Annotated in this window: 100 protein-coding genes and 10 pseudogenes; 49 read left to right on the top strand and 61 right to left on the bottom strand. The window is 60.8% G+C overall.

The features are described from left to right. Positions 1 to 156: pseudogene (locus AC07VG_RS29505) on the bottom strand (polyamine ABC transporter ATP-binding protein); the annotation flags it as partial. A gap of 219 nt (positions 157 to 375) precedes the next feature. Next, the gene (locus AC07VG_RS29500; protein WP_495002739.1) at positions 376 to 1137 is read right to left on the bottom strand and encodes a gamma-glutamyl-gamma-aminobutyrate hydrolase family protein; all 762 of its coding nucleotides are present in this window, start codon (positions 1135 to 1137) and stop codon (positions 376 to 378) included. Positions 1138 to 1415: 278 nt separating this feature from the next. Between AC07VG_RS29500 and AC07VG_RS29495 the strand changes: the two genes are divergently transcribed. The 4 genes and pseudogenes from AC07VG_RS29495 to AC07VG_RS29480 form a co-directional block, all read left to right on the top strand. Next, a complete protein-coding gene (locus AC07VG_RS29495) occupies positions 1416 to 2792 on the top strand; it encodes a glutamine synthetase family protein (RefSeq protein WP_495002740.1) in 1377 nt (458 codons plus the stop codon). A gap of 38 nt (positions 2793 to 2830) precedes the next feature. Then, positions 2831 to 3497, top strand: a pseudogene (locus tag AC07VG_RS29490) (aldehyde dehydrogenase family protein); the annotation flags it as partial. A gap of 53 nt (positions 3498 to 3550) precedes the next feature. Further along, positions 3551 to 4834: an NAD(P)/FAD-dependent oxidoreductase gene (locus AC07VG_RS29485; RefSeq protein ID WP_495022351.1), complete on the top strand. Its 1284-nt coding sequence runs from the start codon at positions 3551 to 3553 to the stop codon at positions 4832 to 4834. Between the two features lie 65 nt (positions 4835 to 4899). Beyond that, positions 4900 to 4992: pseudogene (locus AC07VG_RS29480) on the top strand (helix-turn-helix domain-containing protein); the annotation flags it as partial. 17 nt (positions 4993 to 5009) lie between these two features. Here the strand turns inward: AC07VG_RS29480 and AC07VG_RS29475 are convergent. The 10 genes from AC07VG_RS29475 to AC07VG_RS29430 all read right to left on the bottom strand — a co-directional run bounded on the left by AC07VG_RS29475 (position 5010) and on the right by AC07VG_RS29430 (position 13780). Beyond that, on the bottom strand, positions 5010 to 5681 hold the full coding sequence (locus tag AC07VG_RS29475) for a class I SAM-dependent methyltransferase (protein ID WP_495002742.1): 672 nt from the start codon (positions 5679 to 5681) through the stop codon (positions 5010 to 5012). Between the two features lie 203 nt (positions 5682 to 5884). Next, positions 5885 to 7348, bottom strand: coding sequence for a GDL motif peptide-associated radical SAM/SPASM maturase (locus AC07VG_RS29470; RefSeq protein WP_495002743.1), 1464 nt, complete (start codon positions 7346 to 7348; stop codon positions 5885 to 5887). Between the two features lie 137 nt (positions 7349 to 7485). Then, a complete protein-coding gene (locus AC07VG_RS29465) occupies positions 7486 to 8067 on the bottom strand; it encodes a DUF1842 domain-containing protein (protein ID WP_495002744.1) in 582 nt (193 codons plus the stop codon). A 52-nt stretch (positions 8068 to 8119) separates the two neighbouring features. Continuing rightward, entirely contained in the window at positions 8120 to 8752 is a 633-nt protein-coding gene (locus tag AC07VG_RS29460) for a DUF1842 domain-containing protein (protein ID WP_495002745.1), read from the bottom strand. Positions 8753 to 8785: 33 nt separating this feature from the next. Next, a complete protein-coding gene (locus AC07VG_RS29455; protein ID WP_495002746.1) occupies positions 8786 to 8974 on the bottom strand; it encodes a DUF1843 domain-containing protein in 189 nt (62 codons plus the stop codon). A gap of 544 nt (positions 8975 to 9518) precedes the next feature. Continuing rightward, positions 9519 to 10232: an arsenical resistance protein ArsH gene (arsH, locus tag AC07VG_RS29450; protein ID WP_495002747.1), complete on the bottom strand. Its 714-nt coding sequence runs from the start codon at positions 10230 to 10232 to the stop codon at positions 9519 to 9521. Further along, a complete protein-coding gene (locus tag AC07VG_RS29445) occupies positions 10232 to 10702 on the bottom strand; it encodes an arsenate reductase ArsC (protein ID WP_495022350.1) in 471 nt (156 codons plus the stop codon). Before AC07VG_RS29445 ends, arsH begins: the two co-directional genes overlap by 1 nt. Before the next feature lie 104 nt (positions 10703 to 10806). Continuing rightward, positions 10807 to 11157: a metalloregulator ArsR/SmtB family transcription factor gene (locus AC07VG_RS29440; RefSeq protein ID WP_495002749.1), complete on the bottom strand. Its 351-nt coding sequence runs from the start codon at positions 11155 to 11157 to the stop codon at positions 10807 to 10809. Between the two features lie 183 nt (positions 11158 to 11340). Further along, positions 11341 to 11718, bottom strand: coding sequence for a cupin domain-containing protein (locus AC07VG_RS29435; RefSeq protein WP_495022349.1), 378 nt, complete (start codon positions 11716 to 11718; stop codon positions 11341 to 11343). A 25-nt stretch (positions 11719 to 11743) separates the two neighbouring features. Then, a complete protein-coding gene (locus tag AC07VG_RS29430) occupies positions 11744 to 13780 on the bottom strand; it encodes an oxidoreductase (protein WP_495002751.1) in 2037 nt (678 codons plus the stop codon). 135 nt (positions 13781 to 13915) lie between these two features. On the opposite strand from AC07VG_RS29430, the gene AC07VG_RS29425 reads away from it, so the two are divergent. The 5 genes from AC07VG_RS29425 (at position 13916) to AC07VG_RS29405 (ending at position 18596) form a co-directional block, all read left to right on the top strand. Next, positions 13916 to 14590, top strand: a complete 675-nt coding sequence (locus AC07VG_RS29425; protein WP_495022348.1) for a TetR/AcrR family transcriptional regulator — start codon at positions 13916 to 13918, stop codon at positions 14588 to 14590. A gap of 15 nt (positions 14591 to 14605) precedes the next feature. Next, positions 14606 to 15445 carry a pyrroline-5-carboxylate reductase family protein gene (locus AC07VG_RS29420; protein WP_495022347.1) on the top strand — a complete coding sequence of 280 codons (840 nt, stop codon included), beginning with the start codon at positions 14606 to 14608 and terminating at the stop codon, positions 15443 to 15445. A 41-nt stretch (positions 15446 to 15486) separates the two neighbouring features. Then, positions 15487 to 16488 (top strand): ABC transporter substrate-binding protein, encoded by a 1002-nt coding sequence (locus AC07VG_RS29415; protein WP_495002754.1) that lies wholly within the window; start codon positions 15487 to 15489, stop codon positions 16486 to 16488. Positions 16489 to 16642: 154 nt separating this feature from the next. Continuing rightward, on the top strand, positions 16643 to 17506 hold the full coding sequence (locus AC07VG_RS29410; RefSeq protein WP_495002862.1) for an ABC transporter permease: 864 nt from the start codon (positions 16643 to 16645) through the stop codon (positions 17504 to 17506). Next, positions 17496 to 18596, top strand: coding sequence for a quaternary amine ABC transporter ATP-binding protein (locus AC07VG_RS29405; protein WP_495022346.1), 1101 nt, complete (start codon positions 17496 to 17498; stop codon positions 18594 to 18596). Before AC07VG_RS29410 ends, AC07VG_RS29405 begins: the two co-directional genes overlap by 11 nt. 43 nt (positions 18597 to 18639) lie before the next feature. On the opposite strand, the gene AC07VG_RS29400 is transcribed toward AC07VG_RS29405, so the two are convergent. Together AC07VG_RS29400 and AC07VG_RS29395 are read right to left on the bottom strand one after the other, a co-directional pair. After that, positions 18640 to 19770, bottom strand: coding sequence for an alkene reductase (locus AC07VG_RS29400; RefSeq protein WP_495022345.1), 1131 nt, complete (start codon positions 19768 to 19770; stop codon positions 18640 to 18642). A gap of 51 nt (positions 19771 to 19821) precedes the next feature. After that, positions 19822 to 20304, bottom strand: a complete 483-nt coding sequence (locus tag AC07VG_RS29395; protein ID WP_495022344.1) for a nuclear transport factor 2 family protein — start codon at positions 20302 to 20304, stop codon at positions 19822 to 19824. A gap of 135 nt (positions 20305 to 20439) precedes the next feature. On the opposite strand from AC07VG_RS29395, the gene AC07VG_RS29390 reads away from it, so the two are divergent. After that, positions 20440 to 21366 carry a LysR family transcriptional regulator gene (locus tag AC07VG_RS29390; RefSeq protein ID WP_495002758.1) on the top strand — a complete coding sequence of 309 codons (927 nt, stop codon included), beginning with the start codon at positions 20440 to 20442 and terminating at the stop codon, positions 21364 to 21366. Between the two features lie 153 nt (positions 21367 to 21519). Here the strand turns inward: AC07VG_RS29390 and AC07VG_RS29385 are convergent, their stop codons facing one another. After that, entirely contained in the window at positions 21520 to 22932 is a 1413-nt protein-coding gene (locus AC07VG_RS29385) for a sodium:solute symporter family protein (RefSeq protein ID WP_495002759.1), read from the bottom strand. A 263-nt stretch (positions 22933 to 23195) separates the two neighbouring features. Between AC07VG_RS29385 and AC07VG_RS29380 the strand changes: the two are divergent. The 3 genes and pseudogenes from AC07VG_RS29380 (at position 23196) to AC07VG_RS29370 (ending at position 24764) form a co-directional block, all read left to right on the top strand. Further along, positions 23196 to 23677 (top strand): annotated as a pseudogene (locus tag AC07VG_RS29380) (LysE family translocator). 117 nt (positions 23678 to 23794) lie between these two features. Beyond that, positions 23795 to 24171 (top strand): annotated as a pseudogene (locus AC07VG_RS29375) (transposase); the annotation flags it as partial. A gap of 101 nt (positions 24172 to 24272) precedes the next feature. Further along, positions 24273 to 24764 carry a GNAT family N-acetyltransferase gene (locus AC07VG_RS29370; RefSeq protein WP_495022343.1) on the top strand — a complete coding sequence of 164 codons (492 nt, stop codon included), beginning with the start codon at positions 24273 to 24275 and terminating at the stop codon, positions 24762 to 24764. A 204-nt stretch (positions 24765 to 24968) separates the two neighbouring features. On the opposite strand, the gene AC07VG_RS29365 is transcribed toward AC07VG_RS29370, so the two are convergent. The 7 genes and pseudogenes from AC07VG_RS29365 to AC07VG_RS29335 form a co-directional block, all read right to left on the bottom strand. Then, positions 24969 to 25274: a panthothenate synthetase gene (locus AC07VG_RS29365; protein ID WP_495022354.1), complete on the bottom strand. Its 306-nt coding sequence runs from the start codon at positions 25272 to 25274 to the stop codon at positions 24969 to 24971. A gap of 222 nt (positions 25275 to 25496) precedes the next feature. Next, positions 25497 to 25739 (bottom strand): annotated as a pseudogene (locus AC07VG_RS29360) (tyrosine-type recombinase/integrase); the annotation flags it as partial. Positions 25740 to 25768: 29 nt separating this feature from the next. After that, the gene (locus AC07VG_RS29355; protein WP_495022342.1) at positions 25769 to 26299 is read right to left on the bottom strand and encodes a hypothetical protein; all 531 of its coding nucleotides are present in this window, start codon (positions 26297 to 26299) and stop codon (positions 25769 to 25771) included. 189 nt (positions 26300 to 26488) lie between these two features. Further along, positions 26489 to 27487, bottom strand: coding sequence for an NADP-dependent oxidoreductase (locus tag AC07VG_RS29350; RefSeq protein WP_150638969.1), 999 nt, complete (start codon positions 27485 to 27487; stop codon positions 26489 to 26491). Between the two features lie 66 nt (positions 27488 to 27553). Then, on the bottom strand, positions 27554 to 28423 hold the full coding sequence (locus tag AC07VG_RS29345; protein WP_495022341.1) for an alpha/beta fold hydrolase: 870 nt from the start codon (positions 28421 to 28423) through the stop codon (positions 27554 to 27556). An 84-nt stretch (positions 28424 to 28507) separates the two neighbouring features. Then, positions 28508 to 29296: an SDR family NAD(P)-dependent oxidoreductase gene (locus AC07VG_RS29340; RefSeq protein WP_495002763.1), complete on the bottom strand. Its 789-nt coding sequence runs from the start codon at positions 29294 to 29296 to the stop codon at positions 28508 to 28510. A 54-nt stretch (positions 29297 to 29350) separates the two neighbouring features. Next, the gene (locus AC07VG_RS29335; protein WP_495022340.1) at positions 29351 to 30451 is read right to left on the bottom strand and encodes an alkene reductase; all 1101 of its coding nucleotides are present in this window, start codon (positions 30449 to 30451) and stop codon (positions 29351 to 29353) included. Positions 30452 to 30599: 148 nt separating this feature from the next. Between AC07VG_RS29335 and AC07VG_RS29330 the strand changes: the two genes are divergently transcribed. Continuing rightward, a complete protein-coding gene (locus AC07VG_RS29330; RefSeq protein WP_495022339.1) occupies positions 30600 to 31187 on the top strand; it encodes a TetR/AcrR family transcriptional regulator in 588 nt (195 codons plus the stop codon). A 312-nt stretch (positions 31188 to 31499) separates the two neighbouring features. Here the strand turns inward: AC07VG_RS29330 and AC07VG_RS29325 are convergent, their stop codons facing one another. Further along, positions 31500 to 32186 (bottom strand): glutathione S-transferase family protein, encoded by a 687-nt coding sequence (locus AC07VG_RS29325; RefSeq protein WP_495002766.1) that lies wholly within the window; start codon positions 32184 to 32186, stop codon positions 31500 to 31502. A 69-nt stretch (positions 32187 to 32255) separates the two neighbouring features. Then, positions 32256 to 33002 carry an SDR family oxidoreductase gene (locus AC07VG_RS29320; protein WP_495002767.1) on the bottom strand — a complete coding sequence of 249 codons (747 nt, stop codon included), beginning with the start codon at positions 33000 to 33002 and terminating at the stop codon, positions 32256 to 32258. Positions 33003 to 33136: 134 nt separating this feature from the next. On the opposite strand from AC07VG_RS29320, the gene AC07VG_RS29315 reads away from it, so the two are divergent. The 6 genes from AC07VG_RS29315 to AC07VG_RS29290 all read left to right on the top strand — a co-directional run bounded on the left by AC07VG_RS29315 (position 33137) and on the right by AC07VG_RS29290 (position 37840). Then, positions 33137 to 34024 (top strand): LysR family transcriptional regulator, encoded by an 888-nt coding sequence (locus tag AC07VG_RS29315; RefSeq protein ID WP_495022338.1) that lies wholly within the window; start codon positions 33137 to 33139, stop codon positions 34022 to 34024. Between the two features lie 750 nt (positions 34025 to 34774). Then, positions 34775 to 35218, top strand: a complete 444-nt coding sequence (locus tag AC07VG_RS29310) for a hypothetical protein (protein WP_495022337.1) — start codon at positions 34775 to 34777, stop codon at positions 35216 to 35218. Positions 35219 to 35350: 132 nt separating this feature from the next. After that, a complete protein-coding gene (locus AC07VG_RS29305) occupies positions 35351 to 35896 on the top strand; it encodes a DUF2867 domain-containing protein (RefSeq protein ID WP_495022336.1) in 546 nt (181 codons plus the stop codon). 194 nt (positions 35897 to 36090) lie between these two features. After that, entirely contained in the window at positions 36091 to 36786 is a 696-nt protein-coding gene (locus AC07VG_RS29300) for a tRNA (adenine(22)-N(1))-methyltransferase (RefSeq protein ID WP_495022335.1), read from the top strand. Beyond that, positions 36783 to 37490 (top strand): phytanoyl-CoA dioxygenase family protein, encoded by a 708-nt coding sequence (locus tag AC07VG_RS29295; protein WP_495002772.1) that lies wholly within the window; start codon positions 36783 to 36785, stop codon positions 37488 to 37490. Before AC07VG_RS29300 ends, AC07VG_RS29295 begins: the two co-directional genes overlap by 4 nt. A 155-nt stretch (positions 37491 to 37645) precedes the next feature. Further along, on the top strand, positions 37646 to 37840 hold the full coding sequence (locus tag AC07VG_RS29290) for a hypothetical protein (protein ID WP_495002773.1): 195 nt from the start codon (positions 37646 to 37648) through the stop codon (positions 37838 to 37840). A 73-nt stretch (positions 37841 to 37913) separates the two neighbouring features. On the opposite strand, the gene AC07VG_RS29285 is transcribed toward AC07VG_RS29290, so the two are convergent. Beyond that, positions 37914 to 38045 (bottom strand): hypothetical protein, encoded by a 132-nt coding sequence (locus AC07VG_RS29285; RefSeq protein WP_495002774.1) that lies wholly within the window; start codon positions 38043 to 38045, stop codon positions 37914 to 37916. Positions 38046 to 38141: 96 nt separating this feature from the next. Next, entirely contained in the window at positions 38142 to 39629 is a 1488-nt protein-coding gene (pdxR, locus tag AC07VG_RS29280; protein ID WP_495022334.1) for a MocR-like pyridoxine biosynthesis transcription factor PdxR, read from the bottom strand. Between the two features lie 77 nt (positions 39630 to 39706). Between pdxR and AC07VG_RS29275 the strand changes: the two genes are divergently transcribed. After that, positions 39707 to 41386 (top strand): M24 family metallopeptidase, encoded by a 1680-nt coding sequence (locus AC07VG_RS29275; RefSeq protein WP_495002776.1) that lies wholly within the window; start codon positions 39707 to 39709, stop codon positions 41384 to 41386. A gap of 110 nt (positions 41387 to 41496) precedes the next feature. Here AC07VG_RS29275 and AC07VG_RS29270 read toward each other — a convergent pair whose 3' ends face one another. Then, entirely contained in the window at positions 41497 to 42132 is a 636-nt protein-coding gene (locus AC07VG_RS29270; protein ID WP_495002777.1) for a LysE family translocator, read from the bottom strand. Between the two features lie 375 nt (positions 42133 to 42507). On the opposite strand from AC07VG_RS29270, the pseudogene AC07VG_RS29265 reads away from it, so the two are divergent. The 4 genes and pseudogenes from AC07VG_RS29265 to AC07VG_RS29250 all read left to right on the top strand — a co-directional run. Then, positions 42508 to 43611: pseudogene (locus AC07VG_RS29265) on the top strand (ArsA-related P-loop ATPase); the annotation flags it as partial. A gap of 55 nt (positions 43612 to 43666) precedes the next feature. After that, positions 43667 to 44206 (top strand): annotated as a pseudogene (locus tag AC07VG_RS29260) (anion permease); the annotation flags it as partial. Between the two features lie 361 nt (positions 44207 to 44567). Beyond that, positions 44568 to 44945 carry a DUF1330 domain-containing protein gene (locus tag AC07VG_RS29255; RefSeq protein ID WP_495022333.1) on the top strand — a complete coding sequence of 126 codons (378 nt, stop codon included), beginning with the start codon at positions 44568 to 44570 and terminating at the stop codon, positions 44943 to 44945. A gap of 13 nt (positions 44946 to 44958) precedes the next feature. Then, complete coding sequence (locus tag AC07VG_RS29250; protein WP_495022332.1) at positions 44959 to 46023, top strand: alpha/beta hydrolase family protein; 1065 nt, start codon at positions 44959 to 44961, stop codon at positions 46021 to 46023. A gap of 163 nt (positions 46024 to 46186) precedes the next feature. Here AC07VG_RS29250 and AC07VG_RS29245 read toward each other — a convergent pair whose 3' ends face one another. Next, positions 46187 to 46603: an ester cyclase gene (locus AC07VG_RS29245; protein WP_495002780.1), complete on the bottom strand. Its 417-nt coding sequence runs from the start codon at positions 46601 to 46603 to the stop codon at positions 46187 to 46189. Positions 46604 to 46727: 124 nt separating this feature from the next. Further along, positions 46728 to 47570, bottom strand: coding sequence for an SDR family oxidoreductase (locus AC07VG_RS29240; RefSeq protein WP_495002781.1), 843 nt, complete (start codon positions 47568 to 47570; stop codon positions 46728 to 46730). Positions 47571 to 48119: 549 nt separating this feature from the next. Here AC07VG_RS29240 and AC07VG_RS29235 point away from each other — a divergent pair. Next, entirely contained in the window at positions 48120 to 48983 is an 864-nt protein-coding gene (locus AC07VG_RS29235; RefSeq protein ID WP_495022353.1) for an AraC family transcriptional regulator, read from the top strand. 70 nt (positions 48984 to 49053) lie between these two features. Here AC07VG_RS29235 and AC07VG_RS29230 read toward each other — a convergent pair. From AC07VG_RS29230 to AC07VG_RS29175, 12 genes and pseudogenes are all read right to left on the bottom strand, one after another. Beyond that, positions 49054 to 49404, bottom strand: a pseudogene (locus AC07VG_RS29230) (ABC transporter permease); the annotation flags it as partial. 53 nt (positions 49405 to 49457) lie between these two features. After that, positions 49458 to 50213 (bottom strand): ABC transporter ATP-binding protein, encoded by a 756-nt coding sequence (locus tag AC07VG_RS29225; RefSeq protein ID WP_495002782.1) that lies wholly within the window; start codon positions 50211 to 50213, stop codon positions 49458 to 49460. After that, positions 50207 to 51268: a FecCD family ABC transporter permease gene (locus AC07VG_RS29220; RefSeq protein WP_495002783.1), complete on the bottom strand. Its 1062-nt coding sequence runs from the start codon at positions 51266 to 51268 to the stop codon at positions 50207 to 50209. The genes AC07VG_RS29225 and AC07VG_RS29220 overlap by 7 nt, the downstream gene beginning before the upstream one ends. Further along, entirely contained in the window at positions 51265 to 52455 is a 1191-nt protein-coding gene (locus AC07VG_RS29215) for an ABC transporter substrate-binding protein (protein WP_495002784.1), read from the bottom strand. Before AC07VG_RS29215 ends, AC07VG_RS29220 begins: the two co-directional genes overlap by 4 nt. A gap of 64 nt (positions 52456 to 52519) precedes the next feature. After that, the gene (locus AC07VG_RS29210) at positions 52520 to 54952 is read right to left on the bottom strand and encodes a TonB-dependent siderophore receptor (RefSeq protein ID WP_495002785.1); all 2433 of its coding nucleotides are present in this window, start codon (positions 54950 to 54952) and stop codon (positions 52520 to 52522) included. Positions 54953 to 55066: 114 nt separating this feature from the next. Then, entirely contained in the window at positions 55067 to 56044 is a 978-nt protein-coding gene (locus AC07VG_RS29205) for a FecR domain-containing protein (protein WP_495022331.1), read from the bottom strand. Continuing rightward, complete coding sequence (locus AC07VG_RS29200) at positions 56045 to 56560, bottom strand: sigma-70 family RNA polymerase sigma factor (RefSeq protein WP_495002787.1); 516 nt, start codon at positions 56558 to 56560, stop codon at positions 56045 to 56047. A gap of 134 nt (positions 56561 to 56694) precedes the next feature. Then, positions 56695 to 57939, bottom strand: coding sequence for an MFS transporter (locus AC07VG_RS29195; protein ID WP_495022330.1), 1245 nt, complete (start codon positions 57937 to 57939; stop codon positions 56695 to 56697). A 16-nt stretch (positions 57940 to 57955) separates the two neighbouring features. Next, entirely contained in the window at positions 57956 to 59806 is a 1851-nt protein-coding gene (locus AC07VG_RS29190; protein WP_495022329.1) for an IucA/IucC family protein, read from the bottom strand. 48 nt (positions 59807 to 59854) lie between these two features. Further along, the gene (locus AC07VG_RS29185) at positions 59855 to 61003 is read right to left on the bottom strand and encodes an NAD/NADP octopine/nopaline dehydrogenase family protein (protein ID WP_495002790.1); all 1149 of its coding nucleotides are present in this window, start codon (positions 61001 to 61003) and stop codon (positions 59855 to 59857) included. 28 nt (positions 61004 to 61031) lie between these two features. Next, positions 61032 to 62075 (bottom strand): PLP-dependent cysteine synthase family protein, encoded by a 1044-nt coding sequence (locus tag AC07VG_RS29180; protein WP_495022328.1) that lies wholly within the window; start codon positions 62073 to 62075, stop codon positions 61032 to 61034. Positions 62076 to 62089: 14 nt separating this feature from the next. Next, a complete protein-coding gene (locus AC07VG_RS29175; protein ID WP_495022327.1) occupies positions 62090 to 63484 on the bottom strand; it encodes a Y4yA family PLP-dependent enzyme in 1395 nt (464 codons plus the stop codon). Between the two features lie 485 nt (positions 63485 to 63969). Between AC07VG_RS29175 and AC07VG_RS29170 the strand changes: the two genes are divergently transcribed. Next, a complete protein-coding gene (locus tag AC07VG_RS29170; RefSeq protein WP_495022326.1) occupies positions 63970 to 64860 on the top strand; it encodes an HpcH/HpaI aldolase/citrate lyase family protein in 891 nt (296 codons plus the stop codon). 27 nt (positions 64861 to 64887) lie between these two features. Continuing rightward, positions 64888 to 65325, top strand: a complete 438-nt coding sequence (locus tag AC07VG_RS29165; RefSeq protein ID WP_495002794.1) for a ParB N-terminal domain-containing protein — start codon at positions 64888 to 64890, stop codon at positions 65323 to 65325. Positions 65326 to 65402: 77 nt separating this feature from the next. Here AC07VG_RS29165 and AC07VG_RS29160 read toward each other — a convergent pair whose 3' ends face one another. From AC07VG_RS29160 to AC07VG_RS29150, 3 genes are read right to left on the bottom strand one after another with little or no spacing between them, the layout of a single operon-like run. Continuing rightward, positions 65403 to 66476, bottom strand: coding sequence for an FUSC family protein (locus AC07VG_RS29160; protein WP_495002795.1), 1074 nt, complete (start codon positions 66474 to 66476; stop codon positions 65403 to 65405). After that, positions 66473 to 67540, bottom strand: coding sequence for a multidrug transporter subunit MdtN (mdtN, locus tag AC07VG_RS29155; protein WP_495022325.1), 1068 nt, complete (start codon positions 67538 to 67540; stop codon positions 66473 to 66475). Before mdtN ends, AC07VG_RS29160 begins: the two co-directional genes overlap by 4 nt. A 15-nt stretch (positions 67541 to 67555) precedes the next feature. Next, positions 67556 to 67858 carry a YtcA family lipoprotein gene (locus tag AC07VG_RS29150; RefSeq protein ID WP_495002797.1) on the bottom strand — a complete coding sequence of 101 codons (303 nt, stop codon included), beginning with the start codon at positions 67856 to 67858 and terminating at the stop codon, positions 67556 to 67558. 208 nt (positions 67859 to 68066) lie between these two features. Between AC07VG_RS29150 and AC07VG_RS29145 the strand changes: the two genes are divergently transcribed. The 4 genes from AC07VG_RS29145 to AC07VG_RS29130 all read left to right on the top strand — a co-directional run bounded on the left by AC07VG_RS29145 (position 68067) and on the right by AC07VG_RS29130 (position 71169). Next, positions 68067 to 69083 carry an AraC family transcriptional regulator gene (locus AC07VG_RS29145; RefSeq protein ID WP_495002798.1) on the top strand — a complete coding sequence of 339 codons (1017 nt, stop codon included), beginning with the start codon at positions 68067 to 68069 and terminating at the stop codon, positions 69081 to 69083. 142 nt (positions 69084 to 69225) lie between these two features. Further along, positions 69226 to 69576 (top strand): BON domain-containing protein, encoded by a 351-nt coding sequence (locus AC07VG_RS29140; RefSeq protein ID WP_495002799.1) that lies wholly within the window; start codon positions 69226 to 69228, stop codon positions 69574 to 69576. 148 nt (positions 69577 to 69724) lie between these two features. Next, positions 69725 to 70018: a metal-sensing transcriptional repressor gene (locus AC07VG_RS29135; protein WP_495002800.1), complete on the top strand. Its 294-nt coding sequence runs from the start codon at positions 69725 to 69727 to the stop codon at positions 70016 to 70018. Between the two features lie 8 nt (positions 70019 to 70026). Then, positions 70027 to 71169 (top strand): nickel/cobalt efflux protein RcnA, encoded by a 1143-nt coding sequence (locus tag AC07VG_RS29130; protein WP_495002801.1) that lies wholly within the window; start codon positions 70027 to 70029, stop codon positions 71167 to 71169. 97 nt (positions 71170 to 71266) lie between these two features. Here AC07VG_RS29130 and AC07VG_RS29125 read toward each other — a convergent pair whose 3' ends face one another. The 14 genes from AC07VG_RS29125 to AC07VG_RS29060 all read right to left on the bottom strand — a co-directional run bounded on the left by AC07VG_RS29125 (position 71267) and on the right by AC07VG_RS29060 (position 84698). Beyond that, the gene (locus AC07VG_RS29125; RefSeq protein WP_495002802.1) at positions 71267 to 71707 is read right to left on the bottom strand and encodes a DUF411 domain-containing protein; all 441 of its coding nucleotides are present in this window, start codon (positions 71705 to 71707) and stop codon (positions 71267 to 71269) included. A 121-nt stretch (positions 71708 to 71828) separates the two neighbouring features. Beyond that, positions 71829 to 73910: a copper-transporting P-type ATPase gene (locus AC07VG_RS29120; RefSeq protein ID WP_495022352.1), complete on the bottom strand. Its 2082-nt coding sequence runs from the start codon at positions 73908 to 73910 to the stop codon at positions 71829 to 71831. Between the two features lie 108 nt (positions 73911 to 74018). Then, entirely contained in the window at positions 74019 to 74282 is a 264-nt protein-coding gene (locus tag AC07VG_RS29115; RefSeq protein WP_495022324.1) for a DUF2933 domain-containing protein, read from the bottom strand. A gap of 112 nt (positions 74283 to 74394) precedes the next feature. Continuing rightward, a complete protein-coding gene (locus AC07VG_RS29110) occupies positions 74395 to 74787 on the bottom strand; it encodes a hypothetical protein (RefSeq protein WP_495002804.1) in 393 nt (130 codons plus the stop codon). A gap of 100 nt (positions 74788 to 74887) precedes the next feature. Further along, complete coding sequence (locus tag AC07VG_RS29105; RefSeq protein ID WP_495002805.1) at positions 74888 to 75283, bottom strand: hypothetical protein; 396 nt, start codon at positions 75281 to 75283, stop codon at positions 74888 to 74890. Positions 75284 to 75387: 104 nt separating this feature from the next. Next, a complete protein-coding gene (locus tag AC07VG_RS29100) occupies positions 75388 to 76416 on the bottom strand; it encodes a hypothetical protein (protein WP_495022323.1) in 1029 nt (342 codons plus the stop codon). Continuing rightward, the gene (locus AC07VG_RS29095) at positions 76413 to 77402 is read right to left on the bottom strand and encodes a hypothetical protein (protein ID WP_495022322.1); all 990 of its coding nucleotides are present in this window, start codon (positions 77400 to 77402) and stop codon (positions 76413 to 76415) included. Before AC07VG_RS29095 ends, AC07VG_RS29100 begins: the two co-directional genes overlap by 4 nt. Positions 77403 to 77538: 136 nt before the next feature. Continuing rightward, complete coding sequence (locus tag AC07VG_RS29090) at positions 77539 to 78510, bottom strand: oligopeptide/dipeptide ABC transporter ATP-binding protein (RefSeq protein WP_495022321.1); 972 nt, start codon at positions 78508 to 78510, stop codon at positions 77539 to 77541. Beyond that, on the bottom strand, positions 78510 to 79499 hold the full coding sequence (locus AC07VG_RS29085) for an ABC transporter ATP-binding protein (protein ID WP_495002809.1): 990 nt from the start codon (positions 79497 to 79499) through the stop codon (positions 78510 to 78512). The genes AC07VG_RS29090 and AC07VG_RS29085 overlap by 1 nt, the downstream gene beginning before the upstream one ends. 2 nt (positions 79500 to 79501) lie before the next feature. Continuing rightward, positions 79502 to 80383 (bottom strand): D,D-dipeptide ABC transporter permease, encoded by an 882-nt coding sequence (gene ddpC, locus AC07VG_RS29080; protein ID WP_495022320.1) that lies wholly within the window; start codon positions 80381 to 80383, stop codon positions 79502 to 79504. Position 80384: 1 nt separating this feature from the next. Continuing rightward, positions 80385 to 81401 carry an ABC transporter permease gene (locus tag AC07VG_RS29075; RefSeq protein WP_495022319.1) on the bottom strand — a complete coding sequence of 339 codons (1017 nt, stop codon included), beginning with the start codon at positions 81399 to 81401 and terminating at the stop codon, positions 80385 to 80387. Positions 81402 to 81476: 75 nt separating this feature from the next. Then, on the bottom strand, positions 81477 to 83057 hold the full coding sequence (locus AC07VG_RS29070) for an ABC transporter substrate-binding protein (RefSeq protein WP_495002812.1): 1581 nt from the start codon (positions 83055 to 83057) through the stop codon (positions 81477 to 81479). 195 nt (positions 83058 to 83252) lie between these two features. After that, a complete protein-coding gene (ddpX, locus tag AC07VG_RS29065) occupies positions 83253 to 83801 on the bottom strand; it encodes a D-alanyl-D-alanine dipeptidase (protein WP_495002813.1) in 549 nt (182 codons plus the stop codon). Positions 83802 to 83837: 36 nt separating this feature from the next. Next, on the bottom strand, positions 83838 to 84698 hold the full coding sequence (locus tag AC07VG_RS29060) for a MurR/RpiR family transcriptional regulator (RefSeq protein ID WP_495002814.1): 861 nt from the start codon (positions 84696 to 84698) through the stop codon (positions 83838 to 83840). 270 nt (positions 84699 to 84968) lie between these two features. On the opposite strand from AC07VG_RS29060, the gene AC07VG_RS29055 reads away from it, so the two are divergent. The 8 genes and pseudogenes from AC07VG_RS29055 (at position 84969) to AC07VG_RS29020 (ending at position 93382) form a co-directional block, all read left to right on the top strand. Next, the gene (locus tag AC07VG_RS29055) at positions 84969 to 85412 is read left to right on the top strand and encodes a CopD family copper resistance protein (RefSeq protein ID WP_248804425.1); all 444 of its coding nucleotides are present in this window, start codon (positions 84969 to 84971) and stop codon (positions 85410 to 85412) included. A 108-nt stretch (positions 85413 to 85520) separates the two neighbouring features. Then, complete coding sequence (locus AC07VG_RS29050) at positions 85521 to 86870, top strand: oxygen-independent coproporphyrinogen III oxidase (RefSeq protein ID WP_495022318.1); 1350 nt, start codon at positions 85521 to 85523, stop codon at positions 86868 to 86870. Then, positions 86854 to 88242, top strand: a complete 1389-nt coding sequence (gene hemN / locus AC07VG_RS29045) for an oxygen-independent coproporphyrinogen III oxidase (protein ID WP_495022317.1) — start codon at positions 86854 to 86856, stop codon at positions 88240 to 88242. Before AC07VG_RS29050 ends, hemN begins: the two co-directional genes overlap by 17 nt. Positions 88243 to 88366: 124 nt before the next feature. Then, on the top strand, positions 88367 to 89158 hold the full coding sequence (locus AC07VG_RS29040; protein ID WP_495022316.1) for a CbbQ/NirQ/NorQ/GpvN family protein: 792 nt from the start codon (positions 88367 to 88369) through the stop codon (positions 89156 to 89158). Then, positions 89142 to 89444, top strand: a pseudogene (locus AC07VG_RS29035) (cytochrome c oxidase subunit 3 family protein); the annotation flags it as partial. The gene AC07VG_RS29040 and the pseudogene AC07VG_RS29035, both read left to right, overlap by 17 nt. A gap of 154 nt (positions 89445 to 89598) precedes the next feature. Further along, positions 89599 to 90039, top strand: coding sequence for a c-type cytochrome (locus tag AC07VG_RS29030; protein WP_191486956.1), 441 nt, complete (start codon positions 89599 to 89601; stop codon positions 90037 to 90039). A gap of 3 nt (positions 90040 to 90042) precedes the next feature. Then, a complete protein-coding gene (locus tag AC07VG_RS29025; protein ID WP_495022315.1) occupies positions 90043 to 91470 on the top strand; it encodes a cbb3-type cytochrome c oxidase subunit I in 1428 nt (475 codons plus the stop codon). 76 nt (positions 91471 to 91546) lie between these two features. Next, a complete protein-coding gene (locus tag AC07VG_RS29020; protein WP_495022314.1) occupies positions 91547 to 93382 on the top strand; it encodes a nitric oxide reductase activation protein NorD in 1836 nt (611 codons plus the stop codon). 14 nt (positions 93383 to 93396) lie between these two features. Here AC07VG_RS29020 and AC07VG_RS29015 read toward each other — a convergent pair whose 3' ends face one another. Together AC07VG_RS29015 and AC07VG_RS29010 are read right to left on the bottom strand one after the other, a co-directional pair. Continuing rightward, positions 93397 to 93597, bottom strand: coding sequence for a protein DnrP (locus AC07VG_RS29015; protein ID WP_495022313.1), 201 nt, complete (start codon positions 93595 to 93597; stop codon positions 93397 to 93399). Further along, positions 93594 to 94277 (bottom strand): Crp/Fnr family transcriptional regulator, encoded by a 684-nt coding sequence (locus AC07VG_RS29010; protein WP_495022312.1) that lies wholly within the window; start codon positions 94275 to 94277, stop codon positions 93594 to 93596. The genes AC07VG_RS29015 and AC07VG_RS29010 overlap by 4 nt, the downstream gene beginning before the upstream one ends. 723 nt (positions 94278 to 95000) lie before the next feature. Between AC07VG_RS29010 and AC07VG_RS29005 the strand changes: the two genes are divergently transcribed. Next, on the top strand, positions 95001 to 96191 hold the full coding sequence (locus tag AC07VG_RS29005) for an NnrS family protein (protein WP_495002823.1): 1191 nt from the start codon (positions 95001 to 95003) through the stop codon (positions 96189 to 96191). Between the two features lie 25 nt (positions 96192 to 96216). Then, positions 96217 to 96657 carry a CopD family copper resistance protein gene (locus AC07VG_RS29000; RefSeq protein ID WP_495002824.1) on the top strand — a complete coding sequence of 147 codons (441 nt, stop codon included), beginning with the start codon at positions 96217 to 96219 and terminating at the stop codon, positions 96655 to 96657. 73 nt (positions 96658 to 96730) lie between these two features. Here AC07VG_RS29000 and ytfE read toward each other — a convergent pair whose 3' ends face one another. Continuing rightward, positions 96731 to 97405 carry an iron-sulfur cluster repair protein YtfE gene (ytfE, locus tag AC07VG_RS28995; RefSeq protein ID WP_495002825.1) on the bottom strand — a complete coding sequence of 225 codons (675 nt, stop codon included), beginning with the start codon at positions 97403 to 97405 and terminating at the stop codon, positions 96731 to 96733. A gap of 153 nt (positions 97406 to 97558) precedes the next feature. Here ytfE and norR point away from each other — a divergent pair, with 153 nt between their 5' ends. From norR to ubiT, 7 genes are all read left to right on the top strand, one after another. Further along, complete coding sequence (gene norR / locus AC07VG_RS28990; protein WP_495022311.1) at positions 97559 to 99088, top strand: nitric oxide reductase transcriptional regulator NorR; 1530 nt, start codon at positions 97559 to 97561, stop codon at positions 99086 to 99088. Between the two features lie 91 nt (positions 99089 to 99179). Continuing rightward, positions 99180 to 99827, top strand: a complete 648-nt coding sequence (gene pdxH, locus AC07VG_RS28985) for a pyridoxamine 5'-phosphate oxidase (protein ID WP_495022310.1) — start codon at positions 99180 to 99182, stop codon at positions 99825 to 99827. 96 nt (positions 99828 to 99923) lie between these two features. Further along, the gene (moaB, locus tag AC07VG_RS28980; protein ID WP_495002828.1) at positions 99924 to 100478 is read left to right on the top strand and encodes a molybdenum cofactor biosynthesis protein B; all 555 of its coding nucleotides are present in this window, start codon (positions 99924 to 99926) and stop codon (positions 100476 to 100478) included. After that, the gene (locus tag AC07VG_RS28975) at positions 100475 to 101710 is read left to right on the top strand and encodes a molybdopterin molybdotransferase MoeA (protein WP_495022309.1); all 1236 of its coding nucleotides are present in this window, start codon (positions 100475 to 100477) and stop codon (positions 101708 to 101710) included. The genes moaB and AC07VG_RS28975 overlap by 4 nt, the downstream gene beginning before the upstream one ends. Before the next feature lie 131 nt (positions 101711 to 101841). Continuing rightward, positions 101842 to 102837: a ubiquinone anaerobic biosynthesis protein UbiU gene (gene ubiU, locus AC07VG_RS28970; RefSeq protein ID WP_495002830.1), complete on the top strand. Its 996-nt coding sequence runs from the start codon at positions 101842 to 101844 to the stop codon at positions 102835 to 102837. Between the two features lie 10 nt (positions 102838 to 102847). Then, positions 102848 to 103738: a U32 family peptidase gene (locus tag AC07VG_RS28965; protein WP_495022308.1), complete on the top strand. Its 891-nt coding sequence runs from the start codon at positions 102848 to 102850 to the stop codon at positions 103736 to 103738. Continuing rightward, positions 103732 to 104202 carry a ubiquinone anaerobic biosynthesis accessory factor UbiT gene (gene ubiT / locus AC07VG_RS28960; protein ID WP_495002832.1) on the top strand — a complete coding sequence of 157 codons (471 nt, stop codon included), beginning with the start codon at positions 103732 to 103734 and terminating at the stop codon, positions 104200 to 104202. The genes AC07VG_RS28965 and ubiT overlap by 7 nt, the downstream gene beginning before the upstream one ends. Positions 104203 to 104352: the final 150 nt, after the last annotated feature.

Raw genomic sequence — 104352 nt, 5'->3', positions numbered from 1 at the left:
GGCGAAGATCTCGCCCTTCTTGATTTCCAGGGACACATCGTCCACGGCAATCGTCTCATCGAACTTCTTCGTGACCCTGTCGATTTTGACCAGTACCTGTTTCGGTGCCTGGTGACCTTCAAGAGCCTTCCTATAGATGCTGGAGGCGTTTGCCATGTGAAACTCCCAACAGGTTTCAGTCGCCAGACCAACACGGCCTGACTTAATAGTTGATTGCAAGCCCGCGGCGAGCGGGCTGATTCGGCGCCGCCATCCTGGCTGCCTGGTCGTGCTTGTTGTTATCGCGGCGTGTTGTTGTCGTGAGGGACTGGCGCGCCAAGGCACGCCCGTCCGTTTCACGGGGGCAGTTGAATCGTTGAGTGGTTGTTTCGTCAGTCAGCGCGTATCGCGAAGCGCCGCCCGTTGCCGGCATGCCTGGCCGAACGCCTGGAAAATACTCAGGTAGGGCGGGTTGTTCAGGACCTGCCATTCCGGGTGCCATTGCACGCCGACGGCAAACGCCTGGCTGTGCTCGACGGAGATCGCTTCGATCAAGCCATCCGGAGCGACGGCTTCGGCACGCAGACCGGGAGCCAGCCTGTCGATGCCTTGGCTGTGAATCGAATTGACCTGGAACACCCGAGGCAGATTCAGCGCGTCGAATACGCCGCCTGCTTGCACGTTGACCGCATGAGCCGGTGCGTACTGCATGGCCAGGTCCGGATGATCCGCTTCGCGGTGATCGAGGAAACCCGGGAGTTCGTGGACCTTCTGATGCAGGCTGCCACCGAACGCCACGTTCATTTCCTGAAAGCCGCGGCAGATGCCGAGCACCGGAACGCCCGCGGCAATGGCCGCACGCAATAAAGGAAGGGTCGTGGCATCGCGTGCCGGATCGTGATCCGTACCGGCTGCGCTGGCAGGGCCTTGGTAGTGGAAGGGTTCCACATTCGACGGCGAGCCAGTCAGTAACAAACCGTCCAGATGCGCGAGTAGCTCATCTATTTCGGTCAGTTCAGCCAGAGACGGAATGATCACCGGCAGCCCTTGCGCCGCGCCGCTGACCGCACGCAAGTACTTGTCGCCGCTGACATGGTAGGGGTGCAGGCCAATCTGTTTGACGCACGCAGTAACGCCGATCAATGGCTTGAGTGCCATTTTTATCACCTCGAAGTTTCACACTTGAACGAGCTTTTCCGGAGCTTAGCCTTGTTAATTTTAATTAACAACTCTCGTGTAAAAAATTCTAAACGCTGAGCGTCGGATACTGATGATTTATCTGTGCGTCAGGCCTGATTTGACGCTGAAGTGCCCTGTAATGGCCAAAAAAATAACGATTTAAGGTCGTATGTTCGCTATTGACTTCACTTTGTCTTTCGGATTGACTGGCTTCGTGAAAGGGCGGTGAACATAATAATTAACACAATAGGTGCCTCATGTCGGTCCCCCTGCGTGCCGTTCAGCTCAATGAAGCGAACGCATTCCTTAAGAAATACCCTGAGGTTTTGTACGTCGACCTTCTGATTGCGGATATGAACGGCGTGGTGCGCGGCAAGCGTATCGAGCGCACCAGTCTCCACAAGGTCTACGAAAAAGGCATCAACCTCCCGGCGTCACTGTTTGCCCTGGATATCAATGGTTCGACGGTGGAAAGCACCGGCCTGGGCCTGGATATCGGCGACTCGGACCGAATCTGCTACCCCATCCCCAATACCCTCTGCATCGAGCCTTGGCAGAAGCGCCCGACCGCGCAGCTGTTGATGACCATGCACGAACTTGAAGGCCAGCCGTTCTTCGCTGACCCACGGGAAGTGTTGCGCCAGGTCGTCAGCAAATTCGATGACATGGGCCTGACCATTTGCGCGGCCTTTGAACTCGAGTTCTACCTGATCGACCAGGACAACGTGAACGGCCGTCCGCAATCGCCTCGCTCGCCGGTGTCCGGCAAGCGTCCGATGTCGACCCAGGTCTACCTGATCGATGATCTCGACGAATACGTCGACTGCCTGCAAGACATCCTTGAAGGTGCGAAAGAGCAGGGCATCCCGGCTGATGCGATCGTCAAGGAAAGCGCCCCGGCGCAGTTCGAAGTCAACCTGCATCACGTCTCCGATCCGATCAAGGCCTGCGATTACGCGGTGCTGCTCAAGCGCCTGGTGAAGAACATTGCCTACGACCATGAGATGGACACCACCTTCATGGCCAAGCCCTATCCGGGCCAGGCGGGCAATGGTCTGCACGTGCACATTTCGATTCTCGACAAGCAGGGCAACAACATCTTTGCCAGCGAGGATCCCGAGCAGAACGCCGCACTGCGTCACGCGATCGGCGGTGTGCTCGAGACCCTGCCGGCGCAGATGGCCTTCCTTTGCCCGAACGTCAACTCGTACCGGCGTTTCGGTGCGCAGTTCTATGTACCGAACTCGCCGAGCTGGGGCATCGACAACCGTACCGTGGCGGTGCGTGTGCCAACCGGTTCCGCCGATTCCGTGCGCATCGAACACCGGGTGGCCGGTGCCGATGCCAACCCGTACCTGTTGATGGCTTCCGTTCTGGCCGGTATTCACCACGGTTTGACCAACGAAATCGAACCGGGCCCACCGGTGGAAGGCAACAGCTACGAGCAAAACGAACAGAGCCTGCCGAACAACCTGCGTGATGCCTTGCGCGAGCTGGACGACAGCGCAGTCATGGCCAAATACATCGACCCGCTGTACATCGACGTATTCGTGGCGTGCAAGGAAAGCGAGCTCGCCGAGTTCGAGAACTCTATCTCGGACCTTGAGTACAACTGGTACCTGCACACGGTCTGATGGGCTGACTAGCCGTCATTAACTTGTTTCTCTGCGTCGAGTCACTTCAATGGCAAACACTCGCTCCGGCCGAGCGCAAGCGTATCCTGATTCGTTTCGCCGACCTGATTCTGGCAAACCAGGAAGAACTGGCGCTGCTGGAAACCCTGGACATGGGCAAACCGATCAGCAACGCCATGGCCATCGACATTCCGGCGACCGCCAACGCGATCCGCTGGAGCGCCGAAGCGATCGACAAGATCTACGACGAGGTCGCGGCCACACCGCACGACCAACTGGGCCCTATCACCCGGGAACTCGTTCATCCTCAAACCTTCGGAAAAATCGCCACTGACGGCTATTCGCATCGCTCAGTTGGCGCTGGATGCCGGCATCCCGAAAGGCGTGTTCAACGTCCTGCCGGGCTTCGGTCACCGCGTCGGCAAAGCGCTGGCGTTGCACATGGACGTCGACGTTCTGGCCTTTCATTGGGTCGCTGGTGGAAGCACTGCAAGCCTGGCCGCCGGCGTGTGGACCAGTGACCTGAGCAAGGCCCACACCTTTGCTCGTGGCTTGCGCGCCGGCAGCGTCTGGGTCAACCAGTACGACGGCGGCGACATGACCGCGCCGTTTGGCGGGTTCAAACAGTCGGGTAATGGTCGAGACAAATCGTTGCATGCGTTCAACAAGTACACCGAACTCAAAGCAACCTGGATCAAGCTCTGACACCTTTGCAACGGCGGTCGCACAGCCTGTGCCGGCGGCCATCGGAGAATTTTATGAAACAAACTCATGTAAACAGCTATTACGCCGCGACCCGCAATCACACAGGCGACTTCCCGGTTCTTGAGGAGTTGCTGGAATGTGATGTCTGCGTGATCGGTGCCGGCTACACTGGCCTGTCCTCGGCCCTGTTCCTGGCCGAAGCGGGCTACAGCGTGACCGTGCTCGAAGCCGCCAAAGTCGGTTTTGGTGCCAGCGGTCGCAACGGCGGTCAACTGGTCAACTCCTACAGCCGTGACGTGGATGTCATCGAGGCGCGCTACGGCGACAAGACCGCCGAAGTGCTTGGCAGCATGATTTTCGAAGGTGCTGACATCATCCGTCAGCGCATTCAACACTACGACATCCAGTGTGATTACCGTCCGGGTGGGATTTTTGCCGCGCTGAACAAGAAGCAGCTCAAAGGCCTGGCCGAGCAGAAAAGCAGCTGGGAGCGCTACGGCAACAAGAGCCTGACCATGCTCGACGCGGCCGACATCAAGCGTGAAGTGGGCTGCGACAACTACGTCGGCGGCCTGTTGGACCTGCAGGGTGGGCACATCCACCCGCTGAACCTGGCACTCGGTGAAGCCTCGGCTCTCATCGGCCTGGGCGGCAAGATCTTCGAGCAATCGGCGGCCCTGGACATCACTTACGGCGAGCCGATCAGCGTGCGCACCGGCAAAGGCGTGGTTCGGGCCAAGTACCTGCTGATCGCCGGTAACGCCTACCTGCCTCAAGACCTCGACAGCCGCGTGACCCGCAAAAGCATGCCCTGCGGTTCGCAAATTGTCGTGACCGAGCCACTCTCGGAAAAAGTCGCCCGTAGTCTGATTACCCACAACTATTGTGTCGAAGACTGCAACTATCTGCTCGACTACTACCGCCTGACCGCCGACCACCGCCTGCTGTACGGCGGCGGTGTGGTCTACGGTGCCCGCGAACCGGACGATATCGAGCAGCTGATCAAGCCGAAGATCCTCAAGACCTTCCCGCAATTGAAGGGCGTGAAAATCGACTACCGCTGGACCGGCAATTTCCTGCTGACCATGTCACGCATGCCGCAATTCGGCCGCATCGAGAAAAACGCCTACTACATGCAAGGCTACAGCGGCCACGGTGTCACCTGCTCGCACCTGGCCGGCAAACTGATCTCGGAAGTGATTCGCGGCGACGCTGAACGCTTCGATGCGTTCGCCTCCTTGCCGCACATGCCAATGCTCGGTGGCCGGACCTTCCAGGCACCGCTCACCGCCATGGGCGCCGCGTATTACGCCCTGCGCGACCGTTTTGGAATCTAGCGTCAACCCGGCCGGCGGCCATCCACCCCCCGATCACCCTTAAGTAGTGCTTACATAAGGCTGTCATGGACACCGGCTCACGACTCAAGTTGGTACGCGAAAGCTACAAAATGTCTCAGCGCGAGCTGGCCCGGCGTAGCGGCGTTGCCAATGCCACCCAGACCCGCTGCGTGGCTCACTGGCATTTCTCGGCCACCAACAACAACGACTGCGGCACAGGACTTTGCGGGTGCTGCGGCTCCTGCAGGCGCGCCAGCCGAAAACCGGCCATGTCCAGTGCATTGAGCCAACTGGACAAGGTGCGCAAATACCATGGCATGGGTTGCCATTGCCCTTTGAACCCCTCGAAGGTTTCGTTCCGCCAACCATCCTGATAGTCGCCTGCTGCCGCGGTCCACGGATGCAGCGTCTGAATCACCAGCGCGCCGCCAGGGGCGAGCAGGGTGTTCATGGCGGCGAGCAGCGGGATGATGTCCTGGTGCAGCAGGGCGAAGTTGGCGCAGATCAGCTCGTAGTTGCTGCCGATGTCCACCTTCGCCTCCACCAACGCGGCATAACTGGCCACATGCACCGGCGATGAGCCCGCCGCCCGTGCCGCCTCGACCAGCGTCGCATCGCCGTCCACCCCGACCGCGTCGATGCCTCGTTTTTCCAGCGCGCGCAACAGCCAGCCTTCGCCGCAGCCCAGGTCGAGCACGCGCTCGGGCTGGCGGCCGAGCACCGCCAGCAGGATGGCCTGGTCGGTGACCTGGCGGCGGCTTTCGATGGCGCCGCTGCGGACGGCTTCGATCCAGGATTGCGCGTTGTGGTGCCAGCTTTGCAGGAGGGTGGATTCGGGGGCGGGCATTTTGGTGTCCGGAGTAGGGGGGTGGATGGAAGGATAGGACAAGTGCAGGTGGCGCGGGCTTTGCCGGTGATGCTTTACCCGCGTCCACGCTCAAACAGGCATGGGGACCCTGCCTGTTCGTGCGTGCCGACTGGATCAAGCCGATGATCGCCGCGGCTCGATTGCCGCTGCGCGGCACCCCGGTAAAATGGCTTGCGCAATAGCTACATCAAGGTGCTGGGCGCAATCCCCAAGATGCCCTCCAGGGTATTCATGATGGTTTGTTGCCTGGCGCGGTCTGCCTGGTGTTGCGCTTGCGCAGCAGCAACATCCGCTTGGCAGTGTGGACAGCTCGACTCGTGAGGAAAGATGTATTGCAGGCAGCTACGGCACAGGCTCAGTTGCACGGGAAGACGCCCTTCATCCGGCGATTTCTGCCCTTGATTGGCCCATGCCAGTTTGATCACCTGGCCGCTGTCACTGACGCTGCTGACTTTTTCACCGGTGTCGATGCGCTCGGTAATCAGGTCGAAACGCCCGACCGCGAAGGAGGCCTGCGGGGCGTCCTCGATTTTCACGATTCGCTCGCGCAGCCCTTGTTTTTCCAAGTCCAGCGCACGGTAATGGCAGTAAGGATTGTTGCCTGGCTTGCCCAGCAAGGAGTGTGATGTCCAGGTGCAGCCACCACGACACACATCGTTGTAGTAACAGCTTCGGCAATAGCCCCACAGGTCCTCGACGCCACGCAGGCGCCCGAAGTGCATGCCTTCACTGTAATGCCAGATGTCGTGCAAATTCATGTTGCGCACGTTGCCGCCGGAAAAGCCGACGGTGGCCAGGGAGGGGCAGCCTTTCACCGTGCCATCGGCCTCAAGGGCCAGAACCGTTTGGCCGGCGGCGCAGCCACTCCAATGCACGCGCTCGTCACCAAAGCCGCGCCAGATATGTTCGTAGGGGCCGTAGTAGCCAATGTTGTTGCCCACGTTCATCAGCAGGCCGCGATCGACCCCCTCGCGGTAAAGCCGCGCCAGCAAGGGCATTACCTCAAGCAACTGGCTGGGCTGTAGCAAGAGTTCCGGGTGATCGACGGCATTGCCCATGGCGACCGTGAGCTGGATCTGCCAGTGAGTGGCGCCCAGCTCGATAATGGTGTCCATGAGCGCCGGCAAATCAGGCAATGTGGCCGCGCCGATCTGCGTGTTGACGCTCACGGCGAGCCCGGATTGTTTGGCGCGTCGCAAGGTATCCACGGCCTTGTCGAAGGAGCCCGGCACATTGCGTACCGCGTCATGCAGCGGGGCAAGGCCATCGAGTGAAACGCCGACACCGTTGAGACCGGCCTCGACCGCGGCCTGCATCTTGGCGGGCGTCAGGTTGCGTCCACCTGTTTGTATCGCGCAGTACATGCCGTGATCGTGGATCGCCCGGATCAGTTGCGTCCAATCCTTGCGCAAATAGGCTTCGCCACCGATCAGGGTGATTTCTCGGGTGCCGAGAGCCGCCAGCGAGTCGATCACATCCAGGCATTCCCGGGTGTTCAGTTCATCGGGACGTCGATGGCCCGCGCGTGAGCCGCAGTGCAGGCATTTAAGGTCGCAGGCCAGGGTGATTTCCCAGACCACATGAACCGGTACGTAGCGTTTGAGGTCGGTCTCACTGAGGTAACGAGCAGGGCGGCTGTCTGACATGGAAAATCCTTGTGCGCGGGCACGGGTGCGAGTCCATCGAAGTGTTCGCGCCGTCCCTAGCGTCGATGGCGCGACTGGATTGACCTCTGGTAAATACCCGGGCGAGACCTGAATCAGCCGCGCCCGGGCAAAGCGGCTTAGCGCGCTTCCAAGCGTGCGATTTCGGCGTTCAATTGCTCAAGGGCACTTTGCAGTACGCTGTGCTGAGCCAGTTGCTGATCGCCCTGGTGTACAACGGATTTCAGCTGCGCCAGATTGCCACTGGCTTGTGCTTGCTGCACCGCTACGGCGTAGAGCGGCAATACGTGATGCTGCGCAGGTTCGGGCTGCACGTGTGGGGCCTGGCTGACAGCGGCGTGCCTGACGTAATGCTCTTGGCCCTGGTCGACGTATTGATAGTCGACAAACCCGCTGGCCCAATCCGCGCCGAGGATACCCTTGAGATGAAAGGTTTGCGCGATAGTGCTGAGCGGGCCGCTTGGGCTACCCGCCAAAGTGAGGACAATGTGGTTCTCGACCGAGGCGGTCAGCTTGGCCTCGGAGTAATTGCCCCAGACCCGGGCGCGGAAATTCACCGTTGGGTAGGTACTTGCAAAAACACTGGCAACCCCGGTGACGGTCTTGCGAACCGTATCAACCAGCAGATCGAGGGTGAGTACCGGTGCCCCCAGCAGTGAGTTGTGTGCAATGAGGCGGGTATGAAAAAGTCCAATCGACATGATGCAACTCCCTTGATTGTATGCGGACAGTTCAGTCTGATTGAGCCGCCGGTCAGCGACGTTCCAGCCTGCTGATTTCGCTCTTCGCGGCTTCCAGTGCACGCTGCAACTGGGGTTGCTGCTCCAACTGCTGTTTGGCGAGGCCGGCCAGGTGTTTCATCTGGGCCAGGTCGCCGCTGGCAATGGCGCTCTGAATAGGCGCCGCGTACAGGGGCATGATGGGTGGGTAGGGCAGAATGACCGGGCCAGGGCCCATTGGCGGGAGAACGCTGGATTGCACCGGCTCATTGAGGTGTGCGGGGACGTTGTTGACGTTGACCCAGCGCTGGCCATCAAAGTACTGGTAGCTGGCCACGCCTTCTTTCCAGTCACTGCCCACCACCAGGTGCAACTTGAAGTTCACGGCGGAGTTCGAGCTTGGGCCGCCGTGGTTGCCTTGCGCGGTAATCAGGATTTTGCTGACAGCCGGTGACATGACCGTCATGTAGGTGTATTCACCCCAGACATCCGACTGCAGGTCGAGCGGCGGGTTGATCGCCTGGGTGACGACGGCAGTACCACTGACACTCTGCTCGGGGGTAAAGACCAGCAGATTGAGCGCCAGGCTTTGCGCGCCCGGGGCCGAGGTGCCAATGCGATAGCTGAGTGGGAACAAGCCGACAAATTGCTCAGTAGAACCAGACATAGTTATTGCCTCCATTGCATTGAGAGAAAGGCCCTAAAGCTTCTCTAAACGGGAAACTTCCTTGGCCAGCTTTTCGTACGCGGTTTGCAGGTCTTTCGGTTGCGGCTTCGTGGCGTCACGTTGCTTCAGCAACGCTTTCATCTGCTGCAGATTGCCCTCCTCGATTGCGTCGTGGATGGCGCTCCCGTAAGGCGGGGAGAAGTGAGACGTTGAACGGTTCATAACGATGGATCCTTCCGTGGTGTTGCCAATACCCCCCTTTCGGGAAGGAGGGCACCCTTATGCAAGCTGACCTATCTTCGTGGAGATGCCCTGCCGGTCGACAAGGGGGGGCTTGCAACTGCGTGTGAGCGAAGGCCCCGGCAGTGGGCGACGATTCAATCGCGCCCCTGGGTTGCCTACGCTGACTTTTAGAGGTTGGGGGGGCGGCCGGTCAGCGGGTTGTGACTATCGGTGGCAAGCGGGGGATTGGAAAAAAACGAGCGCATCGGCTGTACGTTGGTCATCTTTCTATCCTTGAGAGAAAACAACGAAACGCAGGGATCACTCGTCACTCAGGGCGAGCGAGTACATAATCGCAGGCACAAACCATCCCTGATTTTCTTGGGTATTGCTGTCGGTAGCGGCGGTCTTTCTGGCGCTCGCGGACTGGCATTTCGCCGGTGACGTAACCCTAGATAGGGTTTGCCAGTCTCGCCAGAAAAAGCGCCGAACGGTCATGTCCGTTTCCCAGTCCTTCGAAATGACCCTGCTTGAGAGCCTTGACTCACTCGCAGAGCGCTTCGGCGCTTTCCTTGCGTTCGGAGTAGCGGTCCACCAGGTACTCTTCCCGGCCTCGCAGCAGCAGCGTGAACTTCATCAACTCCTCCATCACGTCGACAACGCGGTCGTAGTAGGACGACGGCTTCATGCGCCCGGCCTCATCGAATTCCAGGAACGCCTTGGGCACGGAGGATTGGTTGGGAATGGTGACCATGCGCATCCAGCGGCCCAGCACGCGAAGCTGGTTGACCGTGTTGAACGACTGCGAGCCGCCGCACACCTGCATCACCGCCAAGGTCTTGCCTTGTGAGGGCCGCAGCGCTCCCAGCGCCAGGGGAATCCAGTCGATCTGCGCCTTGAACACGGCGGACATCGAGCCATGACGTTCAGGCGAGCACCAGACCTGGCCCTCGGACCACATCACCCGCTCGCGCAGTTCCCGCACCTTGGGATGGTCCGCGAGCGCGTCATCGGGCAGGGGCAGGCCGGACGGATCGAAGATGACCGTTTCGGCGCCCATGAGCGTCAGGATGCGTGCCGCTTCCTCCGTCAGCAAGCGGCTGAAGGAGCGTTCGCGAGTTGATCCATAGAGCAAAAGAATGCGCGGCTTGTGCGCGGGCGGGTGGTACTGGGCGAGTCTCTCATCGGTCGGTACGTCGAACAGTGACAGGTCCAGGTTCGGCGCGTCGCTGGGGTTTTCCTGGGTAAAGTCGTTCATCAGAGCTCACCAATCCGGTCCAGCGCCTGCTTCAACTCCGTAGGGCCGAGCGCTTTGGGATTGAGAGAGAAAAAGGCGCTGAATCGCTGGCGGATGTGCGCAACCGTTGCGTCAAATGCGGCCTGGACCTCTTCATCGGTGCCGCAGACCTCGGACGGATCGGACAGGCCCCAGTGGCTCTTGATGGCGGGGCCGAAGTACACCGGGCAGGGCTCGCCGCCGGCCTTGTCGCACACCGTGATCACCAGGTCCGGCGGATTGTCGGCAAAGCTTTCCGAACCCTTGCTATAGAGTCCCGAGGTGTCCACGCCAAGCCCTTGCAAGGTGCTCACCGCGCGAGGGTTCAAGCGTCCGCTCGGGAAGCTTCCGGAACTGACTGCCGTCATCCCTTCAGGCGCCATCAGGTTGAACAGGCCTTCGCTGAGCACGCTGCGGCAGCTATTGGCGGTACACATGAACAGAACTTTCATTATTTGCTCCTGGGCTTGGATGCTCAGCCGCGGGGCCTGGGTGGCCAGGGTCATGAGCGGGGTGAGGCGTGTGGGAGGGCGGCCAACCTTTGATTGTCTCGGGATCAGCAGCAAGCGGCCTGGCGAACAGGGCGGTCTTCCATGGAAGCAAGGCGGTCAGTGCCCCGGTCGACCCAGGCTTGGTTGGCCTTGAGGGTCACCTGGAGAATGTCCCCGACCCACTCCGCCAGCTGCGGGTGCAGGCGGTAATAGATCCATTGCCCTTGGCGGCGATCTTCCAGCAGTCCGCAGGTGCGTAGCTGTGCAAGATGGCGAGAAATTTTCGACTGGCTATCGTCCAGCGCCCAGATGAGTTCACAGACGCAAAGCTCTCCCTGTTCGCAGAGCATCAGCATGATTCGAGCGCGGGTCTCGTCACCAAGGCACTTGAAGACAGTGGCGGGGGAAAGGCTCATGGCGCTGCCTCACAAAACATATGAATATTCGTATATTCGAATATACATATTTATCTGGCCTGGCGATAGTGCGGTGCGGATGGCTTTGATCCAGGATTGGGCGTTGTGGTGTCAGCTCTGTAGGCGCGCGCGCAGCCCCCGGGGCAACGGACTTGGGCGGGATGCCTCGTCTGCGGCCTCTATTCACCGGCGGGTATAAATCAACAGCAAAATAGCCCCCTGTACCGAGCCCGCACTGTGTGCCGCATCCGGCGCACGGCAACAGTAGTCGCCGACATTCAGGGTTCGATCCTGATCAAAGAATGAGCCTTGTAGTACGAATAACTGCTCCAGCTCCCCGGCATGGGTGTGGCTGGCGACCTGGGCGCCGGGATCGACCTTCATCAACAGGGTCTTTTCACCGCGCTCGGGGTCCTCGAACAGCGGCTTGATCCAAAACCCTGCAGCCGCCGTTGGCAGCCATTCATCAGTGGAAGACGAATGATAAAGCGAGCCCCTGACCGGGCCTTGAATGCCGTTCTTGGCGCTGATTTCCCAGGATGGGGCTTCATTGTCTGGCATGTTCTTCACCTGGGAGCGGGTTGGCTTACAAGTCCTTGACCAGTCGCAAGGCATCGTAGATCGCGGCGTGGGTGTTGCGCGCCGCCACCGCATCGCCGATGCGGAACAGCTGGAAGCGACCGTCCGGGTTGGTCACGAGCTGTTGCGGGTGTCCGACGATCAGGTCCTGCTGCTCAACCACGCCACCGTTGCTGGACGCCGTTTTCAGCTCGAAATACAGTTCGTCCAGCGGTCGGGTGCCGTGGTTGACCACCACCTGATCGACGCGCCGGACCTTGCGCGCACTGCCATAGTCGCTGTCGATGGTCGCCAGCAGCTCGGTGCCCTCGCGCTCGACCGCGAGCAGGCGGAAGGTGACGGTGAAGGTGGTATCCAGCGCTTGCAGCGAGCGCATGTAGGGCACCAGGTTCATCGCCATGACTTCCGGGGCGAAGGTTCGGTCCGGCGTCATGATTTCGATTTTCGCGCCACTTTTGGCAATGAACTCGGCGGCTTGCAGGCCGGCATGATCACCGGCATCGTCGAACAGCAGGACATTGCGCCCTGGCTTCACATCCCCGGAAATAATGTCCCAGGCCGAGACCACCAGCTCATTGCCGGCCGAGAGAATCTCGGTGTGGGGCAGGCCGCCGGTGGCGATGATCACCACGTCCGGGTTTTCGTCGTGCACGGTGCTGGCTTCGGCCCAGGTATTGAAGCGAAAGCTTACGCCGCGCGCCAGGCACTGGGCCATGCGCCACTCGACGATGCTGATCATTTCCCGTCGCCGTTCCGATTGCGCGGTGAGTCGAACCTGCCCACCGGCCTGGTTGGCGGCTTCGAACACCACAACCTCATGACCTCGTTCCGCGGCCACGCGCGCCGCTTCCAGTCCGGCGACCCCGGCGCCGACAATCACGATCTTGCGCTGGCGCGACGCCTTGGGGATGTCATGGGGCATGCTGGTTTCGCGGCCGGTGGCCGGGTTGTGGATGCAGTAGGCGGCTCCGCCCTGGTAGATCCGGTCCAGGCAATAGTTGGCACCGACGCAGGGGCGGATATCCTCTTCGCGACCCTCGATGATCTTGCGCACGATATGCGGATCGGTCATGTGCGCGCGGGTCATGCCGACCATGTCGATCTTACCCGAGGCGATGGCGTAGCGGGCGGTGGCCACGTCCGGGATCTTCGCCGCATGAAACGTGGGGAAGTCGGTGGCGGCGCGAATCTCTCCGGCGAAATCCAGGTGCGGTGAGTTGCGCATGCCCTGGATCGGAATCAGGTCGGTCAAGCCGGCGTCGGTGTCGATATGCCCGCGCACGACGTTGAGAAAGTCCACCATGCCGCTGTCTTTCAGGCGCCTGGAGATGTCCAGGCCATCGGCTCGGGTCAGGCCCCCGGGCAGTTGCTCGTCGCCGGTATAGCGCACGCCGACGATAAACGCCTGGCCGACGCGCTGGCGGATGGCACGCAGAATATCGAAGGTAAAGCGCAGCCGATTGTCGATGGAACCACCATAGGGCGCATCGAGGTCGTTGGTCAGCGGTGACCAGAACTGATCCATCAGATGCCCGTAGGCTTGCAGCTCGATGCCATCCAGACCGGCGGCCTGCATCCGCTCGGCGGCGTCGGCATAGTCCTTGATGATGCGTTCCACATCCCAGTCTTCCATTTTCTTCGGGAAGGAGCGATGCGAGGCTTCGCGTTCGAACGACGGTGACACCACGGGCAGCCAGTCGCCCTTGTCCCAGCGCGTGCGTCGGCCCAGGTGCGTCAACTGGATCATGACCGCGGCGCCATGCTCGTGGCAGGCATCGGCCAGCTCGCGCATCCAGCCGACCACCTCATCCTTGTAGGCGAGGATGTTGTTGAACACCGGCGGGCTGTCACGGGAAACCGCGGCCGACCCCGCGGTCATGGTCAGGGCCACGCCGGCCTTCGCCCGCTCCACGTGATAGGCGCGATACAGCTCCTTGGGCATGCCGTCCACCGGATAGGCCGGTTCGTGCGCGGTGGTCATGATGCGGTTACGCAGAGTCAGGTGCTTCAACTGATAGGGCTGGAGGAGCGGATCATTCAGCATCGTCAAGACTCTCCGGAACAGGGCAGGGACCTAGGTTGAAATTACGGTAGGGCGAAATGTACACCTGTGTCAACAAGCTGGACATAGGTGTACATTTTGCTTGCGCAGTGTCGGGTGAGCGATTAGGATCGAGCCATGAACGAACAATCCAAAGCAGTAGAAAGCGGTTGGAGAGGGTCCCTGGAAGGGTGGCTCGATGCCGCGTATGAAAGCCTGACCGAGTGTGGTGTCGACACGGTACGGGTGATGCCGCTGGCGAAGAAGCTGGGGCTGTCGCGCACCAGTTTCTACTGGTTTTTCAAGGATCGCGAAGAGCTGCTCGGCGCCTTGATCGAGCGTTGGCGGGTGAAGAACACCGGCAACCTGGTTGCCCAGACCGAGTGTTATGCCGAGAGCATTGCCGAGGCGATGCTCAACGTTTTTGACTGTTGGCTGAACCCCGAGCTGTTCGATTCACAGTTTGAATTCGCCATGCGCAGCTGGGCCTTGCAGTCCGCTGAAGTGGCCGAACATATCCGGGTCGCCGACATCGCCCGACGTGAAGCCTTGATCCGGATGTTCATGGGTTTCGGCTATGACTTCGACGCCGCCGATGTGCGGGCGCGAACGATCTACCTGACACAGATCGGCTACATCAGCACCAACACCCGGGAGGACATCGGCGAGCGGATGCGGCGGATTCCCGAGTACGTGAAGATATTCACTGGCCAGGAACCGTTGGAGCGTGAATTGAAACGTTTCTACGCCCGCCATGGCTATGTCACGGATGACGCGTCACCCCAACCCGCAATGACCGCGACTTCTGACTGACGACGGCAGGTTCATATGTTCGAAGCACCCACGATAGGCATTATCGGTGGATCGGGATGGCTTGGCCGCTCGATCGCCCTGGCGATGCTCGACCAGGCATTTATCCAGCCCGATGCGTTGGTGCTTTCGAGCCGTAGCGGCCGCAACCCGTTACCGAGTGGCAAGTGGTCGCAGGTGACGCTGACACGCGACAACCAGGCCCTGGTGGAGCGTTGTGAGGTGGTCATCCTCGCCGTACGCCCCGAGCAGTTTACCGAGGTGGAGATTTTCGCTGAAAACCGCCTGGTGATTTCCTTGATGGCCGGTGTGCCCATGGCTGAGGTGATGGCGCTGACCGGCAGCCGCCAGGTGATCCGCGCCATGGCCAATGCCGCCGCGGAAATCGGCAAGTCCTATACGCCCTGGTTGGCCGCGCAAGCGGTCAGCGACCCGCAGAAAGCCTTTGCCCAGCGGCTGTTCGAAACTGTCGGCGGTGCCGACCAGGTCTTCAGTGAAGGTCATCTGAACTACCTGACGGCGCTGGTGGGGACCGGGCCGGCGTACCCGGCGTTGCTGGCGCGCAGCCTGCTCGAACATGCCTTGGGCATTGGTTTGCCTGCCGCCATTGCCCAGCGTGCGGTGAACGCGGTGGTGGTGGATGCCAGTCAATTGATCGGCAACGGCCACCGCGTCGATGAACTCTTGCAGACACTCATCAGTTACCGCGGCGTCACCGCCGCGGGCCTTGAGGCCATGATTGCCGGCGGCTTCGATAAAACAATAAAAGCAGGTCTGGATTCGGCGGCCTCGGTCGCCAACGCCATGGGTCCATTTGTCCATTCTGCTGACACCCAAGAAGGTCCGATGACGCGGTAGTTGGCCCTTCCTAACTCTGGCCGCAATCGAGGTTAGCGTTTATGAATATAAAGTCTTTCTCGAAGACGGGACTTGCCCTGGGGATCGTCGCCTTCAGTGGCTGGGCGGCAGCGGCGGAATGTGGCGATGTGACCATCGCCAACATGAACTGGCAATCGGCCGAGGTGATGGCCAACGTCGACAAGTTGATCCTTAACGCCGGCTACGGTTGCAATGCCAGCCTGGTCACCGGGGATACGGTGCCGACCATCACCTCGATGGCGGAAAAAAGCCGGCCCGACATCGCCCCGGAAGGCTGGATCGACCTGGTGCCCGAGGTCGTCAGGACGGGCATTCAGAGCGGTAACCTGATTCAGGCGGCGAACTCCTTGTCCGATGGCGGCTCGCAGGGCTGGTGGATTCCGAAATACATCGCCGACGCCCATCCGGACCTCAAGAGTTTCGATGATGTGAAAAAACATCCTGAACTGTTTCCGGCCCCCGGCGACGCAAAAAAAGGCGCGATTTACAACGGTCCGCAAGGCTGGGGTGGTACGGTGGTCACTAGCCAGTTCTATAAGGCCTACGGCTTCGAGAAGGCCGGTTTTGTGCTGGTGGATACCGGCTCGGCGGCGGCGCTGGACGGCTCCATCGCCAAAGCCTACGAACGCAAGGCGCCCTGGCTGGGCTTCTACTGGGCACCCACCGCCTTGCTGGGCAAGTACCCTATGGTGAAACTGGACAATGGCCATGCGGTCGATCCGGTGGAATGGAAGCGCTGCAACACGGTTGCCGACTGCCCGGATCCGAAACCCAACGGCTGGCCAATCGATCGGGTCTATACCTTGACCACCAAGTCCTTCGCCGCGCGTTCGCCCACCGTCATGGCCTACCTGAACAAGCGCGCCTGGTCCAATACCACGGTGAACAAGCTGATCGCCTGGATGACCGATAACCAGGCCACCGGCGAGGAGGGCGCCAAGTACTTCCTGAAAAACAACGAAGCGCTGTGGAGTCAGTGGGTCAGCCCTGAAGCGTCGAGCAAGATCAAGGCCGCGCTGTAATCTCATGGGTCAATGCAGTCCGTTGTGACGGGCTGCATTGACCCTTTGGCGGCGACAACAATAAAAACACCCATGTATTGAAATGACCTGCCAGCGTTCTTACGGTCTTCTACGAAAGGGGAATGTCATGGAGTGGTTGCTCAGCTTTCCACATATGGATGATGAAAGACTCCGGGCCTTGAAAAAGGTCATTGACGGGGCCTTTCGCCATTTCACCAGTACCTACGGCGATGGCTTTGAGGCTTTTTTCCAGCCGTTGCAACTGTTCCTCAATCAGTCCGAACGGTTTATGACCACGACACCGTGGCCGCTGATCATTGTCCTGGTGGCGCTGATTGCCTGGTTCGCCAGTCGCAGTTGGCGAATCGTCCTGGGTTGCGTGTTCACGCTGTTGGCAATCGGCTATCTGGACATGTGGACCGACACGATGAAAACCCTGTCGATGATCTTCGTCTGCACCGTGATATCCATCGTTATCGGCTTGCCCATGGGCATTGCCATGGCTCGCTCCAATCGTCTGCGCGACCTGGTCAGCCCGGTGCTGGACGTGATGCAGACCTTGCCCAGTTTCGTCTATCTGATTCCGGTGGTGATGTTGCTGGGCATCGGCAAGGTCGCCGGGCTGATTGCGGTAGTGGTCTATGCCTTGCCGCCGATGATCCGCCTGACCAATCTCGGCATCCGCCACGTCGATGCCGAGATGCTGGAGTGCGCCGACGCCTTTGGTTCGTCCAGCTGGCAGAAGCTGAAAAATGTCCAGCTGCCGCTGGCATTGCCATCGATCATGGCCGGGATCAACCAGACCATCATGATGGCCCTGGCCATGGTGGTCATTGCCTCGATGATCGGGGTCGAGGGGCTCGGACAACCGGTGCTCAAGGCCATTTCCAACCAGTACTTCACCCTGGGCATGTTCAACGGCCTGGCGATTGTCGGCATTGCGGTGATCTTCGACCGGGTCAGCCAGGCCTACGGCAGAAGACTGCAAAAGCACCTGGAGCGGGTCCATGGCCACTAATCCGAGCGATGATTTCGGCATCGAAATCAAACATCTCTACAAGATCTTCGGTTACCAGGCGCAGGCCAGCATCGAACGGGTCAAGCAGGGCATGAGCAAGGCTGAGCTGTTGAGCCGGCACAGCCATGTGCTGGGCCTGAAGGACATCAATATCAGCATGCCGTCTGGCGGCATCCAGGTGATCATGGGGCTGTCCGGGTCGGGCAAATCGACCTTGATCCGCCATATCAACCGCTTGATCGAACCGACGGCCGGCGAAGTCATGGTCGGTGGCGTGGATGTGCTGAAGATGAGCCCCCACGAATTGCGGGAATTTCGCCGGCACAGCATCTCGATGGTGTTCCAGAAGTTCGCGCTGCTGCCGAACCGCACCGTGCTCGAGAATGCCGTCTATGGCTTGGAGATCCAGGGCATGGCCCGTGGCCGGCAAGTGGAGATCGCCATGGGCTGGCTGGAGCGGGTCGGCCTCAAGGGCTACGAACGGCACTACCCGAATCAGCTGTCCGGTGGCATGCAACAGCGTGTCGGCCTGGCCCGGGCATTGGCTAGCGACGCACCGATCCTGTTGATGGATGAGGCGTTCTCGGCCCTGGATCCGCTGATCCGTATGGACATGCAATCGGTGCTGCTGGACCTGCAGAAAGAGATCAGGAAGACCATCGTCTTCATTACCCATGACCTGGATGAGGCGCTGCGCATTGGTGATCGCATCGCGATCCTGCGGGACGGTGAGGTGGTGCAACAAGGCACCCGCCAGGAGATCGTCATGAGCCCCGCCGACGATTACATCGCCAACTTCGTCAAGGAAGTGAATCGCGGCCGGGTGATCAGCGTCGAGGCCATCATGCGCCCGTTTGTGTCGGTGAAGGCCGGCGCAACGCTGACGGTGCCGCTGGGGACCTCACTCGAATCGGCGGTAAAACGACTGGTTGAAGCGGGACTCGATGAGCTGGTGGTGACGGACAGTCAGGGCCAGCCCGTGGGGCAACTGGCGCTCAAGTCGATTATTGCGATGATGGTCACCTCGACCGTGAGCGAAGCGTCGCCAGCGGTTCAGTCAAGAAGCGTGGCGCAGGCGCTGCTGCGCTGAACGGTGGCAGCACCTGCTCGGCTATCGTGCCATTCGCTCGTGGTCACTGAGGGGCGGAAAAATTCGCCGAGGTTGTTTTGTAAACGGGATAGTCGGTGTAACCCCGGGTGACGGAGTCATTGACGCCGTAGTAGGTCGTGCGATCGCCTTCGGCGATTGGCCAGTCGTGTTGCATGCGTTCGACCAGGTCCGGGTTTGCAATGAACGGACGACCGAACGCGATCAGATCCAGATCGCCTTTATCCAGTGTGGCTTCGGCGCTGTTACGGGTGAAGCCGCCAGCCGCGATCAAGGTACCGCGATAGGCTTCCCGGAACTTGACGGCGAAGCCGTCGGGAATCGCCTCGGCACCGATGGTGAGTTGGTCACTCAGGTGCACGTAGGCCAGGTTTCGCTCGTTCAGCGCGGCCGCCAAGGTCAGCCAGGTTTCGGTTTCTTCGGCATAGGGTTGCATGTCGAAAAGGCGACCGAAGGGCGAGAGGCGTACACCGACTCGCGCACGGCCAATCTCAGCGGCTAGAGCGTCGAGCGTCTCAAGCATAAAGCGTTGGCGGTTGGCGACGGAGCCGCCGTATGCATCGGTGCGAGCGTTCAGTGCGCCGTTGAGGAACTGTTCGAACAGGTAGCCGTTGGCGCCATGCAATTCGATTCCGTCAAACCCTGCATCAATTGCTCGACGCGCAGCCTCGACAAAGTCCGCGGTGATGCGATGAATCTCATCGAGGGTTAATGCTCTGGGCGTGCTCGCCTGGACGGGGCCGGGTTTGCCGGGTTCGGCCCAGGCGTAGGCATTCGACTTGGCCGCCGCTTTGGCAACGGAAGATACCGGCGCCGCATTGTCGGGTTGGATCGACACATGAGACATGCGCCCGACGTGCCAAAGCTGGGCGAAAATTTTCCCGCCTTTTGCGTGCACCGCATCAGTGACTCGACGCCAGGCTGCGGTTTGTTCATCGGTATACAGCCCCGGATTGAACAAGTACCCACAGCCTTCCCGGGAGATTGGCACGCCTTCGGTGATGATGAGGCCTGCGGATGCCCGTTGGGCGTAGTACAGGATCGTGTGCTTGTCTGGAATATCCGCCAGTGCCCTGGCGCGAGTCATGGGGGCCATGACCACGCGATTGGCCAACTGAGTGCCGGCCAGGTCAAAGGGTTTGAACAATGGATTCATCAGGAACCTCGTAATCAGCAAGGGGTAGGTTGAGGTGTGTGGCGAAGTCAATCAGCCAGGCAGTACCAGACCGTCGCCGGGGTCACCGCCTCCAACGTCGGGTTCAGGCCACACCACATCAAGGCGAGTCCGGCTGATCAGCCATTGGCCATCGACACGGCGGTACTCATCGGCGTAAAGCCCCAGTAGCAGCAGTGGGTTTTCGTGAGCGGGGCGTGCAGTGGTGAAGTCGATCAAGTAACAGCGGCCTTCCGCCCGGTCCTCCTCAAGTACTTCAATCCAATGATTGGAAACGGCATGAATGAAGGGGTAGCGGCCGCGCTGATGAGTGTCGAAGGCAACGAAGGCCTGGGCCAGACCTTCCTGGATGGCCTTGCGGCCGCGCCAGGTGCCACGATCCACTTGGCAAATGGCGTCTTCGGTAAACAGTTGGGCGAGAGCGTCGATTCGATTGGTGTCGAGGTGGTGGCAATAGCGCAGTCGAAGGTTTCTGATGGCTTCAAGCGTGAGTAAGTGATTGAGTTCGGTTTGCATGGGCACCTCGGTTGAAGGGGTATTCAAGAGGGCGCCAGCGTAATCCAATCTCTCAGTTCTATTAATTGCGTAAAATTCTAATCACTTGATCCTCTGAAGCTATAATCGAGCAGCACCCACTCTATGGAATAGCTTATGGATTCGCCGCGATTCGACGGCATCCCCGAATTCACGCTAGCCGCTCAACTTCAGAGTTTTACGGCCGCAGCGCTGCAACTGGGCGTGACCAGCTCGGCGGTGGGCAAGAGCGTGTCGCGCTTGGAGAAACGTCTTGGCATCAAGCTACTGCACCGAACCACGCGCAAGCTGAGCTTGACCAGTGAAGGGGAAGCCTACTTGGCCAGTTGCCTGCGAGTGATGGACGAGCTACGGGACACTGAAGATAGTTTGTCTACAGGGCATGCCGAGCCCCGGGGGCGCTTGCGCATTGATCTTCCTGCCGCGTTCGGGCGGCGACACATTGCCCCGTTGTTGATTGGCCTGTCGCGGCAATACGCGCACCTTGATCTGACCATGACCTTCGGCGAGCGCACCGTCGATATGATCGGTGAAGGCATTGACCTGGCGGTACGGATAGGCGACTTGAAGGATGATCCGGAACTGGTCGCGCGCAAGCTGGGTGAGCAGCATCTGGTCATCTGCGCTTCGCCCGATTACCTGCGCAGAAACTCACCGGTCCTGGAGAAGGCGGATTTGCTGCTGCACGATTGCATCATCGCCTGGCGCAAGGGGTTGCGCGCCGCGTGGCTGCTCAGAGGGCCCAAAGGTCTTGTTGAGCAGCAAGAGATTCGGGTTCGGCATGAGTTCGGCGACGGCGAAATGATGCTCCAGGCGACTCTGGATGGCTGTGGCTTGTCGCAGTTGCCCACCTGGCTGGTTGATGAGCATTTACGCAGTGGTGCGTTGGTGACGGTCCTGGATCGCTACGCCGGAGCGCGGATGCCGATTCATGTCATCTGGCCGCGCACGCGTTATATCCAACCCAAGGTACGAATGATCATTGATGCCTTGCTGACGATGACGGCGGCGCAGGCGGAGTTGTTTCTGTCCAACCACGCCTGATTCAGCCACGACGTGAAAAGAGCGAAATAGACATCGTCGATGCCCACGGATTGCTGGCCAGGCACCACCCGACTCAAGTTGATCCTGTCACCGCGATCTTGATATCACGCCGGCGGTAGAGCACAACCCTACAAGGCAACTTATTCGTGCGACTCACGGCAGGGCGGTTTCCGGCGACTCCGCGGGCTTGGGTGGGGTGCCACGTCGCATGGCGTGGCCGATGCTCATGATCACCAGCGGCGTGAACAGCGCGACATAGGCATTGTCGATACCCCACGGATTGCCGGCCAGGAACCATCCGACGGTCGCCACCAGGGAGGCGATAATGCTGATGAACGCGGCTTTCGGCGTGCCGAATTTGGGCGCATAGAACACCATCAGCACCAGCACCGCCAGGGACGCGCGCAGGGCTTTGCCGAGGAAGGCGATCATCAACACCTTGTCGGAGGTCAGGGCCAGCGCGATCGGCAACAGACCGACGACGACGGTCGCCAGCCGGACAAAGCGCAGGGATTTGGCGTCGCTTTTTTCCGGGTTGAACCAGGGCTCGTAGAAGTCGCGCAGCAACAACGTGGCCGAGCCCATGCTCACCGCCGAGATGGTGCCGAACAGCGAGCCGGCCAGGCCCGCGACCACCAGGCCCGCGGTCAATTGATCCATGCTCGCGATCAGGCGGGGAAAGGCTTGCAGCGAATCAACCTGCGGAAACAGCGCGGCGCTGCACATACCGATCAAGGCCGCGCCGATACCGAAGGGGATCATCAGGCCCGCGCAATAGAAGCAGGCGCGTTGCGCCTTGCCCGCGTCGCTGACCGTGTTCACCGCCTGAATCACATACTGGGTGGAGAAGATCGAGCCGATGCCGGCGATCATCCAGGCGATGATCTGACCCCAGCCGATGGTGGTCCAGTCGAACATGCTGGGCGGTAGTTGAGTGCGCAGGGCGCTGATGCCGCCGACCTGTTTCAAGCCGAACCACAGCGCCAGCCCGACGCCGAGGTACTTGAGGCTGGCGTGGACGAAGTTGGTATAGATCACAGAGCGCATGCCGCCGATGCTGACGTACAGCACCGACACCACACCGACAATGATGATCGCCAGGGTGCGATCGACTTGCAGCACACTGGCCAGCACCGCGCCGCCGCTGGCATAGATGGACACCGCGACGATTTCCAGGGCGAAAATGGTGATGATCGAGGTGGCAAAACGGGTTTTCTGCCCGTAGTTGCGCGACAGCACGCCGGAGATGGTGTTGTCGCCCAGATCCTTGTATTTGCGCGCCAGCAGCCAGGCGAACAACACAAAGCCCAGGGCCAGGGCGAAGAGGTTCCAGGCGGCGGAGATCCCGGTTTTGAAGCCGGTTTGCGCGGTACCGATACTGACGGCGGTGCCGATAAATTCCGACAGCATCAGAAAACCGATCAGAAACGCTGGGAAGTGCCCGCCGCCCGTGGTGTAGTTATTGGCGCTACGAGAATGTCGACGAACACCGAAACTGATCAGCGCGAGGCTGAGCATGTAGAACGCGGTGATGGAAAGGACGATCCAGGAGGAGTGGGACTGCATGGTCATTGCCCGATCAACGTGATGAAGGTTGAGGGGAATACGGCAGGAGCGCTGGCGCGGGCTGGGTTCATGGTGATGCTCTTTAAGTATTATTGTGATGCGTTTTAGCTTCCTGCCTTTTGTTTGTGCTGTCTAATATTGAGTAAGTATTGGTGAATACCTTAAAGGTATCGGTGTGTGGCAAAAAGGTGTTGAGCTGTGGGGATGAAACATTCCGATGACCCTTGTAGGATTGGTCCTTCAATCCCCGACGAGTCAGAAAAATGGATGTTCGCTCGATTCTTGCCTTCATCCTGGTCGCAGAGATTGCCATCGCCAGCCCGGGGCCCGCGACGTTGATGGCATTGAACAACACTATCTGGGTGCCAAGCAGTTGTTGAAAAAGAGCCCGGTGCTGGCAGGTGAAGCTCAAGGCCAGCCCACCTGCCACAGGCCATCGCGCAGCAAACTGTACAAGTCGGCGTTCCTGACCGCCGCCACCAACCCCAAGGCGACGATGTTTTTCACCGCACTGTTCCCGCAGTTCATCGATCAAAGCGGCGCACTGCTACCGCAATTTCTGATCCTCACAGCGATCTTCATGGCCTTGTCGCTAACGTCCTTGAGCCTGTATGCCGCACTGGCTTCTCGCGCCAAAGGCCTGCTGATTCGTCCCGTATTTTCCAAATGGTTGAATCAGGTGGTGGGGTCGACCTTTATTGGCTTTGGTGCAGCGGTACTGAGCATGCGTCGGCAGGGTGTTTAGGGGAGGGGGAGGCTGTCGAGTGTGAGCGGCGGCATTGGGCAGATTCTGTTGAAAAAGTAGCTCCCCGGTCTGACCTGCGGCAAAATTGCTTCATTAGCCGGCGGGGGATCGCACAGCATGATGGGACAGTTATCGAGTGGGCAGGAGCGACTGTTTTACTCGTTCAACCTGAAGATCACATCCCAGCCAATCACCTTCTGCGCAGCATTGATCGGTGTCTTGATCTGAGCGACCTGCGCCATTACCTCGCCGATTTCTACAGCCCGATTGGGCGTCCTTCGATTGATCCTGAGCTGATGATCCGCATGTTGATCGTCGGCTACTGCTATGGCATCCGCTCCGAACGGCGGTTGTGCGAAGAGGCTCATTTGAACCTGGCGTATCGCTGGTTCTGCCGGTTGAGCCTTGAAGATGAAGTCCCCAACCACTCGACCGTTTCCAAAAATCGACACGGCCGTTTTCGGGACAGTGATCTGTTTCGTTGGTTGTTCAATGCGTGCGCCGCGGTCGCTGTATGGCGCGCTTTTATTCAATCTGTGTCTAACATTCTGCTCTTGATCGCCCTAGCATCGGCTGCTCCGTCCAGGTGCATACGATGAAAGAGATTCCCGGCAACATCGATTTTTCAGGCTTGACGGCCCGTCGGCTAGGGCCAAATGACCGTGAGATCATTTGTGTGCACCGTGAAACGATGTTCCTTGAGGCGGGAGGAGACCCCTCTAAGTTGCGGGTGATGACTGAACACTTCCGGCCCTGGTTGCACCAGCGTCTATTCGATGGCCGCTACTACGGTTTTGCGCTGACGGACACAGGGAAGCCTGTGGCGGCGATAGGTATGATGAATATCGACTGGCCACCTCATCCGTCCCATCCGACCTTAGACCAGCGCGGCTATGTGCTAAACGTTTTCGTCGAACCCGCATACCGGCGCCGGGGCTTGGCTACAACCCTGATGAAGTTGGCTGAAGCCGAGTTTGCCCAACGCGGAATGAGTTTTGCTGTATTACACGCGACCAAGGCCGGCAAACCGGTGTATGAAGGACTGGGCTGGGCGGCTACCTCTGAGATGGCGAAAACCGTTTCGTGATTTGACTGCCTATCTCAGGAGCCTGGTCGCCGCTTCCAGCCGTTGATGAAAGGCTGCTTCGGGTCGACTCCCGCCCGTCGTGACAGGCAGACGGGCGGCCAGCAGCATCAATATCGTGGTCTGTCCCCGATTGCTCGTCGCGACTTGATTGCGCCAAGACAGAGTAGGATTTGGGGCGTGTAAACCGCCCCGTGCTGATCGCCCTCAGCCCCATGTTTTTCCGAGCGCGTCCAGACCGGCTCTTTGCAGGTCCTGCGGATTCATGGCAAGGCGGAACTTGCAGGTCGCCTCGAAGTTGAGAAAGAAAGGTTCTGCAAAACTGGGGATTTCAGATGAGTCTTGTACGTTGATCAGGAAAATCCCACCGCGCATTCCCTCCTGCTCGGTGAAGTAGGCAGTCTCCGGCTTGATGCTCTCCAGGATACGCCCCATGATTTCGCCGATCTTCCCGGATCTGACGAGAGTGTTGAAGGGTTCATTCGGGAACTCGACCATCAGTAGCATTTTCATCATTCGATACTCTATTCAAATGGCAGCCTCATCTCCCTACCTTTGCTCCTGGCGCTCATGCCGTCAGGACTGCATTCAACCGTTCCTGTGGTGTGTTAAGCATAGCGAAGCATGAGTTGACGTTCGTCCGGGGCTACGGACGGTCATCAAGCTGCCGTTCGCCATCTGCCCAAGCTTTCAGCATCCTCGAAATTGCCTAGCATCGACCGTCGCTATAAATCGTCAGACTTCCGTCTGTTCTGCCATTTCAAGGGCATCGTCGACCTCGATTCCCAGGTATCTGACGGTGCTTTCGAGCTTCGTATGACCAAGCAGGAGCTGGACAGCTCTCAGGTTCTTTGTCCTGCGATAGATCAGCGATGCCTTGGTTCTTCGTCGCGTGTGAGTACCGTACATGGCTGGGGCAAGGCCAATGGCTGTTACCCACGCTTTGACTATTCGAGCGTATTGTCTGGTGGATAGATGTCAACACCGGTTGAAAACTGACCCTTGTTTCATAGTGGGTCGACTTCGCCTGTCGTGATCGGCAGAAGTCTATGGGCCTTACCTTGGTCAGTGCGCGTTTTCTGCCGTTCCCAGGCCAGCTTTATCGCCTCAACGTTAGGCACAAACCTGGACATATGCCGAATCCCTACAACCGGCACCTTCCGCTCGCCAATGGTGGCGGTGAACCCATATGTCGCGCGGTAGGAAGACGCGTCAACATGATCCAATGTTTCTCCATTGCCAAACGCCTCCCACAGGATCTTCGCAGCCGATGGGCTTCCCAGCCCGTTGCTGTACGCAATGATCAACTCCGGCTCAGCGAGCGGCAGCGTCACCCGCTCGAAGAAGTTCATCGATTTGCGCGTCAGTGATGCCAGGCTTGCCGCAGAAGATTGCCGTGCGACTTTTTGTATCGATGCAGCATCCTGCGAGCACAGTAGCAAGGCGTTGGTATAAAGGGTGTCGCGCCAGTCAAAGCCAAGTGCCGTGGGTAGCTCAGTCAGTCGCCTGGCGAGGGTCTTCGGCCCCCCCCCATCCATGCAACCCGTTTCGTCCTACTGCTCCTAGCATCAAACTGCGCCAAACGATCACTGGCGGTTCAGCAGATACAACTTCCGGTTGCAACTCTTCCTGTTTCTGCAACTCTGGCGGAGTCACCACGGATGATGGCTGTTGATGCGGAAAAAGTTGCGCGGCCTCTGCGGTCGACTCATCGATAGGCAGCGTAGTCATTTGATCGTCACAACGACCTTGCCCTTGGCTCGTCCCTGCTCGACGTACTTCAATGCCTCTCCCGTTGATTCAAAGGTGAAGGAGCGGTCAACCACAGGTTTGATGATTCCGGCCTCAATGAGCGCGGTGATTTGTTGCAGTTGGGCGCCATTGGCCCGCATGAACACGAACGTGTAGCTGACGTCCTGCTTGCGTGCCTTGCGCCGAATACCGAGGCTCAGCAGGCGCATGACTTGCTTCAATGGCCAGGACAACCCCTGCTCCTGCGCGAACTGCGCAGTGGGTGGCCCTGAGATGGAAATGAGTTGGCCACCGGGCTTGAGGACCTTGAGTGACTTCTCCAGTACGTCCGCGCCGAGGCTGTTCAACACCACGTCGTAGTCGTGCAAGACACTTTCGAAGTTCTGCTGTGTGTAGTCGATCACCAGATCGGCCCCCAGCGCCTTCACCCATTCGACATTCGCGGTGCTGGTGGTGGTCGCGACAAAGGCGCCGAGGTGTTTGGCAAGTTGGATGGCGAGGGTGCCGACACCGCCGGAACCGGCATGGATCAGCACTTTCTGGCCCTTTTTCAGTTGGGCGGTTTCGACCAGCACTTGCCAGGCGGTCAGTGCGACCAAGGGGATGGACGCAGCTTGTGCCATGTTGGTATTGGCAGGTTTCAGGGCGATCGCGTTTTCGTTCACGGCGATCAATTGGGCGAACGTCCCGATCCGCGCTTCGGGCGGGCGAGCGTAAACCTCGTCTCCCTGTTTGAACCGTTTCACTTGCGAGCCAACCTCAACCACCACGCCCGCCAGGTCATTGCCCAGTACTAGCGGAAATGAATAGGGCAGGATCAGTTTGAATTCGCCTTTGCGGATCTTCGAGTCCAGCAGGTTGACACTGCTGGCGTGCACCTCAATCAAGACGTCGTGGGCACCCACCGCGGGGGCGGGCGCTTCGCCAATGCGCCCGGTGTTCTTGCCATAGCGATCAATTAAAAATGCCTTCATCGTTGTGCGGCTCTTGTCGGTTGGAATGAGGGGGGGGAGCGTTTGCGGCGTTAATGTGCCGTGTTGTCAGGCATCAAGGAACGCCAGTGCCTTGGTCACAAAGTCAACGTAGTGCTGGAAAATGCCGCCGTGCCCGGCATCTTCATAAATGACCAGTTGTGCGTTGGGGATGCGGTTGGCCAGCGCAATCGAGTTAACGCTGGGCACCATGATGTCGTTGTCGCCGTTGACGATCAGCGTCGGCGTCCGCAAGCGCCCGAGGTTTTGGGGTGCCTGTTTGCCCCACGCGGTGATGGCTTTCAACTGCCGTAGGAAAGCACTGGGCGTCGGGCCTTTGTCCCGATTTTTTTTGCGCTTTTTCAAGCGTTGCAAAAACAGCGATGCGGTTCGACGGCCGTTGGGCGTCGAAGTAAAGAATAGGTAGAACTTGGGATCACGCAAGGTCAGCAAGCCTTTGAGCATCAATGGCCACGTCACCGAGCCGACCTTGTCGATACCGGTCCCGCCGGCCGGCCCGGTGCCGGCGAGAATCAAGCGGCGCACCAATTCAGGCGCCTTCAGGGCGACATCTTGAGCGACGAAACCACCGAGTGAAAAACCGAGCACATCGACTGTCTTGAAACCCAGCGCGCGTATCAGTTGAATGGCATCGTCTGCCATTTCGCCGACCGTCATTGGCGCGGTTCCACCAGAGCCGCCGATGCCGCGATAGTCGGTGGCAATGATGCGCCTTGTTTGTGCCAGGCCATCGATGATCCCGGGGTCGAAGTTGTCCAGCACCGCGCCCCAATGGTTGAACAGTACGAGGGGCACGCCGGTCTTGGGGCCGATGTCGCGATAGGCGAAGAGAATGCCGTTGACCCGGATCGACTGATTCGCTGCGTTGACGAACGACGTCTGCGAGCCCGCGGGGTTATTTGTTTTCGTGGGGGTCATGTCTACTCCGAACAGAGGCCCGTAGTCGATGCAGTGCCTTGGGCGCCTGCATCGATACCTGCACGGGTGCTCGCTACAAAATGATCACTGTTGAGTCTGGTAGCGCTGGGCAACCGCAGACTGGCGGATTTGCTGCAGCAGGCCCTGACGTGCGCTCTGCAGGTCATCCCAGCGTTCAGCTTCGTGCAGCGGCGGGATAGTCACCGGCTCACGCCGATCAAAACCGACCAGTGCGGCATCCACCAGATCGCTTACTTCCATGACTTCGTTCAAGGTGTTGATGTCGATGCCTGAGCGATCCCAGATCTCCGTACGGGTGGCGGCCGGCAGCACGGCCTGCACGTAGACACCCTGAGGCGAAAGTTCCAGGCTCAGGCCTTGGGAAAGGAACAGCACAAACGCCTTGGTCGCACCGTAGACCGACATGCCGAACTCCGGCGCCAGACCCACCACCGAACCGATGTTGATGATCGCACCGTCGCCTGCTTTGGCCAGGCGTGGGGCGATGGCGCTGGCGAGCCGCACCAGCGCCGTGGTGTTGAGAGCGATCAGTTGCGCAACGCTGTCGGTGCTTTGGTCGATGAAGTTGCCGGACAGAGCCGCGCCGGCGTTATTGACGAGGATGCCGATACGGGCGTCGTCGCGCAGGCGGGACTCAACGGTTGTCAGATCGCTGAGTTGGGTCAAGTCCGCCGGAATGACATCGATGGCGACGTTGTATTCGCTGCGCAACCGGGCTGCAAGTGCGTCCAGGCGTGCTTGGTCTCGGGCAACCAATACGAGATCGTGGCCGCGTTGCGCGAAGCGTTCGGCGTAGACGGCGCCGATGCCAGTGGAGGCGCCAGTGATGAGAACGGTAGGGCGAGTGCTCATGGGGTCATCTCTCTTTCAGGATGTGTGAAAACAGAAAGCGCGGTCATTGATTGCTCAGCTTGCGGTGGCGCTCAATTCAGCCAACGTCGGGTAGTCGATGTAGCCTGCCGAGCCGCCGCCATAGAGGGTGGCGGGATTGAATGCGGACAACGGCGCGCCGCTCTTGAGGCGCTCCACCAGATCCGGGTTGCCAATGAACGGGCGACCGAACGCAATCAGATCGGCCTGGTCTTCGGCGAGCCGCGAAATCGCCAGGTCCAGGTCATAGCCGTTGTTGGCGATGTAGGTATGTTTGAAGCGCTGGCGCAGGGCGCCGAAATCGAATGGCGCCACGTCACGCAGGCCGCCGGTCGCGCCTTCGACCACGTGCAGATAAACCACGCCGAGGGCGTCGAGTTGATCGACGACGTAATCGAATTGCGCCTGCGGATCACTGCTGGAAACGCCATTGGCCGGCGACACCGGCGACAAGCGCACACCGGTGCGATCCGCGCCGATCTCATTGACGACGGCCGCCGTCACTTCGAGCAACAGACGTGCACGATTTTCAATCGAGCCGCCGTAAGCATCGGTACGCAAGTTGGCGCTGTCCTTGAGGAATTGATCCAGCAAATAGCCGTTCGCGCCGTGAATCTCCACGCCATCGAACCCGGCGGCGACGGCGTTTGCCGCGGCCTGGCGGAAATCGGAGACGATCCCCGGCAGTTCGCTGATATCCAGTGCGCGCGGCTCGGAGACATCTTCAAAGCGGTTGTTGACGAACACTTTGGTGGCGGCGCGCAACGCAGAGGGGGCCACGGGAGCGGCGCCGTTTTCTTGCAGATCAACGTGCGACACACGGCCGACATGCCAAAGTTGCAGGAAGATTTTTCCGCCCTTGGTGTGGACTGCATCGGTCACTTTGCGCCAGCCATCTATCTGCGCCTGCCTATAGATCCCGGGGGTGTCCTGATAGCCCTGGCCCTGTTGGGAAATCTGCGTGGCTTCGCTGATCAGCAAGCCTGCGCTTGCGCGTTGGCTGTAATAGGTGGCCGCGAACTCGCTTGGCACAAAGCCTTCGCCTGCCCGGTTGCGTGTCAGTGGCGCGAGGACGACACGGTTCGACAGCGTGAGGGCGCCAAGCGTGTAAGGGGTGAACAGATTCTGGTCGGTCATTTGGTAATTCTTCCGTGCCCGTTGATGGAGATCGGTTGTGCGTGCAATTAGGATGATGATCGAAATCTAAACTGTCAACAATTTTGATTATGACCAACATCTATGTATCATTGGCGCATGATTTCCCAGTGGACATGAGGTATTGCACGTGAGAGTGACCAAAGCCCAGGCGCAGGCCAATCGGGAGCACATCGTTGAGACGGCCTCTGAGCTGTTCCGTGAGCGCGGCTTCGACGGTGTCGGTGTGTCGGATCTCATGGCGGCTGCCGGTTTCACTCACGGAGGTTTCTACAAGCATTTTGGTTCGAAGGCCGACCTGATGGCCGAAGCCTCGGCCAGCGGCCTTTCCAAATCGTTGGAAGGTGCTGAATCGCTCGATATTCCGGGCTTCATCGACGTCTATGTGACGAGGGAACATCGGGACGGACGTGGCAGCGGTTGCACCATGGCTGCGTTGTGTGGCGACGCGGCGCGTCAATCGGATGATTTGAAAGCGACGTTTGCCGAAGGGATCGAGCACACCCTGCAAACACTAGGGGACAAATATCCGACCAGGCCGGATGCCGCTTCAGGTGAGGGGAGAAAGAAAATGATCGACCTGTTGTCTCGTGCTGTCGGTGCGATTATTTTGTCGCGTGCCTGCCCGGATGATTCCGCACTGGCGGATGAGATCCTTGAGGTGTGCCGCGCTGAAATGTTTGCTTCGTTGTCGGTCAATGAAGTGGAAGCGGTGTAGAGGGGCGGTTCATTCAAAGCGTGTTTTTCGGTAGACCTTCGATTTTGATGCTCGGATCCGAAAGTCAACTTTGGCAAAAGCTGCGGTTCATGAACGGCTACTTTTGGCCGATTGCAGCCCTTTGTGACAGGCAGCAATCGGCCAAAAGCGGACATGGAGCGCCTACGAAAGCTCAGTATCGCTATCCGTTGTATAGGCACTTTCCTGAAGAGTAGGAAAGCGGGCCTCCTGCAAATTCGCAAAGGAGACCCCGCTCCACGGTCGCACCAGGCTAAGTCCCGCCATACGAGACACTGGACTGATATTTATGACTCATCTGACTAAAATGGCCTTCACCTCCAGCAGATGTTTGCGTAACCGGTCTGCATAATCCTCGGCGACAGCAGCCTGAACGCTAGCGCGATTGGCCAGTGCATGACGCCACTCGGCAATGCGACCAAGTCCATCAAACAATGAATGACTTGGTTCGAATCCCAGTATGTCGAAGTAGCGAAAAACTGGGGCTACAGCAATATCCACCATACTGAGCATCTCGCCAGCGAAGTACGGCCCCTCCATCTTTTCACCGTCAAGTCTCTCCAGCTTTCCCCTCAGCGATGAAGACTTACCAAGCGCTGTCTGCTGATCCGTTGCGTTCAAATATCCCCATGCATCAGCAAGCATACCAGTGGCGAATTCGATCCAAGCACGGTGTTGAGCACGGGAAATTGCATCTTTCGGGTGCAAAGCGGGCTCCGGATACACCTGTTCGATGTATTCACAGATAGCCACGCTCTCGAAAAGTACGGTCGCTTCCTCATCGCCTTTTTGCACCATTAGAAGCGGGACTTTGCCCGTTGGCGACATGACCAGAAACCAGTTGGGCCTGTCCTTCAAATCCACATCAACCCGTTGAAATGGAGCCTCTTTTTCGAGGAGTAAAATTGCTACTCGCTGAACAAACGGACAAAGCCCATGGCTAACAAGCGTGAGCCGTGATTGCGACATTTGAATACCCACTGTTATTTCGACAACACCCGCTTCCGAGCGGGAAGCGGGCTGTATAGAAGCGAAGTTGTGACTCGCCCATTAAAGCGAGCGCCCACCATCAACAATAATTTCCGTTCCGACCGTCCAACGAGACTCGTCCGACGCCAGATACAGAACCGCCTTAGCTACTTCTTCAGGCGTACCGAAACGGCCAAAGGGTATAGTCGCGGCGATATCTTTGTTGAGCTGCTCGCGATAGGCATCGGGGATACCCAGCTTGTCGTACAGCGGAGTATCGATCGGGCCAGGGCTGATCGCGTTTACACGAATACCACGCGGGAGAAGCTCGCTAGAGAGCGTTTTCGACATGTTCAGAAACGCCGCCTTCGTTGCCGCATAAACGGATGAACGCGCGACGCCCAGGTGCGCACTTACCGAGGTGTTAAGAACCACCGATGCAGGATTAGAGAAGGCCGGCAGCAGTGCTTGCAGGAGGAAGTAAGGGCCTTTGACATTGATGTCGAAGGAGCGATCAAACATCTCCTCGTTCCAGTCTTCGATTGGCATCCAGACGGATACGCCAGCATTGAGGAAGGCAACGTCGAGCTGCCCGTAATGAGACTGAACAGCCTGCGCCAGCTCCTTCTGGGCTGCGACACTAGCTGAGTCGGCTCGCAGCACAAGGACTTCGCTACCTAAAATAGCTTGAGCATTTGCCATGGACTCAGGATTAACACCTGTGACGATCACGCGTGCGCCTTCGGCGAGAAATTGCTTGGCGGTCTCAAGACCGATGCCGCTTGTACCGCCAGTGATGAGGGTACGCTTGCCTTGTAAACGGGACATGTAAATTTCCTCTCTTTTGGGGCGGCCAGCCGGACGACTGACCTTCTGAGAGCAACTATGTATTCATGCCAGCGCGCTGATAAGATGGGCAAATAGAATAGATCTCATGCAAAATCTGCATGAAAAGGGGCGTGATGGACCGGTTGTTACTGATGAGCTGTTTTGTACGCGCTGTCGAGACAGGTAGTTTTTCTGCTGCGGGACGTGATCTAGGACTAGGGCAACCGAGCGTTAGTCGTTACGTCGCTGCTCTTGAAGACCATTTGAAAACCAGGCTGCTTCACCGATCCACACGAAAGCTGATGCTCACGCCCGAGGGTGAACGGTACTACGCAGATGCGCGGCGTATTCTGGACTCAGTGGAACAGTCAGAGTCCTCACTGAGAGGGAACGTAGCGCCGTCTGGGTTACTGCGCGTCGCTTGCCCGACCGCATTGGCTCACACCTTCATCGTACCGCACGTCGCGAGCTTTCTAGGGCGCTATCCCGAACTGTCGCTCGATCTTCAAATCAATGATCGCTACGTCAATTTAGTCGACGAGGGGGCAGAACTCGCGATTCGTATTGGGCACCTGGAGGACAGTGCAATGCGAGCCCGGCCACTAGCGAGGTTCGAGCGTGTGTGCGTTGCCAGCCGTGCGTACCTAGAGAAACGTGGCTCTCCCTCTTCGCCTGATGACCTGAAGAAACACGACTGCCTCATTTATACCCTCCTATCCACTGGAACCAACTGGCGGTTTAAGGATACTGATGTCCCGATCTCCGGACGACTGCGTGTCAACTCGCCTGAGGCGATACGTGAGTACGTCAATGCAGGATTGGGAATCGCGCAGGGGCCTCAATGGCTTTATGAGGAAGGGCTGAGAAGTGGCAATCTTCAATTGCTGCTTAACGAATACGTGGTACCACCCGTCCCGATCCAAGTCGTATATTTAGCGAATCGGCTGCTGCCCCAGCGAGCCATCGTTTTCATGGATTTTATGGCGGATGTTTTTGCTGCATTCCATGAGCGCCCTAAATAACCTCCTAGCCCACGCCCAGGGTGCGAACGGAGAACCATCAGCATGTCGGCCCCTTGGGCGAAAATCGCTGTACACTCACTATTCTTGCTCGTCAACGGGGCTTTAAGTAGTCACACTGGACTGCAGGGCTTGCCTCTCAAAAGTGTCCTGATTTATTGCCAGCGCCGATTCGATACATCTCTAAATCAAAGGTGCAACTCTCATCTCATGCGGTTAAGAAAACGGGGGCAGATTTATTTGGATCATCGATCGCTTCTGGCCGATAGCAGCCGATCCTGCAAGGCTGCTATCGACAGACCGGGTCGTTGCGTCTGGTGAATGGGCGGGGGAGAGCTCTGCCGTTTCCGGTGGGCAATTCGCTAATTATCCCAGCCCGGGCCCCTGTAGGGCTTTTTGTCTTGTTCGGGGGAGGCCCGTCTGGTACTCCGCACAATCCATACGTGAAATGGCCTTCCAAAAAAACTCATATTTCCCACACGTTTCAGGCATGGGAGAATATTGCGTGCGCCAAACGTCGGGGCTACTGTTCAAGTGTCGCTGCAAATTCAGCGACGCGGGTTTTGCAGCCCGGATAGAAAAGGCGCACAGCGCCGCGTAAGCGGCATTTTTACGCTCGTGTTATGGCGAGTTGTGCGCAGGAGGCTTCGGCCTGCCGGTTCCTTTTCCCGGTCTGCAAACCTGTGTACGGCTCGCCACCTTCCGTTTTGCAGCGTGGGTGACGAAGTTCCATTCATGAAAAGGAGCGTCACCATGACTAAGAAGATCACCCCCGATCCGCCGGTTGTTCGCAAAGCTCTCAGTACCGCCGACAGAAGCCTGTATCTACGCAAACTTTCTGATACCCCATCCAACGAACCCGAGTCGGTCCCGGCCAACACCCCTCGTTTGCTCGATACCCTCGCGTTCACCAGCTCCAAACCTGTCATCCCCGAAGCGCCCTACAAACCCACGCTATTCGCCATCCAACCCGGCATCACCGCCCAGGATGCCCTGACCTACGTTTCCAATCTGCTCGAAACCGCGGAACTCAATGGCGACGAAATCAGCCTGCACACCAACCCCGTCGAACGGGCGTTGTTCTGGGGCATGCTGCATTCGGTGGAGGTGGCGCGTGCGGTGGTGGATGCCTTGTTGGAGGGCAAATCCCCGTCTAATCAGCTATCGTCAGCGTCGGGCAACCCTCCGAATGGTTGAGGTTGCCAGCCAATAAAGCGCCCCCCGTTTCCAAGGCGTTGAGTATGGGGTGAAAAGGGCGGACGTAGCCGTCACGCAAGCGTGCCGGTCAGCTCGGCGTTAGACCTCAGAAACGAACCATAGGCCGCCTACATGTCAACCGAACACCATCACGCAACCTCTGTGTCGCTTCCTCCAGAGTCATCGATTGCTAAAGCCTACGCATCGATGAATCTCGCCGACGCTTACTCGATCGAGCTTCCCAGCGGAGCGTCAACCAATCCCGAATTGTTGGCGAGGTTCATCTTCGCTCACCAGGCGCCTTGGGTCAGCAGACTCATGGCGGTTCGAGACGCGCTCGTCGCCGGTTTCGGCCTCAAGACAGCCAAGCATCTCGCCTCACTGGATGTGCAGAGCGGAGCGGGCCGACTCGGCATCTTCAAGCTCTACAGCACAAGTCCAACTGAAGTTGTTCTTGGCGAAGACGACAAGCACCTGGACTTCAGGCTCTCTGTTCTGTGTTCCGGCCAGTCGTCGCCGGGCGCTAAACGTCACTTGACCCTGTCGACCGTTGTTCATTGCCACAACCGCTTGGGTCGCCTCTATATTTTTCTCATTGCCCCGTTTCATCGCTTGGTCGTTCAGTCCAATCTTCGCAGTGCGGCACGGGTCGGCTGGCCGTCGGCGACGGAGGCGTAAGCCAAAGCCCAAATCATCATGTGCGGCCAACTGAGGTGGGGAGACCGGCTAATGGGTGTCCCACTTTTCCTCGTCCCACTTTTCCTGATTGATGCTTGCAGAGGGCTTGGGCGACCGGGTGTCGGTCGGTGGCGGGTTGACCTTGGCCGGGAATACCCTCACGGTATTAATCTGTGCCCAAAAAGGAGTGGCAGTTGAACGAACAGACATTGTCCATGCGCCTGGAACGCGTGGCGGCGCATGTGCCGGCTGGTGCGCGCCTGGCCGATATCGGCTCGGACCACGGCTATCTGCCGGTGGCGCTGATGCGCCGTGGCGTTATCACGGCGGCGGTGGCCGGGGAGGTGGCATCGACGCCGTTCCACTCGGCCGAACGCACCGTGCGCGAGAACGACCTGGACTTGCGGATCAGCGTGCGCCTGGCCAATGGCCTGGCGGCGATCGAGCCGGGAGACGGGATCACCGCGATCAGCATTTGCGGCATGGGTGGCGAGACGATCCGCGACATCCTCGACAACGGCAAGGTGTACCTGAGCGGCCAGGAGCGGCTGATCCTGCAGCCCAACGGCGGTGAGCAGCCACTGCGTCAATGGCTGATGGAAAATGGCTATCGCATCCTCTGTGAGGAACTGTTGCGGGAAAACCGCTTCGACTACGAAATCATCGTCGCCGAGCGCGCCGGGCCGGTGCTCTACACCGCCGAGGAGTTGTACTTCGGCCCGCTGCAGATGCAGGCCCGTAGCCCGGCCTTCCTGCTCAAGTGGCGGCGTATGCTGCGCGAAAAGCAGAAGACCCTGACCAGTTTCACCCGGGCGCGGCAGGCCGTGCCCGAGGAGAAGGTGCAAGACATCGCCCGGCAGGCCCGTTGGATCACCGAGCTGCTGGCATGAGCTCGGTCCGGGTGAATCGCCCTCATATTCGTCGGGACCACGAGCAACTCCACCGAGAGGGCTATGTGCTGCTCCGTCAAGCGATCCCGGCCGAGTGGCTGGATGAGCTTCGCGCCGTGTTCGAGGCGGGCGTGAAGCCTTCGGACCAATGGCCAGTGCCGCGTGGCATGGACTGTCGGCATTCGCTGCTGGACGTTGATTCGACGATTCAGGCGGTGTGCCGTCTGCCGGAGGTGCTGGCGGTGGTGGGGGAGTTGATGGGAGAGCGGTTCTTCCTCTCGCAGGTGGAGGGTCGCGAGCCCCTGGCCGGTGGCGGTCATCAGCAACTGCACCGCGACTTGTCGGCCCAACGGCCCGGCGACAGGGTGGGCGCCCTGGCTTATTTCGACGATTATGGCCCCGGGAACGGCGCGACCCGTATCGTCCCCGGCAGCCATCGCCCCGAACAGGGAGAGCGGCCATTCGACTTCAATGACGAGTCCCGGTCGGTGCAGCTTTCCGGCTCTGCGGGTGACATCCTGGTATTTGATGTCGACCTGGTGCATGCGGGCAGTCTGAACTCAACCGGCGCCCGCCGTCGCTCCATCCTGATGAGCTATTTTGCGGAACCTCTATACGCATCACACCTGGAAACGGTGAGCCTGCGAAGTGTTCGGATGGACACGAGCGAGCGATTCGATCCCGCGGATTTTGCCTTGGGATGAGACATTCCGACTAGGCTTGTAGCTTTCGTCCTTCAATCCCCAGCGAGTCAAAAAGATACGGACCTTCCTGCCTGTATCCAAGGCGTTGAGTGTGGAATCTTGGGAGCAACAGGAGTAAAAAATACCTTACCGGCCTCAACCCAGAGGATGTGCCAATGGTCATTACTATCAAAGAACGCGACGAGGACCACATGTCTCATGACTCCAGTAGCGCGGGTGTCAGGATGTGGGATGTCTATCAAGGCGATGTGCTGGTCGGCGTTTATCACAGTGAAGCGGATGCGTTGAAGTACAAGGCTTTGCTGGAGAGCGGTCGATTGGATAGCCTCAAGGCGCCTCCGAAAGGTTAAGACCAACGCAATGAAAAAAGCCCAGCTGGGTGCTGGGCTTTGTGTTTTCGGGAGAACGGGGCGGCGAGCCCGATTAAAACCCGGTATTGCCCTGAGCCTGCCGCGCTGCTTTTTCCTTTTTATGGTTCTTGATGTCCCGCCAGGCGCCCCAGGTGATGAGAGCAACCCCAAAAATGGCCATCAGAATGATTTGACTGGTAGGCATAGCCCGCTCCTTGCAGAAAACGCCCATTGAACGCGCTGCCGCCGCTCCTGCCAAATCGAGGGGGTTACAGAATATTTCAATGGGCGGTACCGGTACCTACTGGGTGATGGCCTGCGCCGCCTGCGCCAACCGCTGTGTGGCCTGGCGGATTTCATCTCGATCCAGTGAGGCAAAGCCCAGACGCAGTGCATTCTCCGATTGATCCATGGGAGAGAACTGGCGGCTGTCTCGCACCACCAGGTCGAACTCCAGGGCTTTTTCCACCAGTCGGCCGACGTTTATGTCGTCGGCAAAACGGACCCACAGCGCCAGCCCGCCTTCGGGTTCCTGCACCGAAATCCGCTCGCCAAAGCCTTCCACCAGACAACGCTGCAGGGTTTCTCGACGCCGTCGATATTCCTTCGAAACCCGGCGCAGGTGCTTCTTCAGTTCACCGTCATTGATCAGGTCCGCCAGCATCTGCTGCGCGACCGCATCCCCATGACCCAGGGTCAGCGCGGCGTTTCGGTTCAGCACCTCGATCACATCAGGGGGCGCAACCACATAGCTGCAGCGGAACGTCGAGCCCAGCGACTTGGACAGCGAACCGATATAGATCACATGCCGTTGGCTGCTGTCGCTGGCGAGAGGCAGATAGGGGCGACCGTCAAAGTGATACTCGTAGTCGTAGTCTTCCTCGATCACGCAGAAATCATGCTGCTTGGCCAGTGCCAGCAGTTGTTGTCGACGCCCGGCATGCAGGCTGACGGTGGTGGGGAACTGGTGATGAGGGGTGAGATAGATCATTCGCACCTTGTGCCGTCGGCACAGCTCATCGATCTGATCGACCCGGCAGCCTTCGCGGTCCAGGTCCACGGTCACCAATCGCGCGCCCAATTTGCGGAATATCTCCCACGCCGGCGGATAACTCAGGCGTTCCACCAGCACCACGTCACCGGGCTCCAGCAGTGCGCTGGCGGTCAGGTACAGCGACATCTGCACGCCCTGGGTCAGGCAGATATGCTCGGCCTCAACGGCCAGGCCGCGATTGTTGCGCAGCATCTCGGCCAGTGCCCGGCGCAGCGCATGACTGGTGCCGTCACAGCCGTGGCGCACGGTATTGGAGACGAAACTCTTGCGCAGCGCATTGCGATAGTAGCGATGCAGGACGGCTTGCGGCAGCAAACGGTGGTCGCAGGCGCCGTTATCGAAGAACAGCGCCCCAGGCTGATGTTGCAGTGCCGTCGCCTGGTGACTCGGGTTGAAATACGGGACGGCGGGTTGCGCCCGCAGTTCCAGTGCGAAGGACGGTGGGGCGCTGCGGGCCTTGGCCATGGGCGCCAGTTGCGCGTTGACGAAGGTCCCCCGGCGCGGTTCGCTGACCAGCCAGCCCTTGGTCACGGCTTCCTCGTAGGCCAGGATCACGGTCTTGCGGTTGACGTCAAGCAACTGCGCCATTTCCCGTGTTCCGGGCAGCAGCGTCCCAGGCGTGAGGCGCCCGTCGACAATCGCGGTCACCAGGCCTTCGACAATCTTGCGGTAGGACGCTTGAGCCTCGGTCCCCTCCAGCTTGAGCAAGGGCCGCCATTTACGCATCTGGACCATCTGAATTATCCAAAACTGGAGGTTCTAATGGTCCTAGTCTAACGCAACAATTGGGCCTCATTCACCCCGAGGTCCTTATGAACACACGCCATGTCATTGAGTTGTCGCCCGCGGGCAAAACCTTCGAGGCCGGTGACGAGTTGCTGCTCGACGCCATGCTCGCCAGTGGCCTGTCGGTGCCGTTCTCATGCCGTCGGGGGGCGTGTGGTTCGTGCAAGGTCAAGGTCATCGCCGGGCAGTACCGTGACAAGCTCCTGGCCGCGGACGCAGCGGCACCTTCCTACCCGCTTGCCGCCGATGAAATGCTGCTGTGCCAGAGCCATGCCTGCGCCGATATGCGCCTGGAAATCCCCGGATGGTCGCTGGACGTACCCACGCTGGAAATCCCCGCACGAGTCTTGGGCAAACGCGCACTGAGCGTGGATATCACCGAGCTGGTGCTGATGCCGGAAACCCCGAAGCCTGTTGAGGTTCGTGCCGGCCAGTACGTCAGGTTTCGCCTCGACGATGGCGACAGTCGGTGTTTCTCTGTTGCCAATCTCCCGGCAGAGGAGGGAGGCCAACTGGTCTTTCATATTCGCCAGGTCCCCGGCGGACTGTTTTCCGGGCAGGTCCTGGCAACGCTGGCCGTCGGCGATACGCTGACGCTGGAAGGCCCATTGGGTGCCTGTACCTGGCAGCACGAAGAGACACGTCCTGTCGTTCTGTTCGCCACGGGAACCGGCTACGCCGGGGTCAAGCCGCTCCTGCTGAGCGCGCTGGCCCGGGGCGCCGAGGTGACGTTGTACTGGGGCGGCTCGCGGCCAGAGGATTTTTACGAACGCGACTTGCTGGACCGGGCCAGCACCAGGCACCCCGGTTTTTCCTGGCACCCGGTACTGTCGTCAGAGGCCCGGATGCAGCAGGTGGCCTTTGAGCAGGCGCATCCTTGGGCGCGGGCGCAGGTCTATGCCTGCGGTAACAGCTCGATGATCCGCGATGTCCGCGCGCACTGCCTCGCGGCGGGCCTGCCGGCTCACCGGTTTGTCGCGGAAGCTTTTGTGCCCAGCGGTATGTCACTGCCCGAGTCGGCGCTCAAGCCGCTGGATGCGGTCTGGGAAAAAGTCGGCCCGCGCTATTCCCTGGACGGCATGTTGGCCGCCCGCGAGCAATCGGTCCGTGCCTTGGCCTCGATCGCCAGCCAGCTGCGGGTCGGCATGACCACCGCCGAGGCCCTTGAGATGGCCAATCAGCAGTTGCAAGCGATGGGCGCGTCCCACACTTGGCATCCGACCTATATCCGTTTTGGCGACGACACCGTGCGCACGCCACGCCAGGGCATCGACCCACACCGCAAGCTGCGCGCAACCGATATCGCCGTGGTCGATCTCGGCCCGGTGTGGGACGGCTATGAGGGCGATTATGGCGATACCTTCGTCTTCGGTGAGCATCCGTTGCACCGGGCGTGCGTAAAGGCATTGCATGAGGTATTCGACGAAACCCGCGAGGCCTGGCACCAGGGGCTGACCGGCCGCGAGCTCTATGACTTCGCCGAACGCAGCGCCGCCTCGAAGGGCTGGAGATTGGAGCGCAACCTGGCCGGGCATCGCATCGCCGATTTCCCCCACGCCTTGTTCGGTCAGGCGAAGTTGGCCGAGTTGGCGATTGTCCCGAGCGAAATGGTCTGGGTCCTGGAAATCCAGCTATGCCATCCCACCGAAGCGGTCGGGGCATTCTTCGAGGATATCCTGATCGGCGAGGGGGCCACGGTCGAATGAAAACGCCCGGTCCAGGCCGCTGCTGGGCTTTGTTGTTTTTGTGAGTGAAAAGGGGACGTATTTATTCTGGAGCAATGTCCCCTTTTGCTTTCAAGCGCAAACAGCCTGCTTTAGCGCTGCCCCTCGACGGCCATGCGTACGGCCAAACCGGTGAGGACTGTGCTCATCAGCCAGCGTTGCACAATCTGCCATACCGGTCTGTTGGCGAGAAATGCCGCGATGGAGCCCGCCATGACGGCAATCAGCGCGTTGATGCTCACGCTGATGACGATCTGCGTGAAGCCGAGCACGAGGGATTGTGTCAGCACGCTGTCGTGGCCGACGGGGTCGATGAATTGGGGCAACAGTGACAAATACATGACCGCGACTTTGGGGTTCAACAGGTTGGTGACAAAGCCCATCGTGAACAGCTTGCGCGGGCTGTCCTTGGGCAGGTCGCGCACCTGAAATGGCGAGCGGCCGCCGGGTTTGACCGCCTGCCAGGCCAGGTAGATCAGGTAGAGCGCGCCGCCGAGTCGCAGGGCGTCATAGGCGTAGGGAACCGTCAGGAGCAGGGCGGTGATGCCCAATGCGGCGCAAAACATATAGACGACGAAACCCAATGCCACGCCGCCCAGGGAAATCAGTCCGGCCATTCGTCCCTGGCAGATCGATCGGGAGATGAGATAGATCATGTTCGGCCCGGGCGTCAGCACCATGCCGAGTGAGATCAGGCCGTAGGCAAGCAGGTTGGACAGTTCGGGCATGGCGTAGCTCCTTGAAGGCAGATGGCAGGCATCTGATGGAGCGCACGATAATAGAGGGGGCGATGCGAGCCGGTTAGATACAGATCGATTGACAAAACGCCATACAGCGGTCGCCGTATTGAGCATTTGGGGGCCATGAGATGAGCCTGTCATGGCTGACCCTCCCGGCGGGGATTATTGACCCATATCAGGCACCTTTCGATTAGGCGCCTGGGGCGCGCTCGCCGGCCCTAACAGAGCGTTGCAGCCATGCTATGTTCCAGCGATTGCAAGCCGTATGCAGCTTGATGGGTGTGCCGCGAATCTGGGTGAGAGGCTCAAGGGCAGTCGTGTGCGTGTACGACTTCGGTCTATCGAATCGCTGAGGAATGACTCATGCAGTTTCTTGAGAACGCACCGCGCTTTCTGTTTTTTACTGGCAAAGGCGGTGTCGGCAAAACGTCGATTGCCTGTGCCACGGCGTTACAGCTGACCGCCCAAGGCAAGCGCGTACTGTTGGTGAGTACCGACCCCGCCTCCAACGTGGGTCAGGTATTTGGTATCAGCATCGGTAACCAGATCACCCCTGTACCGGCCGTGGCCCATTTGTCCGCGCTCGAAATCGACCCACAAGCCGCCGCCCAGGCCTACCGTGATCGGATTGTCGGGCCGGCGCGAGGCGTGCTGGACGCCAATGTGGTCAAAGGCATGGAAGAGCAGCTGTCCGGGGCCTGGAGTGGTTTCCTCGAGGCGGGGCAAGGTGATGCTTCCTGCCTGGGGCCACTGGCGGGGCTCGATAAACAGCGGGATCAATATCGTCAAGCGGTTGAGGCATTAGCCGATCCCGCACGCACTCGACTGGTCTTGGTGGCCAGGGCCCAGGCGACCACTCTGCGCGAAGCTGAACGCACGCGTGAGGAGTTAGCACGCATCGGTCTGGGTGAGCAATTCCTGGTGGTCAACGGTGTGTTGCCCGCTACCGAGGCCGAGACGGACCCGCTGGCCGCCGCCGTACATGCCCGGGAGCAGGCTGCACTGGCCCAGATGCCGGATGAGCTCAAGGCCCTGCCCATGGACCAACTGCCCCTGAAAGCCTTCGATCTGGTCGGCGTTGAGGCCCTGAAGCAGTTGCTCGGCGAAGAGACCCAGGCGATTGGGGGACTGGAGCCTGCAACAGTCGAGCTGCACGCCCCCAGCTTGAGTGATCTGGTCGATGAGATTGCGGCTGACGAGCATGGGCTGGTGATGGTCATGGGCAAAGGCGGGGTAGGTAAAACAACCCTGGCCGCGGCAGTGGCGGTCGAGCTGGCGCACCGAGGATTGTCGGTTCACCTCACCACGTGCGACCCGGCCGCCCACCTGGCGCAGACCCTGGTTGGGTCAATGCCCAACCTCACCCTCAGCCGTATTGATCCCTCCGTTGAAACCCAGCGTTATCGCGATCAGGTGATGGCCTCCAAGGGCGAGGGCCTGGATGAGCAGGGAAAAGCGCTATTGGCCGAGGATTTACGTTCGCCCTGTACCGAGGAGATCGCGGTCTTCCAGGCGTTCTCCCGGATCAGCCCCGACGCTGCAGAACCCCGCATTGACCTACGGCTCTTCGGCCGGCATCACCATGGCGCTCAGCGGGTTTTCCAATCCGGCCCTGGCGCTGGTGGTCGGTGCGCTGTTTATCGCTGCCGCGATGACGCACACCGGGCTGGACCGGCGTATCGCGCTGGTGACGCTGGCGAAAGTCGGCGGCAGTACCCGGCGGGTATTGCTCGGCGCCATGGTGGTCATCGTCCTGCTCAGCCTGGTGGTGCCCAGCGCAACGGCGCGTAGCGCTTGCGTGGTGCCGATCATGATGGGCGTGATTGCGGCCTTCGGCGTTGCCAAACGCTCCAATATCGCGGCAGGAATCATGATCATCGTCGCGCAGGGAACGAGTATCTGGAACGTCGGTATTCTGGCCAGCCTGGCTGAGCTTGGGCCAATGACGGGCGCCCAGAAGCGCTTGGCGGTTGTTTCTGGCCTGCTGCTCCTGGCCTGGGCGACCGAAGGCAAACTGCATGCTTTCGATACGACCTCGACGACTTATGCCTTGCTGTTGGTGTTTGCCAGTACCTACTGGGTATGGCTGGGGTGGATGTGATGGTCGAGTAGCTGAGACGAATGGCCGAAAAGAAACAGGCTACACCTGTGCAAATCGCCCTGGCCTGGTGGTTGGCTCGGAAAACCTGGATCGTGCCCATCCCCGGGACTCGTATTTTATCGTGCACTCCAATGCCACCGTCGAGGGCATTGATCTTCACCGATCAGTTAATCAACTGAATCAGGCAATAGAAGAAACAGATCCGGCAACTCGCTCCGGCACCTCCATCCCATACTTTGAACACGCGATTCACCGCTACTGCCACTTGTGTGGCGGACGGAGTTTCGCACCGCCTGCTATTCAAACCATGGGAATCCATACGATGAACAAGCTCGTCAAAGGTGCTGTCGCGGCCGTCGTTCTGGCGCTTGCCACCACCAGCCAGGCCCAGGAGGCACAACCGCACGGCTACATGATTGCCAATTACGAAATCAAGGATCAGGCGACTTTCCAGAAGTACATGGATGCGGCCGGGCCGCTGGCACCGAAGTACGGCGGCAAGGTGATTGTCTTCAACCTCAAGGCGCCTGCTGTCGAAGGCAAGCCCAAGTCGGTGATGGCCATCGCCGAGTTCCCGAGCCTTGCCGATGCTCAGCGTTTCTACAACTCGCCGGAATACACCGCGGCCAAAAAATTTCGCCTAGCGGCTACCGAAGGCAGTGTCGTCATTACCGAAGCGTACGTGCCTGCGTCGCAGTAATCAGGAGCCTGATATGGTCAAGCCACTCGATGATGTCGTTCACCCGTCCACCACTCCCTCGCCAAGCCGGCGCAACCTGCTGAAAGTTGGTGCAGCGCTCGCCACACTCCCTGTTATAGCCTCGACACTGTCATTTGTTCAGGCTGCGGAGAAAGAAAAGATGACAGATACCAACATCCCCCAAGACAAATCAGACGCCTTCATCAACGGTCTTGCCGACTTGATGGCGCACTCGACCCGCACTCCGATTCTGCGTTGGCCGAACGAATACGGCATGGACTATGAGGAGATTTTCTTCCCGGCAATGGACGGGGTTACTATCGAAGGCTGGTTTATTCCGGGTAAATCCAACCGGTTGGTCATCTGTAACCACCCGATGCCGTGCAACCGCTACGGTTATCCTGGGCATCTGCAGCCCTGGACGGACTTCGGTGGCTTCGAAGTGAACTTCCTACCGGAATACAAGGCCCTGCACGATGCTGACTACAACATCATTGCCTATGACCTTCGTAACCATGGTCGTAGCGGCACGGGCAGCGGCGGCGTAAACGGTCACGGTGTGCTGGAATATCGTGATGTGGTGGGCTCGTTGCGCTATGCCAAATCCCGGCCTGACACTAAAAACATGAAGACGGTGCTGTATAGCCGTTGCTTGGGCGCCAACGCCACCATCGTCGGGATCAAGAAGCATCCTGAAGAGTTCAAGCACGTCAAAGCCCTGGTTGCCTTGCAGCCGGTGACACCCAGGGTGTTCGTGGAGACCGCGGTGGAGCGGGAGAAGATCGCCAATGGCGTTGAACGGTTCGATGCGGCTCTGCATCGACGCACCGGCTATCACCTGGCGGATGTCTGGCCTATGGAGTATGCCAAAGCTGTAACCCTGCCGACCTTTGTTGCCCAGGTCCGTAACGATTTTCTGACCAAGCCTTCCAATGTCCAGCAGATCTTCGACACCTTATCGTCCAAGGATAAGGAGCTGTTCTGGATTGAAGGAACAGACCTTAGATTTCAGGGCTACAACTACTTCGGGCAGCACCCGGAATTGATTTTGAAATGGTTTGACAAGCACATTGTCTGACGCGGGTAGGGGAGGCCAGTCTTGGGACTGGCCGCCCCGTTCGATCCTTTTACTACCTGGCAGTCGGATTAAAACAGGGAGGGTGAACGATTCGGGGGGTATTGCTCTGTTATGAAACCGTTCACAAGACCGGTAGGAAACAACCCTCTGAGGACTTTCTGGATCAGGTTGGAACTGCGCCGATTTGCTGTAAAAGAGTTAGTAAATCGGGTTGCCCACGTTCCTCGACGAACTTCCCATCCGCCAGGCGGTAGAAATTCATCGCTTGGACCGTGATTGGCTTGTGGGTCGGTGGAACACCGAAGAATGCTCCATCGTGAGTCCCTCGCATGATGAAACGTGCTGCGATCTTATCGCCTTCGACGATCATCTCTTCGAGTGTCCATTGAATATCAGGAAAGCCGGAACGCATCATGGCGATGATTTCCAGGTAGCCTTGCGGTCCTTTCACGGGATCGGGGCGTCCCGGCACGTGGAAGACGGCATTGGGGGAAACGAGTTCTTGGGCGAGCGCTTCGCTGGCGGTGTTGATGAACTCAAGGAAGCGAGTCATCACTTTCCTGTTGGTTTCAGTTGTCATGTTTATTACTCGCATTGCGGTGGGGGCGTTTCATCTTAGTACTGGAATCTATATGTGATAAATGCCTGTTATTTTCATAAACTCCCAATCATATGTTTGTAATTCTTGGCCGCCCTGGCGGCAATCAAGCGTCGTCGTGGGCCAGCGAGCAGGACAAAGCCCGGTGCGCGTCAGCCTGGTCTAGCAGTGCTTTGGCCTTGGCCTCGAAAGTCTGAACCGCGTCTGCACCTCCTGCGAAGCGCGTCGGTGGCGTGTCACTCGCCGCGAGCTGGACGATGGCTGCGGCGAGTTTGGCCGGGTCACCACCCTGCTTACCATTCATGCCGCTCCAGGCGGTGACAGTCTCTCGAGTGCGCTCGGCGTAGTCGTCCAAGTTCGGTTCAGCGAAGGTTGTCGAATCCGTACTGAGTAACTCCGTGCGGAAAAAACCGGGTTCCACCAGCATTGTCTGAACACCGAAGGGGGCAACTTCCGGCGCCAGCGATTCCATCCAGCCTTCGATCCCGAACTTCGCGGCGGCGTAGGCGCTGCAGAACATTCCGCCGCTGATACCTGCGGTGGAGGAGATCGTGAGCAACAGGCCTGAGCGTTGTTTGCGCATCACCGGCAGTACGGCGCGGGTGACGTTCATGGGGCCGAACAGCAGCGTCTCGATCTGCTGGCGAACCTGTTCAGGACTCAGTTCTTCGAAAAAGCCAGCGTAGAAATTGCCGGCATTATTGACCAGAACGTCGAGTCGCCCGAATTGGCTGATGGCGGCTTCTACCGCCGTGACAGCATCCTCAGGACGGGTAATGTCGAGCTTGATCGCGAGGAGGTTATCGTTGCTACCGATTGCGGCAACGATCTTCTGTGGATTGCGACCGGTGGCCACCACAGCGTGTCCCGCGGCCAACGCGGCTTTGGCCAAATGTACGCCTAAGCCCCGACTGGCCCCAGTGATAAGCCAAACCTGTTTGTTTGTCATGCGATGTTCCTCGAAGGTCAAGTGGTAGCGCTGTTCAATGGTGAGCGTCAGGTACCATTTGCCAGGCTCGTCTCTCGCAGCGTTAGGGCATTGTCTCGGTTCTGTTACCGAACGGTTTGCCGGGATCAGCGGGATGATTGCCTAAAACGCTGGATTTTCGATTTCAGCAGATTTGCCCTATCGTCGGTTTGGGTACTCTGATCCATCGGTCTGTACCTCGCACTATGAAACCTTGGCCAAAGGTGGTGTCGGTTCGCTGAAGGCCACTGCATCTCTCGTTGATTTGAGCAGTGACAGTTAGCGTAACAACGCGTAACCCAGCAATTGATAAAGAGCGCCTCATCAAATTGGGCAATAAATCCGGTTGATCAGGCAATCACCTTGCCCTGCGGCGACACATACTGAGGTTATGCTGGCATCGTATGAAAATGGTGTTGCCAAATGCCCTCTGAGCGACATCGCTGTCGGAGCGAAAGATCTGATATCTCCAAGGAGCCGAATGTGAAACCTACCCCAAGAAGCAATCGGGGCAGTGGCGACCCCCGTGCGTTGGTTGAGGCGGTGGCTCGAATTCTGCGAACTGATGGTGATCATGTCACGGCGATTCCAGGACTCAGCCTGCACCGACGCAAGGCTGCCACGTCCCCCATGCATTGTATTTACGGTCTGGGCTTGGGAGTCACTCTGCAAGGCTGTAAGCAGGTCATGGTTGGTGAGGAGGTCCTGACTTATGCCCCGGGCCAGTCCATGGTCACGAGCGTGGACCTGCCGGTCATTTCTAACGTGACTCAGGCCAGCGTCGCGCGGCCATTCCTGGGGATCATGCTGACATTCGACAACTCCCTGGTGATGCAGGTGGCCGAGCGTATGCAGTTGTCGCAACGCATGAAGGATGATGGCTTTCGGCCGATTACCGTACAGACTTTGGACACCGGAGTGCTTGATGCTCTGGGGCGGCTGGTCGAACTGCTCGATGAGCCGGAATTGCTTGCACCCATTGCGCCACTCATTCGCAAGGAGATCATCGTTCGACTGCTCAGTGGGGCTCATGGACCCCAACTGCTTCACATCGTGACCGCGGGCTCACCCAGTCAACATATCGCCAGGACGGTAGCCTGGCTCAAGCAGAACTTCCATCGGGTCCTGCGCATGGATGACCTGGCGGTAAATGCTCATATGAGTCCTTCAACTTTTCGTCAGCACTTTCGTGCCGTGACGGGTATGAGTCCGTTGCAGTATCAGAAACAGCTGCGGCTGCAAGCCGCTCGGCAGTTGATGCTGAGTCAGAATGTAGATGCGAGCAGTGCAGGTGGGCTGGTGGGGTATGAGAGCTCATCGCAGTTCAGTCGCGAGTACAGCCGCCTCTTCGGTGAACCGCCGCAGCGAGATATCAAACGAATGCGCATGCAATAGACTTCGGACGCTGTCCACGTGCAGGCGCGGGGCGATGCTCATCGGTGTGACGAGCCTGGGGTTGTTGCCGTTACTGAGCCCATGTGGCCACCTTCAAGCGAAGAAGTCTGAACAGTTGATCGGTGACCAGCCCCAACAGGCGGATCACAGCGATCGTCAGGAAAATCACGTCGACCTGGAAGCCGCGCATGGCCTTGGGGCTCAGGTAGCCCAGGCCGCTGGGGGCGGCCACCAGTTCGACCACCACCAGGTAGGTCCAGGCCCAGCCCATGGTCACCTGCAAGGTGTCCAGCACTCCCGGCAGCGAGGCCGGGGCGATCACATGCACCACCGCATCCACGCGGCTGGAGCCCAGGGTGTAGGAGGCGTTGACCAGGTCCTTGGAGATGCCCCTGGACACGTCGGCGACCATCACCACTTCCACGCTGGCCCGACATGCGGCCGCCGTTTGCTCGTGGCCCCCAGGCCACCTGTTCAAACGATATCGTCGATCAGGATATGGCGCCTGGCCTGGCTGCACTTTTCGATCCGTGCCTTGACCTTGTAGACCTCACGCAGCATCTGCACATTGATCACCTCATCGCTGGGGCCGCTGCCCCGGGCGCGGCCATTGGCGATGACCAGGACCTGGTCGGCAAAACGCAGGGCCTGATTCAGGTCGTGGAGGGCAATGAACACAATGATTTCTCGTTGTCTGGCCAATGAGCGCATGAAGTTCAACACCTGCACCTGGCGGTGCATGTCCAGCGCGCTGGTGGGTTCGTCCATCAACAGGATTTCCGGTTCGCGCACCAGGGTTTGCGCAATCGACACCAGCTGTTGCTGGCCACCGCTGAGTTCGCCGAGGTTGCGAAAGGACAACTCGCTGATTCCCAGCGCAGCGAGGATCTGATCAACCCGCTTCAGTTCATCGTCATGCACGCTCCAGCCGGGCGTGAGCTGTTTACGGGCCAGCAGCACCGATTCATAGACCGTCAGGCGGGCGCTGGCATTCAGGCCCTGGGGCATGTAGCAGATGCCTTGCAGGCCTTTTTTCGAGTCCTGCAAATTCACCCGTCCCGCTCCGTCGATCAGCCCGGCCATGCGTTTGAACAGCGTGGATTTGCCGGCCGCGTTGGGGCCGACCACGGCGACCACCTGTCCGCCCAGAAATGTCGAGGTGGTGACGTCGCAAAGAATCTCCCGCTGGCCGTAACGGGCCCCCAGGTTCTCCAGTTGAATCTTCACCATGAATGTTTCTTCCCATTGAGGATCAGCGAGATGAAGAACGGCACGCCGATCAACGAGGTGACCACGCCGATGGGAAATATCGCGCCCGGAATCAGGGTTTTGCTGACCACCGAACTGGCGGACAGAATCAGTGCGCCGGTGATGAGCGAGGCCGGTAAAAAGAACCGTTGATCCTCGCCGATCAGCATTCGGGCAACGTGCGGTCCGACCAGCCCGATAAAGCCGATGGTGCCGACAAAGGCCACCGGGAACGAGGCCAACAGGCTGACCATGATCAGGGTCTGAAAGCGCAGGCGCTTGACGTCGATGCCGAAGCTGGCGGCCTTGTCATCCCCCAGGCGCAAGGCGGTCATGGCCCAGGCGCGCTTGGCGAAGATCGGCAAGGTGATCAGGATCACCAGACAGACCACGCCGAGTTTTGGCCAGGTCGCCTTGGTCAGGCTGCCCATGGTCCAGAACACCACGGCGGCGACCGCTTGCTCAGTGGCGAAGAACTGCACCAGCGCCAGCAGTGCGTTGAAGGTAAAGACCAGCGCGATACCCAGTAACACGATGGTTTCGGCGGTCACACCGCGTCGCAGGCTCAACAGGTGGATCAGCAGCGCACAGAGCATGGCCATGATGAACGCGTTGAGCGGCACCATGTATTGCGCCGCAACCGGGAACAGCGCGACACCGAACGCCAGGCCCATGGCCGCGCCAAAACCGGCGGCCGCGGAAATGCCCAGGGTAAAGGGGCTGGCCAGTGGGTTGTTGAGGATTGTCTGCATCTGCGCCCCGGCCAACGACAACGCCGCCCCGACCGCCACGGCCATCAAGGCTACCGGCAAGCGGATTTCCCACATCACCACCCGCACTTGTGCCGGTGCGGTATCGGGTGAAAACAGGGCGCCGAGCACTTCGCCCAGGCTGTAGCGCGCCGGTCCCAGCGCCAGATCGAGCACTACGCTGAACACCAGCAGCGTGGCGAGCCCGGCGAGAATCAGCCGCTTGCGCAGCACCAACTGGCGGTAGGTATCACTTTGTACGATTTGTGCTTCACCCAGGGAGCTCATGGCTTGGCCTCTGTCGCTTGCAGGCTGACGAAGTAGCCGGGTTCGTAAGGGACCGGCAGGAACCGTTCATGGAGTTCGCGAAACGAAGCATCGGGATCGAGATCGGCAAACAGTGTCGGGTGGAACCACTTGGCCAACTGCTGGATGGCGACGAACTGATAGGGGCTGTTGTAGAACTGATGCCAGATGGCATGGAAGGCTTGGTGCTCCTGTGCCTTGATTCCGACATAGGCCGGACGTTGGGTGTACCAGGCCAGTTTCCGCCGGGCCTCTGACAGGTCGGCTCCAGGGCCCACGCCGACCCAGCGTCCGCCGGGGGCAAAGGCTTCCCAGTTGGCGCTGGTGACAACCACCTGGTCCGGGTTGGCGACAATCACCTGCTCGGGGTTCAGTTGTCCGAACGCACCCGGGATGATGCTCTTGGCGATGTTGTTGCCACCGGCCATTTCGACGAAACGGCCGAAGTTCTGGTTGCCGAAACTCAGGCAACAATCCTCGGTGTAGCCGCCGATGCGTTCGATAAATACATTCGGTCGCACGGGTTGACGCGCCGCGATCACATCGGTGACACGACGGATCTGCTGCTGGCGAAAGTCGATAAAGGCTTCGGCCCGCTCTTCCTTGCCAAACAACTTTCCGAACAGACGCAGGGTCGGTTCGGTGTTTTCCATCGGGTTGTTGCGAAAGTCGACATACACCACCGGAATGCCCACGGCGTTGAGCTTCTCGATATAACGGGCGTCCTCGGTGGCGTGCTGGGCTTCGATATTGAGGATGATCACATCCGGCTGCAGGGTGATTGCCTGTTCAATATCGAAGGTGCCGCTCTCGAAACCGCCGAAGGTCGGGATCTGGGCGATGGCGGGGAATTGGCGCAGGTAGGCGCCGTAGGTGTCCGGATCGGACTGGATCAGGTCCTTGCGCCAACTGACAATGCGCTCGAGGGGGTTGTGGGTGTCCAGCGCCGCTACCAGGTACAACTGACGGCCTTCGCCGAGAATCACTCGCCGGACCGGAATATGCACCTTGACCTGGCGTCCCAGCAGGTCGGTCACCGTGACGGCCGCGGGGTCCTGCTCGACTGCAACGGCATGGCGTGGCGTCAGTGAGGAAAGCAGCGCCGTGCCCAGCAGGCCAGCCAGCAGCAGGGCGGTCAGGGTGTGGCTGCGTCGTTGAACAGATGCCATGGTGGAAGCCTTTGCAGAGGTCAGCTCAGGCAACGGTCCAGGCCGTTGCCCAAGACCGAACGTTTCAGAAGTCGACGGTGGCCGACAGTTGCAGGGTGCGTGGCGAGCCTTGGGAGAAGGCCCCATAGGACGCGACGCCGGACCAGTACTCACGGTCGAAAACGTTCTGCACCGTGGCCCGGAAGGTGGTCGGGCGCTCGGCGATCCGGGTGCTGTAGCGTGCGCCGACATCGAAGCGGGTCCATGGATCGAGTTTCTGCGTGTTGGCCTGGTCCACGTACTGGCTGCCGGTGTAGATCGCGCCGCTGGTCAGAGTCAGGCCTTCAATCCAGGGCGTATCCCATTCGGCCCAGAGATTGGCCTGCACCTCGGGGACTCCCACCGCTGTGTTGCCGCGATTGGCGACGGTGCTGGTCTTGGTCAGTTCGGCGTCGAGGAAGGTGACGCCACCGAGCAGGCGCGTGCCCTCGGCGACTTCGCCGAACACATTCAGCTCGACGCCACGGTTGCGTTGTTCGCCCTGTACCGAGAACACACCGGAGGCCAGTTCGCCGCTGGGTTTTTTGATCTGGAACAGGCTCAGAGTCGAGGTGAAAGTGCCGTAGTCGACCTTGACCCCGACTTCCTGTTGGCGAGAGATATAGGGGGCAAAGATCTCGCCGGAGTTCGAGGCCGTGGCCGGTGCGATATCGCCTTTGCTCAAGCCTTCGATGTAGTTGTAGTAGAGCGACACGTGCTCCCAGGGTTTGACCACCACACCGAACAACGGCGTGGTTTTGCTTTTATCGTAAGACGTGGTGACGACACCGGTCGTGCTGTAGTTATCAGACTTGATGTTCTGTTTGCGCAGGCCGAAGGTGACCTGCAAGCGCTTGTCCATCATCGACAGGGTGTCGGCCAGGGCCGCGCCGGATAGCTCCGTGGCGGACACTTTCAGGGCATCCGGGGTCGCGATGTCGGGTTTCGGGCGATCGATCGGATGGTAGATGTTCGACAGCACCGGTGCGCCGGAGATGATCCCCCGCGACAGCTCGTCCTGGTAGTGGGTCACTTGAAACGTGGTGCTGTGGCTGATGGGGCCGGTGTCGAAGCGCAGGCGGGCGCCGGCATCCACGGTGTAGCGTTCGACTTCGAATTTGTAATAACCGGGGGTCGAAGTGGTGTCCCCGGCGGCATTGAGAATGGTCGGGGTCTGATCGGACATGCGCGCCACGTCCGACTTGCCGCCGCCGGCATGGGCGAACACCGTGAGGGCGTCGTTCACATCGTATTCGGCACCGAGCAACGCGGCCTTGTCGCGGGTTTCTGCCCAACCCCAGTCCTGGGTGACGTTGATCCGACCGTCGGCGGCGGAGGGCACCTTCACGCCGGATTTGATCAGGAAGGGCCGCGAGGGGGCATCGAACTTTTCTTGCTGGCTGATCAGGTCCAGGGTCGTGCGCAGGCGTTCACCCCGGTAATCCAGGGAAATGGCGCCGATGCCGACGTTCCTGGACTGATTGTCGATGGCGGTGTCGCCTTGCTGGGTACTGCCATTGATGCGTATGCCGAACTGGCGTTCCTCGCCAAAGCGCCGGCTGATATCGACATGCCCGCCGACCTGGGTGTTCATGGCGTAACTGGTGGTGAAGCGGGTCAAGTCTTCGTCGAGAGAGCGCTTGGGCACCACGTTGATCACTCCGCCGACCCCGCTGTTGGGCGACATGCCGTAGAGCAGGGCGCCCGGCCCCTTGATCACTTCGACGCGCTCGGCGTACTCGGTGAAGACCCGGTAGTTGGGGGCCACGCCGTACACGCCGTCGAAGGCCAGTTCGCCCAGGTTGCCTTCGCCCACCGGAAAGCCGCGAATGAAGAACGAGTCGACCACACCGCCGGTCTGGCCGGTGGAGCGGACCGAGGAGTCACGCTCCAGCACGTCAGCTACGGTAGTGGCCTGTTGATCCTTGATCAGGGTCGAAGTGTAGTTGCTGACGCTGAACGGCACGTCCATCACATCCTTGTTGCCCATCAGTCCGAGTCGCCCGCCACGGGCCACCTGGCCGCCGGCGTACACCGGCGGCAATTCGCCCGGGCGCGCCTGGGTGGCGCTGATGGTGGTTTCGGCAAGGGTCAGGCCGCCGGCGCTGTCGGTCGGACGAGGCGTCAGGGAGTAGCTGCCGTCACTACGGGAAACGATTTCCAGGCTGCTGCCGGCCAGTAGCCGGGTCATGGCCTCCTGGGTCGAATAGGATCCCGAAAGCCCGGGGCTGGTCAGCCCCTCGGTCAGGGACGGCTGGAACGACAGCGCAATACCGGCCTCCACGGCAAACCGCGACAGGGTTGCCCCCAACGGTCCGGGGGCAATGTTGAAGGCGCGGACCGCGACCGCATCCAGCTGTGCCGGTGTGGCCGCCATGACCAGGGGGGTGGCGAGGCTGCTCAGGGTAAGGCTGAGCAGTGCGCTGCGCACAGCCAGTTTCAATGAGCGATCCGAACGCGGAGATCGTGCGACGAGCATGGAATGGTGACCCTTTCGGCAAGATTGAGAAGTGCTTCCTTCCCTAGCCAGCCGAGATCAAAAAAAGTATCACCCGCGTCGCACTATTTTTTAATCCGGGTTTTCCAGGGGGATTCAAGCGGGCGAGAGCGTCATCCAATAACCGCTCAAATGCCCGGTGACGACGATCGGGTAGGTTTGCACCAGCATGCTGAGGGTGCGTTGGCTGTCGCTGATGGGAAAGGCACCGGAGATACGCAGGTCGGCAATCGTCGGATCGCAGCGCACGAAGCCTTTTCGATAGCGCGCCAACTCGGCCACGAAGTCGGCCAGGCGCATCTTGTCGGCCATCAGCATGCCTTGGGTCCAGGCGCTGACGGCGCTGTCCACCGGGAGCAGTTGGCCAAAGGCTTGCGCTGAAAAATCGGTCCGTTGCCCGGCATTGACGATCAGCGGGGCGACGCCGCTGTCAGGGGGCAGTTCGACCCTGACGGCACCTTCCAATACGGCGAGGTGCGTTTGGGGTTGCACTTCCCGAACGGTAAAGCGCGTGCCCAGTGCCTGCATCCGCCCCTGGCGAGTGCTGACCAGAAACGGTCGAGGCTGCGCTAATACATCCGGCGCGGTCTGCACCAGTATCTCGCCTTCGCGCAAGCTGATCAGGCGCTGGTTGGCGTCAAACAGCACATCAATGGCCGTGTCGGTGTTCAGGGTGACCCGCGAGCCATCGTCGAGAGTCAATTCGCGGCGCTGGCCAACGGTGCTCTGGTAGTCGGCCGTCCATTGTTGCGTTTCCAGCAGTTTCCAACCGCCCCAGCCGGCCGGCAAGACCGCCAGGATCGTCGCCAGTTTGGCCAACGCGCCGCGCCGGGAGGGATTGCTTGGGCGATCCAGTGCCGACATTGCCAGGGCGCGTGGCAGTGTGCCGAGCTTGCCTTGCAGGCTCTGCGCGCGAGCCCAGGCGCGATGGCGCTCTGGGCTGCTGCTGCGCCAGCGCTCCAGGTCGGCGCGTTGGCTGGCGCTGAAATCGCTTTCGCTCAGGCGCATCAGCCACTCGGCAGCCTCTTCCAGGGCCCGGGGATCAATCGGCGCGTCACCGTGGCGGATCGACATTCAGTCCGCCAGCATCAGGCACTGCACGAAGGCTTGCTTCATGTAGCGTTTGACGGTGATCAGCGAGACACCGAGTTGCCCGGCGATGTCCTCGTATTTCACGCCGCCGATCTGCGACAGCAGGAAGCAGCGTCTGATCAGGGGGGGCAGGGCATCGAGCATGGCGTCGATTTCATGCAGGGTTTCCAGCACGATCAAGCGCAACTCGGGTGCGGGCACTTCAGGCGCCGGTAGCAGCGCCAGTGCGTTCAGATAGGCGCGCTCAAGCGCCTTGCGCTGATACCAGTTGACGAGAATGCCCTTGGCCACACAGCTGAGGTAGGCCCTGGGCTGCTCGATCACCGGCACTTTGGAGGCGAGTATGCGGGCGAATGTGTCCTGCGCCAGATCGGCCGCATCCATGGCGTTACCCAGCTTCTTGCGCAGCGTGGCGTACAACCAGCCGTGATGCCCGCTGTACAAGGCCTCAATCGTGCGCAGATGATAATTGTGGGGGGCGGGAAGGGTATCGCTCATGGCAGAATTGTTTTTTGCGATTGAGAAGTATTCATAATACTAGTTTGCCCCGTACCCGCGACGCAAGGGGCAGTTGTTCGACACCCGGGGTATCGGCACGCCGTTGTGCAATGTTCAAAAAGACTTCTCCTTGCTCAGTCGCCACGGCTGGGCTGGCCTGATGGCATGACCATCGACCGGTAACGCAGGGCGACAATGGGCACCAGGGCCACGACGTAGGCCAGGCAGACGAACAGGTAGGTATACCGCAAGCCATAGACTTGACTGAGCAAACCACCGATGCAGATCCCGGCGATGGAGGCAAACTGCGCGGTACTTTGCGCAATCCCCAGCACATAGCCCTGCTGCGAGCTGTCGGCGGTTTTCGAGACCAGCGCCATGAGCACCGGTGTCGTCGCGCCCAGCAGCACCCCCCAGATAAAGTAGGCGACGACAAACACCGTCGGGTTTCGCGTGACGCCGGCGATGGCAGTCAGGCCGATACAGCCGATTACCACGAAGGTGATGCGGTGCAGGGTCTCTTGCCGGGTACGCTGTTCGAAATACCGCGCCCAGCGTGTTGCCGAGAGGATGAAGCCCAAGGCGAGCAAACCGTAGCACAGGCCGATCAGCGAATTACTGACCCCGAACACCGAGCTGACATACAGCGAAAATGAGGTCTGCGGGAGCATCCGCGCCAGTAGCAAAATCCCCATGACCCCCAGTAGCGAAAGCAGCGGTGTACCTTGCCAGAGGCTGGTGGGAGGGGGTTGGGTCGTGGTGGTTTCTACCACCGCGGCTTTTTTCACCGGCGGCACATTCGGCAGGGTCACGGCCGCCACTACGGTGCAGACGGCGCAGAGTGCCGAGGCAATCAGATTGATCCAGAAGAAGGTGGCGTAATCGAGGATCAAGCCGCCGACCACCGCGCCGAGCAACGAGCCGACGTTGGTCGATATCTGCAGGATGGCAAACAGCCGCGCCCGCCGCGAAGGGGCTTCGATGCTGACACCGTAGGCCTGGGCCGGGGCAATGTAGCCGGCGAAGGCCCCTTGCAGGAACCGCAGCACCAGGATCACCCAGATATCACTGAACAAGGCCAGCCCAAGCTGGGTCAATGACAAACCGGCCAAGGCCCGGATCATCATCCACTTGTGGCCGTAGCGGTCGCCGATCCGGCCCCAGAATGCGCTGGTGAGAATAATGCCCAGCATCGGCCCGACATAGACGGCGATGCTGGCAAAGCTGAACACCGATTCCGATGACGTCAGCCCACGCAGATGGACAGGCCAGAACGGCCCGCTCATTTCCATCGCCCCCATGGAGATCAGTTGGATAGCGAACAGAAGATAGATCAGGATTCTGACGGGCGAACCCTGGATGACACCTGCATGGGACATGAGTCAGCCTCGCTGGTTAAACGGCGTTGAGCGGGTTGCTCAAGGTGTGTTGCAAGCGATAGTTGGAGTACTGCATCAAGTGCATGCGCAGCAACGATCGGGTGGGCCAGGGCTCCTCGATGAACGCTTTGCGCTCGACTTCCCACAGTTGCGGCGAAACCCGCTCGCGCACGGCGGCGAAGGCCAGTTCGGTTTCTTCACGCAGCACCTGCCACATCCGTGTGTTGTTCAAGGCGTACTCCCGGGTCAGCCACAGAGCCATTTCGTGCAGGTGGGTCAGGAACGCCGCATCCAGCACAAACATGCGTACCGGCTCGATATCGTCGACGAACACCGTCGGCAGGATGCCGGGCTGGACATGGGCTTGTAAGTGGTAACCGCGTTCTTCCAGCAGGGGGGCGTAGGTCCTGCCATCGCCGAAATCGCGGATCAGCAGACTACTGGCTTTGCCGTCCGGGGTGAACAGCACCATGCTGTTCTGTTGATGGGCTTCGAGTCCGATACCGTAGAGCAGGTAGATCGCCACTACCGGTTGGGTGACCACCTTGGCGTATTGACGGAACCAGGTTTCGACGCTGCTGGCCGTGGCCCGCACACCGTCACGCTCGATCAGGTCGGTGAACAACGGCCGGTGGCTGCCGGGCAGTCGAGTGAACAGCGACGCCACGGTGATCGGCAGGCAGTTGTCGCTGCGCTCGAACGCCTGCTGGCTGGCGCGATAGACCACTGACAGGTGTCGCCCGGGCGCATCGTCCTGGGTGATCGCGTTTTTGTAACGGACACCGATTTCCTCTGGGAAGATTTCCAGGCGCTGATCGAAGCCGTTTTCGGCGGCGAGGATCCGGGTGATCAGCGTGCTGATGCGCGGCCCCATGTGAATCGACTTGGCTTGCAGGCTGCGAAGCTCGCTGGTCATCCAGAGCGCGATGGGCAATTTGATCAGCGGTGCCGTTTCGTTCAGCATCGGCATCATGGTCCGATAGGACATGGTCGGCAGCGTTGGGATATCGGGGCCGTCGGTGATCAGGATGCCGGCTTCGATTTCTTCGGCAAAGGTCTTGAGCACGTAGGCTTGCAGATGCCAGGCATGGATGGGCAGCGGCAACCACTGGGTGTCATCCAGGCCCTTGGCCCGCAGCGAGGTCTTCCATTGTTCCCATTGCGCCGGAAAGTTGCTGGCGAACCAGGCGTGATAGCTGGTGACGTGGGGCATGCTTTCGCTTTTGGCCATGTCGGCGCGCAGCGAGGCAATGCGCAGTGGTACCTGGGCGTTGAACTCGGGGGACAATTGCGCGACTTCGGCATCGCTCAGGCCGGGCCGGGATTTCCAGGTCGGATAATACGGGTGGCCTTCCAGCGACCCCCACTGGTCCAGCAGGATGGCCGCGTCCTTGGTGCTGGCGTGTTGGCGCAGGTAATCGGTGAAGCTGGCGAGCCCGTGGCTGCCGATGGCTTCGGCCAGTCGCGCGTTCCACCGCTGACGATACTGACGCGCATGGGCGTCGTTGGTCAGGCTGTTCTCCATGTCCGACTTGAGCCCGGCGACCCCCTCGTCCGAGGGGGCGAAATCGAAGCTGCCACGCAGCACATCCAGCAGGTCCTGATGACTGTGGATGGGCTGGCGAACGCCTTCCTCGGTCAGCAACACCACGTCGCCGTCGTTGACCAGGGTATCGGCCGGTCCCAGTGCGATATTGGAGAAAAACAGATGCGCGCGCGCGTCGTTCAGGGGCAGCGTGGCTTGCTGGCCTTCGGCGGAAAAGCTCAGGGTCGAGCGGTCGAGAATATTCTCCGCAAACAGGCAACGAATCAGGCGTCGCATGGCATTTTTGCGGGAGTAGGCGATGAGTGTCTTGAGATCATCCATATCAGCTATCTGCTCGTCGAGAAGTAAAAAGAAGAGGGCGTTGTCGACTCATGCCGTGCGCGGCCAGTGGCGGGGGAAGTAGTCCAGTGCCGAATCCCGTAGTCCTTGCATGTAGGAAACGCTCCAGTTAAGGACTTCCTCGATGTAAGGCACTTTCAGGTCAAAGCGCTTGGCCATTTCCACCAGCAGCACCAGGCCGTAGGCAACGTCCTCGTTGAAAGCGCGGCTTTCCCGTTCGATCACGTAGCCGGCACGGTTGTCTGCCGCTGGCACCATGGGCGCGAGAATGTTGTTGTAAGCCTGGTTGGTGCGCAGGATCGACAACATGCTGCTCTGGTCGCGGATCTGCTCGCCGTAGGCCTCGACGATTTCCTCTTTCAAGGATTTCACCGAAGACAGGTCGACCCCCAGCCGTTGACTGATCACGGCACACAGGTCCTGGCTTTCCTGGTCCATGCGTTCGAGGAAGTACGCCCCCAACTCGGGGCATTCGCTCCACCAGCACAGGGGCTGGGGAAAAATTTTCCGGTGCCATTGGCCGTAGGGGCCGATCAACCCGTAGATCACCGAGCTGTGCATGATCGGATTGCCCGGGGTCAGGGTGATTTCCAGGTAGTTGTCCAGCAGCGTCACGCACGGGCCGTACAGCCGGGTCAGCAGTTGATGCAGGTGCTGGCGCGAAGCGTCGGACTCCCGGGCGTGGGTGGCGACGTAGAGCTGGCTCTTGCCGCCGCCCATTTTGATCGAGCGTCCGGGCTTCAGCTCGAACGCCGTGTGGGGGACATCCTTCATCCCCCAGATCACCAGGTTTGGCCGATCGACCAGCACGGACTCCGCCAGCCAGTCGAAACCGCAAAAGCCTGGAATGGCGCCGATGTACACCGGCTTGTCGGGGCTCAGGTGCGGCGCGATGGCCTGCAGGGTTTGCGCTCGGGCATGGGCCGGCACCGTGATGATGACGATATCGGCATCCTCGACGGCGAGCCGGGCATCGCTGGTCAGTCGATCCAGCCGGGCACTCAGCGTCGAACCGTCCGGCAGCAGCGCTTGCAGCGGCGTACCACGGGCGTGTTGATCGACAACTTCCGGGTTGTTGGTGAGCATCGAGACCTGAACATCGGGCAGTTGCTTGAACACAATGGCGTTCAGATGCCCGGTCCTGCCACCGCCACAGAGGGCGACTTTCAGCGGTTTCATTAAGAGACGTTCCTGTGTCGAAGGTGGGTCATGCAACGCTCAGTTGCCGTGGCGTGCAGCTGGATTCCAGCCATTGGGTCTTGCCCAGCCAGGTATCCAGCTGGGTGGCGATGCCAGGGTCGAGCAAGTCGCGTTCCGCCAGCCATTTTTCGTTGAATACGGTGTGCAGGTACTTTTCACCGCCATCGGCAATCGGTATCACGACATTGCCGCTGAGCACACCTTTGTGGATCAGCTCCAGTGCCTTGAAAATCGCGCCGCCGGTCGATCCGCCGACCAGCAGCGCCAGGTTTCTGGCGACGTAACGGGCGGTTTCGAAGGCTTGGGAATCGGTGACCTGGACGCCCAGGTCGATGCAGCTGTAGTCGAGCACCAGGCCCACGGTATCGCCGGCCGGGGTGCCGGTGCCGGATTGGTAATAGGGATAACCGGGGTGGCCGAAGACGATCGAGCCGGCAGGCTCGACACCCACTGTCACGGTGTTGGCGTTGTGCGATTTCAGCCCACGAGCGATGCCGGTCATCGATCCGCCGGTACCGACGCAGCCGACGTAAGCGCCGACCTTACCGTCGGCCTGGGCAATGGTTTCCCGCACAAAATCGCTGTAACCACCGGCGTTGGCGGCGTTGTCCGATTGATTCATGAACACGGCACCGGGGATCTGCGCGGCCAGTTCGGCCGCCAGTCGCTGGCGCTCGACGACCGCGACTTCATCTTCCCGATAGGTCCCCTCGACATAGCGGACTTCGGCACCCAATGCCTTCATCACGGCGATCTTGTCCTGGGCCGCGTGATGATCGACCACGGCAATGAAATGCAGGCCAAATTCGACGGCCGTCATGGCCAGGCCGATGCCGGTATTGCCGGAAGAGGATTCGACGACCACGCCACCGGGTTTCAGTCGCCCGGACTTGAGGGCGGCGAGCACCATATTGCGGGCCATTCGATCTTTGATACTACCGCCGGGGTTGTTCTTCTCAATCTTGAGCAGCAGTCTGGCGGTCGTATCTGGAACGGCAATCGCCAGCATGGGCGTATTACCAATAAGGTCGGAAACTTTACTCAGTATCATGTGAAGTATTCCCTTTAGTAGTCAGGTGAGAGTGCGTAGTGAGCTTCCGTGCAACAAGTCACCGTCAGCCGCCGTGGCAGGGGATGACGATGAAATTCGTTTTCCAGCAGATCCATCTGGTAACCGGCGGTATTGGCATAAATCAATAAATCTCCCGGTTGGGGCGTGCTGCTGAAATGGATCAAACGATGAGTGATAACGTCGTCATCCAGGCAGCTGTGACCCGCAATATAGGCTTGCATGGGGGTGTGCCCTGATTCCTGGGCGCTGATTAGAATTGGATCGACCAGATATTCCGATGAGAACCATGTTTCGCAGGCACTGAAACTACTGCCTTCGACAAATATGACGGTTTTGTGCTGGGCCAGTTGTTTGGTGCGTGTCACTCGAAACACTGAAATTGCCGCTTGGTCGACCAGACTTCGACCGGGTTCCAGTGCCAGGGTAATATTCTGTTTTTTCAGATAACTGGCGATGGACTGGGCGGGTGAATGTTGTGCTTCGAGAAACATTTCCAGCCACTGGCAGGCTGTCAGATGACTGCCGTAAGGATAATAAGAATTGGGTGTTTTTTGATTGTGGTACTGGCTGGGTTGGTTGGCGTTTTCCAGGAAGCGGGTGTAGGCCTGGGGTTCGATATAGCGCATCGGCAAGCCGCCACCGATATCAATCATTTCCGGAGTCAGCGACATTTCCCGAGCCGTTTCGACGAAGCTGCTGAGCTCGCGAAAGGCTTGGACCCGGGTTTCGAAGTCATACCCGCCAAGATGAAAATGGAAACCTTCGAAGTGGAATAGTTCCGTGAGTTCGGCCAGGCGTTGCAGGCTGAGCAACAGCTCGCTCGCACCCATGCCAAAGCGGCTCGACGAGCAGCTCTGTGGCCTGTAACGCAGCAAAACCCTGGCTTTGACGGGGGCCGGCAGGGATTCGACGACGCCCTTCAGATGCTCGAATTCCTCTGCGGAGTCGACGCAAATCAGCGATCCCTCACGCACCAGCGCCCGATGGAAGGCGGTCGTTTTGGCCGGTCCTGTGGCACAGAGGCGCTCCGGCGGAGTACCGGCACGCAGCGCCGCGTCCAGTTCGTGGATGCTTGAAACATCAATGCCGATACCGGCCGAGGCGGCCGCGCCGAGCAGGCTTTGCGACTTGTTGGCCTTGGCTCCGTAAAAGATCGCATGGCGTACGTCGAACTGCTTCAACACCGCTTGCAAGGCCGTTGCATTGACTTGGAATGCGTGGGGCCATACCAGATTCAAGGGCGAACCGTGTTGTCTCACCCAATCCAAAAGTGTGTCTGGAAAGTGATGAATAAAATGCGAAATAACCGGATCAAGCAGTGGCTTTAGAAGTTCGGGGTCATGTACTTCAGCGGGATTTTTAAGTGCTGGCGCAATTGCATTAGGCATCGTTAACCTCTGGCATCAAAAACGTCGCCATTCCTATTTCGACAGCTAAACGCTGTCGACAGATGTGATGCGGTCTCTCGTCAGTAGCGAGAACTCAAACCCGTGGAGGTGGGTGCCAAACAGCGCTGGCGGGTAGAGGAATAGTGCGGGTGGCGGTTATTGATTGACAAAACAATTGCATGACAACCTCATTCCGTGTGGTTTATGCGGACATAACGTTTAGCCATTAATTAATGGCACGCCTCGGTATTTCTAAAGCTCTAGCGGCTGACATCTAAATGGCATCACTGCGTCACACTTCCCATAAACAGGATCGCCTTCTCGAGTTGTAGGAAGAAACCTACGAATTGCCACGAACGATATTGCTAATGCGAACGATTATCAAGTAAGATTTTCAAATATTTTGAATGACCCCACGGCGCGAAGGTGCAAAGCGCCTGAAAAACTCGAACATTTACGACTGATGCATGCCAAGGAGAGATTCAATGACCACTGATCGTCTCAGCGCCACCGCCACGCTTCCCATCAGCTACCTGTTCGTCCCGGGCAATCGTCCCGAGCGTTTTGCCAAGGCGGTGGACGCCGGGCCCGACGCGATCATCCTGGACCTCGAGGACGCTGTTCATCCCGACTACAAGCCCGCTGCCCGAGCGGCGATCTGGGTCTGGCAGGAGCAGACCCCGGCCACACGGTGCCAGCGTTACATTCGTTTGAACGGTGTTGACAGCCCCTTTTTCAAGCACGACATGACCTGGCTTGGCGATATGCGTTATCCGCAGCGCTGCACGGGTATTTTTCTGCCCAAGGCGGAGTGCCCCGAGACCTTGTCCCGGGTGGTCGAGCGCTTGTTGGCGTGGAATCCGGAGGTGCAGATTGTCGCGATTATCGAGACCGCCAAAGGCCTGCAACAGGTCGAGGCGATTGCCGGGATCCGTGGCGTTGCGCGCCTGGCGTTCGGCTCGCTGGATTTTTCCCTGGACATCGATTGCCGCCAGGTACCGGAAGCCTTTCTATTTGCCCGCAATCGAATCGTGCTGGCTTCGCGTACAGCTGATCTGCCGGCGCCGATCGATGGTGTGACCCCCGCGCTCCGCGACATGCGCACGGTGGAGCAGGAGTCGCATTACGCCCGGACCCTGGGATTTGGCGCGAAGCTGTGCATTCACCCGGCGCAGTTGTACACCGTGCAGCGTGCTTTCTTGCCCGATGCCCGGCAATTGGCCTGGGCGGATCGGGTGCTGAGTGCCGTGGCCGGAGGCAGTCACGCGGTGCAAGTGGATGGTGAGATGGTCGACCTGCCCCTGATCGAACAGGCGCAACGTCTGCTTGACGTGGCCAGCCGGCATGCCCTCGTCGGCAAAGTCGATGCTTGCTGAATCGGTCGTCAAATCAGGAGATTTACCATGGAAAACCAGCCGCTTTGTTCCGTCGCAGCGGATGCACACCAGGGGTACAGCATCGTGTTGCGGTCTTTGCGTGATGTGCAACAGTCAGAACAGGTCGATCCGGGCAATGTGCAGAGGCTTCGAGAGTCGATCTTGCACACGGGCCACTGGCTGGAGCCGATCATTGTCGAGCGTTCCAGGGGGATCGTGATGGATGGCAACCACCGACTCAATGCGGCGTGGCAACTGGGGTTGAAACGGGTGCCCTGCATTGAGCTCGATTACGCCGATCCGCGGGTGTGCGTGAGGCACTGGCAGACAGGACAGGCCTTTGAGGTGGCGCGGATTTTCACGACCCTGGCGCGTGGGGAGATATTTCCCTACAAGACCACTCGGCATGCCTTCGATCCGGCGTTGCCGGTGGTCGCTATTCCCTTGGATAACCTATATGGCTGAAAGCCATCCTGCGCTTGAATCGACGGGCTGCGCAAACGCGCTTGGCGCCCAGGCACCCGTGGGCAAGTAACCCTGCGTCAGGTATTGCTGGACTCAGGCCATAATCCGATATGAATCAAGGCTGTCACGCCGACGCCCAGCAGTATGCCGACCAGCCGATCGCGGATTTCGCTCAGGTCGGTCATCGGCGCGAAGTCCGCCAGCAGCGCCAGGGCGAAGCCGAACACGATCTGGATCCCGGCATAGCTGCTGCGCGGCGAGCCGGCGCTGACCCAGGCGGCCAGGCCCAGCACCGGCAGGCTCATCAGCAGCAGGCCGACAATGCTGTCGATCCGCGGCACCACCCAGACCATGCACAACAGCGCCAGGGCGCTGCCGACCAGGCAACCGAGGACGCGCAACAGGCCTTTGTGCAGGGTTTTTTCCAGGCTCGGCATGGCGGTGATCAGGCAGGTGAGCATGGCGGTGTGGATACCGGGCCAGTCGACCGCCGTATACAGCAGGTAGCACAGCAGCGCGGCGAGCAGGGTCTTGAAGGCGAACTGGGAATAGACCGGGTTTTCGAAGGCATCAGCCACCAGCAGCGGTGGCTTGGGGGCAGGTGCCGCTTCACCGGGTGGCGGTGGTGCCGGCAGCAGCAGGGTATTGACCGCCACGGTCACCACCGTCGGATAGACAATCGCCATCCAGGCCCAGAGGCAGGCGCGGGTCAGGGCTTCGGGATTGTTATTGAGGTCCACCTGGCTCTGGATATAGATGGTCAGCAGGGCTACCACGAAAAACAGCGGACCCAGCCGGCAGGTGCGCATGAAAAACACGCTGACGAAAAACACCAGGCTGGCACCGGCGATGCGCAGCAGCGGATAGTCGAAACTGACCTTCAGCAGCAGGATCGCCAGGCCCACGGCCAGGGTGGTACTGACAACAAACAGTGTGCCGAGCATCTTGGTCATGGCCACGCTCGACTGGGTGACGAAGAACACCAGTACCAGGGAGATCGACAGCAATGGCACCTGCAAGCTCATGGCCAGTAGGATGACGAGGGTGCAAGAGAGCAGATGACGAAGCACCGCGTTCACCCGGCCGGGGCGGTCGCGCAATTCCTCCTTGAGGATATCCCATGGCGATTGCCCCTGGGTTTCTCCGCTCATGGCGCGGTGGCCGTCGTGGCGTGCGTCGGGCCGCTGGCGGTATTGATAACGGCCACCGCCGACGCCCCGAGGCGAAACGGCTGCAGGTCCGTGCCATTGACCCGGATGCGCACCGGAAAACGTTGCGAAACTCGGACCCAGTTGATCGACCGGGCGACCTTGGGCAAGCCGTTGACATCGGTTCCGCCATCGTCCGGAAACACGCCGAAGCCGATCGAGTCGACATTGCCGCTGAATGTCTGGCGGGTATCGCTCATCAGGTAAACGGTAGCGGAATCACCCGGGCGAATGTTTTTCAGCTCGGTTTCGCGGAAATTCGCGACCACGAACCAATGCCCGGTGTCGATCAGGCTGAACACCGACTGGCCAGCCGAGGCGAACTGGCCGGCGGCGGTCTTGAGGCCTACCACGCGGCCTTCGAACGGTGCGCGAACGCTGCTGTACTCGACGTTCAGCGCGGCGCGGGCGATCTGTGCCTCGATCACCGCCCGGTGGGCCACCAGGGCATCGACGCCACTGACCGCGGCAGTGGCCTGGCGGGCTTGCAGTTGGCTGACATTGAGTTGCGACTGGGCACTGCGCCTGGAGGTGCGTGACTGGTCGATGGCCTCCGCGGAGATATAGCCGTGGGACAGCAGGGCTTCCTGGCGCCTGAGGGTGTCGCCGCTTTGCTTGGCCAGCGCCTGGACCCGCTCGATTTCGGCATGTGCCGCCTCGGCGTTCAGGCGTTGGGCGGCGACCTGGCGTTCATTCAGGCCAATCTGCCGATCCAGTTCCACCAGCGAGGCCTTGGCCTCATCCAGCGCGGCCTGATAGGGGCGCGGATCGATGCGCATCAGCACATCGCCCTGATGGACCTGCTGGTTTTCCCGCACCGGCAGCTCGACGATACGTCCGCTGACCTGCGGAGTGACATTGACGGTGTCGGCATAGGCGTAGGCGTCGTCGGTGCGCGGTTGCGCATCCAGGCGGGCGATCACCCAGAGCAACAGGCCCAGGGCGGCGACGCAGAGGGCGCCGAGGAGCAGTCGACGAGGGTATGGTGGAGACGAGTGTGTTTGCATGGGGAAACGCCCGGGTTAGAAGAAGACCAGCCAGCTCAGCAGTGAAAAAAGCAGGGCCAGCAGCGGGTAGCTCAGCACCCATGGCCGCAGCCATGCGGTACGCTGCGTCTTGAGCAGCATGGCCCTGACCAGCAAGGTCAGCAGCACGCCGGCAATCGCGCAAAACAGCCAGTCCGGGAAATAGGCGCCGATCACGCTGATCGACGGCGCTTGCTTGCAGCCGGCCAGTGCCAGGCAGGCCAGTGCGCCGGCTGGCGTTCTGGCGCTGCGTGGCAGGCGTTTGTCCGGACGGGGGACGCAGGGGGGGCGGGTATTCATCACGGTCGAGGCTTCTGGTCAGATGGGCGAAATGGAGAGCGCCGCCGACGGCTTGTACCCGGATCGAAACGGGCGAGTGTTGCGCGGTCTTGCGTTAGCGATAGTCTAGAGATGGCGTCAGGGGTGAACATGATCTGTTCGGCCATATAATTGATCGGGAGTGCACTGTGATCGACCTTGGGTTCCTTTCGGCGGAGTCGACGCGCCAGTGAGTAATCAACAGCGTAGCATCAGCAGTGCGGTGATCATGGCCAAGGTCGGCGTTGAGCGCGGCCTGTCGAGCGTGGATTTTCTCGCAGGCTCCGGACTTGAGCCCGCGGACCTGGAAAACCCGACCCGTCTTGTTACCTTCGAGCAGGAGTTCCGGTTGATCCGCAACCTGCTCAAGCACTGCGGTGGCGCCAGTGGCCTGGGCCTGGAAGTGGGATTGCGCTACCGCTTTACTTCATTGGCCGCGCTGGGCTTTGCCCTGGTCAGCAGTTCCACGCTGCGCGATGCCTTTTCACTGATTCCGCATTACTCCGAGTTGAATGCCAGCCTGGTGCGGGTGATGGTTGACGCCTTGGCGACGGACCTGCGGATCGAATGCGAAGAGAGCGATATCCCCGCGGATCTGCTGCCGTTCATCGTCGAGCGCTCCTTTGCCGCCGGGTTGAGGATCGCCGGTGATCTGCTCGGACACACGGCGATACCCCGGGCCATCGAATTCAGCTTCGCCGAGCCGGCCGACGTGGCGCTCTATCAGCAGCTCACCGGTGTGCGCCCGCGCTTCAATGCGCCGAAAAGCGCCCTGGTCTTCAGTCAGGCCGACGCGGATATTCTCCTGGCCTTGGCCGATCCCCTGGCGCTGCATATCGCCCATGACCAGTGTCGCCGTGGTCTGCAGGTCGGGCCGCAGACCGGCGGGTTGGTCGGGCGGGTGCGCGAGCTGCTGGCCGCGCAGCCGGCCGCCCTGCCGGCCATGGGACAACTGGCCGCCACCCTGTGCATGTCGGTGCGGACCTTGCGGCGCCGCTTGCAGGAGGAGGGCGCGACTTATCTCGGCTTGTGCGATGAAGTCCGTGGGGCCATGGCCGAACGCTTGCTGACGGGCTCGCGCTTGCAGATCGAGCAGATCGCCGAGACATTGGGGTATTCCGAGTCCGCCAGCTTTATCCATGCGTTCAAGCGCAGGACGGGTGAATCGCCCCATGCCTTCCGACGGGCCCGCGCTCAGTTGCGATAATTCGGCGCCCGCTGGGCGCCTGCTGTCGTCTTTGCGGAGCAGCGCACTATAATTAATCCGTGTCGGTGTGGCTGTGGCGCGTACTCCATAGTCGCGCCCAAGGCTGAACAGTACGTCTGAAAACTCGACAGAGGGTTCTGCCATGAAAAACCATTCCTTGCAGCATTATTCCCACGACCTGGGCATGGCCGTGCACGACACATGGACCACCGCCCGGGTCAAATCCGCCCTGGCCATGGCGGACTCCACGCAAAGCCTGCATATCCATGTGAAAACCCATGCCGGTACGGTGACGTTGAGCGGTCGAGTATTGACCCATCGTCAGTGCGAACAGGTCATTGAGCGGGTCCGCGCGGTGCCTGGCGTGCTCGACATCGATGCCCGCGAGCTGTTGACCCATGTGTTTATGCCCGCCAGCTCGATGCAGGCGCCCGATGCCGAGGAGGCCAACGAATATCGGCCGCCATTGCCACGGCGCGAGGATGATCAATAACAGTCTGATACATCAGCGACAGGGTCGACGTTTGCCAGTCGGCCCTGCCTGGCTGTTTCCCGGTCGGTCGTGCTCACCATACGCTTGCTCTATCCTATAGGGGGGGATAGTATCCGGGCGAAATTTATTGAGACCCGGGACTCAAATCATGAGTGAGCACGAACATGACCATCCCCACGTCCACCAGAGCCATGCAGCGATCATCAAGCGTCTGAAACGTGCCGACGGCCATTTGCGCGGCATCATCAGCATGATTGAAGAGGGGCGTGAGTGCGTCGACATTGCCCAGCAACTGCATGCCGTGGAAAAAGCGGTGTGCCAGGCCAAGCGCACGCTTATCCAGGATCACATCGATCACTGCCTGGAAGACACCGTCTCGGCGTTGAACACGGGCGAGCGCGCACCGCTGGAAGCCTTTAAACAAATCACCAAATACCTCTAGGTTCTGACATGCCCAATTTCGCTGAACTCCTGCAACAGGGCGGTTCACACGCCTGGCTGTACTTCCCGAGCGCGATCCTGCTCGGCGCCCTGCATGGCCTGGAACCCGGTCATTCGAAAACCATGATGGCGGCGTTTATCGTGGCGATCCGTGGTTCGGTAAAACAGGCGGTATTGTTGGGCCTGGCCGCGACGCTGTCGCACACCGCGGTGGTGTGGTTGGTGGCCATCGGTGGCATGTACCTGGGCAAAGGCCTGGACGCCCAGACCACCGAGCCTTACTTTCAGCTCGCGTCCTCGGCGCTGATTATTCTGATTGCACTCTGGATGCTCTGGCGCACCTGGCGTGGCGAGCAGATGTTCAAGTTCGAGCAAGGCGATGATCACCCTCATGGCGAGCATGATCATGCTCATGACCATCATGATGAAACGCATCGGATCGATACCGGGCACGGCCGTGTCGAACTGTCGATTTTTGAACAGGGCATGCCGCCGCACTGGCGCTTGAAGACGCTGAGCGGGCATGCGTGGTCGGCTTCAGACGTGCGCCTGACGACTACCCGTCCAGATGGCAGCACGCAAACCTTTGCATTCATCGAGCGCGAAGGCTTCCTGGAGTCGACGGTCGATATCCCGGAACCTCATGAATTCAGCACTCGCCTGAGTCTCGGGCATGCCGGGCACTCCCATGATTACGACCTGGAATACCAGGAGCATGATCACGGGCATGCGCATTCCGAGCTGGAAGGCCTGGAGTTGTCGATTGACGGTTATCAGGACGCCCATGAACGGGCGCACGCCAATGATATCCGCAAGCGCTTCACCAACCGTGAGGTCACCACCGGGCAGGTCATCGTGTTCGGTCTGACCGGCGGCTTGATTCCCTGTCCGGCGGCGATCACGGTGTTGTTGCTGTGTCTTCAGGTCAAGGAGGTTGCGCTGGGCGGGATGCTGGTCCTGTGCTTCAGCATCGGCCTGGCGCTGACCCTGGTCACTGTGGGGGTAGCCGCGGCGATTGGCGCCCGGCAAGCCTCCAACCGCTGGCCTTGGCTGGGCAGCGTTGCGCGGCGGGCACCTTATCTGTCCAGCGTATTGATCATCGGTGTTGGCCTGTACGTGGGCATCCATGGTTGGATCGGCCTGAACGCCTGAGTGACGTTTGAGTATTTGAACTCAGCCGTTATTTTGCTCTGTTCCTGGCGGCACCCGGTGCCGCCACGTCATGGCCCATGCCGTCTGAAACCATGCGTCAATTGCCAGGATACTCAGCGATTACCTGCTCGGCGCCTGATTGGCTCTGGCCTATCACCTGATAGGCCTGTTTGCTTGGGCCACTGTCCATTCCTGGCGAACCCATGGGCATGCCGGGAACCGCGATTCCGACGAGGTTGGGGTGATTCTTCAGGTCGCGGATCTGCGCGGCTGGCACATGTCCTTCGACGAATTTACCGTCGATCACCGCGGTATGGCAGGAGGTCAGGCGCGGAGCGACGCCAAGGCGCTGTTTGACTTCACTCATATTCGGTTCGACATGGTCGCGAACGCTGAAACCATTGCTCTCAAGATGCTTGATCCAGGCCTTGCAGCAGCCGCAGTTTGGGTCGCGGTAGACGTCGATGAGTTCAGCCGCTTGTGCCGCTCCGGTCAGCAGCAAGGTGGTGAGCATGGCGATACGTAATCGGGTGTTCATGGGGTTCTCCCGTTCAAAAAACAGCACTTGCCGACAGTTGCAAACACGCTGCGGCTTTTTTCTGGTTCTGGCTTTATCCTCAACCTTTCCATAGTGGCAAGGTCAAGCCGACTTCCCAGACTCAAACTATCGAAACACGGCGTAGGCGCAAAGCGTTGCAGACCACCGATGCCGAACTTACGCTCATGGCCAGCGCGGCAATCAGTGGGGACAGCAGGTGACCGCTCAGCGGGTAGAGCAGGCCGGCAGCGAGGGGGATGCCCATGGCATTGTAGAGGAAGGCGAAAGTCAGGTTCTGGTGCATGTTTCGCACTGTGGCCAGCGACAGGCTGCGAGCCCGCAGGATGCCGAGCAGATCGCCCTTGACCAGGGTGACCTGGGCACTGTTCATCGCCACATCGGTGCCGGTGCCCATGGCGATACCCACGTCGGCGCGGGCCAGTGCGGGAGCATCGTTGATACCGTCTCCAGCCATCGCCACGCGGTGTCCGGCTTGTTGCAGCGCCGCGACCAGGCGCTCCTTGTCTTGCGGTTTGACCTCGCCATGCACCTCCTCGATACCCAGCTGGCGGGCTACAGAGCGTGCGGTGGTAAGGCCGTCGCCAGTCGCCATGATCACCCTGACGCCATCCGCCCGCAGACGCTCGACCGCCCGTTTCGAGGTCGGCTTGATGGGGTCGGCAACTGCCAGCAAACCCGCCAGGGCGCCATTGACCGTCAGGTACATGATGCTCGTGCCGTCGCCGCGTAGCTTCTCGGCCTGCGCGTGCAAGCGCTCGGTGGCGAAGCCAGCCTCCCGCATCAACAGCGTATTGCCCAGCTGCAGGTGGTGGCCTTCGACCACGCCGCTGACGCCAATACCGGAGGCGGACTCGAAGTGTTCAGTTGGGCTCAGTGTCAGGCCGATGGCGCGGGCTTGTTTGACGATCGCCTGGGCTAGTGGGTGCTCGCTGCCCTGATCGAGGCTCGCGGCCAGACGCAGCACTTCCTGCTGAGTAAACCCGGGTACGGCCTCAACGCTATGGAACGCGGGGCGACCTTCGGTGAGGGTGCCGGTTTTGTCGACGATCAGGATATCTATCTTGCGCAGGTTCTCGATGGCGGCGGCATCGCGAAACAACACACCGCTGCCCGCCGCCTTACCGGTGGCGACCATGACCGACATGGGTGTCGCCAGGCCAAGGGCACAGGGACAGGCGATGATCATGACCGCGACGGCATTGATCAGGCCGAACACCCAGCTTGGCTCGGGGCCCCACAGCCCCCAGCCGAGTAGCGTCAGCACGGCGATACTGATCACCACCATCACGAAGTAACCGGCAATCACATCGGCCAGACGTTGCATCGGCGCTTTTGAGCGTTGGGCCTGCACCACCAGTTGCACAATCTGTGCGAGCAGGGTGGCCGAGCCGATTTTCTGCGCCTGCATCACCAAGCTGCCGTGGCTGTTGAGGGTCGCGCCGATCAACGTGTCGCCCGGCCGCTTCATCATTGGTATCGGCTCGCCGGTGAGCATCGACTCGTCCACGGCGCTTTCGCCTTCGAGCACCTGGCCGTCGACCGGTACTTTTTCCCCCGGCCGCACCCGCAGCCGGTCGCCGCTGTGTACGTGGGTCAGGGGGATGTCTTGTTCCGTGCCGTCGGCATTGATCCGTCGGGCTGTTTTGGGGGCCAGTCCAAGCAGCGACTTGATGGCCGCCGAGGTTTGTGAGCGCGCCTTGAGTTCGAGCAGTTGGCCGAGCAGGGTCAGCGAGATGATCACGGCCGCCGCCTCGAAGTACACGCCGATGCGGCCCTCCATCATGAAGTGGCTGGGGAAGGCGCCGGGGGCCAGGGTGGCGACGACGCTGTAAAGGTAGGCCGCCGCGGTACCGAGGCTGATCAGTGTCCACATGTTCGGGCTGCGCTGAACCAGCGAACGCACACCGCGCCGATAAAACGGCCAGCCGGCCCACAGCACGACAGGGCTGGCCAGTCCGAACTCGAGCCAGTTTTGCGTGGCGCCGTGGAACAGCACCAGGGCATGGCCACCCATGGCCAGTAGGGTGACGATCACGGTCAATGGCAAGGTCCACCAGAAGCGCCGGGTGAAGTCCTTGAGTTCGGGGCTCTCTTCTTCCTCCGGTTCGGCAATCACCGGCTCCAGGGTCATACCGCACTTCGGGCAGCTGCCGGGGCCGATCTGGCGGATTTCCGGGTGCATGGGGCAGGTGTATTGCGTGGCCGCTGCTGGCGCCGCTGTTACGACCTGTGGGATTTCAGGCTGGGCCATTGGCTGGTGCCCATGATGGGATTCGGCGTTGTGCATGAGTTAATCCCTCTTCTCATCCTGAGTGGCGCCCGGGTTTTCTCCGTGATGACCGTGACCGCCGTGGTGGTGGTGGTGGTGGTGGCCGAAAAAATGCATCAGCGGGCACAACAGCAAAATCGTATAAGGCAGCAGGCCCAGCATATGGCCGTAGTGTTCCCTGGCCAGATAGAACAGCGCGATCACCAGCAGCATGCCTAGCGCTATGCCGGGTTTGCTTCTCCAGAAGGCAGGCGAGGTGTCGCTGGAGTGGCGAGCGTTCATCATGGTTCTGTACTCCTGACAGAGTGCTATCCAGTGGTCCTATGTTTGGCGGTTTCACCCAGGTCATGCCGACCAGGGCGAAATCGCCGTTGCAGCTACATCGCTATGCCCGGGATTACTTGCCCATGGGCATTTTCATCATGCTCGACTGTTGATCCATCATCTTCATCATCATGTTCATCATTCCCATGCCGCCGTTGTTACCGGACATGCCCATGCCGTTACAGTTTTGTTGCAGCATGCCCATGCCGTCTTTCATCGTCTTCATGCCTTCCTGCATGGCCGCTCTTCGCTCGGCGGGGGTCTTGGCGGCGACCATTTTGTCGCGTGCCGCCTGCATCTTTTGCATTTGTTCGGTCATGGCCTGGTTCTGCATGGGCATGCTTGTGTCGCTGGTTTGAGCCGGCGCGGTCGGCGTCTGTTCCGGCTGCGGCGTCTCGGCGGCCGAGGCGATGAGCGGGCTGCTCACAAGCAGGGCGGCAAGGATCAGTTTCAATGAGCTATGCATGGCAATCTCCAGAGGGTGAGGACAACACAGGTAAAAGCAAGCCGCGCCGGGTTGGCGCAGTTCGGGGTAGCGGCCGGAGTTCGGCGCGCTGAAAGTCGCTTTAATCGTTGAGGCGGACGAAAATCAGGCGGGCAGGCGGCTTGGCTGGTGCAAGGCGTCGTAGTACGAGAAAGGGAAAAACAGAGAGCGTGGCGGGGTACAACAGGAGCAACGCGGGGATCAGCAACAGCAACGTCCAACTGAACAAGTCGAACGCTTGAAGATGGGGCCAAGGACTCACGGCTATCGCCGTATCGGCACAGTGTTGCAGGCAACCAGAGGTATGGGCATCGTGGTCGGCGCCATTTTGAGCGGTGTTCAGCGAAGCATGGGTTATCGCCGGATTGTGCTCGGGAAGTACCAGGCAGCCCTGGCTCGCCGCCAAGCCAAAGGCCAACAGCCAGAGCACGATGGCCAGGCGTATGAACCTTGGTTGACGATGGCGAAACCAGTACATGACGCTTCCCCGGAATGGGTGAGGGGTTGTAGTTTTTTCAAACTACAGAACCTCGAAGTGCCGCGATTGATCTACATCAAAGTTTGCCGACGGGTGGCTCCGGTTCAAGCATTGGTAGCAGCACCACGACGTTTCTGTCGCTCGGACTCCAGCCAGATCACCAACCCCAGCAGGCTGCCACCCGCTACCAGTAAACTCACCAGCCAACCCAGGGTCTCGGCGATCTGAGTGAAAAACAGGGTGTAGAACTGGATGATAAAGAAAGTCGAGCCATAGCCCACCAACATGCCGAAACGCAAACGGATCCCCAGCGCCAGAATCCCCAGGCTGACCAGCGCCCAAAGCACGTTATACAGCACCAGTTCACCGGCATCGGCCAGGTGCCAGGGGCCATCGATCAGCTCGTAGCTGCCAAACAACGACAGCAGCCACAGGGACATTTCGCCGACAAACAGACCGCAGGAAATCCACACCTTGGCAAAGCCGCCATAACGCCCCAGCCACCCGGCCTCGCCGCGCAAATGCAGCACGCCCGCGGCGATCAACGCGACCGCCGCGCCGAGAAAGCGCAGCGGGTAATTCATGCCGAACCAGTAGGCGCCCCAGCCGGACTGATAGCCGCTGCGCCCGCCAAACCAGACAAAGAACAGCACGCTGCACAGGGTCAACAGCAAGACATTGTTCAGAACGTAACTGAGCACCAGCAGTATCAGCAGATCGACCAGCAGCAGCGCCGGCCAGTTGCCCGAGCCATCCGAATAGATCATGCCCAGCACAACACTGGTGCCGATCAAGGCAAAGCCGCCGAGCAACTCAAGGGTGCCGCCCAACAGTTTCAGCTGTTTGCCGATCAGCCAGCGCCCGCCAACCAACAGCCCCAGCGTTACCAGCGCCAGGCTGACGGCCAGTTTTGGCAAGGTGAACTCCAGGTGTTCGCGCAAAAACAGCAGCAACCCCGCCGCCAGGCTGATCGCGCCAAAGGTCAGGAACCAGCGCCCCAGCGAGCGCCAGTCCCAGCGCGTCAGCACATAGCGCTCGCCAATCCGTGTGTGTGCGTTGATATCGATCTGGCCGTCTCGCAGCCATTGATCCAGTGCGTTGTGCACCTGTTGATTACGCTGATCCGGGCTCATTGTGAGGCTCCCTTGGCGCGCAGGGCCATGCGCTCGAACGACCAGCCCAGTAACAGGCCGATGAGCCCGGCCACGGCAAAAAACGTTGCGATGCCCAGGCGGTCCCAGGAGTACTCATAAAAGCGGGTGTACAGGTTGATGCCCAGGAACACCACGGCGAACCCGGTAAAGCTCGGATGCTTGAAGCGCGCGCCGACCACCAGTTGCCCGATGGCCACCAGGGTAAACAGCCAGGTCCATAGGCGCGGATCGCGGCCCAGATCATCCAGGCTGAGAAACCAGAGGGAGCAATTGAGGTAGAGCAGCCCGAAGATCACATACAGCCGGCCAAACCCGCAGAAGCGGCGCAATGCACGCTCCTCGGCGAGTTGGTGACATAAACCCAATACCGCCGCCAGCGCGGCAATGACCGCCATCGAGCGTGGGTCCTGGATGTCGAAAAAATAACCGCCGTGCCCGATGTACCGGCCCCAGGCGCCCAGCCCATGGAATGCGCACAGCAGGCCCAGGAGAAGCGGCCAGCGCAAACGATAACGGTAGGCGGTGAGAACACTCAGCAGCGCCGTGACCAACAGCGCAAGCGGCACATTGCCAAACTCGCCTTCGTAATTATTTGAGGAGCCCAGCAACAGGCTGGCGCCGATCAGGATCAGGCCGATGGTCAGGATCGCCACACCGGTGACTGGCGCGCGCTGGGCCGGATCGCGGGCCATGCGTACACCGACGAACCACAAGCCGGCCCCGGCGCAGAGGAACAGCACGGCGCCGACCATCACCGACTGGCTGAACAGGCTCAAGCCCCCCAGCACCGCCATGCCGATCAGCAGGACCGCACCGATTCCCAGCCATTGCAGCACGCTGGACAACAGCTGGCCCGGTTGCTCGTACGGCGCACTCAGGCGCTTGCGGGCTTCGGTATCGATCAGGCCACGGTGATGCCAATCGGCGATTTCGTGAACCAGCAGCTGCTTTGTCGTTTTTCTCATGGTGTCCAGCGATCCGTGATGTGAAAAATCCAATGGCCTACAGAACATTAGTGTCATTCTCAACACGCGGCGTCACATTTTGAAAGCCAAAGTCTTGTCAGGCTCCGCGCGGCGGCCTTTGCGCAGCGCGACACGATCAGCCTTGCACATGGCACCTGACCCGCTGCACCTCCTCTCCCAGCAAGGCCTGGGGTTTCTCGCAGCCGGTCGTGCACAGGCTGCAGCGTTCACGAAAGAAACAGCCCTCTGGAAGGCGCCGGTTTCCCGGCAGTTCGGTCGGCGCCGCCACCTGTTCCGCATGCAGGGGCACGCCGAGGCGCGGCACCGCTTCGAGCAGCAGGCGGGTGTAAGGATGACGTGGCTGCTCCAGCACCTGGGCGGCGCTGCCCAGCTCGACGATCTGCCCCAGGTACATCACTGCGACCCGGTCAGCCATATGTCGCACGACCGATACGTTGTGAGAAATCAGGATGTAGGTCAGGTTACGCGCGCGTTGCAGCTCCGCGAGCAGATTGAGGATTTGCGCCTGCACCGAGATATCCAGCGCCGAGGTCGGTTCGTCGAGGACAATGATGTCCGGGTCGGACGACAGGGCGCGGGCAATCGCGATCCGCTGGCGCTGGCCACCGGAGAACTGATGGGGGAAACGGTCCAGGTACTCCGGGCGTATGCCGACCTGGGCGGCGACCCTGGCGGCGATATCACGCATTTGCGCACGCGGAGCATGACCCCGGGCGTACAGCGGTTCGGTGATGATCTTCCAGATCGGCAGGCGCGGATCAAGGGAGGATTGCGGATCCTGGAACACGATCTGCACATTGCTGCTGGCCTGGCCGTCGGTGCGTGCGGCCCAGTTCAGTGCGCCGCTGCTCGGTGTCAGCAAGCCCATCAATAGTTGGGCCAGGGTACTTTTACCGCAGCCCGATTCTCCAACGATGCCCAGGGTTTCGCCGGCCCGGACCTGTAGGTCGATGCCATTCAGCGCATGGGCGTAACCCCGGGGCCGGCCCAGCCAGTCATTGCTCACCGGGAAACGTACGTGCACATCGTCCAGCCGGAGAATCTCGGGCGCCATGTCGGTCACGGCGCGAAGCACAGCACTGTTCATCAAGAAAGCTCCTTGACCGGTAACCAGCACGCGCTTTTACGCAGCTCATTACCGTTGATGGGGTTGAGGCTCGGGCGCTGGGCACAGATCGGCATGCTCTGTGAGCAGCGTTGCGCGAAGGTGCAGCCCAGGGGCAGGGCGGCCAGGTTCGGCACTTGCCCGGGGATGGTCATCAACGGTTGGCCTGGCTCGACCATTTCGGGCAGGCCGCTGAGCAATCCCTGGGTGTAAGGGTGCTGAGGATTAGCCATCACCTCGGCGGTACAGCCCTGCTCGACCACGGCCCCGGTGTACATCACGTAAACTCGATCACAGAACTGCGACACCAGCGCCATGTCGTGGGTGATCAGCAAAATGGCGGTGCCTTTCTGCCGGGCCTTTTCCCGGAGCAGCAACAGCACCTGACGTTGTACGGTGACGTCGAGGGCGGTGGTCGGTTCGTCGGCAATCAGCAGTTGCGGTTCGCAGGAGAACGCCAGGGCGATCATCACCCGCTGGCGCATGCCGCCGGACAGTTCGAACGGATAGCTGTCCAAGACTTGTTCGGGGCTGGCGATATGCATGTCATGCAGCAGCGCGATGGCCTTGAGGCGGGCCTCGGCGGCGCTGATTTTCTGGTGATGGATGATCACGTCGAGCATTTGTCGGCCGATGCGCCGGGTCGGGTTCAGCGCGGTCATCGGTTCCTGGAAAATCATCGCGGCATCGCGGCCGCGGATCTGCAGCAGCTCCTTTTCGGACGCGGCCAGCATGTCGCGATCGAGCATCCTCAGGCTGCCGGCGGTGATGCGATAGCTGCGCTCGGGCAGCAGGCGCATGCTCAGCATCGCGGTGACCGACTTGCCCGAGCCGGACTCGCCGACCACGCCGACGATCTCGCCGGGATTGACCTGCAGCGAGACGCCGTTCAACGCCTTGACGTTGTTCTTGTACGCCGGGAATTCCAGGCTCAGGTTGTCGATGGCCAATACGGGAGTGGCGGTGTGCATGGTCATTTCCCCTGTTGCCGTGGGTCGAGCAGATCGCGCACGCCATCGCCCAGCAGATTGAAACCGGTGGCGGTGATCAGGATCGCCAGGCCGGGAAAGGTCGAATACCACCAGTTGTCCAGAATGTAGTTGCGTCCGGTGGCGACCATCGCGCCCCATTCGGCGGTCGGCTGCTGTGCGCCCAGACCGATAAAACCCAGGGCCGAGGCCATGAGAATGGCGCTGCCGATATCCAGGCTCAGTTGCACCAGCAACGGCGGCATGGCGTTGCGCGCCACGTGCCAGTGGACCATGTGCCAACGCCCGGCGCCAAAGGTCTGCGCGGCCTTGACGTAGCCCATCTGGCGGATGCTCAGGGCCTGGCCGCGGGCCAGCCGCACATAGGACGGAATCCGCACCAGGGTGATCGCCAGCATGGCGTTGAACAGGCTGGCGCCCAACGCGGCGGCCAGGGCCATGATCAGCACCAGGGACGGCACCGACAGCATGATGTCCATCAGGCGCATGATCAGCGCGTCGAAACGCCCGCCAATCACTCCGGAAAAACAGCCCAGCAAACCACCGATAAAACAGGAGGCAAAGGCCACGAACAAGCCGACACCCACCGATTGCTGGCTGCCGAACAGGACGCGGCTGAACAGGTCCCGGCCGACCTCATCGGTGCCGAACCAATGTTCGGCGGACGGCGGCATCAGGCGCGCGCCGAGGTCCAGCGCATTGGGATCATGGCTGGCCAGCCAGGGGGCGAAGAGCATGCACAGCAAGACGATAAAGCTGATCGCCAGACCGGCCATGGTCAGCGGGCTGCGGCGGATCTGATAGGCCAGGTAGGCGAGTTTTTCGCCCCAGCGCGGGCCGCGCGCGGCTGTCAGGGTCACGGACATTTCAATTCACCTCGCCGATGCGTGGGTCGATCACGCGGTACAAAAGATCGATGGCCATGTTCAGCAGTACATAGATGAACGACACCAGGATCGCGAAGCCCATCACCGCCGGGAAGTCCAACGACTGGATCGACTTGACCACATAGGCGCCCATGCCGGGCCAGGCAAACACGGTTTCGGTCAGGACGGCGCCATACAACAGGTCACCCAGGGTCAGCCCGAGCACGGTCACCGAAGGGATCAGGGCGTTGGGCAGGGCATGGCGCAGGATCACCGTCCAGCGCGACAGGCCATAGGCACGGGCGGTGCGGATATAGTCCTCGGCCAGTTGTTCGAGCATCGCCGAGCGAATCTGCCGGGCGACCACGCCGAGGGTGACGAAACCCAGGGTCGCGGCCGGCAGAATCAGGTGTTGCAGCACATCGAGAAACAGCCCGCCGTCACCGGCAAGCAGTGCGTCGATCAGGTAGAAACCGCTGAAGGTCGGTGGTGGCGCCAGTCCCTCGGACAAGCGGCCGCCACCGGGCAACCAGCCCAACTGGCCGTAGAACAGCACAATCGCCCCGAGCCCGAGCCAGAACGCCGGGGTGGAAATGCCGGTGACCGCGAGCGTGCGGGCGATCTGGTCGATGGCGCGGTTGTGATAGACCGCCGACAGCACCCCCAGCGGCACACCCACCAGGATCGCCAGCAACAGCGCCACCAGGGCCAGTTCCAGGGTGGCCGGGAAGAATGCCTGCAGGTCTTCGAGCACCGGACGGTTGGTGCGGATCGAGGTACCCAGGTCACCCTGCAGCAGGTCCAGCAGGTAACGGCCGTATTGTTGATACAGCGGCAGGTCCAGGCCCAACTGGTGCCGGATGCCCGCCACCAGGGCATCGCTGGCGCGGTCGCCGGCGATCAGTCGGGCCGGGTCCCCAGGGATCAGGTGGGAAATTGCAAAGGTAATCAGCGAAACGCCGAACACGACCAATACCAGGCCGAGCAGGCGCTTGCGCAACAGAGTCAGGAAGGCCATTTGGCACCTCAGTCACAGCAACGACGAGAATCAGACGCCGCGCCGACCGTGAACGGCCGGCGCGGGGGAGCAGGTTTACTTGCTCATGCTGCCCAGGTTGAAGACCTGTTCGAGCATCGGGTTGAACGCGTAGCCTTTGACCGCATCACGCATCGGCAAGGTGTAGCTCTTCTGATAGAGGTAGGCGTAGACGCTGTCCTTGAGCACACTTTTCTGGGCGCTCTGGTACAGCTCGACGCGCTTGGCGGTGTCGCTGGTGGCGGCCGCCTCGCGGATCAGCTTGTCGACTTCGGGGTTGCTGTAGAACGAACGGTTGCCTTGCAGGCCCTGCATCTTCGAGTCGAACCAGAAGTTCATGAACATGTAGGGGTCGGCAAAGTCCGGGCTCCAGGCACCCGAGGCAATGTCGTAATCGGCCTGGCCGACACGTTCACGCAAGGTTGCGTTGGCGAGTTTTTCCATCTTCAGGTTGATGCCCAGTGGCGCCAGTGCGGCTTGCAGCGTCAGGCCAATCGGCTCCCAGTTGGGATCCTTGTCCGAGTACATATAGCTGAGGCTGGTGATTTTCTGCGGATCCTTGGCCAGGCTCGCCTTGGCGGCGCCGAGGTCCTGTTTCATCGGCGGCAACGAGCTGTCGTAGGCCCACATGCCGTCCGGGATCGGCCCGTTCATCAGCTTGGCCTTGTCCTTGAGAATGCCTTTGACAATGCCGTTGTAGTCGACGGCTTCGGTAATCGCCCGACGCGCATCGACACTGGCCAGCGGACCCTTCTTGTTGTTCAGGTACAGGTAGGTCACCCGCAGCGACGGGAACTCCCGGACCACCACGCCGGATTTCTTGGCGAGCACGCCGAGCTGGTCTTCGGGCATGTCTTCGATGATGTCCAGGTCACCGTGTTCCAGTTGCAGGCGGCGCACGGAAGGCTCGGCGATGATCTTGACGATCACGCTTTTCAGCGCCGGCTTGGGTCCGGCGTAGTAGCTGTTCGGCTCCAGGGTCAACGACTGGCCTTTCTGCCAGGTGCTCAGGCGGAAGGGGCCGGAGCCGGCGGTGTGGCTGGACAGCCAGGCATTGACGTCAGCTGTCTTGGTCGCCACATCCGGGTTGATGATCGAGGCGCCGTTATGGGCCAGGGTAAACAGGAACGGTGCAAACGGCGTCTTCAGGGTGAAGCGGATGGTCTGCGGATCGACCACGGCTACCACCATGTCCTCGGGGAAGGCACCGGAGGGTCCCTGTTTGAGGGTCATCAGGCGATCGAAGGAAAACTTCACCGCAGCGGCATCCACTGGGGCGCCGTCATCGAACTTGTTGCCGGCTTTGATCTTGAATTCCCAGACCAGGTTGTCCGGGGAAACGCTCCAGCTTTCGGCCAGGTCGCCCTGGACTTCGGTGCTGCTTTTATCGCCGTCGACCTTGTAACCGACCAGGCGTTGATACGACGGATAGGTGATGGTCCAGTCGTTGTTGTCAAAGGTCACGGCCGGGTCGAGAGTCTGCGGATCGGCCGGTTTGCCGATCACCAGGGTGTCTTTGGGGACCGCCGCCGTCGCGGCCTGCCAGGCGCCGAGGCTCAAGGCGCTGCACAGGACGCTCAGCAGCAGTTTGCCAGTGCCGGGAAAGGATTTGCGGGTCACGGTGTTCGTTGGGTTCATGCCGGTTTCCTTGATCATTCGATGTATGGAAGTTCGTCAGGTTTTTTATAAAAGCTATAACCGGGCAGTTGCAGGTGAGGCCTGAATAACGCTGTTTTATTGTGGTTATCAGCCGCACCGAGGGTGGGCTGTGCTGTGTTGCTTGCGAAACTCTGTGGTTTCGTCAGTGCTGGCGTTGCGCTTTGATTGGCTTTTTCAGAGGGCTGACTCCTCCTCCAGCAGGGGGTAATCGTCGGCATTCGCTAGTTCGTAATGCCACCATTCGGTATCGATCGCCTCGAATCCGGCGCCGAGCATGATCCCCAGCAACAGCAGGCGATTGCGCTGCACGTCGTCGGGCAGGTCGGGGTAGAACTGATGGGAGCGCTCCTCCATGGCGTCGAAGGCGGTGCCCATATCCAGCGGCTCGCCGTCGCTGCCCACCAGGGTCAGATCCACCGCCACGCCACGGCTGTGATGGGAGCCCAGGTGCGGGTCACGCACGTAGTCGTTGTTCGGCAAGGCTTCCCATAACAGGTGCTGGGCGTAGGGCGGGCGGTAGGCGTCGTAGATACGCAGGGTCAATCCGGCCTGGCGTGCCAGTTGGCTGGCCTTGTTCAAACAGTCGGCGGCTTGCCGATGCAGCAGGCAACGGGCGGTCGGGTAGATCACTCTTCCAGCCAGGTTGTCGGCGCTGGCGTAGATCAGGTCGATTTGCACCTGATAACGCTGGGCATCGATCTCTACAAGGGGGCTGTTGTTCACACAAACACTCCAGTTGGGCTTCGCAGAGGCGGTGGGTCAGCCTTCGAACTGGCCGAAGGCTTTTTGCAATTGGCGGTTCTTGGCCAGACGTTCATCAAGACGCTCGCCGTATTTCTCGGCAACGGCCGAGACCACCAGGTTCAGCAGGCAGGCCAAGGGCGCGGGGGAGTCCCAGAACTGCCCGACATCGGTTTTCAGTTGCAACAGATCCAGCGGGTAATCCCGCGCCCACGGACATTGCAGGTCGGTGATCAGCGCCAGTGGCAGGTTGTTGTCGGTGGCCGCGTCGCAGAAGGTCTGGGTCACGCTGGAATAGGCGCGGAAGTCGGCAATGATCGCGTAGGGATTGGCGAAGCCGGAGTTCAGGGTTTCCGCGTAGATGCCTGAGAGGCCGTCGACGTAGTAGACCTTGGGGCGAATGTATTCGAGGTGACTATGGAAGGCGGTGAGAATCCCGCGGGTCGACTGGATCCCGAGAATGAATACCGCATCGGCTTCATGGATACGTTGCACGATCTTGCCAAAGGCCTCGCTGCGCGCCAGGCCATAGGCGTGCTGGATGGCCTCGATTTCGCGAGCCATCGAGCGGTCGAGCGCGTCGTCCTGGTTGGTTTCGGTGCGAAAGGCGGCAATCCGGTCGGTGATCAGCCACGAGCTCGGCGTTTCGCCGCGCAGGCTTTTTTTCACTTCATCGAGGTTGCGGTAACCCAGAGAGCGCAAGAAGCGCCCGACCGAAATCCCGGTGGTGGAAGCTTGCTGCGCGATGCTGTCGGCTGACTCGAACGGCAGCTGTTGCGGATTACCCAGCAGATAGCTGGCAATGCGCTTGCCGGTGGGGGTCAGGCTGGAGAACTGTTGCTCCAGTAACAGAAGAAAGCTGTTCTTTTCCATGGGCATATCGGCGCGCCGAGATCAGTGATTGTTATATAGATGTCATTTTGTTTCTTGGTGTTATAAACATAACACCGGCTTTCACGGTAACACAATGCCTTTTTCAGCGATGCCGTACCGCGCGCTCCGCGGCACAGCCGGGTTTCTTGATTAACGTCAACGGCAGGTACTGGCGGGCGCTGTAGCCTCGTAGCAGGCCGATGACCCACGCAAGCCGCCCCGAGGCCAGGGCCATGGACTGACCCCCTCTCGCTTGCCGTCGAAATCAAGGCCCCCATGATCTATCCGCTGCTGCTCACCCTGCATCTGTTTGCCGCGCTGGTGTTTATCGGCACGGTGTTCTTCGAGGTGCTGTTCCTGGAGAGCATTCGCCGGCAACTACCCGCGCGGGTCATGCTGCTGGTCGAGCAGGGCATCGGGCGGCGCGCCCGGACGTTGATCCCCTGGGTTCTGCTGGTGTTGTTCGGTGCCGGGCTGGGCATGGTCTGGTTGCGCTATCTACCGGCCCTCGCGGCACCACTGGCGTCCTCATTCGGCACCTTGCTGGCCTTGAAAATGCTGCTCGCCGCCAGTGTGCTCGGGCATTTCCTGGTGGCCATGTTCCTGTTCAAAAGTGAACGCATGAATGGCCGCTACCTGCACTTCATTCATTACAGCTTGTTCGGCCATATGGTGTTGATCGTGCTGTTGGCCAAGGGCATGTTTTACCTGAGCTGGTGAGTCGGACGGGTGGTTGTGCGCGGGCGCCGACCCGCTTGATGCAAATCAAGGAGCCCCGGGCGCCAACACCGGACACTGCAGATCTGCAGCCCGTCTCGGAGTCCTGTCATGTTCGATTTACTTTATCCGCGCGGCGAACGACCGGTTCGACGCGACCAAGGTGTTCTCGACCTCAACCGTCATGCCGACACCGACAAATTTCATACCGGTATCGGCTCCCTGGATTTGCTGCGGGCCTTGCGCATCAGCCGCCAGAAGTGCCGCCCACTGTCCCTGGCCGTGCAGCTTCTCGCCCTGGGTGAGCAACGTGGTCGCAGCGAAGCGTATCTGCAGCGATTGGAGCGCGAGATCGATCTGGTCGCTTGCCACCTGGGCACGCAGCAACGGGTCGAGCAATTCCACCTGGGAGGTGCCACACCGGACGCGGAAGCCTTGCAGCGGCTGATGAGCCAGTTGCGCAAGCGCTTCAACTTTCTCCAGCACGATGGCAGCGACTGCCGCGTTGAAGTCGATCTGCACCACACCGACTGGGCGACCATGGGTTTGCTGCGCGAGCAGGGCTTCAACCAGGTCAGCATCGGTGTGCCGGATATCGGCACGGACAGCGAACTGTCGGTGGCCTGCTACCAGAACCCGGCGCCGATCCATTCGCTGATCGACGCGGCCCGGACTTTTGGCTATCGCTCGGTCAATGTCGACCTGGGTTATGGTCACGCCTGGCAGACCCCGTCGAGCTTCGCGCTGAAACTGGCGACCCTGATCAAGCTGGAGCCCGACCGCCTGCTGGTCTTCGACTACGCCCAGCCGCCGTGGCGTTACCGGCGCGAGAGCGAATACCGCAGAGCCGCGAGCAGCTCGCTGGACAAGGCGGCGATGCGACGGATCTGCTTCGAGCAGTTGCTGGCGGCGGGTTACCAGTACATTGGCCTGGGGCAGTTCGTCAGGTCCGACGATGATCTGCTGATGGCCCAGGAGCGCGGCCGGCTGCGCCGCAACTGCCTGGGGTTTACCTGCCACGGCTATTGCGACCATGTCGGTTTCGGCCTGGGCGCCATCAGTCAGCTCGACGAACTGTCGGTGCAAAACAGCGAAGCGCTTTCCGACTATCTGCAGCAACTGGACGCGGGCCAGTTGGCCAGCTGTCGTGGCTGGCGCTGCGAAGCCGGCGATCAGATCCGGCAACGGGTCAGGGAGCACCTGGAATGTGACCTGGAACTGGATATCCTGGCCATCGAAAGCCGCTATGGCGTGATTTTTCGTCAGTACTTTTCTGCGGTCTGGCCACGCCTTGAGCACATGGCCCGCGGCGGGCTGGTGGAGTTGTCGGAGCGTTTCATCAGCATTCTTCCTGCCGGTCGGTGCGAGGTGGATGCGATCTGCCAGCTGTTCGACGCGGATGTAAACCGCCCGGCGTACTCACCCCATCACGAGTTTGTCGAACATGATGCCTACCTTTGATTTCAATCGGGCCCTGGTCGAGAAATATGATCGCCCGGGGCCGCGCTATACCTCTTACCCCACCGCGCCGCAGTTCCATCAAGCCTTTGCCGTGGACGATTATCAGCAAGCGGTGCGGGCCAGCAACCAGGCCGCGATCCCCAAGTCGCTTTCGGCCTATATCCATATTCCGTTTTGCCAGAGCCTTTGTTACTACTGCGCCTGCAACAAGATCATCACCCGCAAGACCCATCGCGCGGTTGAATACCTGGGTTACCTCAAGCGCGAAATCCTTATGCAGGGCGCCTTGTTCGAGCCTGGCCGCAAACTCACGCAGTTGCACCTGGGCGGTGGCACGCCGACCTATCTGAGCGGCGAGCAGTTGGCCGAACTGATGGCCTGTCTGCATCTGGCCTTTGATCTGGATGACAGCGACGACCATGAGTTTTCCATCGAGGTCGATCCGCGCACCATCGATACCGAACAGATTCATGTATTACGGCGGTTGGGCTTCAATCGCCTGAGCTTTGGCGTGCAGGACTTCGACCCGGCGGTCCAGGCGGCGGTCAACCGCCAGCAGAGCGAAGCGCAGATCTACGCGCTGGTCGAGGCGGCGCGCCAGGCGCGTTTCAAGTCGATCAGCGTCGACCTGATCTACGGCCTGCCGCTGCAAACGGTGCAGAGCTTCGATGTGACTCTGGGCAAGATCATCGCTCTGCGCCCGGATCGGATCGCCGCCTACAGCTACGCGCATCTGCCCGAGCGGGTCCGCGCGCAGCGCTTGATTCGCCCGGCGGACATGCCGCCGCCCGAGCGCAAGCTGGAATTGCTCGAACTGACCATCCGCCGGCTGACCGAGGCCGGTTATGTGTATATCGGCATGGACCATTTCGCCTTGCCGGACGACGAGCTGGCGCTGGCCCGGGCCAACGGCACCTTGCACCGCAACTTCCAGGGCTACTCGACCCACGCCGACTGCGATCTGATCGGTCTCGGGGTGTCGGCCATCGGCAAGGTCGGCGACAGCTACAGCCAGAGCGTCAAGGCGCTTTCGCAGTACTACGCGCGGCTCGATCAAGGCTTGTTACCGGTGCATCGCGGTTACCGCCTGAATGCCGACGACCTGTTGCGCCGCGACGTGATCAACGACCTGATGTGCCATGGGCGCATTGACTTCGGCAAGATCGAGGTCGCCCATGGTATTCGTTTCACGCACTACTTCGCCGAGTCCCTGGGGCAACTGCAGGAGCAGGTGCGCGACCGTCTGCTGGAGATCGGCGCCGACGGCCTGCAACTGTTGCCCCAGGGACAGCTGATGATGCGCAGCACCGCCATGGCCTTTGATGCCTACCTCGGGGCCGGGCAGAAAGGCCTGTTCTCCCGGACCGTTTGAGGCACCACCGCGGCAGGGCGATGTTCGCTTGACGGCGATCAAGATTGCCAGCCAGGTCACTTGCCAGGTTGTCGCAAGGCGCCTTAGCGTGGGCCTCGAACCCGCTGTCGAATCAGGTAACCCCATGGACCCCAGGCAAGCTTGCGAACCCTTCTACCAACCGCTGAACAATGAGCAGACACTGTTCGAACAGGCCTGGCGGCATGGCCTGCCGGTGCTGATCAAGGGCCCCACGGGCTGCGGCAAGACGCGCTTCGTCCAGCACATGGCGCACCAGCTGAAACTGCCGCTGTACACCGTGGCCTGCCATGACGATCTGAGCGCCGCCGACCTGATCGGCCGTCACCTGATCGGCGCCCAGGGCACCTGGTGGCAGGACGGGCCGTTGACCCGGGCGGTGCGCGAAGGCGGAATCTGTTACCTCGACGAAGTGGTCGAGGCCCGCCAGGACACGGTGGTGGTCCTGCATCCGCTGGCCGATGGTCGCCGTGAACTGTTCCTCGAACGCACCGGGGAAGTCCTGCAGGCACCGCCGTCCTTCATGTTGGTGGTGTCCTATAACCCTGGTTACCAGAACCTGCTCAAGGGTATGAAGCCCAGCACCCGCCAGCGGTTCGTGGCGATGCGTTTCGACTATCCGCCGGCGGCCGAAGAAGAGCGTATCGTGCGCCGCGAGGCACAGGTCGATGGCGCCCTGGCGAGCCAGGTAGTCCGGCTCGGACAGGCCCTGCGCCGGCTGGAGCAGCATGACCTGGAAGAGGTGGCCTCGACCCGCCTGCTGATTTTCACCGCGCGCATGATCGGTGCCGGCATGAGCCCGCGCGAGGCCTGCCTGGCCTGCCTCGCCGAGCCGCTGAGCGATGACCCGGCGACGGTGGCCGCGTTGATGGACGTGGTCGATGTCCACTTCGCTTGAGGTCGCCGCTCCCCCGCGTCGCCATTTGCCGGGGGACCTGGCGATGTGGTTTTTCATCCTCGCCGAACTCTCGGTATTTGCTGTGCTGATCCTGGTGTTTGCCGTGACCCAGGTGCTCAAGCCCCAATTGTTCGCCGCCGGCCGTCAACTGCTCGATACCTCCACCGGGCTGGCGATGACCCTGAGCCTGCTCGTGCTGTTGCTGGCAGTGGCCAAGGCCTGGCTGATCACCGAAGGTTTCATGGAACTGCGGCATGCGCCGCGACTCTGGCGCCGCCTGCTGCTGGGCTGGCCCCTGGTGGTGGCATTGCTGCTGGGTGTGAGCCTGAGCCTGCGTGGCTAATACCTGAGTAAAACCATTGGAGATTCTTGATTGCCATCAAGCGGTTTTCCAACCCTTGCTTCCTAGAATGGACAGGCCAAGCAAAGAGGAAGCGACCATGTCAGAGACCTTCACCAAGGGCATGGCCAGGAATATCTATTTCGGGGGAAGCGTGTTCTTTTTCCTGATCTTCCTGGCCTTGACCTATCACTCAGAGCAGACCTTTCCCGTTCGCAGCAATGAAGCGCAATTAAGCGACTCGGTGCTGCGCGGCAAGTTGGTCTGGGAGCAAAACAACTGTGTCGGTTGCCACACGCTACTGGGGGAGGGCGCCTATTTCGCGCCGGAACTGGGCAACGTGTTCCAGCGCCGCGGCGGCGAGGCGGGCTTCAAGCCCTTCCTGCAAGCCTGGATGAAGATGCAGCCCCTGGGAGTGCCCGGACGCCGGGCGATGCCGCAATTCAACCTGAGTACGCAGGAAGTCGACGACATCGCCGAGTTCCTCAAGTGGAGCTCGAAAATCAATACCAATGGCTGGCCGCCAAACAAGGAGGGCTAAGAGATGAGTGTTGCCAATCCCCATCTGAAATTCGCCTCGCAAGCCGTGGCCAAACCGTACTTCGTGTTCGCCCTGATACTGTTTCTCGGGCAGATACTGTTCGGTTTGATCATGGGCCTGCAATACGTGGTGGGGGACTTCCTGTTCCCGACCATTCCCTTCAACGTATCGCGGATAGTGCACACCAACCTGTTGATCGTCTGGCTGCTGTTCGGCTTCATGGGTGCCGCGTACTACCTGATCCCGGAAGAGTCCGACCGTGAACTGTACAGCCCGAAGCTGGCAATCGTCCTGTTCTGGGTGTTCGCCGCCGCCGCCGTGCTGACGATCCTCGGCTACCTGCTGGTACCTTACGCGGGGCTGGCCAGGCTGACCCACAACGAGCTGTTGCCGACCATGGGCCGGGTCTATCTGGAGCAACCGACCATCACCAAGATGGGCATCGTGGTGGTGTGCCTGGGTTTTCTCTACAACATCGGCATGACGATGCTCAAAGGCCGCAAGACCACGGTCAGCGTGGTGATGATGACCGGGCTGGTGCTGCTCGCGGTGTTCTTCCTGTTCTCCTTCTACAACCCCGGCAACCTGGTCCGCGACAAGTTCTACTGGTGGTGGGTGGTGCATCTCTGGGTGGAAGGCGTGTGGGAGCTGATCATGGGTTCGATGCTGGCCTTCGTGCTGATCAAGATCACCGGGGTCGACCGCGAAGTGGTCGAGAAATGGCTCTATGTGATTATCGCCATGGCGCTGATCACCGGGATCATCGGCACCGGCCACCACTACTTCTGGATCGGTGGGCCGGAGGTCTGGCTGTGGGTCGGTTCGATCTTCTCGGCGATGGAGCCGCTACCGTTCCTGGCCATGGTGATCTTCGCCTTCAGCATGGTGAAGAACCGTCGGCGGCAACACCCGAACCGCGCCGCCACGCTGTGGGCCAAGGGCACCACGGTGACCGCGTTTTTCGGCGCCGGCGTCTGGGGCTTCCTGCATACCCTGGCCCCGGTCAACTACTACACCCACGGCACGCAGTTGACCAACGCCCACGCCCACCTGTCATTCTACGGGGCCTACGCGATGATCGTGATGACCCTGATCAGCTACGCCATGCCACGCTTGCGCGGGCTCGGTGAAGCCGCCGACGAGCGCGCGCAGAACCTGGAGATCTGGGGCTTCTGGTTGATGACCCTGTCGATGGTGATGATCACGCTGCTGCTTACCGCCGCGGGCGTCGTGCAGATCTATCTGCAACGCTGGCAGCCCGACGGCATCGCCTTGCCGTTCATGGCGACGATGGAGCACCTGACCACGTTGTTCTGGGCCCGTCTGGCCAGCGGAGTGGGCTTCCTGGCGGGGCTGCTCTGCTACCTCTTGAGCTTCCGCCAGCGCGGCCGTGCCGCCTTGCGCGCGCCGGCGGTCGTGGTTCCTTCCTGAGGCGTTGCGACATCTGGGAAAGGTCGGCCCGGCTGTGATAGCGGGCCGTTTTTGGTTCTCGAACAAGGTGGGCTCCATGGCTTTTACCCTTGAACTGGAAGAGTGGGTCGGCAGTGTCTGGCATCGCTTTATCACTCGCCGCGCCAGCGTCGATTTTCCCGAGGCGCGGGTCGAACTGGCCCAGCGGCAACGTGGCCTGGCGCTGTTGTTTCGCGCCATGGGCGGGGCCGGCCGGGGCCTGGAGACGGTCTGCGAGCGCGATCTGCTGCTGCGCCGCAGCCTGTTGCAGCAGATCGCCGGGACCTGCCGGCAAGTACCGCTGGCCTGCTGCGACGCCGATAATCTGCGCCTGCCGGCGAGCCTCGCGGTGTTTCCCGAGGCCAGCTTGAATGAGGAGCTCTATCGCTGGTTGGCCCTGCTGGCGGCGCAGGCCGGGCCGATGCGGCACTGGGGGCGGGACAATCAACGCTGGACCCAAGTCTTGTTGCAGCGCTATCCGGCGCTGGTGCCGCGTTATCGGCGGCTGGTCGCGGCGCACCTGCAACTGCGTCCGGATCCGGCCACCTTGAAACCGGCCGAGGCCGCCCTGGAGCGGGCCTTGTGCCAGGCCTTGCGCGAACCGGGCAGTGTCCAGGCGTTTCCCCGCAGCGAACGGGCGGCCTGGCCGTTGCCGCTGTGGCTGTACCCGCCGCTGCATCTGGCCAGCCCGCAGGCCGCCGATCTCGACGACTCGGCGGAGTCCCTGCCGGCCTCTCCCGGCGAGCAGGAAGGCGGGCGCAAGCGCGCCAGCCGGATTGATGACAGCAGTCGCGAGGGCGGGTTGCTGATCGTGCGGCTGGAGAACCTGTTCAGTTGGACCGAGCATGTCGATCTCGATCGCTGGTCGGACGACCGTGAAGACCCGGATGCCGCCAGGGTCGCCGCCGATCTGGATGAACTGAGCCTGTCGCGTACCCGTCTGCGCAAGGGCGGCGGGCTTAAATTGCACCTGGATCTGCCGCCGGCGGATGTCGACGACATACCGCTGGGGGAGGGCATCAAGTTACCGGAATGGGACTATCGCAAAGGCTGTTTGCAGGACGATTTCGTCAACCTGCAGATGTTCGTGCCGCGCGATTGCCCGGCGCAGCCACTGCCGTTGCGCCTGCGGCCGGCGGCGCAGCGTTTGCGGCGGCAGTTCGAGCACCTGCGTCCCGACCGCCAGTGGTTGCGGCAACAACCCCAGGGAACGGAGCTGGATATGCAGGCCTGGCTGGATTTTTATGTCGAGCGCGAGCACGGCCGTTGTGCCGAGCGCGGGTTGTTCAAGGAGCAGCGCCAGACCCATCGGGACCTGGCGTGCCTGTTGCTGGCGGATATCTCGATGTCCACTGACGCGCACCTGAACGACCAGCATCGGGTGATCGAGGTGATCCGCGACAGCCTGTTGCTGTTCGGCGAAACGCTGTCGGTGCTGGGCGACGACTTTGCCCTGTACGGGTTTTCCTCGCTGCGCCGCCAGCACGTGCGCCTGCAGGAACTCAAGGCCTTTCAGCAAGGCTATGACGATCACACCCGCGGGCGCATTCAGGCGCTCAAGCCGGGTTACTACACGCGCATGGGCGCGGCGATTCGCCAGGCCGGCCGTCTGCTGAGCGGCTGCAAGCGCCGGCGCAAGCTGTTGCTGTTGCTGACGGATGGCAAGCCCAATGACCTGGATCTGTATGAGGGCCGCTACGGTGTCGAGGACACCCGCCAGGCGGTACTGGAAGCCCGGCGCCTGGGGCTGACCCCGTTCTGTATCACCATCGACCGCGAAGCCGGGGCTTACCTGCCGTATATGTTCGGGGCCAATGGCTATACGCTGATCCGCCAGCCGGAGCAATTGCCCCTGCGTCTGCCGCAACTGTATCGCCAGTTGACCCAGCCCTGAGGTGTTCCTTGGGTTTAGGGGCTGCTGCGCGGCAGCCAGAAGAACATGATCACGCAGAAGATCGTCAGGCCGATGCAGAACCATTTGAAGCGCCGTAACCGGCGTGCTTCGGCCTGCGCCGCCAGGGCCGGCAGTGGCATGCCGCAGCGGCGGCATTCGCTTTCTCCGACCGGGTTGGGATGCTGGCAATACAGGCAGACGGGTAGGGTTTTCACTCGAACTGTTCCAGGCGCGGCCGATCGAGGATGGCGATCTGGCGACCGTCCTGGGTGATGATTTTTTCGTCGATCAGGCGGCGGATGATCCGCGAGAAAGTCTCCGGCTGGATCGACAGGTGTCCGGCAATCAGTTGCTTGGCCATCGGCAGTTCGAACTGATAGTTGACGGGCTGCAGGTGCACCAGTTGCGTCAGCAGATAACGCACCACCCGGTGGGTGGCGTTCTTCAGCGACAGGGTTTCGATTTCGTTGACCCGCTGATGCAGGCGCACACAGAGTTTGCCGAGCAGGGCGAAGGGCAGCCGGCTGTTGCTCTGCAACAGGCGCAGGTAGGCGCTGTTGGACAGCCGATAGAGCTGGCACGGCCCGACGGCTTCGGCCGAGGCCACATAGTTCGGGGTGTCCATCAGCATCATCGCCTCGGCGAAGGTTTGCCGCGGGCCAATGACCTCGAACACTTTCTCCTGGCCGTCCGGGGTCAGGCGGTAGATCTTCACCGCGCCGGCAATCACGAAGTAGAAGGCGTCGGCTGGCTCGCCCTGGCGGAACAGCGGTTCGCCCTTGTCGATGCTGAGCAAATGGCTGGAAGCCATCAACTCATCCATCTCTTGGTCACTCAGCGGCTCGAACAGGTGATGGCTGCGTAAGATCTGGTGATGGACGCGGTGAAGCACCATGGCAATTCATCCTGATAGCGGAAAAGGGGGGAGGCGCCGTGCCCTCAGACAAGGCCGAGCGAGAGGCTGCTGGCGATGGCGATGATCGAACTCAGGACCACAAACCAGGCCAGTGGCTGGATGACTGCTTTCATGACGACTCCGGTTGGTCGAGAGGGGATGGGCGGTGTGCTGGTTGAGCAAGACCCGGGCCAGGCGCCAGACCCTTATGCTGTTCAGCTAAGGAAACAAAACATTGAAAACGCAGCGCAACCCTGTGGGAGCGGAGCTTGCCCGCGAAGCTTTTAGCGGTTTCAAGGGCCCCTTCGCGAGCAAGCTCTGCTCCCACAGGGACCGTGTTCGGCCTCGACTGAAAGGCGTTACAGCAAGCCTGTAGCCACTGGATATCTGTAGCTGAAAGGTTAAAAAGACCCTGTCAATCAGGGTTAAAACAACCCTCATATGGTTATTTTTACCCTGGCTGCCAGCACTCGGCAGTCGGGGTGGGGCCTGCCGCTGCCGGGCACGCCGCGCGGCCACGGGTCGTCGGGGCGACCCGGGCGTCGAGGCACGTCCCTTGCACTGGCGTATCTGACAACGGCTGGTCAGGTTACCCAGGCGTTCCCCGGCCGACTTGATTTATGACAACTGCGATGGCGTGCGAACAGCTGATGATTGCCCAGCAACACCATTCATCGCGTGCGGGCTCGTGTCAGGTCGGCAGCAAGGTAAAGGAGTGGCTTCATGCAAGTACTTGAGCGCCGTACCGCGCTGGCGATCCCGCCGCTGTTGCGCCTGGCCTTCCGGCCGTTTTTCCTCGCCGGTGCCGGCCTGGCGCTGCTGGTGGTGCCGCTCTGGCTGCTGGCCTTGAACGGTGCCGTCGGCGGCTGGCAACCGGCGGGTGGCTGGCTGGCGTGGCACCGTCATGAACTGCTGTTCGGCTTTGGCCTGGCGATTGTCGCTGGCTTTCTGCTGACTGCGGTCCAGACCTGGACCGGCCAGCCCGGCCTCAGCGGCAAGCCACTGGCAGTCCTGGCTCTGCTCTGGCTGGTGGCGCGCCTGGCCTGGTTGGCGAATCTGCCCTGGTCGTTGTTGGCGCCGCTGGAACTGGCGTTTCCCCTGGCGGTGGCCGTGCTGATGGGCACCACGCTGTGGAAGGTCCGGCAGAAACGCAACTACCCGATTGTCCTGCTGTTGCTGTTGCTGGCCGGCGCGGACGGGCTGGCGCTGTACGGCCTGCTGCCCGGCCATGAAAGCTGGCAGCGCCAGGCTGTGCTGACCGGCCTGTGGCTGGTAGCGGCGATGATGGGTCTGATCGGTGGTCGGGTCATTCCATTTTTCATCCAGCGTGGCCTGGGCCGGGTCGAGGGCATTGCCCCCTGGCCCCGGCTCGATCGCCTGTTGCTGGCCGGCTCCGCGCTGGTGGCGTTGTTGTATGCCTGCGGGCCCGCCCTCGTCATCAATCGCTGGGTCGGTTTGCTGTTTGGTGCACTGGCGGTGGGGCATCTGTTGCGCCTGCTGCGCTGGCATGATCGTCGACTCTGGCGCGTGCCGCTGCTGTGGTCGCTGTACCTGGCCTACGGCTGGTTGGCGCTGGCCTGCCTGGGCATGGCCCTATGGCACTTCGGCGTGCCGCTGAACCCCAGCCTGGCGGTGCATGGCCTGACGATCGGGGCCATGGCCGGGTTGATCCTGGCGATGATCGCGCGGGTCAGCCTCGGGCATACCGGTCGGACGCTGGAGCCGCCGGCGGGCATGACCCCGGCGTTTGTCCTGCTCAATCTGGCGTGTTTCAGCCGGGTCGTGCTGGTGCTGTTCCTGCCGTTGGCCGGGTTGTGGCTGGCGGGGCTGTGCTGGGCCCTGGCGTTTGCCCTGTATGCCTGGCGCTACGGCCCAATGTTGCTGCGGGCCCGGGTCGACGGGCATCCGGGATGAGTCGGTCGGGCAGAGGAGGCGGGCGATGATCTATCCCTGGTTATTGGTCACCCATCTGTTGGCGGCCATCGCCTTTATCGGCACGCTGTTCTTCGAGGTGTGCATCTGGCATGCGGCGCGCCGGCAATTGCCCGCCGGCACGCAGGCGCCGGCGGACCAGGCTATCGCGGTGCGCTCGCGCAAGGTCCTGCATGGCGTGGTGCTGCTGTTGTACGGCGCCGGCATCGGCCTGGCCTGGCAGTATCGAGGCGCCTTGAGTCATCCCCTGGACAGCCGTTTTGCCAGCCTGTTGAGCCTGAAGATCACCTTGGCCCTGAGCATCGTCGGGCATTACCTGTTGCTTGCCTACTGGCTGCAACGCTCACGGCTGACGCCGCGCCGGGCCGACTGGATCCGGCGCAGTATCCTCGGGCACATGCTGCTGATAGTGATCCTGGCCAAGGCCATGTTCTATTGGCAGGTTTGAGCCACAGTCCGCCGCCCAGGCAAAAAAACGCACCCGTCATCTGGCGGGTGCGGATCGGCGTGGCTGGTCGGGGTCACCGGGCCGGGTTCAGGGCCTTGACGAAGAGGATGTTGTTTTCCAGGTGGATGTGCTGCATCAGATCATCGCGAAACTCCTGCAGTCCGCGATACAGGCCGCGCCAGGTGTTACAGGCTTCGGCCGGTGGGGTGATGTTGTCGGTCAGCGCCAGCAGGATTTCCAGGGCCGCGCCATGTTGATCGTGTTCCAGGCGCAACACCTGGATCGGCGGAGCGGTCTGGCGACCGAGACCCCGTTGCAGCAGCGGAAAGAGCACCTGTTCCTCCTTGAGCATATGTCCTTCGAGTTCCTGCTGCATGTCGTGCAGATGGTCGGCCAGGCCGTTCGGGCAATTGTCGCGGGCGCCGTGTACCTGCTCGACGCGGCGCGCCAGGCGAATCAGTTCCGGCAGTTGCTCGCGGTGCCGGGCGTGGTAGCGCTCGAGGATATGGCTGATCAGCAGGGCGTCGGCTTCGTTGCGCCAGTCGTGCTGGCTGGCGCCGCTGTCTTGCAGCTCATTGAGGGCCTCGGCAATCAGCGTCGGGTCGAGCTGCTTGCCCAGGGCCGCCTCGCGCAGGGTTTTCTGCCCGCCGCAACAGAAGTCCAGGTTGAAGTGATGGAAAATCCGCGTGGCGCCAGGAATATCGCAGGCCAGTTGGCCGAGGCTTTGTTCGAGAAGTGTCTGGCTCATCAGGGTGCCTTCTTTGGGTTTGAGGGGTTCCCTGGCCTATTGCATCGCGCATGCCATTTGTAACTGATTGAAAATGTTGGATTATTTTTTTGTTGTGGTGATGATAACCCTGATGCGTCAGGGTAAATACAACCATAAGGGGTGATGATTACCATGTTGCGTGAAAGCCTGGCCGCCGACCTGATAGTCGAGCTGCCCAACGCCGTGCGCCTGCAACGACTGGTGCAGACTCTGCGCGAGTACTTCAACAGTGGCGCCGTCGGCCTGCTGCGCCTGGATGACGACAGCCTCAGGCCGGTGGCGACCGTGGGGCTGGTGCACGAAGCCTTGGGCCGGCGCTTTGTGATTGCCCAGCATCCGCGCCTGGCGGCGATCATGGCCTCACGCGAGCCAACCTGGTTCGAGCCCGACAGTCGCCTGCCGGACCCCTATGACGGCCTGCTCGACAACGCGCTCAACGCGCCGCTGGCGGTGCATGACTGCATGGGCGTGAGCCTGTATGTGGAGGGGCGGATCTGGGGCGCGATCACCCTGGATGCGTTGCAGCCCGGCACCTTCGACCGCCAGGCGCGAGATGAACTCAAGCGTTGCACCTTGCAGATCGAGGCGGCCGTGCGGGTCACCCGGCTCGAACAGGAAAACCGCAGCCTGCGCTTGTCCCGCAGCGACCCGCGGGACCTGCGGATGCCGGTCGCGGAGGGTGAAATCCTCGGGCAGAGCGAAGTCCTGCATCAGTTGCTCAACGAGCTGGATGTCCTGGCCGATTCCGAGTTACCGGTGTTGCTGCTGGGCGAGACCGGGGTCGGCAAGGAGTTGTTCGCCCGGCGCCTGCACCGTCTGTCGCGGCGCAGTCACAAGCCGCTGATTCAGGTCAACTGCGCCGCCTTGCCGGAGTCCCTGGCCGAGAGCGAGTTGTTCGGGCATGTCAAAGGGGCGTTTTCCGGGGCCAGCAGTGACCGGGCCGGGCGTTTCGACGCGGCCAACGGCGGCACCTTGTTTCTCGACGAGGTCGGCGAGCTGCCCTTGAGCGTGCAGGCCAAATTGTTGCGCACCCTGCAAAACGGCGAGATCCAGCGCCTGGGCGCGGACAAGCCGCTGCATGTGGATGTACGGATCATCGCCGCGACCAACCGGCATCTGCCGCAGAGCATTCGCGACGGGCTGTTTCGCGCCGACCTCTACCACCGGCTGTCGGTCTACCCGGTGCCGATTCCGCCGCTGCGTGAACGCGGCAACGATGTGTTGCTGCTGGCCGGGCATTTTCTCGAACTCAATCGCAGCCGGCTCGGTTTGCGCGGCTTGCGTCTGTCGCCGACGGCCGAGCGTGCGCTGCTGGCTTACCACTGGCCGGGCAATATACGTGAGCTGGAGCATGTGATCAGCCGCGCCGCGTTGAAACAGCTCAGCCGTGGCGGCAGTCGCAGCCTGATCCTTACCCTGGAAGCGGAAATCCTCGATCTCGACAGCAACCTGGGCAGCGCGCGGACGCTGGCCCAGGTGCCTGCGGACGAAGTCGGCGACCAGCCGTTCCAGGCCCTGGGTGAGGCCATCGACGATTGCCAGCGGCAGAAGATCCTCCAGGCCCTGAACCTGACCGGGAACAACTGGGCCAGCGCGGCCCGGCTGCTGGCGGTCGATTCGAGCAACCTGCACAAACTGGCCAGGCGTCTGCGCCTCAAGTAAGGGGTGATCAAAGCCTGCTGTTGATGACGGTCAAGGTGTTGGCGCGCGCGGCCTCGCACACTGCGCACACCCCCTATCGGAGATCGCCCGCATGCCCCTTTCCCTGGCTCAGATGCGCCGTAACTACACTCTGGACGGTCTGCCGGACGAGACCGCGGCGGAGGATCCGCTGCTGCTGTTCCGCCAGTGGATGCAACAGGCCCGCGACACCGAGCAGGCACCGGTCGAGGCCAACAGCATGTGCCTGGCAACGGTCGACGCGCAGGGCCGGCCACATTGTCGGGTGTTGCTGCTCAAGGGGTTCAGCGATGCCGGCTTCACCTTCTTCGGCCATTACCAGAGTGCCAAGGGCCAGGACCTGGCGGCCAATCCCCATGCCGCCATGACCTTCTTCTGGCCGGGGCTGGAGCGCCAGGTGCGGATCGAAGGCCAGGTCGCCAGGCTGGATCCGGGTCTGTCCGATGCCTACTTCGACTCGCGCTCCATGGCCAGTCGTCTCGGCGCCTGGGCTTCGCCGCAAAGCCAGCCCCTGGCCGACCGGGCGCAACTGGAAGCGCTGCTGGCGCAAACGGCCAGGCGCTTCGCCGACCAACTGCCGCCGCGCCCCGAACAGTGGGGTGGTTACTGCCTGGTCCCGGAGCGCCTGGAGTTCTGGCAGGGGCGTGCCGACCGCCTGCACGATCGCCTCGATTACCGTCTGCACGAGGGCCTCTGGACGCACCGGCGCCTGGCGCCCTGAGTCGTGCCACGGGTCGAGGTACCTCCTTGGAGGAATAGGTTCACACGCAGTTTCGGTTCAGGCTTGGGCCGATCTTCATCTACGGGAAGGCTGGCTATGGCCCATCTGACGCAACGCACTTTTGAACCCCTGAACATCGCCGTGCTGACCATCAGCGATACGCGCACCGCGGCCACCGACACCTCGGGGCAGACCCTCAGCGACTTGCTGCAAACCGCCGGACATGTGCTGATCGACCGCGATCTGGTCAAGGACGATATCTATCAGATCCGCGCCAAACTCTCGCACTGGATCGCCGACCCCAAGGTCCAGGTGGTGCTGATGACCGGCGGTACCGGCTTCACTCCGCGCGACAATACGCCACAAGCGGTGCTGCCGTTGCTGGACAAGCAGGTGGACGGTTTCGGCGAGTTGTTCCGCCAGGTGTCGCTGGCGGAAATCGGCATGTCCAGCCTGCAGTCACGAGCCCTCGCTGGAATGAGCAATGGCGTGCTGGTGTGCTGCGTGCCGGGCTCGCCGGGGGCCTGCCGCACCGCCTGGAACAGCATCCTCCTCGAACAGCTGGACAGTCGCACCGGCCCGTGCAATTTCGCACCGCACCTGAAACCGCAGGCGCAGCGAGTGATCGAGGCTTGCGAGGTGCGCTCATGAGCGGCCGGGTCTGCGACAGCGGTCACCTGACGCCGGTGGACCAGGCCATCGAACATCTGCTCGACCAGGCGCCGCCGCCGCCCGAGATACAGACGGTCGCCCTGGATCAGGCGCTGGGGCGGGTGCTGGCACGGGATCTGACCGCGCCACTGAGCCTGCCCGGCTGGGACAACAGCGCCATGGACGGTTATGCCTGCTGTGCCGCCGACCTGCCGCCGGGAGGCGGCTGGCTGACCCTGGGCGGGCGGATTGCCGCCGGGCAAGCGGCAGCGGAACCCTTGCTGCCCCGGCAGGCGGCGCGGATCTTTACCGGTGCGCCGTTGCCGCCGGGGGCCGACACCGTGGTGCCGCAGGAGCATTGTCGGGCCAACGAGGGGCTGGTCTGGTTACCGGCGGCGGTGGCCGGCGAACATGTGCGCAAGGAGGGCGAGGAGGTTCGTCGCGGCCAGTTGCTGCTCAGCGCCGGCAAGCGCTTGCGCGCCCAGGAATTGGGCTTGCTGGCGGCTGTGGGGATTGCCCGGGTCGAGGTCTATCGACCGTTGCGGGTGTGTCTGCTGAGCAGTGGCGACGAGTTGCGCGAGCCGGGCCAGCACCTGGCGCCGGGGCAGATCTACAACAGCAATCGCTATTGCCTGTCGGCGTTGCTGCGGGGGTGGGGCATGGAGGTGTATGACTACGGGGTCATGGCCGATGCCTTGGCCGCCAGCTGTGATGCCTTGAGCCTGGCTGCCTCGGAGTGCGATCTGCTGCTGACCTCGGGCGGTGTCTCGGTGGGCGAGGAGGATCATCTCAAACAGGCCATCGAGGCGCTCGGCAGCCTGGATTTCTGGCGCCTGGCGATCCAGCCGGGCAAGCCGCTGGCCTTTGGCGAAGTGGCCGGCAAGCCCTGGCTCGGCCTGCCGGGCAATCCTTCGGCGGCGCTGATCACCGCCCTGGTGGTGCTGCGCCCGTTCCTGCTCCGGGCCCAGGGCCTGAGCGAAGTGCTGCCACGGCCATTGGCCCTGTCGGCGGGCTTCGACTGGTTGCAGCGCAACAAGCGCCGGCAGTATCTGCGAGCCCGCCTGGTGCCCAGGGCCGACGGCCAGGTCTGGGTGGAGCTGCACCCGCAACAAAGCTCGGCCATGTTGACGGCGGCTTGTTGGGCCGATGGTTTGGCGCTGGTCGAATGCGAGCAGCGGGTGCGCAAGCACGACTCGGTCAGCTTCCTGTCCTTCGCCGAACTGATGCAGTAACGGCAATTGATTGCCGTCAAGGCCGTGGCTGCCGGTCTCGCTAGACTGGCAGCGCATTGTCGATCGCCCCGGGCCTGCTGGCGACACGCAGTGCACAGGGGGCGAGACAAGTTCTTTCATGAGGATTACCCATGCAACTGGTCTGCCCGGCAGGGAACCTGCCTGCGCTGAAAGCGGCGGTGCGCCAAGGCGCCGATGCCGTCTATGTAGGCTTTCGCGATGACACCAACGCCCGGCACTTCGCCGGCTTGAACATGGACGACAAACAATTCGACGCAGCGGTCGCGCATATTCGCCAGCACCAACGCAAACTTTATGTCGCGGTCAACACCTACCCGCAGCCCGCGGGCTGGGAGCGCTGGCAGCGGGCGGTGGATCGGGCCGCCGACTTGGGCGTCGACGCGCTGATCGCCGCTGATCCAGGGGTCTTGAGTTATGCCAGCCAGCGTCATCCGCAACTGCCCCTGCACTTGTCGGTACAGGGCTCGGCGACCCATGCCGGCGCGCTGGCGTTCTACGCCGAGCGCTACAACATTCGCCGCGCGGTGTTGCCCAGGGTGCTGTCGTTGGCCCAGGTGCGCCAGGTTGCGGCGAGCAGTTCGGTGCCGATCGAGGTCTTCGGTTTCGGCAGTTTGTGCATCATGGCCGAAGGGCGCTGCCACCTGTCTTCCTACATCACCGGCGAGTCGCCGAATCTGTGCGGCGTCTGTTCACCAGCCAAGGCGGTGCGCTGGAGCGAAGACGCCGAGGGTTTGAGCGCACGCCTGAGCGAAGTCCTGATCGACCGCTATAGCCCCGATGAACCGGCTGGCTATCCGACCTTGTGCAAAGGCCGCTTCCTGGTCGAGGGCAAGCGCTTCCATGCCCTGGAAGAACCCACCAGCCTCGACACCCTGGACCTGCTGCCGGAACTCAAGGCGATCGGGGTCGCCGCGGTGAAGATCGAAGGCCGCCAGCGCAGCCCGGCGTATGTCGAGCAGGTCACCCGGGTCTGGCGCGCCGCGCTGGATGCCTATCGCGCCCAGCCCCACAGTTTTGCGGTCAAGGACCAGTGGCGCCAGGCGCTGGCCGGTTTGTCCGAAGGCAGCCAGACCACCCTGGGTGCCTATCATCGAGCCTGGCAATGAGGGACTGGAAATGAAGCTCAGCCTGGGACCCGTGCTGTTTTACTGGGACAAAACCCAATTGGGGCAGTTTTACTCTGAAATGTCGGCCTTGCCCCTGGATGTGATCTACCTCGGGGAAACCGTGTGTTCGAAACGCCGGGCCTTGTCCCTCGATCAATGGCTCGGCCTGGGGCGTGAGTTGCAGGCCTGTACCCAGGCGCAACTGGTGCTCTCGAGTCTGACCCTGATCGAGGCCGCGTCGGAACTCTCCAGCCTGCGGCGCCTGTGTGACAACGGCGAGTTGCTGGTGGAGGCCAACGATATGGGCGCGGTGCAGTTTCTCGCCGAACGCAAGTTGCCCTTTGTCGCAGGGCCGGCGCTGAACCTGTACAACGGCCATGCCCTCGGCCAGTTGCTCGATTGCGGGATGATCCGCTGGGTGCCGCCGGTGGAGTGCTCGGCGGCGCTGATCCGCGCGGTGCTCGACCAGGTGCGCGAACTGGGTCGGGCGGTGCCGGAAGTCGAAGTCTTTGCCTATGGACATTTGCCCCTGGCCTATTCGGCGCGTTGTTTCACCGCCCGCGCGCAGAACCGGCCCAAGGACGACTGCCAGTTCTGCTGCATCGATTACCCTGATGGCCTGGCGCTGAGCAGCCAGGAAGGCCAGCCGCTGTTCACCCTCAACGGTATTCAGACGATGTCGGCCGAGGTGACCAATTTGTTGGCCGACTATGCCGGGCTGCTCGCTTGCGGTGCTGATCTGCTGCGCCTGAGCCCCCGGGCCCAGGGTATGGCCGAGGTGATCGCGGCCTATCAGCGGGTCCGCCTGGGTGCGACACCACCGCTGTTCGTCGAAGGTTGCAATGGCTATTGGCATGGCCAGGCCGGGATGTTGCGGGTCGAGGAGGTGGGCCTGTGTTGAATCGGAAAAAGTGGCTGTTGCGCAGCGCTGATCGCTTGCTGCCGTTGGTTCGTCGGGTGCCGTTCGGACTGCAACGGCTGGCCCTGCAACAGGGGCTCAACCGCTGTTTCGCCGAGCCGTTGGGCGATGGCCAGTTCGACCTGTTGCGTGGGCGCTGGTTGTGCCTGCGGGTCCCCGACCTGGGGCTGACCTGGTACCTGACCCGGGGCCGCGAGGGCTTGCAGATCGCCGCGCGGGCCAGGGCCGACGTGACCATCAGCGGCAACTGGCGCGAGTTCCTGCTCCTGGCCAGTCGCCAGGAAGACCCGGACACGCTGTTCTTTCGCCGGCGGCTGGTCATCGAGGGCGATACTGAACTGGGTTTGACCTTGAAGAACCTGATCGACAGCCTCGACCCCGAGGTCTTGCCGGCCTGGCTATGGCGCAACCTGGAGCGTGCCGGGAAGGGCCTGGCGGCGGGTTGAGGCAAGCTTCGAAGTTGTGGCGGGGGGCTGATGTCGTTCAGTTAACGCAAGGGGCATTAACGCCACATAACCTTGTAGATACCGTCTTGACCCTCATCGCGCAAGCGCGATGTTTGGGTCAAACGGTACGCCTGATTTGAGCACCCCATA

Source organism: Pseudomonas sp. GW821-FHT03C07, from assembly GCF_059420925.1.
The sequence above is the reverse complement of the archived record's forward strand: the minus strand, read 5'-3'. Positions and strand labels throughout refer to the sequence as shown.

Bases quoted from the DNA above. Each gene is read 5' to 3' on its own strand.
- AC07VG_RS29475 (WP_495002742.1), bottom strand. From the start codon at position 5,681: ATGCCCGCCCCCGAATCCACCCTCCTGCAAAGCTGGCACCACAACGCG.
- pdxH (WP_495022310.1), top strand. From the start codon at position 99,180: ATGCCCCTTTCCCTGGCTCAGATGCGCCGTAACTACACTCTGGACGGT.
- AC07VG_RS29170 (WP_495022326.1), top strand. From the start codon at position 63,970: ATGACCACTGATCGTCTCAGCGCCACCGCCACGCTTCCCATCAGCTAC.
- AC07VG_RS29095 (WP_495022322.1), bottom strand. From the start codon at position 77,402: ATGAGAAAAACGACAAAGCAGCTGCTGGTTCACGAAATCGCCGATTGG.
- AC07VG_RS29115 (WP_495022324.1), bottom strand. From the start codon at position 74,282: ATGATGAACGCTCGCCACTCCAGCGACACCTCGCCTGCCTTCTGGAGA.
- AC07VG_RS29010 (WP_495022312.1), bottom strand. From the start codon at position 94,277: ATGGTGCTTCACCGCGTCCATCACCAGATCTTACGCAGCCATCACCTG.
- AC07VG_RS29060 (WP_495002814.1), bottom strand. From the start codon at position 84,698: ATGCCCATGGAAAAGAACAGCTTTCTTCTGTTACTGGAGCAACAGTTC.
- AC07VG_RS29425 (WP_495022348.1), top strand. From the start codon at position 13,916: ATGAACGAACAATCCAAAGCAGTAGAAAGCGGTTGGAGAGGGTCCCTG.
- AC07VG_RS29310 (WP_495022337.1), top strand. From the start codon at position 34,775: ATGACTAAGAAGATCACCCCCGATCCGCCGGTTGTTCGCAAAGCTCTC.
- AC07VG_RS29120 (WP_495022352.1), bottom strand. From the start codon at position 73,910: ATGCACCCGGAAATCCGCCAGATCGGCCCCGGCAGCTGCCCGAAGTGC.
- AC07VG_RS29355 (WP_495022342.1), bottom strand. From the start codon at position 26,299: ATGGATGGGGGGGGGCCGAAGACCCTCGCCAGGCGACTGACTGAGCTA.
- AC07VG_RS29090 (WP_495022321.1), bottom strand. From the start codon at position 78,510: ATGAACAGTGCTGTGCTTCGCGCCGTGACCGACATGGCGCCCGAGATT.
- AC07VG_RS29305 (WP_495022336.1), top strand. From the start codon at position 35,351: ATGTCAACCGAACACCATCACGCAACCTCTGTGTCGCTTCCTCCAGAG.
- AC07VG_RS29105 (WP_495002805.1), bottom strand. From the start codon at position 75,283: ATGTACTGGTTTCGCCATCGTCAACCAAGGTTCATACGCCTGGCCATC.
- AC07VG_RS29210 (WP_495002785.1), bottom strand. From the start codon at position 54,952: ATGCTCGTCGCACGATCTCCGCGTTCGGATCGCTCATTGAAACTGGCT.
- AC07VG_RS29275 (WP_495002776.1), top strand. From the start codon at position 39,707: ATGAACACACGCCATGTCATTGAGTTGTCGCCCGCGGGCAAAACCTTC.
- AC07VG_RS29130 (WP_495002801.1), top strand. From the start codon at position 70,027: ATGCCCAATTTCGCTGAACTCCTGCAACAGGGCGGTTCACACGCCTGG.
- AC07VG_RS29195 (WP_495022330.1), bottom strand. From the start codon at position 57,939: ATGTCCCATGCAGGTGTCATCCAGGGTTCGCCCGTCAGAATCCTGATC.
- AC07VG_RS29165 (WP_495002794.1), top strand. From the start codon at position 64,888: ATGGAAAACCAGCCGCTTTGTTCCGTCGCAGCGGATGCACACCAGGGG.
- AC07VG_RS29415 (WP_495002754.1), top strand. From the start codon at position 15,487: ATGAATATAAAGTCTTTCTCGAAGACGGGACTTGCCCTGGGGATCGTC.
- AC07VG_RS29435 (WP_495022349.1), bottom strand. From the start codon at position 11,718: ATGCCAGACAATGAAGCCCCATCCTGGGAAATCAGCGCCAAGAACGGC.
- AC07VG_RS29055 (WP_248804425.1), top strand. From the start codon at position 84,969: ATGATCTATCCGCTGCTGCTCACCCTGCATCTGTTTGCCGCGCTGGTG.
- AC07VG_RS29150 (WP_495002797.1), bottom strand. From the start codon at position 67,858: ATGAATACCCGCCCCCCCTGCGTCCCCCGTCCGGACAAACGCCTGCCA.
- ddpC (WP_495022320.1), bottom strand. From the start codon at position 80,383: ATGTCCGTGACCCTGACAGCCGCGCGCGGCCCGCGCTGGGGCGAAAAA.
- AC07VG_RS29135 (WP_495002800.1), top strand. From the start codon at position 69,725: ATGAGTGAGCACGAACATGACCATCCCCACGTCCACCAGAGCCATGCA.
- AC07VG_RS29455 (WP_495002746.1), bottom strand. From the start codon at position 8,974: ATGAACCGTTCAACGTCTCACTTCTCCCCGCCTTACGGGAGCGCCATC.
- AC07VG_RS29285 (WP_495002774.1), bottom strand. From the start codon at position 38,045: ATGCCTACCAGTCAAATCATTCTGATGGCCATTTTTGGGGTTGCTCTC.
- AC07VG_RS28965 (WP_495022308.1), top strand. From the start codon at position 102,848: ATGAAGCTCAGCCTGGGACCCGTGCTGTTTTACTGGGACAAAACCCAA.
- AC07VG_RS29430 (WP_495002751.1), bottom strand. From the start codon at position 13,780: ATGCTGAATGATCCGCTCCTCCAGCCCTATCAGTTGAAGCACCTGACT.
- AC07VG_RS29180 (WP_495022328.1), bottom strand. From the start codon at position 62,075: ATGATACTGAGTAAAGTTTCCGACCTTATTGGTAATACGCCCATGCTG.
- AC07VG_RS29125 (WP_495002802.1), bottom strand. From the start codon at position 71,707: ATGAACACCCGATTACGTATCGCCATGCTCACCACCTTGCTGCTGACC.
- AC07VG_RS29240 (WP_495002781.1), bottom strand. From the start codon at position 47,570: ATGACAAACAAACAGGTTTGGCTTATCACTGGGGCCAGTCGGGGCTTA.
- AC07VG_RS29295 (WP_495002772.1), top strand. From the start codon at position 36,783: ATGAGCTCGGTCCGGGTGAATCGCCCTCATATTCGTCGGGACCACGAG.
- norR (WP_495022311.1), top strand. From the start codon at position 97,559: ATGTTGCGTGAAAGCCTGGCCGCCGACCTGATAGTCGAGCTGCCCAAC.
- AC07VG_RS29370 (WP_495022343.1), top strand. From the start codon at position 24,273: ATGAAAGAGATTCCCGGCAACATCGATTTTTCAGGCTTGACGGCCCGT.
- AC07VG_RS29185 (WP_495002790.1), bottom strand. From the start codon at position 61,003: ATGAAACCGCTGAAAGTCGCCCTCTGTGGCGGTGGCAGGACCGGGCAT.
- AC07VG_RS29160 (WP_495002795.1), bottom strand. From the start codon at position 66,476: ATGAGCGGAGAAACCCAGGGGCAATCGCCATGGGATATCCTCAAGGAG.
- AC07VG_RS29440 (WP_495002749.1), bottom strand. From the start codon at position 11,157: ATGAGCCTTTCCCCCGCCACTGTCTTCAAGTGCCTTGGTGACGAGACC.
- AC07VG_RS29290 (WP_495002773.1), top strand. From the start codon at position 37,646: ATGGTCATTACTATCAAAGAACGCGACGAGGACCACATGTCTCATGAC.
- AC07VG_RS29410 (WP_495002862.1), top strand. From the start codon at position 16,643: ATGGATGATGAAAGACTCCGGGCCTTGAAAAAGGTCATTGACGGGGCC.
- AC07VG_RS29075 (WP_495022319.1), bottom strand. From the start codon at position 81,401: ATGGCCTTCCTGACTCTGTTGCGCAAGCGCCTGCTCGGCCTGGTATTG.
- AC07VG_RS29030 (WP_191486956.1), top strand. From the start codon at position 89,599: ATGTCAGAGACCTTCACCAAGGGCATGGCCAGGAATATCTATTTCGGG.
- AC07VG_RS29350 (WP_150638969.1), bottom strand. From the start codon at position 27,487: ATGAAGGCATTTTTAATTGATCGCTATGGCAAGAACACCGGGCGCATT.
- ytfE (WP_495002825.1), bottom strand. From the start codon at position 97,405: ATGAGCCAGACACTTCTCGAACAAAGCCTCGGCCAACTGGCCTGCGAT.
- AC07VG_RS29485 (WP_495022351.1), top strand. From the start codon at position 3,551: ATGAAACAAACTCATGTAAACAGCTATTACGCCGCGACCCGCAATCAC.
- AC07VG_RS29400 (WP_495022345.1), bottom strand. From the start codon at position 19,770: ATGAATCCATTGTTCAAACCCTTTGACCTGGCCGGCACTCAGTTGGCC.
- AC07VG_RS29020 (WP_495022314.1), top strand. From the start codon at position 91,547: ATGGCTTTTACCCTTGAACTGGAAGAGTGGGTCGGCAGTGTCTGGCAT.
- AC07VG_RS28975 (WP_495022309.1), top strand. From the start codon at position 100,475: ATGAGCGGCCGGGTCTGCGACAGCGGTCACCTGACGCCGGTGGACCAG.
- AC07VG_RS29085 (WP_495002809.1), bottom strand. From the start codon at position 79,499: ATGCACACCGCCACTCCCGTATTGGCCATCGACAACCTGAGCCTGGAA.
- AC07VG_RS29070 (WP_495002812.1), bottom strand. From the start codon at position 83,057: ATGAACCCAACGAACACCGTGACCCGCAAATCCTTTCCCGGCACTGGC.
- AC07VG_RS29245 (WP_495002780.1), bottom strand. From the start codon at position 46,603: ATGACAACTGAAACCAACAGGAAAGTGATGACTCGCTTCCTTGAGTTC.
- ubiU (WP_495002830.1), top strand. From the start codon at position 101,842: ATGCAACTGGTCTGCCCGGCAGGGAACCTGCCTGCGCTGAAAGCGGCG.
- AC07VG_RS29420 (WP_495022347.1), top strand. From the start codon at position 14,606: ATGTTCGAAGCACCCACGATAGGCATTATCGGTGGATCGGGATGGCTT.
- AC07VG_RS29100 (WP_495022323.1), bottom strand. From the start codon at position 76,416: ATGAGCCCGGATCAGCGTAATCAACAGGTGCACAACGCACTGGATCAA.
- AC07VG_RS29255 (WP_495022333.1), top strand. From the start codon at position 44,568: ATGAACAAGCTCGTCAAAGGTGCTGTCGCGGCCGTCGTTCTGGCGCTT.
- AC07VG_RS29175 (WP_495022327.1), bottom strand. From the start codon at position 63,484: ATGCCTAATGCAATTGCGCCAGCACTTAAAAATCCCGCTGAAGTACAT.
- AC07VG_RS29205 (WP_495022331.1), bottom strand. From the start codon at position 56,044: ATGTCGATCCGCCACGGTGACGCGCCGATTGATCCCCGGGCCCTGGAA.
- mdtN (WP_495022325.1), bottom strand. From the start codon at position 67,540: ATGCAAACACACTCGTCTCCACCATACCCTCGTCGACTGCTCCTCGGC.
- AC07VG_RS29050 (WP_495022318.1), top strand. From the start codon at position 85,521: ATGTTCGATTTACTTTATCCGCGCGGCGAACGACCGGTTCGACGCGAC.
- AC07VG_RS29465 (WP_495002744.1), bottom strand. From the start codon at position 8,067: ATGTCGATTGGACTTTTTCATACCCGCCTCATTGCACACAACTCACTG.
- AC07VG_RS29000 (WP_495002824.1), top strand. From the start codon at position 96,217: ATGATCTATCCCTGGTTATTGGTCACCCATCTGTTGGCGGCCATCGCC.
- AC07VG_RS29470 (WP_495002743.1), bottom strand. From the start codon at position 7,348: ATGTCAGACAGCCGCCCTGCTCGTTACCTCAGTGAGACCGACCTCAAA.
- arsH (WP_495002747.1), bottom strand. From the start codon at position 10,232: ATGAACGACTTTACCCAGGAAAACCCCAGCGACGCGCCGAACCTGGAC.
- AC07VG_RS29110 (WP_495002804.1), bottom strand. From the start codon at position 74,787: ATGCATAGCTCATTGAAACTGATCCTTGCCGCCCTGCTTGTGAGCAGC.
- AC07VG_RS29405 (WP_495022346.1), top strand. From the start codon at position 17,496: ATGGCCACTAATCCGAGCGATGATTTCGGCATCGAAATCAAACATCTC.
- AC07VG_RS29385 (WP_495002759.1), bottom strand. From the start codon at position 22,932: ATGCAGTCCCACTCCTCCTGGATCGTCCTTTCCATCACCGCGTTCTAC.
- AC07VG_RS29005 (WP_495002823.1), top strand. From the start codon at position 95,001: ATGCAAGTACTTGAGCGCCGTACCGCGCTGGCGATCCCGCCGCTGTTG.
- AC07VG_RS29395 (WP_495022344.1), bottom strand. From the start codon at position 20,304: ATGCAAACCGAACTCAATCACTTACTCACGCTTGAAGCCATCAGAAAC.
- AC07VG_RS29315 (WP_495022338.1), top strand. From the start codon at position 33,137: ATGGACCGGTTGTTACTGATGAGCTGTTTTGTACGCGCTGTCGAGACA.
- AC07VG_RS29190 (WP_495022329.1), bottom strand. From the start codon at position 59,806: ATGGATGATCTCAAGACACTCATCGCCTACTCCCGCAAAAATGCCATG.
- AC07VG_RS29345 (WP_495022341.1), bottom strand. From the start codon at position 28,423: ATGACCCCCACGAAAACAAATAACCCCGCGGGCTCGCAGACGTCGTTC.
- AC07VG_RS29390 (WP_495002758.1), top strand. From the start codon at position 20,440: ATGGATTCGCCGCGATTCGACGGCATCCCCGAATTCACGCTAGCCGCT.
- AC07VG_RS29040 (WP_495022316.1), top strand. From the start codon at position 88,367: ATGGACCCCAGGCAAGCTTGCGAACCCTTCTACCAACCGCTGAACAAT.
- moaB (WP_495002828.1), top strand. From the start codon at position 99,924: ATGGCCCATCTGACGCAACGCACTTTTGAACCCCTGAACATCGCCGTG.
- AC07VG_RS29500 (WP_495002739.1), bottom strand. From the start codon at position 1,137: ATGGCACTCAAGCCATTGATCGGCGTTACTGCGTGCGTCAAACAGATT.
- AC07VG_RS29365 (WP_495022354.1), bottom strand. From the start codon at position 25,274: ATGAAAATGCTACTGATGGTCGAGTTCCCGAATGAACCCTTCAACACT.
- AC07VG_RS29200 (WP_495002787.1), bottom strand. From the start codon at position 56,560: ATGAGCGATACCCTTCCCGCCCCCCACAATTATCATCTGCGCACGATT.
- AC07VG_RS29335 (WP_495022340.1), bottom strand. From the start codon at position 30,451: ATGACCGACCAGAATCTGTTCACCCCTTACACGCTTGGCGCCCTCACG.
- AC07VG_RS29220 (WP_495002783.1), bottom strand. From the start codon at position 51,268: ATGAGCTCCCTGGGTGAAGCACAAATCGTACAAAGTGATACCTACCGC.
- AC07VG_RS29270 (WP_495002777.1), bottom strand. From the start codon at position 42,132: ATGCCCGAACTGTCCAACCTGCTTGCCTACGGCCTGATCTCACTCGGC.
- AC07VG_RS29340 (WP_495002763.1), bottom strand. From the start codon at position 29,296: ATGAGCACTCGCCCTACCGTTCTCATCACTGGCGCCTCCACTGGCATC.
- AC07VG_RS29445 (WP_495022350.1), bottom strand. From the start codon at position 10,702: ATGAAAGTTCTGTTCATGTGTACCGCCAATAGCTGCCGCAGCGTGCTC.
- pdxR (WP_495022334.1), bottom strand. From the start codon at position 39,629: ATGGTCCAGATGCGTAAATGGCGGCCCTTGCTCAAGCTGGAGGGGACC.
- AC07VG_RS29225 (WP_495002782.1), bottom strand. From the start codon at position 50,213: ATGGTGAAGATTCAACTGGAGAACCTGGGGGCCCGTTACGGCCAGCGG.
- hemN (WP_495022317.1), top strand. From the start codon at position 86,854: ATGATGCCTACCTTTGATTTCAATCGGGCCCTGGTCGAGAAATATGAT.
- AC07VG_RS29215 (WP_495002784.1), bottom strand. From the start codon at position 52,455: ATGGCATCTGTTCAACGACGCAGCCACACCCTGACCGCCCTGCTGCTG.
- AC07VG_RS29140 (WP_495002799.1), top strand. From the start codon at position 69,226: ATGAAAAACCATTCCTTGCAGCATTATTCCCACGACCTGGGCATGGCC.
- AC07VG_RS29460 (WP_495002745.1), bottom strand. From the start codon at position 8,752: ATGTCTGGTTCTACTGAGCAATTTGTCGGCTTGTTCCCACTCAGCTAT.
- AC07VG_RS29025 (WP_495022315.1), top strand. From the start codon at position 90,043: ATGAGTGTTGCCAATCCCCATCTGAAATTCGCCTCGCAAGCCGTGGCC.
- AC07VG_RS29495 (WP_495002740.1), top strand. From the start codon at position 1,416: ATGTCGGTCCCCCTGCGTGCCGTTCAGCTCAATGAAGCGAACGCATTC.
- AC07VG_RS29320 (WP_495002767.1), bottom strand. From the start codon at position 33,002: ATGTCCCGTTTACAAGGCAAGCGTACCCTCATCACTGGCGGTACAAGC.
- AC07VG_RS29250 (WP_495022332.1), top strand. From the start codon at position 44,959: ATGGTCAAGCCACTCGATGATGTCGTTCACCCGTCCACCACTCCCTCG.